Below are 115,343 nucleotides of genomic sequence, written 5' to 3' on the forward strand. Positions count from 1 at the left end.
GGGCGGGGCGGCAGGAGGCGGCGCGGGAGCGGGCGGCGCACCGCCCGGAGGCGCAGGGGCAGGCGGCGCGGGAGCGGGCGGCACCCCACCCGGCGGAGCCGGAGCAGCAGGCGCACCGCCCGGAGGAACCGGAGCAGGAGGCGCACCGCCCGGAGGCGCGGGCGCAGGCGGAGCCGGAGCAGCAGGCCCCCCGCCCGGAGGTGCCCCACCCGGAGGCACCGCCCCCGGAGGGCCCGGCCTCGGGCACGCCATCCCCGGCCGCGTCAGCTCCGCGTGCACATCGACCACGACCACATGCGCATCCACGCAGATCCGCCCCCGGCCGGTGTCGACCGCATCCGCGGTCACCCCGCCCCCCAGCGCCCGCACATGGGCGTGCGACGGCGGATGGTCCGGCACCGAGACCGGCAGATCTTTCGTGAGCAGATTCCTGGCGGCCACCGACAGCACCGGCGCCCCCGCGATCGTGGCGTTCGCGCTCCCGTCGTCCGCGGCGGCGGCACCCGCAGGTGCCAGCACGGCCACTGCCGTCAACGTCACCGCACATCCGGTCCTCAGCCATCCCGTCACCCGGAAAAGCATGCTCAACCGTCCACGTCCGCATTGGAGTTCACCCTCGAATTCGTCCGATGGGCGGAAAATTCCCTGAGCACACCGCATGGGGCCCATCCGTGTTCTCCGACCCGCCGGACCGCGCCGGAGACGGCCAAATCCCGGACGCCGCCGCCGATTCTGTGTACCGTCCGTCCTGATTCCGCGCCGCCCCCTGCAGACCCGCCCCCCCGGACCGAGAGAGCGCACGACGCAGATGCCTTCGACGACCGGCCCGGTGGCCCCGCTCGCCGCCGCCTTCCTCCTCGTCCTGCTCCCCCTCGCCGGATGCGTCCAGGCACACAGCGGAGAGGGAGGGAGGACGGACGGTTCGTCCGCGCCGAACTCCTGGTCGAGCTCCCGGCTGGTGCATGCGAAGGCACTCGTCCACCATCCGGGCACGTCCCGTACGGCACGGTCCACGCCGGCCAGCTCCCGGGTCGGTGCGCTGTTCGCGCACGACACCTCGGGGGACCACTTCTGCACGGCGAGCGTGGTGGCCAGCCCCGGCAAGTCCCTGCTGATCACCGCGGCGCACTGTGTGCACGGCGGGGGCCGGGGCGGCTACAACAGGGACATCGTCTTCGCCCCGGCCTACCGCAACGGCCGTACGCCCGACGGGATCTGGCAGCCGTCGTCCATCGTCGTCGACCCGCGCTGGGCCACTGCCGGGGACCCCGATCACGATGTCGCGTTCATCGTGCTCAAGCCGCTGAACGGCAAGCGCATCGCCGAGGTGCTGGGTGCCAACCGGCTCGGCACCGACAAGGGGTTCGCCAACATGGTGCGGATCACGGGTTATCCGGCGAACGGCGACGAGCCCATCACCTGCAGCAACCGCAGCACGCAACAGAGCGCGCACCAGATGCGCATCGTCTGCACGGGCTACAGCGGCGGGACGAGCGGCAGTCCGTGGCTCACCGGCTTCGACCCGGTCACCCAGAGCGGCTCCGTCATCGGTGTGATCGGCGGCTATCAGCACGGCGGCAGCACCGACGACGTCTCCTACAGTCCCTACTTCGACGCCTCGGTCCGAAAGCTCTACGGGCAGGCCGTCGCCCGCGAGAAGTGACCCGGACGGAAATCCCGGGGAATTCACGGGCGATACGGCCGGACGGCCAATAGGACGATTCAATTATCGGAAGGATTTTTTGGCATTCCAGCACCTTGACGCGTTCCCGCGGCAGGACCACCATCGCGGCAAAGGGACATATTCCGCCGCCATTCGGATGGGGGGTTCCCGATGGCTTTTTCGGCCGCATGCGGCGCGGGAGGTGTGCGCAACGGATTCGCGGGGGTCGTGGAGGACGGCCGGGTGGCCGTGGACTTCTTGTGCTCCTGCGGGAACCGCCATCGGGCGGCGGCCGGGAGACACGGCGAACAGCCGGTCGCGGTCGGGGTGTTCGCGGACGGGGGTCGTGTCGCCGAGACGTGGGTGTGCCCGCGCACCGGGGAACTGGGGCGCGGTGCACTGTCCCAGATCCCGCTCTTCTATTCCGTCTTCAACAATTCAGTCCGATTCTCCACCGATCTCGGGGAATTGGCGGGTGAAACGGCGGAACCCTGGCCGGCGGCGGTCGCGGCGGCACTGCACGGCGCGGTGCTGCCCGCGCCTCTCACCCCTTACGAGAATGTCTTCCAACTGGCCTGCGGAACAACCCTGACGGTCGCCGGCGGGCGCGAGCGGCTGGATCTCGCGGAGCTCGATCTCGCCGAACTCGCCGACCGCGCGCGGCGGCTGGCCGGGCGGAGCGGTCCGGTCGCGACGCTGCGCTGTGCGCTCGCTTACGCCGGGACGGCCGCGCAGGCCGGCACGGCCGTCCTGCTCGGTGACGGCGGCGGGCTGGGAGCGGCGGCGATCGCGGCGGCCTGCGGCGGCCCGGTGCGCAGGGTGCATGTCCATGTGGACGTGCCGGTGCTGGAGCGCAGGCGGACGCGGCTCGCCCCGGGCACCACGGTGATCGACGGGACGCGGTCCTGGCTGCGGGCCTGCAGCCGCACCGGGCCCGGCTACGCGCACGAGGCCGACCCCTGGCCGCCCGGTCCGGAGCTGTTGCCGGGCCGGGTCCGGCTGTTGAGCGGCAGGGCGCTGGTCCGCGCACTGACCGGGCCGCCCACCGGTACGGGACGGCTGCGCACCGGCTGGGTGCGGCTGGCCGGTGCGCAGCCGGTGCCCGTGCTGCGCGGGCACCGCGGCCGGCGCGTCTGGCTGCCCGCGGCGGCCCCGACGGCGGAACCGCCTGCGCCCGCGGGCGCCGGGCGCGACCGCCTGGAGCCGGCGGGCTGGATGTCGCAGGCCGCACGTGCGGCGCGGGCCCCGGTGAGCTCCGCCGACGCCGGCAGCCACCTGGTGCCCGCCGAAGGGGCGGGCACCACGCTCGGCGCCGTCATCGACGCGCTGGAGTCCAGGCCGTTGTCCTCCCGGAGGCCGGACGGGCCCGAGCCGGTGCTGGTGAGCGCGCATCCGGTGGTGGTCGGGGCCATCGCGCACCTCGCCCTCGACGGCCGGCTGCGCCGGGACCTGCGCGGCGGCCACGTCGATCCGGTGCCGCTGCTGCGGGAGTTGGTGCCCGCGGGATGGCGGCCCTCCGACACCACGCCGGCCGAGCGCGACAAGCTGTTCGCGGCGGCGTTCGTCACGCGCCGGCTGGCGACGGCGGAGCAGCGCGCCCGGCTGCTGGCCCGGGTCGAGTCGAGCCCGTGGATCGACGCCGACCGCCTCAAGGCCGTGCTGGCCGACAGCCGCAAGGTCCTGTTCGACGCGCCAGCCCTGCACCGCCTGTACGTCACGGCGGAGCGCTACGGCGAGGCCATGCACACGGCGGTGCCGCAATGATCCTGGTGCTGAACGAGGGAGTGCGCCTGATCGAGATGCCGTTCGGTGACGCCATCGTCGTGGACCGCACACGGCCCGGCGTCCAGCAGGTCAGCGCCCGGCTGGCGGGCCTGCTCCAACAGCGCGGCGCCGTGGACCGGTTGCTGCCGCCCACGCTCACCGAGGAGATCCGCCGCGGCCTGGCGGACGGCTGGATGTCCTTCGAGGAGGGGTCATGAACGTCCTGTCCGGTGCGGCCGCGATCGCGGCCGGGTGCGGTCTGCTGTGGCTCAGCCTGGCGGCCAAGCTCGCCGACCGCGAGTCGGCGAGGATCGTGTGGCCGGTGACCGGCCGCTTCGGCCGGGTCCTCGGGCCCGGGCCGGTGTCGGCCGGCGAGGCCCTGGTCGTGGCCGTGCTGCTGGCCCCGCTGCCGGTGGCGGTGCGACTGCTGCCGCTCGCCGCGTGCTTCTGCGCATACGCGGCGGCGGCGACGGTCCTGCACGGGCGCCGCTGCGCCTGCTTCGGCGGCTGGCTGCCCACCCGGTTCTCCGCGCTGCACGTGGTGGGCTGTGCATGCATCGCCGCTCTCGCGTTCACCGGGGTGCCCGGCGGCCTGTCCGTCCGCGCGGCCACGGTCGTGGCCGCCTCGTCCGTGACGGCGGCGAGCGCCGTGGCCGTGGTGCTGTGGCGGCGTGCCGCAGCCCGCGCGCGCCAACCGGTGCACGACGTGCACCACTTCGTGGTCTTCACCGCGGAGTCGTGCCCGTACTGCGCCGCGCTGGAGGCCCGGCGCAGCAGGTACGCGGCGCTGACGGACAAGCCGCTGGAGTTCCGGCAGGCAGTCACCGACGAGGACGCCGAACAGGCCGGCCGGGCGTTTCCGGCGGTGGTCGGCTACGACGGGGACGGCGTCCCGGTGACCGAGCCCGTCCACGGGCTGTCGCCGATCCGCGACATGCTGCGGCGCTCCGCGGCCGGCCGCGCGATGACGGGGAGCGCACGGTGATCGCGGAACTGCGGACCTCGCTGCGGCTGCGCCGGCACACGCTGCCGGAGCTCATCGAGCAGGCGGAACGGTCCGGGGCGTGCACGGCCACGGGCCGGCCGCCGGTGACCGCGGTGCTGATCATGCGCCGGCTGCTGTCCGGTTTCGGTACGTCCATGGACGAGACCGCAGCCGTCGTCGCCGCCCTGCGGCAGTGCGGATACCCGGCTCAACTGGTGCTGGGCGCCGAGCCCCTTCCGGCGAACGACGGCGAGTACCCGGTCTTCACCTGGGTCGCGGTGGACGGGGTGCCGGTCGACATCGACCGGCCGCCCGACACCTATCTGATCGAGCTCGCCAGGTTCCCCGAATGTCCATGACCGGCTTCGAGCGGACGGTCCACGCCCTGCTGCAGTGCCCGGCCGGGACGGTCACCGGCTCGGCCGGTGAAGGGTACGGCTGGGCGATGCACCGGCACCATCACCCCCTGCCGTGCCCGGCGCCGGCAGTACTCCTGCGGGGCTGTGCACCGGGCAGTTGGAGGCCGTCTCGCCGGACGGGCGGCACTGGACGCCCGCCGAGCTCCACGGCGTGATCGGGCAACCTGCCTGCGCAGCAGAGCGGTTCGCGGGCGCCGCGCTCGTCGGCGGCGAGCCCCGCTGCTGGATCGCCGACGTGCGGACGCGGCGGGTGCGGCTGCGCGACGCCCAGCACCTTCTTCGAGGCCGAGCCGGGACAGCGCATCCGGATGGCCCTGCCCGAGACCACCGCCGAACACCTGCGGCTGCACTACCGGTTCACCGACCCCCTCTCCGGCACACTCCGGCCCGCCGGCCTGGCGCCCCGCGGCTACCGCGACGTCCGGGCCACCGCCCCGGGGGCCGTCGCCGCGCACGCGCCCGGTCTGGTCGCGGCCGTCGGGCCGGACGGCGCCGGGGAGCAGGTGATCGACCTGGACGGCGCCCCGCTGCTGGACTTCCAGTGGCTCGGCGGACTCGTCCTGGTCACCGGGCGCCCGGACGGCTTCGACATCGTCTCCTGGCACGGCGATGTGCAGCGCGTCCTCCGCCGGCACCGCGGGCGGTACCTGCACAGCGACCGCGCGGGACGGCGTCGTCGTCGTGGACGGCGACGCCGTGCAAGTGGCCGGGGTGGACGGCCATCCGGCAACTCCCGTGCGGGTTCTGGCCGTCGGGCCGCGCACCGCCGGCCGGCTGTCTGCGCTTCGCCACCCTGCACGCCGGCAACGAGGCGGTGGTGTGGAGCGCGGCCCCCGGCACGGCGGCAGCCGTCCCGCTGTCCCGCCACGCCCTGCCCGTCGGCAGGCGCCCGGTCACCGTACGCCGGTGGCACGACGTGGCGTTCGCCGGAGTCACGGTTCCCGAGCCCCCGGCCGCGGCCGCCCCCGGGCCCGTCCGGCTGCGGACAGGACGCAGCGGCACCGAGGCGTACCTGCACCTCCCGCGCGGCCCGGCAGCAGGAATGCCGGGCCGGCTGTCCCAGGCGGGCGGCCGGTACGCCCCGCTCGGGCCCGACCCCGCCTGGCTGGCCCTGGACGGGCACGCGGTGCTCGACCTGCGCCTGGACCTCGGCTGGTGGCGGCGCACACCGGATGAGCGGATCCGGCCCCGGATCGTGCGGCAGACCCGCGACGGCGTCCTGCGCAGCGGGGCCGACCGGTACACCGGCCCCGTCCCGCCGGCCGTCGGCGGGGCCGGCTTCGGCGCCGCGCTCGCCCTCGTCGCCCTCGCCGACTGCGACCTGTTCACCAGCGGCATCGCGCAGAGCAGCGCCTACTCCCGGCACTTCACCGCCCTCGGCTTCCAGGACGAGAACCGCAGCCTGTGGGAAGCCCCCGGCCTCTACCGGGACTTCGACGCCGTGGCCGGCGCTCCTGGCATCTGGCGCCCGGTCCTCGTCATCCACGGCGAGGCCGACTGCAACCCGGCCACACCGCTCGCCCAGGCGCTGCTCCTCTTCCAGGCGCTCACCGCCAACGGGACCCGCCACGCCGGTGCCCCCCGTTTGTCCAGAACGGCCTGTGTGCGGGATCCATAGATACGGCGATCAAGGAACGAGCCGCAGAATCAATTTCAGAGAACCACCTCCTCGGGCACTGGCCGGCTGCAGGCCGGAACCGCACGCACCCCAATTCCCCGGCCCAGTGGGCACCTTGGCGCCCGGGAAGGTACCGGGGCGGGGCTCCCGCCTCCCATGGACCGGAAGAACATCACAGTAGCAACATGATCAAATGCCCGAGATGTTGCGATTTATACGGGCTCTAAAGTGAGGCTCGATCGGCTTTCGGAGCGTCTTCCAGACCTCGCGCTGATTGGGCAAAACCAGGGGTGCGGCGTCAACATGGGCCCTTCCCCTGGTCATGGGCCCCTCGGGGCCACGACCAGGGCCGCCCACCCAGCCGTCCCCGGAAGGAACCCATGCGAGTCCCTCGCCCCCGTGACCTGGCCGCACTGCCGTACGCGCACCACCTTCAGCCCTTCACCGGCGAGCTCGAACACGCGGGCGCCTACGAATGGCTGCACTTCGACAGCTCCGTTTTCCAGGACGCGGAAGCAGGAAGCTCACTCTTCAGCCAGTCGGCTTTCTCCTCGGCCACCTTCGACCGCGGCCGCCTGCGGCGCTCACGGTTCGACGAGGTGTGGCTGCACACCGTCCGCATGGTCGGCACCAACGTCGCCGAGACCACCTGGCTGGACAGCGAGTGCACCGCCGGCGTCTTCGCCGGCACCGAGATCCACGGCAGCGAGATGCGCCGCACCGTCTTCCGCCAGTGCAAATTCGACTCGGTCAACTTCCGCGCGACCTCGCTCAAGGACGTCGTCTTCGTCGACTGCCTCCTGCGCGACGTGGATTTCAGCGGAGCGCAACTAGCCGACGTCAGCTTCCCCGGCTCAACCCTGGACCGGACACGGATCGACAGGGCCACGCTCGCCAGGGTCGACCTGCGCGAGGCCACCGCCCTGGGTATCGTCTCCGGGATCGGAGCCCTGAGCGGCGCGACGATCAGCACCGCCCAGCTGTTCGACCTGGCCCCAGTCCTGGCACAGCACATCGGCCTCACCGTGAAAGACCACTGACACCAGCCCCAAGAACCGCCCTGTCGTTGCTGTCCGTGCGATTTCGACTGCGGCAGGCCTGGGCACGGAGGTCAGTCGCGCCAGTAGCCGTTGGCGGCGGCAATGGTCTGGAACTCGATCGCGACGACCCGCGCGGCGTCGATAAGACTGTCCGGGGTGGAGGAGTAGTTGGGGCGACCTCCCTTGAGGATGTCCAGGTCAGGCTGGATGTTGTGGATAGTGTGCCGGGCCAGCGTGAGCGCGAGGGATCGGCCTTCCTCCGGGGTCCTGGTCATCAGAGAACCACCGGGAACAAGGACCATGCCGTCGTCGGGTACTCGGTTCATACCGAACAGTGTTGCTGGACGGCCGGGCTCTTCTCCGTCGCAACACCTCCACCGCTTCCCGGCGACCGGCCCTTGTCACCTGTTTGCGCCTACCCTTCACCGCCTCGAAATCACGAACAGGAGCTGCTGGAGCAGGTCGGCGTCGCCCTCCATCCGCAGCGAGCCGGCCGGGATGCGCATGTACATGAGCAGGGCCATCTCGCTCGCCGTGCCGTGGATGGCGGCGGTGGGCTTGCCCTCGGCGGCCTCCGCCGCGGTGAGACGGGTGAAGCGGGAACCGGCGGCGTCCACCGTCCGGCGCCAGGAGCCGGCCTCGGCTCGCACTCGATTGAGACCGATCGGCAGATGGATCACTTGAGGCGCCGGGTGGCGGGGCGGCCGTCCCAGCGGTAGCGGCTCGTCGAGCGTCGGATGAGCATGCGGAGCGTGACGAGAGTCGCGGCGAGGTGGAGGTAGAACTCGACGACCGCGCCGTTCCTCTCGGTGCAACGCCGGAGCTTGCCGTAGCCATTCATCCACGGGTGCGTCCGTTCCACGGTCCACCGCTTACCGGCCTGGATCGGGGCAGGTACACCCTTGCGGGCGATCTCACCAGTGAAGCCCAACTCCCGGAGCAGAGTGCGGGACTTGTTGTTGTCGTAGCCCCGGTCGAGGTTGACGTTCACATCCTCGGGCAAGGGTCCCATCTGTCCGATGGCCGCTTCGAGGGTCGGGCCGAGGAGAGGCGAGTCATGGCGGTTGGCCCCTGCGGCGACCAGGCCGATCGGGACGCCGCTCCCGTCGGAGGCGAGCGAGCGCTTCAGGCCCTGCTTCCCGCGGTCGACCGGGGAGCGGCCTGCGCACTCGCCGCCGCACGGGGCCTTGGTGATGCAGCCGTCGACGGATATCCCGGACAGCTCCAGGCCGATCATGCGATCGTACACCTGGAGCGCGATGGCGTGGACGACCTCGGAAATGCCTTGCGTGGCCCGCTCTTTGAGCCGTCGGCGGATGGTTCGGTCGGAGCATCCGGGACTGGACAGGCGCTCGTAACCCGAGCCGTGGACCAGCGCGAGCACCAGGTGTTCGAACACGATCCGGTCGGGGATTCTGCGGCGGTGGCAGCCGAGCGGGGGCCCCGCGGCGAATTCCAGCCGTGTGGGCAGGAGTGCGGCGAACTGGTCCCAGGGGTTTGAGCAGACAAGGCGGCAGCGCGGGCACGGCTGTCCTTCGTGATCCCGGCCGGCCTCGCCTTCCAGCGCTTCAGTTGCGCCGCCGTGCAGGAGGCCGCCGCGCGCGAGGCGCGGCGGCCCATGTGCCCGGGCTGCGGACGGAAGTTCAGGCTGAGCCCTGGGCTGCTACGGCAGCCGGGCGAAGACGTGCACCGCTTCGCGCTTCGCGAACTCCTCGCTCAGCGGCCGCCCGTGGGCCGCGGCCGTCTCCTCGGCCGGCACGCTGCGCGTCTGCCAGCCCAGGTCCGCCAGGCGGTCCGCCGGCTTGGTGCGCTCGTCGGTGTGGATCAGTTCGGTGATGTCGACGCCCAGGGTGCGGACGCTGCCCTGCACGGCCTCCTTGCCCCGTGCCGCCGCCCAGGTGTTGCCGAAGGTCTCCACCGCGAAGCGGCTGCCGGGGGCGGAGAGCCGGTGGATCTCCTGGAAGAGTCCTTCCTCGGCCTCCGGGGGAAGGTAGGGCAGGAGTCCTTCCGCGAGCCAGGCGGTGGGCCGTGCACGGTCGAAGCCCGCCGCTTCCAGTGCCGTGGCCCAGTCGTCGCGCAAGTCGACGCCGACCGGCCGGTGTTCGCAGGAGGCGGCCGCTCCCTGCTCGCGCAGGACGCGCAGTTTGAAGTCCAGGACCAGCGGCTGGTCGATCTCGTGGACGACGGTTCCGGTCGGCCACTGCAGCCGGAAGGCCCGGGCGTCGAGCCCCGAGGCGAGCACCACGGCCTGGGTGATGCCCGCCGCGGCGGCGTCCTGGAAGAAGTCGTCGAAGGCCCCGGTCCGTACGGCGATGTACGTGGAGGTGTCCGACCAGTAGTGCTGTACACCGGTGGCCTCGGCCTCGGCCGCCGTCGTGGGCAATGGCACGGGCGGCCGGGCCTCCTCGACGAAGCGGGCCGCGTACGGGTCCTGTATCAGGGGGTCCGGCCGGCTCGTCTCGACGGCCCTGGCGGCCGCCACCGCCAGTGCGGTGATGCCGATGCCCGAGACGATGTCCCACTGCTGGTCCGTGCTCACGAACGCCTCCTGCGATCCACCTCGTTGAACAGGTGGTCATGCTAAGCGTGTGCAGGCGATCAGCACCAGGTCGTAGCTCCAGGCAACTTATGGGCCCCGTCACCTATGCCCGCTCCCCCGCGGCTCCATGCGGAAGGCGAACCCCGCGGTCCCCGGGTCGACGGACGTCACACCGCCGTCGACCGTGAGCACCGCGCCGTTGACGAACGAGGCCGCGGGCGACAGCAGCCAGCCGATCGCCTCCGCGACCTCCTCCGGCCGGCCCGCGCGACGGGCCGGGATCAGCCGGGCCGCCTCCTCGTACGCGGCCTCCAGGCCGTCCGCCCCCTCCCCCAGCTGTTCCTCGTCGGCGAAGCGGGCCATGCGCCGGTCGGCCATCTCGGTGCGGATCCAGCTGGGGCAGACGGTGTTGGCGCGCAGGCCCTGCGGCCCGTAGTCGACCGCGAGCGAACTGCACAGCTGCAACAGGGCCGCCTTGGACGTGGCATAGGCCGCGTTGGCGACCCCGTTGCGCAGAGCCGCGACGGAGGCGACGGCCACGACGGAGCCCTGCACCTGCAACAGGTGTGGCAGGGCAGCACGCATGAGGTGGAACGGGCCGGTGAGGTTGATGCTCATGACGGCTTCCCAGTCCGCCACCGAGAGGTCGCCGACGGCCCCGCTCCGTCCGATGCCCGCGTTGAGCACCAGCCCGTCGAGCCGCCCGTAGGCCGAGACGGCCGCCTCGACCAGGGCACCGGCCGCGTCCGGGTCGGCGGCGTCCGACGGGTGGGCCAGGGCGCCGGTCTCCTCGGCGATGCGCTGCAGGGGTTCGGGTCTGCGGCCGGAGACGACCACCCGGTGCCCGGCGGCGCGCAGCAGCCGCGCCGTCGCGGCACCGATGCCGGTTCCCCCGCCGGTCACGATGACAACTCGTCCGTCCATCATGGTGTTCGATCATACGGAGCCCTTGTCCCGACCGACTACGCTCGGAGAGGTACAGTGCCGCAGCCCGGACAGGGCGTGGTGAACGGGGGTTTCGGACAATGCGCTATCTGGTACGCGACCGCATGCTCGCCTTCCACGAGGAGGCGTGGGTCGAGACCGAGCACCGGGAGAAGATCTTCAAGGTCAACAGGAAGTTCTTCCGGCTGCGCGGCACGTTCGTCTTCGTGGACACCCAGGGCAACCAGGTGGCCAGCATCGTCAAGAAGTTCTTCACCCTCCACCACACGATCCTCATCGAGCGGAACGACGTGGTGGAGGCCCGGATCAGCAAGCGGGCGTTCACGTTCTTCGGGGACCGCTTCAAGGTGACCTTGCGCGACGGGCGCCGGCTGCGGATCGCCGGCAACTTCTGGGACAAGGAGTTCGACATCCAGGACCGGGACCAGGGCATCACCCTGGCCCATATCTCCCGGCGCTGGTTCACCGTCCGCGACGCCTACGCGGTCGACGTGCTGAGCCAGGAGGACCCGACCCTGCTGATCATTCTGGCGGTGTGCGTGGACCACACCCTTCAGGACATGAAGGGCGAAAAGGTCACCAACCTCTGACCCGGCGGACCGTGCACGGAGCTCTCAGCACTCCACCCGCAGTTCCCGCAGCCCCCGTATGACGAACCCCGGCTTCCACTGCGGCTCCGCCACCAGCCGCAGCCCCGGCACCCGCCGCAGCAACGCACCGAACACCGCGGCGAGTTCGAGCCGGGCGAGCGGCGCCCCCAGGCAGTAGTGGATCCCGGCGCCGAAACTGAGGTGGGCGCTGCCGGTGCGGGTCACGTCCAGCCGGTCGGGGTCGGGGAAGACGGCGGGGTCGTGATTGGCGGAGCCGAGCAGGAGGGCCACCTCGCTCCCGCGCTCGACGACGGTGCCGCCGATCTCGATGTCGTCGAGCACCCAGCGCTCGAAGAGCTGCAACGGGGTGTCGTAGCGCATCAGTTCCTCGACCGCCTGCGGGACGAGCGCGGGATCCCGGCGCAGGGCGGCGAGCTGGTCCGGGTGACGGAACAGTGCCCACCAGCCGTTCCCGGTGGTGTTGACGGTGGCCTCGTGGCCGGCGTTGAGGAGCAGGGCGCAGGTGGAGACGACCTCCTGCTCGCTCAGCCGCTCGCCCTCGTCGCAGGCGGCCACCAGCGCACTGATCAGGTCGTCGGCGGGGCGGACCCGGCGGTCGGCGATCAACTCGCGCAGGTAGGCGGAGAACTCGACGGAGGCGCGTACGGCGCGCTGCGCCGTCGCCTCGTCCGGGTTGAGCTCGTACATTCCGCAGATGTCGGCAGACCAGGGCCGCAGCAGCCCGCGGTCGGCGGCGGGGACGCCGAGCATCTCGGCGATGACGGCCACGGGCAGCGGTTCGGCCACGTCCGCGATCAGGTCGCCGCCGCCCTCGGCGAGGAGTCCGTCCACCAGCTCGCGCACCAGCCGTTCGACCACGGGCGCCAGGGCGGTGACCGTGCGCGGGGTGAACGCCTGTGTCACGAGGCGGCGGATCCGGGTGTGGTCGGGGGCTTCGAGGTCGAGCAGACCGTTGTCGTTGAGGACGTGGAAGGGCTCGTGCCCGGCGGGCGGCGGGGTGCGCCCGAACTCCTCGTGCGTGAACCGGTGCAGATAGGTCCGCCCCAGCCGCCGGTCGCCCAGCAGGGCCCGGACGTCGGCGTGATGCGGCACCAGCCACTGCCCGCTCGGGGCGAACCAGTGGACCCGCCCGGCGGCGCGGAGTTCGGCGAAGCCGGGGTAGGGGTCGGCGACGAAGGCAGGAGACCAGGGATCGAAAGCCATGTGCGGATGCTAAGCGCTCCGCGGGAAGCGCAGTACGTCAACTGCGGGCTCGTCGTGGCCTGTCGCGCAGTTCCCCGCGCCCCTTGGGGGCGTCCGGAGACACACCGGCCGTGCGCCCCGCCCCGGAGGGAAAGGCCACACGGCCGGTGCCGTTCATCAGGTGCGGTACGCGAAGTACACCGAATCCGGGTTGGCGGCAATGATGCTCGCCACCGACTTCCGGAAGGTGTTGGTGGAGTGGTACGTCAGGTACGGGATGCCGAGCCGGCTCCGGTAAGTGACGATCATGGAGTGGTCCTTCGACCCGTCACCCTCGAAGTCCATCTGCAGGATGTCGCCGACATCCATCTGGTAGACGTTCGCGAGGCTGGTGGCCCGCTTCGAGGACATCGCGAACGACGACCACTCGTTGACACCCACCCAGGACGTGGAGTCGCCCTTGGAGTTGGACCACCACTTCGTGGAGTCCGAGGCCGCGCCGGGCGCGTCCTTCCATCCGCCGGCCTTGAGGGCCTGGCTGATGAAGTTGGTGCAGTCGCCGCCCTCGTCGTTGTAGTCGCGGTACTGGGGGTTGTAGTTCCGCCAGTACTTCTCCGCATAGGCGGCCATGGCCTTGTAGTCGTAGCCGCCCGGCTTCTGGGACTTGGGCATCGGACGCGCGGGCCATGTGATGGACGCGGGCGTCGCCTTGAGGGGGCCGCCCTTGTCCGGCGTCGGGGCCGGCGTCTTCTGGGGCTGGTTGATGGCCCGGGGGCCGTCGTCCAGCGGCTTCATGTCCGCGAGCTCCCACTTGCCGCCCGACACGCGGTGGAAGTTGAGCTCGTGGTGGGCCGTGAAGCCGGTCGTGCGCGGTTCGTCGCCGCGGACCTGCTTGTAGTGGTAGACCGTGACCTCGGTGACGTAGACCGTGGCACGGCCGCCCTTGACCGTGGTGCTGTCCGTGGTGACCCGGGTCTCGGCGCCGGTGTACGCCTCGCCGAGGGAGTTGAGGCGCTTCTTGCGGGTCCGCAGCGAGGTCAGACCGTCTTCCTCGTTGCGCTCCCAGCGGCTGGAGAGGCGGACCTTCTTCTCGTGCGTCTCTATTCGGCTGCCCTGACGGTTGCCGTCGACGAGCGCTGCCGAGCGCTGGGTGATCACGTCGTCCGCGATGCGGCCGAAGGACGCGGCCGTTGCCTTGTCCACGGTGTTGCGGGCCTCGCCCGCGTTCGCGAAGGTGCTGGGCAGCAGCACTGCCGACACACCCGCGGCCGCTGCCACGCCGACGGCGATCTTCGTCTTTCTCTTCACGTAGTGACTCCTTGCCTCCCGGCCCGAGCGGGCCAGGAGACGGAATCTTCGCACACACTTCCCTCACACAAATACGCGCTTGTTACCGCGTGAAACACCCCGTCAGTTCCGCCCCGGAGACGACCGGTACACACCGGTGGATACCGGACGTTCTCCTGTTACGCGGCCGGGGCAAGGGGGCACAACTGCCGCCCCACGCGCTGCTCCAGCCCCTCCCGCACGGCAGGCCACTCCTCGTCGAGGACGGAGTAGAAGGCCGTGCCCCGGACCATGCCGTCCAGGCCGCGGGTGTGGGCCCGGTGGACGCCGTCGAGAACCGCGCCCAGGCGCTCGATCGCCGCGCGCGAGCGCAGGTTACGGGCGTCGGCGCGCAGCGAGACGCGGCGGACGCCCCAGGTCTCGAAGGCGTGGCGCAGCAGGAGCAGTTTGGTCTCGGTGTTGATCCCCGTGCCCTGGGCGCCGGCGGCGAGCCACGTGCCGCCGATCTCCGCCGCGTCGGGCACCGCGGTGAGCGGGTCGCCCAGCGGCCCGCGCGGGGCCGGCGGCCAGACCACGGGGCCCTGCCAGTAGTCCAGCTCGCAGAGCCGCGTCGAGCCCACGACCGCGCCGTCCGCTGTCCGCACCGTGGCGAAGGGCAGCGCGCGGCCGGCCGCCCGGGCCTCCAGGGCGTCGTGGACGTAACGTTCCATCGCTTCGACGCCGTTGGGCACGGGCGTGAAGAGGTAGCTGCTGCGGTCCTCGCCGGCTGCAGCAGCCAGGGCCTCGATGTGCTGCTCGCCGAGCGGCTCCAGCCGCACGGAGCGGCCGTGGAGGAAAACAGGTATGGGCACTCTGTCGTGGATCTTTCAACGAAAGTGACGTGGGCGGCTCAGTATGGGGTCATGACGGCGGTGAAGGAAAGGCGGGGTTGCGAACGGCGGGCCACGGTCCGGTGAACGTAGGGCAACGGGGCTCAGGAGGCCCGTGACCTCCACCGCAGCACCCGGCCCAGCACACGGTCGGCCGGGAAGTATCCCAGGTGCCGCGGAAGCGGATCCGGTCGCCGGGCACCGCGGCCACCCGCTTGATCAGCCAGACCCGTCCCCGCACGACCGCCGGGCCGTCCGCCGCGCGCACGGGCGGCCGCGGCCAGGTGCTGCCGCAGCGCGGTGTGGACCTCGTGCTCCGCCTCGGCGTCCAGACCGGTCCAGGGTGCGTCGAGGATCATCAGGCGACGTCCAGCCGTGCGATGCCCCATGTGCCGTATTCGCATGCGCCGTTGAGGCACACCGGGCGGCCGAGTCTCCGTACTCCGGACGCGCCCTCCGTACGCCGACGGGGCGTTCCGCCCACCGGCCCCGCCGACCGGAAGCCCGGCCCCCGCGGCTCGCGGAGGCCGGTTCCGTCCGGTGCCGGCAGGACTCAGCCGTTGCCGGAACCGTTGCCCGACACCACCGGGATCCCGTCCAGCAGATGCGACAGCGCGTCGTCGCCGTCCTGGATGGTGGAGTTCTGGGTGCACTGCGACTGCTGCTGCGAGGTGAGGACGGGAACGTCCTGGACCCCGATGTTGAGGATCAGCGCGACCGGGTTGACATCGAGGCGGCCGAGGGCGATGCACGGCTCGTCGAGCGTGCCCTGCAGGACGGTCATCGTGGGGCTTTCCTCGCCCCCGGTCTTCGTGCTGCCGTATTCGCTCTTCGCGTCATGTCCCGAGGTGGCGCTGCCCGTTGCCACAGCGGGTACGGCCATTGCCCCGGCCGCCGAAGCCGTCAGTGCGGCCGTCGCGAGTACCTTCCTGAGCACGTTGCTGCCTTTCGCCTGCGAGGGGAGGTCATCTGGGTAACCGATCCCGGGCGGGGAAGTTCCGAACACTCACTCGTTCGCCGCAGGCGCCTCGGCCTCGCCTGCCGTGGCGTTCCCCGGAGCACTCAGGCCGACAACCGCGCGAGCAGCGCCCGTTCCTCCTCCGGCGAGAACCCGCGCTGCAAGGGCGGCTCGCCGCGTCCCCGGTCCCAGGCCAGCACGTCGGCCGCCGTCACCTCCAGCGGAGTTGCCGGCATACCCGCCGCCCTGGCGCGTGCCGGACTGCGCTGCTGCGACGGCCAGTGCGGGCGCACGAGAGGGAACATGGGCGGCACCCCGTCGGCCGGCACCCGCACGATCTCCACCTCGGTCCCCGCCACCCGCGCGCACGTCTCGATCAGCCCGCCGAGCGTGACGGGCTCGGCCGGGCCCACCGCGTGGAAGGCGCCCGGCCGGTCGGCGGCGAGCAACTGCACCACCAGGCGGGCCACATCACGCGAGTCGACGACCTGCACCGGCTGCTCCGGGTCGGCGGGCAACGCCACACGTCCCCCGCGCGCGGCCCGGCGCACCCAGTACGTGAACGTGTCCGTCGGGTCGTACGGGCCGGCCACCTTTCCCGGCCGCACGATCGTCGCCCGCGCACCGTGGCGGGCCAGGACGGCGTCCTCGCAGGCCACCTTGAGCCGGCCGTAGGTCTCGTCGTCGAGCACCTCGGCGTCCTGCAGGGGAGCGCGCCGCGGGGTGTCCTCGGTCGAGCCGGGGGCGATCCCTTCGCTCTCGTACACCGCGTGGCTGGAGATGAACAGGTACCGGCCGACCCGGTCGCCCAGCGCATCCATCGCCTGGTCGACGTCCCGCGGGCGGAAGCCGCTGACGTCCACGACGGCGTCCCAACTGCCTTCGTGCAGCGCGTCGTAGTCGCCGGTCTCCCGGTCGCCGAGGAACCGGGTCAGACCGGGGAACAGATCGGCCCCGGTCATGCCGCGGTGGAACAGGCTCACCTCGGCCCCGCTGCGCAGGGCGTCCTCCACGATGGCGCGTCCCACGAAGGAGGTGCCGCCAAGTACGAGTATTTTCATGGCGATTGACCTTACCGGCGCACTCCCGGCCGCACGCGCCCGGCTCACTCCCCGGCGGCGTCCTCGAGCTCCCGGATGTCGATCTTCTTCATCCCGAGCATGGCCTTCATGGCCCGGTTCGCCCTGGCCGGGTCGGGGTCGCCGATCAGTTCCATGAGCCTGCGCGGAACGATCTGCCACGACAGGCCGAACTTGTCCTTCAGCCAGCCGCACGGCCCCTCTTCACCGCCGTCGGAGAGCTTTGCCCAGAGCTCGTCGACCTCCTCCTGCGTGGCGCAGTCGACCGACAGCGAGACGGCCTCGTTGAACGTGAACCGGGGGCCGCCGTTCAGGGCGATGAAGCGCTGTCCGGCGAGCTCGAAGAGGATCGTCATGACCGAGCCCGCCGGGCCCGGCCCCGCTTCGCCGTAGCGCCGCACGTCCACGATGCGGGAGTCGGCGAAGCAGGACATGTAGTGCTCCACCGCCTCCTCGGCCTGATCGTCGAACCACAGGAATGTGGTGATCTTCTGCATGGCGTCTCCTCCTGCTCCGTCATGACCCAGTACAGGGGATAACCGGCCCGGCGACCACCGTGCCGGACGGTCTGTGACATGCCGCTGACGGCGTAATGGCCGGTGCGGCCCGCCCGGTCACGGCACGCTGTGGGCCCTGAGCCGCGACTCCGCAGGGGGCATTAGGTGAACCGGCAACACCGGGGCGGCACCGGACCGGCCGGGGAGCATCGCGCGGTGAGACTCAGCGACTCCATCCTCGAAGAGGCCTCCACACCGGGCTGGATGCGCTGGATGCCCGCCGCCTACGTCGCGTTCGTGCTGCTGCTCGAACCGCTCACTCCGGTGGAATGGCCGGTGAGCTTCCTGCTCATCGCGCTGCCCGTGGTGACGGCCTACTCCTACGGGCCCGTCGGCGTCGCGGTCGTCACCGTCTTCGCCGCCCTGCTGGAGGGCATTCTGGCCGGGACGCTGTGCTGCGCGGGCCGCCCTGCGCACTATGCGTTCGAGCGGCACTACGTGGGTGCGTACGTCTCGACCGCCCTGGTCGGCGTCCTCGGCACCGCCCTGGCCGCCCACCGGCGGCATCAGCAGGCCAGGCTGGTCCACTCCCACTCGGTCGCGGAGGCGCTGATGCGCACGCTGCTGCGGCCCGTGCCGCCGCGGGTGGGCCGGGTGCTGGCGGCCGGCCTCTACCGTCCCGCGGAGGCCCTGGTCGGCGGCGACCTCTTCGACATCCGTGCCACCGAGTCCGGGGAACGCGCCGTCATCGGCGACGTGCGCGGCAAGGGCCTGCAGGCCGTGCGGACCGTCGCCGACCTGCTCGGCTGCTTCCGGCAGGCCGCCCACGAACCCGGCGGCCTGCTCACGGTCGCCACCAGCATGCAGCGGTGCATCGCCCGCGAGGCCGCCGAGATCCCGGACGACGAACTGTTCGTCACCGCAGCCCTGATCGAGTACGACCATCTCGCGCGCCGCGTGACGATCGTCAACTGCGGGCACATCGAGCCGGTTCTGATCTCCGGCGGCGAGATCCGCGTCCTGACCGGGCCGCCCTCGCTCCCGCTGGGACTGGCGGCGCTCTCGTCCGAACGTCCCGTCGCCTACACCCACCCCGTCGGCTACGGCGACGTCCTGCTGCTGTGCACCGACGGGCTGATCGAGGCCCGTGATGCGGACGGGGCCTTCTACCCGCTGCTGGACCGGCTCACCGCCCGCTTCGCCGGGCGGCCGGCACCCGGGCCCGTCGAGGTCGTCGACTTCCTCGACACCGATCTGCCGCGGCACACGCGCGTGTTCCAGGACGACGTGGCCATCCTGGTCATCGCCCCGGACGCATTGTCATAGCCATGCGCGATGATCCCTCCATGGCGGGATCGCACACCGGACGGTCCCCTCGAACACCCGGAGGACCCGATGGCCGTGCACTGGAAACTCGTCGTCGACTGCGCCGACCCCCTGCGGCTGACCGCCTTCTGGGCCGAGGCCCTCGGCTACGAGACGGAGGACAACAGCGTGCTCATCGAGCGGCTGCTCGGCATGGGCGCGATCGGCGACGAGCTGCTCACCGTGATCGACGGCCGCAAGGCCTGGATCCACGCCGCCGCGGTGCGCCACCCCGGGGATCCGGTCGACGCCTCGACCGGCATCGGCCTCGGCCGCCGCATCCTGTTCCAGACCGTCCCCGAGCCCAAACAGGGCAAGAACCGCCTCCACATGGACCTGCACGTGGGTCCGGAGAAGCGGGCGGACGAGGTGAAGCGGCTGGAACGGCTCGGGGCGCGAGTGCTGCACGTCGTCGACGAACCGGGCGGCAGTCACGTCACCATGGCGGATCCGGAGGGCAACGAATTCTGCGTGCAGTAGCCGTGCAGCAGTGCAGTAGCCTCACCGGCGTCCGAGCTTGATCATCATCACAGGGGGAACCACCACATGCACCACGCCACCGTGACGCCGGACGGCGACCGGATCCGCTGGGTCGAACTGCCCGGCGACGAACCGTCCCGCGTCTACGTCCACGGGCTCGGCTCCACGTCGCCCGCCTACTTCACCGAGGTCGCCGTCCATCCGCTCCTGGCCGGCCGCCGCTCCCTGCTGGTCGACCTGCTCGGGCACGGCATCAGCGACCGGCCCACGGACTTCGACTACACCCTGGAGTCGCACGCCGACGCCCTCGCCCAGGCGCTGCGCGCCGCCGGGGTGGCCGACGCCGAGCTGATCGCGCACAGCATGGGCGGCTCGGTGGCCGTCGTCCTGGCCGCGCGGCACCCGCAGCTGGTCTCACGGCTGGTGCTCGTCGACGCCAACCTCGACCCGCTGCCCCGCACGCCGGGCGCCGGCGGCAGCAGCGGCATCGCGGCGTACTCCGAGCGGGAGTTCGTGGACCGGGGCTGGCGCGAGGTCCGCGACCGGGTCGGCCCGCACTGGTGGTCCACCATGCGGCTGGCCGGCCGCGAGGCGCTGTACCGCAGTGCGGCCCACCTGGTCAGGGGCACCGTTCCCACGATGCGCGAACTGCTGCTGGACCTGCCGATACCCCGCACCTTCCTGTTCCCCGAGGCCGACGGGCCGTTCCGCGGCGCCGACGCACTGACCGCCGCCGGGGTGAGGGTGGTGCCGGTCCCGGACTGCGGGCACAACATCATGCTCGACAATCCGGAGGCATTCGTCCGCGCCACCGCGGAGGCGCTCGCCGGCACCTGCGGACAGCTGAACACAGGCGGCCTTCCCGCCCGGGACGGGCAGCGCCTCGTGGAGGAGGACGACGTCGTCGGCTGAAGTGCCGCGCTGCAGGCGCGCGAAGAGCGCCGGCAGGTGCGGGGACGTCACGTCCACGTACAGGGGTGCGCCCGACGTACCGAGGTGGTGCAGCCCGTTCCGCCAGGCGCGGCCCGGCACGGTGCGGGCGAAGAAGCGGTGCGGCAGGCCGAGTTCGCGCAGGGCGTCCGCGAGCCGGTGCACGCGGGCGGGCTCACCCTCCCCGATGCGCGGAGCCGGAAGCGCACGGGCGGGGAAGAACCAGGCGGCCCGGCCGAGGGTGATCCGTCCCAGGGTGGCGCGCGGCAGGTGGTGGACGCCCCGCGGGCGGGCCTCGGCCCCGGTGAGCGCGTGGGCCCACAAGGGCCGCCCGAGAGAGCCGTGGACGCCGAAGCCGCGGACCAGGAAGCGCAGCACCGACGGCAGCAGGGCCACGGGGAGGGAGCCCAGGTGGAGCGGGGTCACCTCGGCGTCCAGCCTGCCGGAGCGCAGTACCGGTAGGTCCCGTTGCCGGTCGAGTGCCACGGTCAGCTCGGTGAGCGGGATCCGGCGGGCGGCGGGGGCCCGGCGCGTGCAGTCCGTGGGGTGGTCGATGACGTAACCGGCCGCGTGCGTAAGGGAATCCGGCGACGCGCACACCTCGGCGTGCACCCGGTCGCCTGTTCCGTGGCCGATGGTGAGACCGTCGAGGACGAGTCGCGGCTCGCCGGGGGCGGCCGGCAGGGGCTGGGCCGAGCAGCGGACGGATTCCGGTGCGCGTACGTGCGCCGGCCAGTTCGCCGTCAGGGTGGCTGCATCGGCAGTCGGCTCGGCGCGCAGGAACTCCCAGGCCCGGCAGCGGAGTTCGTGCAATTGCCGGACGGGAGCGAGTGCGCTGTCCGGGAGGGAGAGGTGCGGGGCCAGCGGGCCCTGGAGGTGTGCCCGGAGTTCATGGGCTCCGGGGCGCCCGGGGCCGGTGGCCGTCTCCGTCGGTGACCAGGCGGCCTGTTGGACGCACCGGTAGAGGGCGAGGAAGTCGGTGCCGCGGGGGAAGCGGTCGTCCAGGATGGCGGCCAGGGCCAGCTTGAACGGCAGGTCGGGATCGAGCAGTCCGGCGAACCGGCGTACGGAGTCGAGGTCGTCGTCGAGGTCGTCCAGCAGCAACCGGGGGCCTCATTCGGGTTCGGGGACAGGGCGGTTCCTCCCCCGGCGCTCGACTGTAGGCGGGGGGAAGCGCGGAGCCTGTCGGCGAAGGGTGACGAGCGACGTCTTCCAAAGGTGACACGCTGTGAGGCCGGGCGAGGGCGTACGAGCCGGCGGGGAACAGCGGACGGCCCTGGCAAGGGCTGCCAGGGCCGACGGGCTGCAGCCGGGCACGGCACCCCGCGTCACTTGCCCGCGCGGGCCTTGCGCCGGTTGCTCAGGACGACCGCACCCGCACCGGCGGCCAGCAGCACCGCGGCTCCGATGCCTGCCGCGACGGTCGTCGCACTGGCTCCGGTGGTCGCGAGGTCGCCGCCGGGGGCCTTGTCCGAACCGCCGCCCGCGGCGGGTGAAGCGCTGGGGCCCGAAGTGGCGGGTGCGGCCGGGGCGGAGGGCTTGCCGCCGGTGCCGCCCGTGGTGCCCTGGGCGACGGTGCGGCAGTCCAGGATGCCCTGGAAGCGTCGCTCCTCGCCGCCCGGCAGCGTCACTTTGATGTCGTACGTCTGCTTGTCGGCGACCGGGACCGGAACGGTCACGGAGCCGCCCGCCTTGACGGTGTGCTGCTTGCCCGCGACCGAGAAGGTGTACTCCGTGCCGCCCTTGTTGGTGGCCGTGATGTCCACGGCGCCCTTTTCGCAGTTCTGCCGCGCTTCGACGGAGGGGACGGCGGCCTTGGCGTCGGCCGACCAGCTCGCGGACGCCGCGGCGGTGACGGTGCTGCTGGTGGAACCCGCGAGGATCATGGTCTGGCTGGACTTGTTCCGACCGACACCGGTGAATACCCGTCCCACGGGGACCGTGGCGGTGGCTTCGGCGCGGAGCCCGGCGGTCCCGGCGGCGGTCCCCTTGGGCACGTCGACGTACAGGCGCGTGCCGTTGGCGGCGGTGGTGACCGGCTTGCCGTCGCCGTCGACCAGCTTGACGCCCTTCTCCTGGGAGTTCAGCGCCACGCGGACGCCGGCGGCGGAAGTGGTGACGGTGAGCGGCCCCAGTTTCTCGCCGCTCTTGCCCGAGACGGCCGGCTTGTCGAACGCGAGGGAGGCGCGGGGCTCCTGCAGGGGCTCGGCCGCCTTCTCCAGGTATGCGGCGAGCTTGTCGGCCGCCGGGTCCTTGGCGCGGGTCTCGATGTGGTCCGAGAACCGCCAGATCGCGGCCTGGGTGCCGGCGGCGGCCTGCTCCTTGGTGAGCGGCCCGGTGCCCGCCGCCTTGCCGAGGGCCGCGAGGTCCTTCACCTGCGGGTAGGAGTTCTGCAGGATCCAGTTGATCTTTCCGGCGTCCCGGTTGTTGTGAAGCGAGCTCTGCTTCCAGGGCGTTTCCTGGTAACGGGCCTGGGGCTGGGTGGGGTTGAAGACGTCGATGCAGTACGTCTGCAGCGTGCCCGTTCCCGCGACATCCAGATTGAACAGGCCGGCTTGCACCAGCTCGGGCCGCCCGTTGCGCTTGAGCTCCACCGCGCCCGATGCCGCGAGGCCCTTGAGGGTCGCGGTGGCTCCGGCGCCTTCGCCGGACGGGCCGTCGTTGCCGTCCGCCGCACCCGGCGCCGCGGCGGCGAGCACTCCCGCCGCGGCGAGCACCGTCGCGAGGAGGCTCCGGCGCATGGTGGAACCCGCACCAGCCTTCCGGCTGTGTGCACGGAACATGGGTTGTCCTTCCGGGCGAGGCGGGTGGGGGCACGCCTCGCGTTGGTCTCGATCCGACATCAGGTTCCCCGAACCGGGTCGAAAGTAGCCCGGCCCGGCGGGAGTTAAAGGATCCGTAAAGTTGACTGTATGTCAGTCGATGGTTGATGCCCCCGCGTCGGGAGGCGGGGGTCGGCACCCGGCCCGACCGGCCGCCGGACGGTCAACTTCCGATGCGGAGGTGTCATCTTTCGGCCCTCCGGCAGGGGCCTTCGGCGCTGCGATCGTCGTAGCCACCGGCAGCGAGAATCCGAGGGTCCACGTGAAGTCAGCCATGCGCCCCTGCGCTCCCGAGCGTTCCCGGCCCCCGGCCGACGGCCGCAGTGCGGCCCCCGCACGTCGGCGGCGCCGGCTGTACCTGGGAGACCGGCGGCAGGGCAGTGGTCCTCCCGAGCCGTACTACGTGGACGCGGTCATGCTCGCCCCCGGCATCGCCTGCACCGAGGAACCGCTGGAGTCGGTGACGGGCGGCACCGCGCGGCCGTACTGGCAGCGCCGGCACGACGGCGTACCCGACACATGGCTGACGACCAAGGCCCTGCAGAAGACCGTGCTGCCGGTCGCCGAGGCGCTGCGCCGGGCCCGGGGGCGGGAGAAGGACCGCAGGCCCGCAGGCGGGCTCTCCTTCACCGGGTACGCGGCGCAACTGGTGGACCAGTTGGGGCAGGTGCCCAGCGGCAGGGCGCTGACGGCCGCGGTGCCGAAGCTGCTGCCCGTGCCGGCCCCCGGCACCGGAAGGCACGACGGCGGTTTCCGCGAGCTCGACCCCGCGGGCGGGACGCCCCGGCCCGCCGGGGACATCCGGGTGCTGATCGCCAACGCGGGCCGGGACCTGCGCTCGACGGCCGTCGTGCCGCGGGACGCGGAGGCGGCGCAGGACGGCCGCGGCAGCTGTGCGGTCATCGGTCTTCCGTATGCCACCGTGCTCCAACTCGGCGGTGTCACGGACGCGTTCCTGTGGAGCCCGGTGGTGATGCTGGCGAGCCTGCTGTGCCACGCCACACACACGCTGGCGGGGGCGTACGACACGTCCCCCGTCACGGTGCCGCGGACGCTGACGCCGGGGGCCTTCGGTACGTACGCGACCACGCGCAGCGCCGCCGTCGCGCTGGGCGACGAGACGGCACTGCGGCACGCGGTGCTGGGCGCCTCGGGCGTCTCCTTCCTGCACGCGGACACCTTCCTCCAGCTGCCGGCCTTCGAGGCCGCCTCGCGCACCGCCCGCACCTTCCGCGACGCACTGCCCGCGGAGGCGGCCGGCCTGGCGAAGGCGTACGACGAGACGGCCGTGACCCGCAGCACGGTGTGGCGCCTCAACGAGTCGGCCGTCGCCCGGGAGTTCGGCTACAAGCCGCGCAAGAGCCACGAGCAGTCGGGGCAGCGGGACTACTCGCAGCGCACCCTGCTGGTCGAGCCGAAGGAACTGGTGGCGGACAAGAACCTGGTCGACAGCCCGTATTCGGCATGGGCGAAGGGCAAGGTCGGCGCACCGCACGCGTTCTCCGGACTGAAGGACTCCTGGGAGCGGTGGTGGGAGAGCGCGATGTACCTCGACTACCTCTTCTCCCCCGTCAAGGCCACGGTGAACGCCGTCACGGGCGGGGCCGTTCCGAGCATCGTGGTGAACCCGGTGAAGAACCTGTACCGGCTGGCCAACGCCGGCCGCATGGTGGCCCATTACGCCGGTGCGGAGAAGCCGGCTGCGATGGACAAGGCGCCGTTGCGCGCGGCCGAGGAGGCGGTCAACCGCGTGCCCGTCCGGTACGACGCGCACGCGCAGACCGTCGACACCGCCTCGGTCGACCGGCTGCTGCAGGCCGTGCGGGACGTCAAGGACGCACAGGCCGCCGTCGCGGGCGGGCTGCCGCCCGCGTACATGCGCGAGCGGCGTCTGCGCACGCCGGGCGAGGCGGCAGGCTGGGCGGCGCAGAAGATCGTGTTGCCGGCGGTGCTGGAGATGACGCCGTACGTGAGCACGGCCGCGACGGGCCTGCGCATCGCCACGCCGCATGTGGTCGCGGCGGTGCCGCGCGAGCGGCGGGATGCTGCGCGCAGGCTTGTCAGAGAGGCGTACTTACGCAGCTGATCTTCCGTCACTTCTCTTGCAAGCCACGCCACATGACACCGAAAGGGCCTCCGTGACCCTCGACGTCCCTGTCCCCCACCGTTCCTCCACCCATCTGTTCGCGGCGCTGAGCGGCGTCGAGATCGCCGAGGACCGGCACGCCGCCTACGTTCTGGGCCACCGGATCCCCGGCGGCTCGCCCGAGGAGCTCGGGCGCCGGCTCGCCGTCGCGCTCCACGCGCTGTTGCACATCGGGCACCCCGCGCCGACGCTGCCTCCGGAGCCGCCGTGTCCCGACGTCGCGTACAAGGCGGTACTCGCCGGCGTCGTGCCGGACAGCTGCCGGCTCGTGCCGGACGGCTCGCCCGGGTGGCTGACGGCGTGCGGCTCGCGGTCGCAGGAGCCGGGCGGCGAGACGCTGCGCGTGTACGTCCACCTCGTCGGTCCGGCACTCGCGCCGGCGGTCTGGGGTGCCGTCCTGCGATCGCTGGAGGTGGAGGCGGGCGTGCCGTTCGTCGCCCGGGTTCTCGCGGATCCCGGCCGCCATCCGCGGCGGGATGCGTTGGCAGTCCGGCTCTCCGCCGCGGACCGGCACGCTGCCGGCGCCGTTGCAGCAGCTGTGCAGGGGCTGCCCGGGGTCGGCGCCTCGGTGTCCCGGTTCGCGGAGCCGCTCGGGGCGGGGGTGGCGGCGGGATGGGAACCCGCGGGCCCCCGGCCGGACTTCGGCCGGCATCGGGCGGCGGTGGTGGCGCAGGCGCTGGCGACGGCGCCCGTGGGTGCCGATCTACCGCATGTCCTCGCAACGGCGTGCCTCCGCGCGGGCATCGACCCGACGGCGCTTGCCCGAAACCTGTCCTCACCGTCTCTCGAAAGGACCTGCGTCCGTGACGCATGAGTTGCTGCCGAAGCCGAAGAAGTCGTCCGCGGCGCGGTCGCAGACAGGGCAGACGTCCGCTGCGGTGCCCGCGGCCCCCACGGCGCCGTCGCTGGCGGATCTGCAACTGCGTCAACTGGCCCGGGCCGCGGTGCAGAAGGAGCGGCACGAGGAGGAGCGGGAGCGTCGGCGTGCGGCCCGGTCGGCGCCGCGGCGCTGGGCGGACGCGCTGCTGGAACGGATCCGCCGGGGCCTGGGGAGGGCGGATCCCGCGCGGGATGCGGGCCCGCTGTCGGGCGGCGAGGCCGGGCGGATGCTCGCGCTGGACGCGGCGCAAGCGGCCGGCCCGGCGGCCGCGGTACGGCTGGGGCTGCTCAAGGCCGTGGCCGCCCAGGGCGGTGTGGAGGGCTACCGGGCGGCGGCGGAGGCGCGCGTGGCCGGGTGGCGTGCCGAGGCGCGTGAACGCGGCCGCGACAAGGGGCTGTTGGAGTGCCTGCCGCCGGGACTGCAGCCGCGGCGGGCCCGTCTCGCGCGGCGCCGGCGCAAGGCCGACGTGGCGCATCTGGGCGGGCTGGCGGACCAGTTGGCGGCGACGCTGCCGCAGCTGGACACGTTGACGGACGACGAGAAGGACTTCGTGACGGGTTCGGCCGTCGCGGCCGCCGCACGGCAGGCGGTGGGGGCGGGGACGGCTCTCGACCTGGCGGGTCACTCCGTCGAGTCCGTCCGTGCGGCCGAACGGCTGCTGGCCAAGGCGGCGGGCGCCGCGTCCGGGAAGGCGGAGGCGGCACAGGCCGCTGCCGTGCACGGGGCGGTCGAGCGCTGGTTGCACGAGCGCGAGGCCCGCGCCTTCGCAGCTTCCCTGACCGGCCTGCCCGCGCAGGAACTCGACGCGCACGTGGAGCGGTTGGCGGGGTTGCGGGATCCGCTGTCGCGCCGGCTGTGGGAGACGGCGGTGGGCAGCCGGGCCCAGCACGCCGCCGCGCGCTCCGGGGACGTCGAGGAGTTCCTGCTCCGTCACCAGGACCGGCTGGCGCGCAAGCGGGCCGCGATGCCCTTGCGGGTGTTCCACCGGGACAGGGAGAGCGAGAAGCTGAAGCAGCTGGAGGCCGAGGCCCTGTTCCTCACGGGCCGGGACAATCTGCGCACGGTCTTCGCGCTGCAGTACCTGCTGCCGTTCACCGGGCCGCATGCCCTGGAGACCCAGCAGAAGCTCGCCGCCGAGCTGCCGGACTTCCTGCGGGGCCGGATCGCCGACATGCAGGGCTTTCATCCGGCGGAGCCGCTGGAGGAGTTGCTGTCGCGGGTGGAGGACGAGAAGCGCATCCGCACGGTGCGGGACATGATCCCGCGGCTGGGCCGCGACGGGGCGAACGCCCTGTTCCGGGAGCAGCAGGCGACGCACCTGGCGCAGGCGGAGGAGTTCGCGCGGGCTGTGCACAAGGCGGAGAAGGCCCGTGCTCGCGGGGGCGTGTTCACCTCGTGCTTCGCCTCGTGCTTCGGCGGAGGGATTGCGGAGGACGAGTTCGAGGCGTTCCGCAAGCAGGGGCGCGACCTGGCCAAGCAGGCGTCGGGACTGGCGGCGGACTATGCGGCGTACGAGCGGGTGCTCAACACCCCTGCGTATGCGGGACGGTTCGCCCCCGCCGAGCATGTCCACGTGTGGAAGGACCGGCTCGGGGTCGACAGCTGATCCGGCCCGGCTGCGTGGGTTCCGGTCGTGGGCGACCGGAGGGGGACGCGTGACGTTCTCGACCACGGTTTCCCGTTCGCGTTGACGCGCCACCTGACCAGTTTGAGCATGAGCAGGTCAATTTCGCGGAACCAGCGAAAGGACCTCACATCACCATGGACAAGAGAGCAACAACCGCCCGGCTGCGCCGGCTGGTTGCCGTGGTCGGCACCGCACTGCTGATCCCGCTCGGGGTCAGCAGCACCGCCTCCGCCGCACCGGCCGACTCCGGCGACGGCCACAGGGCCATCACGCTCGGCGCGCCGGAAACGCTGCGCACCGTGACGAAGACCGACGCCACCGCCGCCGGCGACCTGGACTGCCGGCCGGGCGAGTCCGTCCTCACCCGCACCCAGTCCTGCTCGTACTGGAGGATCCCGGTCGAGTACACCGTCAACAAGGTGCCGGAAGGCACCGCCAACCTGTGGGCGAAGTCCACCGCGACGCTGGACCCGCGCAACCGCTACACCTGGCATCAGACGGTCACGCTGCGCCTGACCGACCCCACCACGTGGGCCGGTTTCGCCACGAACGGCTCGGTGGGCTTCGACTGCGGCCACTGCCAGGTGCCCGCATCCGGCGAGCGCTACCTGTTCCCGGGCCTCACCGTCACCTACCAGTTCACCGTGACCTCGCCGGGCCGGGCCCTGGTGAGCGACAGCATCCGCCCGTACGCCACGCTGTCGGCACCCCGGCACGACAAGGGCTCGGCGGTCATCGGCTCGACGTTCCGACCGCGGTGCGACAGCACTCCGCGGATCACTCCGCAGACCACCGGCGGCTGCGTGTACCCGGACGTGCCGGCGCTGTACAAGATCGACGTGACCAACGCGCGCGTGGCCGCGGTCGGCTGGCACGTGCTGTGGGCGCAGCGGAATCTCAAGCACCCGTGGGGCGTGGTGAACAGCCGTTACCCGCTGCACCGCACCTTCGACCAGACGCTGCAGGGGAGGAACCGTGACGTGGCCTGCGGCACCGGCGTGCCCCGTCCGCCGAACCGGCCCGACCTGACCTGCGACGAGTACCCCTTCGCCCAGACCTACGAGGGCGCCAGCCGGAACCCGGACTACAGCTGCCACTTCCTGAACGAGCGGGCCAACTCGCGTGAGGGCTCGGTGCGCAAGGCCGATCTGAACGGGCAGCGCGTACTGGAGAACGATGCATTCTATGTGCAGGTCGTCAACGTGCCGAAAGCGAAGCGGGACCTCGGCGAGCCGAGCCCGTACGGCCCGGTCGGCTGCGGCCACGACTGACCGCTCCGCGAGAGGTGGGGTGTTCACGTGTTCACATGTTCACGAGAGGGTGATGTCATGCCCGTCCTGATCCGTCAGACCTCCGGAACCGTGCACGTGGACGCCTCCACGGTCGACCTGGCCGGGGCCGAACTGGTGGTGGAGTTCGAGCCGGAGTGGACCGGCAACGGCCTGGTCGAGGCCGACCCGGCGGGTGACGGCGCCCGCATCCTGTGCGGGCAGGAGATCGGCAGCATCGCCGTCACCGCCCAGCTGTGGGACGGCGCGCCGCCCCCGGTCGACGATCTCGGGGCCTGGCAGGACGCCGCCGAGGTCTCTGTCGCATGGCGTTCGCCGTTCGTCGACTTCGGCACGACCGGCGACGGCGACGACGCCGCGCACCGCCTCGCCCTGCCCGGCCCGGGCACCTACCGGCTGCGGGTGCACGGCCGGCACCGGGACGACGGCGACCCCCGCGAGGACGAGGACCCGCAGGAGGAGTACCTGATCCAGGTCTGGGCCGCGCCGGATGACGTCGCGGACGTCATCAAGGCCACGAGCGAGACGGCACGCGGCTGGAGAGCGTAGGGCGCCGCGGCCCGGGCGACGTCGGTGTCGCCCGGCCCGCACACCCGATGATTCGGCAGTGATCCGGTCGCAGTCGCTCCCGGCCCTGTCCGGCGGACCTCCGTACCGCCGGACAGGGAGTCGCGGTCAGCAGTTCTTGATGAACCAGACGGGCTTCCAGTTGCCGTGCGGGTCGCCGAAGGGAGCCGGGGGCGTGGTGTAGACCCACTGCATGTGCTTGCCGTACATCACCGCCTGGGTGCCCGGCGTCTGGTTGTTGTACCACGAGCCGCCGCTGCCCCAGCCGTCGCCGGGCAGTTCCCAGGTCCGGCACTTCCACATGGTGAATTCGTAACCGGTGTAATTGCGGCCCTTGTAGGCACAGAAGTTCTGCTGACCGCAGTTGCCCGGGGCGTACATGCCGGACTTCCCTGCGCTCAGGTCCCGTACCCGGCTTTCCCCGGGGACGGTGACCACCACGGCCGAGGCATCGGACAGTGCCACCTTGTCGAGTGCGACCTGCTTGCCGCCCGACTGCGCGATGACGGTGTCGACTTCTCTCTGCACTCCGGCGATCTGGGTGGAGCTGAGGCCTGCGTTGCGCCCCTGGGCCGCGAAGGGGCTCAGCGGGGCGGCGGAGCCGTTGCCTGCTCCTGCGACCACCCCGCCCGCTCCGAGCAGGGCGGCGGCCAGGGTGAGGCCGGTCTTGCGGAGTGTGCTCATGATCAGTTCCCTCCCGTAGGACGTCGAGGAGCGATCGGGGAAGAGACTATGAAGCCATCGAAGCCCGCGCATCCCGCAGAGGGTTGAAGAGGGCCTGACACCGTGAGGGGACACGGGTAAACCCTCGCGGTAGTGCCCGCCTCCGCGACGCTCCTTTTGTCGCCGAAAGTTGATCCCGACCTGGCCGTCGGTTGACAAATTCGCTGCCAACTCCCCTGGATTCGCGAATGGTTTGACACGGCATCCGCGCCTTGACGATGATCAAAACCAGAATCCACGGCCGGAACCGGCAATGAGCCAGTCGTGCGGCAAGAGAAGTGTCTCCAGCCCCGACGGATGATCGGTGCTGTCCCTGTTGCCGTGCAGGCGGACAGCGCGCGATCTGCGAAATGGATTCCCCATCGGGACAACTCATGTGAAGGAGAGCTGGATGGCAAACTATCTGTCTCCCGGAGTGTTCGTCGAAGAGACCGCAGGCGGCTCCCGGCCGGTCGAGGGGGTGGCCACGGCGGTCGCCGCGTTCGTCGGCTTCGCGGAGGAGGGGCCGCTGAACGAGCCCGTCCGGATCACCAACTGGAGCCAGTACACGAAGACGTTCGGCGACTTCGTCGAGGGCTCCTACCTGGCCCACTCGGTCTACGGCTACTTCGCCAACGGCGGCGGTACCTGTTATGTCGTACGGGTCGGCGGGCAGGCCGCGGACGCGGACGCCGTCGGGGGCGCGCAGGCCGTGAGCGCTGCCGCGCCGGCGCAGGTGCTCGGCGGCTTCAAGGTGGCGGCGCTGCCGGCCGCCGCGGGCCGGGAGATCGCGGTCGACGTGCAGCGCAAGCCGGGCGACCCCAAGGCGAGGCGATCCGCCGCCGCCGGCAGCGCCGACAAGACGGCCGACAAGGCGGCCGACAAGGCCAAGGCGGGCAAGGACGGTGCGCCGGAGGCCGGTGGTGCGGAGGATCTGTTCTCCTTCACCGTGAAGGTGGACGGTGTCACCACCGAGGCCTTCGACGTCTCTGCGGAGAAGTCCTCGGCCTCGTACGTGGTGACGCAGGTCAAGCAGCACTCGAAGTTCGTGTTCGTGGAGGAGAGCACGGCCGGTGCCGCGCTCGCCCTGCCGGAGTCCTCCACCCTGGCGCTGCCTGCCGCTCCCTCCGAAGGCGTGACCACCGCTGAGGCAGTGACCAAGGACGTGGTCGGCCGCTACGTGGGCAAGGTCAGTGACCGCTCCGGCCTGTCGGGTCTGGAGGCCATCGACGACATCACCATGGTCGTCGCCCCCGACCTGATGGCCGCCCACCAGAAGGGCAGCGTCAGCCGCGAGCAGGTCAAGGCCATCCAGCTGGCCATGATCAACCACTGCGAGAACATGGCCAACCGCATGGCCATCCTCGACCCGCTGCCGGACATGAGCCCCTCCGAGGTCTATGACTGGCGGCAGAACGAGGCGGGCTTCGACTCCAAGTACGCGGCCCTGTACTACCCGTGGATCCAGGTCGCCGACCCCGTCAGCGGCAAGGGCTTCCTGATGCCGCCGTCCGGCCACGTCGCGGGTCTGTGGGCCCGCAACGACGAGGCGCGCGGCGTGCACAAGGCCCCGGCCAACGAAGTGGTGCGCGGCGCTCTCGATCTGGGTGTGCAGGTCACCAAGGGCGAGCAGGAGCAGCTGAACCCGGCGGGCATCAACTGCATCCGCAGCTTTCCCGGGCGCGGTATCCGCATCTGGGGTGCCCGTACCCTCTCCAGCGACCCCGCGTGGCGCTACCTGAATGTCCGACGTCTCTTCAACTACCTGGAGGAGTCGGTCTATCTGGGCTCGCAGTGGGTGGTCTTCGAGCCCAACGACGAGCGGCTGTGGTCGACGGTCCGGCGCAATGTCAGCGCCTTTCTGCACAACGAATGGCGAGCCGGAGCGCTGTTCGGCGCCAGCCCGGACGAGGCGTTCTACGTCAAGTGCGACGCGGAGACCAATCCGCCGGAGGTCATCGACGCCGGCCAGGTCGTCTGCGAAATCGGTGTCGCTCCGGTGAAGCCGGCCGAATTCGTCGTCTTCCGGATCGCCCAGGAATCCCTGGGCGGTGGCGGTGGTGGCGGCGAGTAGCCCCAGCCTCTCTCACTCAACGCACAGTCACCAATATCTAAGGAGCAGCAACGATGGCTCAGCCGGACAACAAGGTCGGTGGACCGCTCACTTCGAACAATTTCATTTTCGAGCTCCAGGGCGTCCAGCTCGAGCAGCTGAAGAGCGTCAGCGGCCTGGAGGTCAGCCTGGAGGTCGTCGAGAACCCCCAGGTGGGCTCCGACGGCAAGTGGTCCATGAACAAGGTCGCGGGCAACCCGAAGGCACCGAGCATCCGGGTCACCCGGACCATGGAGGAGAAGGGCAAGAACAAGCTCGTCTCCGACTGGATCCAGAAGGCCTATTCCCGGGGTGGGGGCTCCGCGATCACCGCGGAGAAGTCTCAGGCGTCCATCACCTACCGGAACGCCGAGGGCAACAAGGAGATCAAGTTCAACCTGATCGGGGCCTGGGTCAGCTCGTGGAGCGCCGGTGAGGTCAGCGCCGAGTCCAGCGGCGTGACCGTGGAGACGTTCACCATCGAGTGCGACCGGGTCGAGATCGCATGAGGCGCGGGCGCGTGGTCGAAGGGTCGCCGCTCGCGCCGGGGGCGTCCGCAGCGTCCGCACAGAACGACGCGCCCGCTTTCTCGCCGGGGACCGCGGGCCCGGACAGCGGGCCCGCGGCTCTCCGCACCGAATTCCCTTTCACGCTGCCGCGCGGATACGTGGACGAGGACGGGAAGGTGCACCGGCACGGCGTCATGCGGCTGGCCACCGCCCGGGACGAACTGCTGCCGCTGATGGACATGCGGGTGCGGGACAACCCGGCATATCTGTCGGTCGTGCTGCTCGGCCGGCTCATCACGCGGCTCGGCACGCTGAAGAACGTCGACGCGAACACCGTGGAGCAGTTCTTCGCGGCGGACCTGGCGTACTTGCAGAAGTTCTACGAAAAGATCAACACGGACGGCACCTCGCTCGCATCGACAGCGTGCCCCGAGTGCCATCACGAGTTCGACGTGGACCTGGGGAGCCGCCTGGGGGAATGAAGACGTACGCGCCCGAGGACCTGCGCTCCGAACTCGCGTACATCGCCTACCACTTCCACTGGCCGCACGACCAGCTGCTCGACATGGACCACATCGAGCGGCGTTCGTGGATCAGCCAGATCACCCTCATCAATCGACGCCTCGCGGAAGGGACTTGACGGGCATGCTCGACCGGATCATCCGCACCGCCGGCCGCCGCGCGGTGGCCTGGTCCGGCGCGGAGGTCGCGAACGACGCCGGGGGGCGCACGGTTCCCGGGGCGGGCGTGGTGGCCGGCGTGCCCGCACTTTCCCGGGGCGGGGCTGCCCGGCCGGATACCGGCGCGGATGTGGTCTTCTGCGCTGACACCGATGACGATGCCGCTGCCTCTGCCGCTGCCTCTGCCGTTGCCGATGTTTCCGCAGAGGCTGCCCTGGAGACGGCGGCCGATGTGACGGTACGGGTTCCGGTGGTGCTGCCGGGGACGGTCCGCCCTGTCGCGGCGGGCGACTTGACACCGGTCACCGCTGTCCGGCGGATGACGGAGCGGCTGACGGCATTGCGCGACCACCGGCTCAGCGGCGAACTCACCACTCTGATCGACACGGAGGCACCCCTGGTGTTCCGGGCGCGGGCAGGGCTGTGGGACACGACGGGGCTGCCTTCCCGCCGTCCGGTGGCCGAGCTGTACTGGCGGACTGCCGGGGAGACAGTGCACGAAGAGGCCACGGAGGGTGCGGAGGCTGCTCCGCGGGGCCCTGTGCCGGACGCCGCTGTGAGCCCTGGCAGCCCGCGGCCCCGTCGCGGGGCCGAGCACTCCCCTCGACCCCGCCGTTCCCCGGAGCGCAACTCCCATGCCCTGGCGACGCCCCGGGGAACGGCGGTTCCGGACGACGAGCGCGGTACGGTCCCGCATACGACGGATCCGGCAGTCGGCGTGGAGCCCGCCCCTCGGGCCGATGCCCGGGACGCTGCGTCCTGGGTCGTGCCTCAGGGCGGGAGCAAGGCCGTCCGCGAGGACGAGCACGTGACGCACACGAAGGCGACGGCCGGGCACGGAAAGTCGGAAGCGGATACCGTGCCGCAGGCCGGCACAGCGGGCGCTGCGGACTCGGCCACGCCCCGGTCCCGCACCACGGTCGCGGTTCACGCTGAAGAGCGTGCCACTCCCGGCTCCCCAGCGCAGGGGTCACACACGCACTCCGGCTCGCCCTCCCCCGGCAGCGGGCGGGTTGCAGAGGGACCGGCACCATCGGCCGCGCCCGCCCGCCTCTTCAGCACCACGCCGGATGCTTCGGGCGCGGACCTTCCGTGGGCCAAGCCGGAGGCAACGGTTCCGGGCTGCGCCGGCACGGCGGTTGAGAACGAAGACGGAACATTGGAGAACCCGGCGGCTCCGGTCGATGAGCGCAGCATGCCCGGCGGCACAGTGAACCAGGTATCCCTCGCCAGCTCGCCTGCTGCGGCGGCGCACGCGGACAACAACACGTCGTCGGTTGCAGCAAGAACCGCTATGCAAGGCCGTACGTCCGAGGCGCCCGACCAGGTCACACCCTCGCCCAGCACCGGGGCTGCGCCCCAGGACCGACAGCAGCCTGCGCTCAGTGACAACGCGGCAGACGACGCTGCAGCCGCCTCCACCCCTGATGGTGTCACGCACGAGAAGACAGTCGCGACAACGCCCCCGAATGTCGCGAGCGTTGGAGAAGGCGAGGACACAGCACGCGCGGAGGCACCTGCGCCGCGCGGCAACGCGGGCTCGAGCGGAGCAGCTTCGTTCGCCGGGGACAGTGCGACGGACCCTGCGAACGAGCAGCACGTACAGCATGCTCAGCCTGAGACAACCGGCGGCGCGCCGGGATCTACAGCGGCACTCACCCTGCCGCCCGGCGCATTGGGTGCCTTCGGCCGGGCCGCAGACGCCCTCCGGGCGCAATCCGTCACCTCTGCCCGCGAACGTGAGGCACTCAACGGGGGGACGGCCGACACCACGACACCACCTGCCGCGGTCGACGCATCGGACACCCCTTGCCGCACCACAACTCCCGCCGGTGCCGACGCGACAAACCACGTCCCGGGTCGCGGGAGCAGGGCCGATACCCCAACGTCACCGGCCGTGTCCGTGCCCCCGGCCAACGCGTCGACCGCACCGGGCCCGATCACCTACCCCACCAAGCCCACCACAACACACTCCGCCCACAAGCACGACACACGCCACGAAGACCACCACAACATCGAGGACAAGGCCGACCACCCGGCGTCCCCGGCCGCGCCCGGTAACGCGTTGGCTGCTCCCGGCCGCAGCATGTCCCGCACCGGGCCCGGCGCAACAAGTCCAGGTTCCGTCCACGAACGCGAAGGATGTGACAGCGACACAGTCGCGACGCCCTCAGCCGTACCGACCCCGCCGACCCCGCCGACCAGCGGCCCGAACACCCCGCGCCGCGCTGCCCCGCACGAGAGCCTGCTTCGGCATGAGCGGCAGCCGGAGCAGGAGCCGGTGGACGAGCATGCGGCACAGCAGACGGACCCGGCGATGGAAGCGCTCTCCGATACCGGTGACAGGCAGCCCAGGGAACGCGGCGCGGCCGATGCCAACGAGGCACCGGCCAGGGCCTCTTCGGCCTCCGCCCGCAGGCCGGAGACGGCGCTGGAGTCGTCCGCTCCGGTGCGTCTCTCGCATGCCGCCCTGCCGACAGTCGATATGCGCTGGCCCCGCCCCGACGCGCACGCTGTGCCCTCGGACCACGAGGCGCCGGAAGCCGGTTCCCAGCGGGCCGTTGACGTGCCTGCGTCCCCGGCACGGTCCGGTGCTGGGGGCCTGGGTGCGACCGTTTCCCACACCCGGATCCGGCACGCCCCCGAGCCCGGGACAGCCCCCGGCAGCCACCGCGAGCCGCAGCGGCGACCGACGACCGCCGCGTCGGCTCGCCCGACCACGGGCACCGAGGAGCGCGGCCGAATCGCGACGGCTCCGAGGTCCGGGCAGCTTCCCCCGGCTACCCCCGGAGGCGATACCGACCACACCGAGGAGCACCACACGCCTCCCCCTGGCCCGGCAACCCCCGCCGGGCACAAAGGCGTTCCCCTCCCCGGTCCGGTGACCGAAGAGCCGGCACTCGCCGACGCCCAGAGCACGAGCACGTCGCAGGCACCGGATCCGGTCCGCACCGGATACTGCCCGGAGAACACCCGCCTCCCGGCAACTCCGGTACGGGACAGCGGCTTTCCTGCAGCAGGCGGACATCTCCTGCTCCCCCATGCACCTCGGGGCAGTGGCTCCGACGATGCAGATGCGGCCACCACGGGCGCACGCGTCAGCGAGGCGTCGTCGTCCGGTGCAGCGGCCGACGACGCCGCGCACGAGGCCACACGCGCCTTTGACCCGCAGGACCGTGACACGGTCGCGCCGCTCCCGGCGTACACCGATGAACTTCCTGAACGCCCGGTACGCGCCGCGGCTTCCCGCGACCGGGGGCGCAGCCATGCCACGGTTGCCGACCAGGCCACGCGTGTCCGTATCACCCCGACGGCACACCGTGCCCCGGAGCAGTTTCCGCTCGTCGGCCACCCGGGCGCACCTGTGGACCGGGGCCGTGGGCCCGCTCTATCCGACGCCGGGCAGGAGTCCCCGCCTTCCCCGCGCGGTACGGCCGCCGCCCGCCCTGCGGGTCCGGCCACCGACGCGATTCCCCGGTCCTCCGAAGGGGGCAGGCATCACCCGCGCAAGGCCGTCGATCCGCGTGCCCTCACGCCCCTGCACATGCCTATCGGCGAACCGTCCCCGGCACGAACCGACCGGTCTCGTGGCAACCCGCGGAACACGGCAGCGCGCCGCGAACAGCCGCTCAGCGCCCAGCCGTTGGGCGAACTGGCCACACCATTGCCCGCACAAGCAGCGCACCCCGCCCCGGGACGCCTCCCGTTCACCGATCGCCCCGGGCGCCGCGGGGCCGGTCCGTCGCACTCCCCCGCTGGGGGTCCGCAGGACGGCCTCACGCACCCGTCGGCCGACAACGCGCCCGGCACCTCCGACAGCGTCTCGGTGCCCCTCGGCCAGGCCCCCCAGGCGCGCCCGCGCCCGGTCCGTCCCACCGACGCACCGTCCCTCACACACGGTGGGACCACGACGGCGGAAGAGCCAGACGCCCTCCGTGGGCCCGGCCTGCCCGCCGCCCGACCGCCTCGCGAACAGCGGCACGCCGAGGGCGGGCAGAGCCGCACTGTGCCCGTTCCCCACGAGCGGAGCGCTGCCGACGCCGGGCAACGCCCCACCGCACCCGGACTTCACGAGCCGAACGCCGTCGACGCCGACCGGCTCCCCACCACACCCGCCTCCGGCGAGCCGGGCCGTGCAGGCACCGACGCCTACGCCTACGTCGGCACCGGCAACACCGGCACCGGAACCACAGCACCCCCTGCCACCCGCACCAACCACGGCGCAGCCGCACCGCCATCCATGCACAGGCCCACCCCGGACACAGCGCCCACCGACGACCGACGCCGTCCCCCCGCCAACCGGCCGGACAGCAGCGCCCCCGCCGCCCAGGCGGAGACGCGAGCCCCCTCGCGCCCTGGGCAAAGCGCCGGTGCCCCGTCCCCGTCCGCGCAACCACGCACGTCCCACGACACCCCCCGGCACGACACCCACCCGGCCGAGCCGCACCCCACCCCTCGCACCCACCCCGACGACAACACCGCCCCCACCTTCCGCACAGGCCCGCGCCGCATTGCCCGTCTCTCCGTCCCCGAGCACGAGGCTCCGACCCGCCTCCGCCAGGCCCTGGCATCGCTCTTCCTCCTCCGGGGCTCGACCGCCGAGGACCCGCCGAAGGCCGGCCCAACCTCCACCCCCCGCCCCACCAACCCGCCCCAAGTCGGCCCAGGCCGCCCCGTGTTCCGTCGTATCGCCGCACACGCCCCCGAGCCCGGCAGCCGGAACACAGGCACCCCGGCGACCGCCTTCGCCGGCAGTACCGAGAGCACCGTGCCCGTGCCCGACTGGGGCATCCCGCAAGCCGTCCTGCGCCAGGACCGGCACCAGGAATCGCAGAACACCACCACGAGAGACGGAGGTACAGGCCGTGCCCACCGAGCCTGATGCGAGCCCCATCAACCAGTTCTCGTTGTCGATCGACGGCGAGGATCTCGGTCTCTTCACCCGATGCAGCGGACTCGCGCTGTCCGTCGAGGTGGACGAAGTCGTCGAAGGCGGCGTCAACGAGTCCGCGATCCACCTCAACACTCGGATCAAGTACGCACCGCTGGTCGTGACCCGCGCCGTGCGAAGGAACTCGAAGGACTTGTGCCAGTGGGTCCAGAAGTCCGTGAGTGAACCGTCCCTCTCCACGGGGCAGATCGCCTGCCTCGACCAGAAGGGAAGCGAACTGGCCAAGTGGGAGCTGCGGGACGTGATGCCGGTGGCCTGGCGGGGACCGAGTCTGGACGCCGCGGGCGGCTCGATCGCGATGGAGGAGATCGAGTTCGTCTACGGCGGTTTCATCCGCAAGGCCTAGCCCACGCACCGAGCAACTGAACTGAAAGGAGGGCACGTGCCGGAGAAGAAGATGGTCAAGGCCACTCTGGAGATCTATGCGCCGCCGACCGGCGGCCAGGCAGGGCCCGGAGGGCTCCAGGAGACGATCGAGTTCCAGTTCAATCCGGCGGAGCTCTCCCTGGTCAAGGAGGTGTCCTTGGCCCGGCACAACGCGCGGCTCGCCCAGCACACGTCCGTGCCGGAGTTCACCGGCAGCCGTCCCCGGGTGCTGGCGATGTCCGTGGTCCTGGACAAGAGGGACTCCCAGGACAAGTCCGTGGACGGCCGGGTCCGTGCCCTGCTGAGCTGCTGCACGCCCACCGAGAGCAGCCGGGCGGACGACCAGCCCTCCCCTCCGTGGGTCAGGTTCCGCTGGGGCGGCTTCGAGACGGTGTCGTTCCTCGCGTTCATCAGCCGGATGAAGGCGACGTATACGCGGTTCTCGACGGAGGGCGAGCCGTTGCGGGCGGTATGCGAGATCTCGCTGGAGGAGATCGGCACGACGACGCAGGGGCAGAACCCGACCTCCGGCTCGCCCTCCTCCCGGCAGTCCTACGTCCTCGTCCGCGGTGACTCGCTGCAGTCCGTCGCCTTCGGCAGCACCGGCCGGGCCGACGGCTGGCGGGCCATCGCCCAGGCCAACGACATCGCGGATCCTTCACGACTGGAGGCCGGCCGGACCCTGCTGCTGCCGGGCGTCGCCGACCGCTGAACCCTCCCAGCTGCCCCCTTTCACCACCGCACGACAGAGGACAAGGACATGACGGCACGTCATACAGCCGGACTGGGCATCTGGGTCGACGGCCGGCACCTGCCGCCCGCCTGTGACATCGCCCTCGCCTGGGCCTTTGTGACGGAGAACGCCCGCACCCCGGCCGCCGCCGAGCTCGGCTTCCGGGACCCGCGCGGAGCGTCCCTCCTGACGCAGACCGGTATCGAACTCGGCAGCGCCGTCAAGGTGTCCGCCTTCGGCCCCGACGGCACACACGATCTCTTCGAAGGCGAGGTCACCGACTGCGAGGCGCGCGCCTCGGCCGACGGCGACGCGGCGGGCGGCGGAGTGCTCACCGTGATCCGCGCGTTGGACCACGCACACCGTCTCCGCCGCGGCACGCGCGTCCTCGCCTACCGGCAGATGTCCGCCGGGCAGATCGCCCAGAAGATCGCGGACCTGGCAGGAGTGCGCACCGGGAAGATCGACGACCCCGGTGTGGTGTACGAGTTCCTCACCCAACCGGCCATGTCCGACTGGGACTTCCTCTCCCATCTCGCCCGCGAGAGCGGCTGCGACCTGTTTCTCCGGGACGGCAGGCTGCACTTCGAGAAACCGGCCCGCGCCTCTGGCGCGCCGGCGAAGGGCACGCCGTCCCGGCAGAGCCCGTTCGCCCTGGAATTCGGCGAGAACCTGTTGAAAGTCTCCTCCGTCGCCTCCCTGCGGGATCAGGTGACCTCGGTCGTGGTCCGCGGCTGGGACCCCGAGCGCAAGCAGCCGGTCGTCGCGCAGCCGGCACCGCGAACGGCTCCGTCCCGCGACGTGACCTGGCATGCCGAGCGCAGCGTCGTGCGCGGCGAGCCGCTGCTCCTGGCCGGGCTGCCGCGCGGCGTCCAGAGCGAGGCAGAGCACGTCGCGCAGGCCATGGCGCAGGAGGTGGCCGCGGGGCTGACCGGGCTGCGGGCAGTCGTGCGCGGGGAGCCGCGGCTGCGGCTGCGGTCCGCGGTGACGCTCAAGGGCCTGGGCAAGCGCTTCGACGGACGGTACGCGGTGACGTCCGTACGCCACGAATTCCACCCGGACTCCGGCTACTTGACCGAGCTGACGGTCGACGAGGGAACCGACCGTATCGCCGCCGGACGTCCCGGGGACGGCGAGGCGGGTCTGCGCCGCTTCCACGGCGTCATGCCCGCCACGGTCGTCAACATCGAGGACGAGCAGAAACAGGGCCGCGTCAAGCTCCGACTTCCCTGGCTGTCACCGGATTACGAGAGCAACTGGGCGCGCACCGTGCAGCTGGGCGGCAGCCGGGGGCACGGCGTGGTGCTGCCGGAGGTGGGCGACGAGGTGCTCGTCTGCTTCGAGCAGGGCTGCCTGGACCGGCCGTACGTGCTGGGCGGGCTGTACAACGGCGTGGACAAGCCGGTGGACGAACCGGACCCGCACCGCCTCGAACTCGTCGACGGCCGGGGAAAGGCCAACTGGCGGTCGTTCGCCTCGAAGATGGGCCACCGCCTGGAGCTGCTGGACGCGGACCGGGAACACCAGGTGGGCGCCACGCTCATCACCGGCGACAACAAGCTGTCGGTCCGGCTCGACCAGCACAAGACCGAGATCACCCTGCGCAGCGACGGCACCGTCTGCATCACCGCCGAGAAGGGGGTCACGGTGAACACTGCCAGCGGCCCGCTGAAGTTGGTGGGTGACGACGTCACCGTGGTCGGCCGCAAGAGCATCGGTCTCTCGGCTCCTCAGGTCGATGTCAAGGCCAAGGGGACGCTCGACATCTCCGGTGCGACGGCGAAGCTCGCCGGCACGGGCCCCACCGAGATCACCGGTCTTCCCGTCAAGATCAACTGACGGCCGGGACTTCCCGCCGCCCGCAAAGCCGTCTGCAAAGGAGAACAACCCATGCCCGCCGCAGCACGCGTCGGCGACGCGATCGCCTACCTCCCCAACCCGGGCCCGGTCCCCGCGCCCGTGGGCCAGGGCACGCTCGGGCTGCCCGGAGTGCCCACGGTTCTGATCGGGGGCCAACCGGCCGCCACCGTCGGTTCGTTGTGCGCCTACGTCGTGCCGCCGCCCGGGTCGCCCGTCCCGCCGCCCCCCGTACCCGTCGTCCCCCTGCCGCTGCCCAAGCCCGTGCTCATCGGCGGGATGCCCGCGGTCGTCAAGGGCAGCGTGGCCGGCCCCGGTACGGTCACCGGCGGCTGCCCCACCGTCATGATCGGGGGCTGAGCGTCGTGTCCGATGTCTTCATCGGCCGTGGCTGGGCGTTCCCCCTGGGCGTGAGTCCGTCGGGCGGGGTGGCGATGGCCGAAGGGTCCGCCGATGTCGAGCAGGCGGTCCGGCTCATCCTGAGCACCGAGCCCGGAGAGCGGCCCATGCGGCCCGAGTTCGGGTGTGCGATCCGTGACCGGGTCTTCGGTTCCTTCGACGCCTCCGCCAGCGGGGCCATCGCGCACGAGGTGCGGCGTGCCCTGGAGCGCTGGGAGCCGCGCATCGTCGTGGACGACGTCGCCGTGGCGCAGGCCGCGGGGCAGCAGGAAGTGCTGGAGATCCAGATCGCCTACCACCTCGCCGGGACCAACAGCCGCCGCAATCTGGTCCATCCGTTCTATGTGATCCCCGCCCATGAGGGCGAGGGGCCGCACCGCTCCGAGCCTGCGGGCTCCGTTCCGCAAGGGGACGACCATGTCGCTGCCTAGCCCCGACCTCGACGACCGCCGCTTCCAGGACCTGGTCGACGATGCCAAGCGCTTCATCCAGCGCCGCTGCCCGGAGTGGACCGACCACAACGTCTCCGACCCGGGTGTGGCACTCATCGAGGCGTTCGCGCAGATGGTCGACCAGCTCTCCTACCGCCTCAACCGGGTACCGGAGAAGATCCATCTGGAGTTCCTCGACCTGCTCGGTGTGCAGATGACGGCACCCCAGGCAGCGCGCACCGAGCTGACGTTCCGGCTCGCCACGCCCCAGAAGGCGGACGTCACCGTGCCCGTCGGCACCGAGGTGGCGACCCCGCGCACCGGCAGCGCGCCCGCGCGCGTCTTCACCGTCAGCCGGCAACTCGACATCGTCCCCACCGCCCTTGGCCACATCGGCACCGCACACGCCGGGCAGACCCCGGAACTGTCCACCGAGCGTTTCGAGTCCGGGGAGCCGGTGACATGCTTCGCCCAGCCGCCGGCACCGGGCGACGCCCTGCTGGTGGGGCTCACGCAGGCGGCGCCGCGCTGCGCCGTCGCGCTGCATGTGGACTGCCGCATGGACGGCGTGGGTGTCGATCCGCGCCGCCCGCCGCGCGTGTGGGAGGCGTGGTGCGGCGAGGGCTGGCTGCCATGCGAGGTCGAGAGCGACAGCACGGGCGGCCTCAACCGTCCCGGCGAGATCCTGCTGCACCTGCCCGACGGACATGTGGACTCGCTGATCGGACGGCGGCGCGCCGGCTGGCTGCGCTGCCGGATCACCGAGGGGGCCCCGGGGCAGCCCGTCTACTCCTCCTCCCCCAAGGTCGACGCCCTGGAGGCGTACACCGTGGGCGGGACCACGGGCGCGGTCGAGGGCGAGACGATCCCGCACGACGAACTCGGCACCTCCGACGGCACGCCGGGGCAGTCCTTCACCCTCCACCGCACCCCCGTAGTCGCCGGATCGCTGCGCGCAGTGGCCGTGGAGACCAAGGCCGGGCGGCAGGTGTGGAAGGCAGTCGAGTCGTTCGCGGACTCCTCCCCGACGGACCGGCACGTCACCGTCGACGAAGCCTCCGGCACCATCCGCTTCGGCCCCGCAGTGCGCCAACCCGACGGCGAGATACGGCAATACGGTGCCGTGCCCGACATCGGCGCCCGCATCACCGCCGGCGCCTACCGCCGCGGCGGCGGCCGGGCAGGCAACGTCGCCGCCTCCACCCTCACCGTCCTGCGCACTCCCGTCGCCCTCGTCTCCCGCGTCGAGAACCGCACACCCGCCACCGGCGGCGTCGACGCCGAATCCGTCGACAGCGTGCGTCAACGCGCCGGCCACTGGCTGCGCACCCAGGACCGCGCCGTCACCGCCCACGACTACGAGACCATCGCCCGGGCCGCCTGCCGCGAAGCAGGCCGCATCGAATGCGTTGCCGAACCCGCCGGGACCGAACATGCCGGACTCGTACGCGTGTTGATCGTCCCCCAGGTCCGGGATGTGCGGGACGAGAACAGCTGGCGGGACCTGGTGCCGTCCGAGGAGATGCTGTCCGCGGCCGCCCGGGCGGTCGAGGCGGCCCGGCCGCTGGGGGTCACGGTCTCCGTCAGCGGCCCCGCCTACCAGGGCGTCACCGTTGTCGCCGAGATCGAGGCGGCCAAGGGCGCGGACCGGGCCGAGGTCAAGGAACGGGTACTGCGCGCACTGTACGAGTGCCTGAGCCCGCTGCCCTCCGACTCCGGCTCGGGCACCGGCAGCCGTTCCGGCTGGCCGCTCGGGCGGGCGCTGCGGCTGAGCGACCTGTACGCGGTGGCCGCGCGCTGCGAGGACGTCGAGTCCGTGCCCAGGCTGGAGATGTACCCCGCCGACCTCGGCACCGGTGAGCGGCAGGCCGCCGCGGACCGGATCGACGTCGGCCCGGCGACGCTGTTCCTCTCCTTCCGCCACCAGGTGGCCGTGAAGAACGCGCGCTGAGCGCTCCGTTGGAAGTCCGCTGCTTCACCTGCTTCATCTGCTTCATCTGCAGGTACGTCGTGGCTGGTCGCGCAGTTCCCCGCACCTCTTCGGGGCGTCGGCGAACCGCACCGGACCGCGTATGACCCGCTGGCCACCGGAAGAAGAGACCGACTCATGGACAGACTGCCGTCACCGGCACCCGCACCGGCGGTACCCGCAGTGCCGCCCCTGGTGCCCGGGAGCCGGTCGCTGCGCGCGATCCTGCCGGAGAGCTACCGCCAGGGCGACTTCGCCGACCGGTTCATCGCCGGCTTCGACGACACCCTCGCCCCGCTGATCACCTCGCTGGACTGCCTCGACGCCTACTTCGATGCACGTACCGCCCCGGACCACTTCGTCTCGTGGATGCTCGGCTGGAGCAACACCGCGCTGCCTTCCTGCGTCGGCCCGACAGGGCGGCGCAACGCGCTCCTGCTCGGCCACCGGCTGCACGGGCTGCGCGGCACCCGGTCCGGGCTCGACCTCCTCGTGCGCCATGTGCTGGGCGGGCGCCTCGAACTGGCCGAGTCCGGGGGCACGCACGTGACCACCGGCCCGGAGGACCCCTCCGTGCCGCTGCCGGCGGCCAGTTGGGCCCGGGTACGGGTACTTCTGCCGCACGGGACGTCGGCCGGCCGGCCCTGGGTGGCGGAGGACGTCGAGGAACTGGTCCGGCAATGGCTGCCCGCGCACGTCGCGGCGGATGTCACGGTCGAGGACGACGAGGACCCCCTGCTCGTGCGGGGGGCGTCGGGGGGTGAGGCCTGATGGGCACCGACTCGTCCGCACACCGGGGCTGGTACGTGCCCGGCGAGCAGGATGTCTGCGGCAGTTGCGGGGTGGTCGCCTACCCGGGCGAGACGTTCTGCATCTCCTGCGGGGCGTACCGGGGGTGGGACCGTCCCGGCTCCGGACAGCCCGCGCAGCCGCCCGCCGCCGCCTTTCCGGCGGAGCGGGAAACCGTGTACCCGCAGTCCGTATACCGGCAGTCCGTACCGGCTGAGACCGCGCAGCCGGATTCGGGTCAACGCGGCTTCGTGCAGCCTGAGTTCGGGGCCGCCCGGCCCACCGGCCAGGGCGCGTCGGCGCCCGTATCGCCCCGGCCCGCGGACCCGCAGCCCGCTGCCGGGAACCTCTCCTGGGCCGACCCCCTCTTCGCGCCGCTGCCCGGCACGCCGGAGCCGCACAGCGCGCGGACCCAGGTCATCAGCGGCGAGGTCGTGCTGTGGACCACGCCGGCCGAGGACGGGCCGGACGCGCCCACCCCTCCGGGCGGGGTGCCACAGCTGCTGCAGTGCCCGGAGTGCGGCGGGCCCAACACGGAAGCGCGCACGTACTGCCACCCCTGCGGTGCCCTGCTGCGCCCCGAACCCGAGCCCGAAGAGCCGCAACCGACCCGCTGGGAGCGGCTGCGCGAACGGTACTTCGACCGGCCGGAGGTGTGGCACTGGGACCGCCGCTGGGGGGTGGCACTGGCCGCGCTGCCGCTGTGTCTGGTCGCCGGGGTGTCCGCAGGCGGCGCGGTAGCCGCCGCGCACGACGCCGTACCGAGGATCAAGGACCGTTTCCTGGCGCAGGACGCGGTCGCCCCGGACGCGGTGTCCGCCTCCAGCTCCACGAAGGGCTTCGAGGCGGAGCTGGCCTCCGACGGCGTGGACAACCGGGCGTGGGCACCGAAGGGCAGCGGCAAGGATGCCGTCGGCCAGTACTGGACGGCCGAGTTCACCAGCCCGTTCCGGCTGACCTCGCTCCTGATCATCAACGGGGCCGCCAAGGCGCCCAAACAGTTCGCCGAGACCGGAAGGCCCACGAGGATCAAGGTGACCGCCACCACGGCCGGACACGGCACCGTGGAGAAGCAGATCGAGCTGGGCGGACAGCCCGGTCCGCAGCGCTTCGACCTCGGCATCGACGACGTCGTCCAGGTCCAGGTGACCATCGAGGCCGTCAACCCCGGGCTCAAGCCGGACATGCCGGTGGCCATGGCCGAGATCCAGTTCTTCACCCGGCAGGCGTCATGAGCGTACGGGCCGAACTCACCGTCCCCGAGGACGTCATCACCCCCGGCGGCACCGTCACCGCCCACCTGCGGGTGTGGAACGAGAGCCGCATCGTCGACGCCTACGTCCTGCGGCTCCTCGGGCCGCCCGCCGAGTGGCCGGACACCGACGCCGGGCTGGGCCGGCTGGCCGTCTACCCGGGCAACCACGAGAAGATCACCATTCCGCTCACGCTGCCGCGCGACAGCGAACTCTCCCCCGGACGGCTGACGTTCGCGGTGCACGTCGCCTCGGTGGAGGACCCGGCGGCCGTCGCCGTTCCCGAAGCGGTCGTCAACGTCGGCGAGTTCCACGACCTGGCCCTCACGCCGGTGCGCTCGCGGGTGCGCGGGGCGCTGTGGAGCAGCAACCTGGTCGTCCTGGAGAACACCGGCAACGCCACGACGGCCGTCCGGCTGCGCGTGGCCTGCGAAGCCGAGGACGCGCCCCTGCGGCCGAGGCTGCGCCGCGCCCGGCTCACCCTCGAACCGGGCGAACAGGCCCGGATCAGCATCATGACGCGCGTCCTGAACCCCAAGTTCACGGGCACAGCCGCCAACTGGTCCATCGGCGTCAGCGCCGGCTGGGTGGACGGCGCCGACGGTCAGGAGCGCACCGTCGACTACGTCCACCGGCAGCATCCGCTCGTGCCCAAGCCCGTCCTGAAGGCGCTCATCGCGGTGACGGCACTCCTGGTGGCGTTCGCGGCGCTGTGGTTCTCCCCCGTGGGCGGCAAGAAGCCGGAGGCGAAGACCGAGACCGCCAAGGGGCCCACACAACTGGACGAAGTGAAGAAAGCGGAACAGCAGGCGGCGGACAAGCAGAAGAAGGACGAGGAGAAACAGAAGGAGGACGAGAAAAAGGCGAAGAAGGACAAGGAGGAGGCGGGCGCGCCGAAGAAGGAGCAGTTCCAGAGGTCGCTGACCGTCGACACGAAGAACAAGAAGACGAGCGACGTCGACGCCTACACGGTACGGAAGGGCTACCGCCTGGTGGTCAAGTCCGTGCAGCTGAGCGCCTCCGGCCCGGACACCGGCACGCTCTACCTCAAGGCCGGAAACCAACAACTGCTGAGCACCGGCGTGAAGAACGTCAAGGACTTCACGCCGTCCGCACCGCTGTCCTTGAAGGAGGGCAGGAAACTCGCCCTGCAGGTGGACTGCCCCGTGGGCACCCCGGTGCCGAGCGCCTCCGCGTCCGGCGCGCCGTTCGCTCCCCCGGCGACGTCCTGCACCGCCACGGCGAACGTCGTCGGGGAACTGATCCCGCTGACGGGCCCGAACGCCGAGCCGGAACCCTCTCAGGCCTCCTCCTGACCACCACGACCTCTTTTCCTCTCTCCTTTTCCTCTCTTCCTTCCTGGAGTCCGACCCTTGAGCATCGTTCAGCACGTAGACGACACCCTTGAGAAGGAGCTGCGACGCGGCCCCCTGCACGGCGTGAACGCACAGGTCGCCTTCGAGACACCGAACTCCGACTGGTCCGCGCGCCGTTCGGGGCTGTGCGTGAACCTCTTCCTGCACAGCATCGAGGAGGACACCGCGCAACGGCAGACCGGTGACTCCAGCATCATCGACGAACACGGCGTCGTGGTGGGCTATCACCGCCCCGCCCGCCATTTCAGGCTCGGCTACGCCCTCACGGTGTGGGGGCAGAGCCCCCGCGACGAACACCGGCTGCTCGGCACCTTGTTGGAGTGGTGCGTGGCCACGGAGCGGCTCACCCCGTATCCGGGCCTGTCCGCGGGCCCGTTGAGTCTGAAGCTGCGCGAGACGCCCGAGGGCGCGGAACCGCTGGCCACCAAGCTCTGGTCCAGCCTCGGCACTCCGGCCCGCCCGGTCCTCGACCTCATGGTGACCGTGCCCGTGACCCGCCCGGGGGCGACGGTGGAGACCGAGCCGGTCAAGGGCCTCACACTGCGGGCGGCACGGCTGGAGTCGCCGGCCATGCCCGCGCAGCCGCGCGGTGCGCGACGGCCCCGGCGGAACGTCGAGGAGATCGTCTGAGGCGGCACGGCGTCACGTCTCCGTCCTCCCAGCGCCCCAACAAGCAATTGGAGATATCGACTTGCTCACTCTTCACAAGCGTCCATCGCGCGATCACCGTCCGTCGCCGGACGTCAGCAGGAGGGTACCCTCTCAGATGACCCCGGCCCCCATGCCCGTACCGCACGCCGAGCGCGGGCTGGCCGCATGGGCAGCCCACGCGGGGCCCGGCCCGGGGCAGGGCCAGGCCGCGCAACTCCCGTCCGGTCCGCGGGAGGCCGAGAAGAAGCGCATCACGGGGATCGCACTCGCGGCCGTCGCCCCGGCCACCGGCCTCCGGCTGGGCGGCAGCAGGGCACTCGTCCTGCACGGGCTGACCGAACGGCTCACCGACGACATCGACTTGTTCGCGCCCCCGGGCCGGAACGGCTACCAACAGGCCGTCGTCGACGCGCTCCGCGCCGCCGGCTACGACGTCGCCGCGGACGTGACCGACAGCGGAGCCACGTTGGTGGTCACCACGGCGTCGGGGGAACAGGTGGACCTGGAGATGGCCTCCTCCCTGCCCCTGAAGGACGCTCCGGCCATGGTGGACGGCATCCCGGTGATGTCCGTGGCGGACTGTGTACGGCTGAAGTTCGGCGCGGTGTGCTCCAGCAAGCCCCGTGACAAGGACCTCATCGACATCCACGGCATCTTCGAGCGGCTCGGTCCGGACTACATCCGGCAGTTGGACGTCAACCCGCTTCTGCTCGCGGGCTTCTTCCGCTCCCTGAAGCGCGCCGGCGATGTCGGCGACGAGACCTTCGCCGGCTTCGGCGTGCCGCCGGAGCGGGCCGCCCGGATCCGGCAGGACCTGGTGCAGCAGTCCGGGCGGGCCGACGAGGTGGAGGCGGAGATCCTCGCGCAGTTCAACCGGGCGCAGCCGAAGAAGGCGAGGACGGCGAGGAAGCATCCGTGGTGGACGTGTCTGATGCCGTGCTGCGGACCGCAGGACGACTGAGAACCGCTGAGGGCTGCCCCACCCGGGTACGGGGGTTGTCCCCATGGTGGCCGCGCGGTGCCCGCTGCTTGGATCTTGTCCACGGCGGGCACCGTTCCCGCTGCAGCGGAACAAAAGGGGGACCGGAGCAATGCACATGCTCGCGAAAGCACGCCGGATCGGTGTGGTGATGGCTGCTGTCGCAGTCGTCTCGGCCGGTGTCGTGGGGGCAGGGCCTGCGGGTGGCTACGGACATGGGGTGCTGCAGGCGGACGTCCGCAGCGTGCAGGCGGCGGGCGGGGACGTCACCGTGCTGGCGGAGGTGAGTACCGGCCAGGGAACCGTCCGTGCGCGGACGGGGGCGCAGGTGCCGTGGGATGCGCAGTTCCGCACGGCCAGCACCAGCAAGACGTTCACGGCGGCGCTGGTCCTGCGGCTGGTGGCCGACGGCAAGCTGTCGCTGGACGACACCGTGGAGAAGTGGCTGCCCGGCGTGGTGTCCCGCAACGGCAACGACGGTACGAAGATCACCGTGCGGGATCTGCTCCAGCAGACCAGCGGCCTGTTCGACTACGTGCAGGACCCCGACGTCTTCCGCGCCATCACCGAGGACTTCGAAAGGCACCGTTACGACGCGACGCCCGCCGCGCAGTGGGTGGCGGTGGCCATGCAGCACCGGCCGCTGTTCGTCCCGGACCACGCGCACCCGCGCTGGGCCTACTCCAACACCAACTACCTGCTCGCCGGGATGATCGCCGAGAAGGCCGGAGGCGCGGGCTGGCGGGAGCAGGTGGAGAGCCGCATCATCGCGCCGCTCGGCCTGCGGCACACCTACATACCCGGAGCCGACCCGTTCCTGCCCGGCCCGCACGCGCAGGTGTATCTGCGCACGCCGGACGGCGGGCGGCTGGATGTGACGGAGCACAGCCTGCAGCACACCGCGGACTCCGGTGTCGTGAGTACGACGGCCGACTTGGACGCGTTCTTCCGCGCGCTGGTCACGGGCCGGCTGCTGCCGAAGGCCCAACTCGCCGAGATGCAAAGGACGGTGGCCCGTACGGGTGCCACGGAGGACCTGGCCGAGTGGCCGGAAGGCGGGTACGGGCTGGGCCTGCGCTGGAATCCGCTGTCGTGCGGCGGCGGGTACTGGCACCACGAAGGGGACGGTCTCGGCTCGTACACGCGCACCGGCGTCACACCGGACGGACGGCGGGCGGTGGCCGTCTCGGTGACGAGCTCGGGAAGCCGCCCGGACCTGGTCTCTCTCAACAAAGCGACCCGGAAGCTCGTGGACCACGCACTGTGCGGGACGGGCCGCTGAGTCACCGGCCGGCCCGGCGCAACACAGGGGGGAGCCGAACGGACCCCTGCCGGGGCGACACACCTGACTGTCGGTTCAGCCATTTCAGGGTCGCGTGCGGCCCGATCCTCCGGATCCCGACTGACACAGGCTCGTCGGTGCGACAGGATGTCCGTTTGCCGTACTGACGAATGAAAGGCAGCCCGCATGCCGCACCGTGCACCGCAACCGACTGCCGAGTCGACCGACCTGCTCACCGCGGAACTGGTGGTGGACATGGCCTCCCCCGAGGCACCGGCCATCTCGCCGGACGGTCGCCTGGTCGCCTACGGCGTGGTCGCGAACAGCGGAAGGGACGGACGTCCGCACAGCTCTCTATGGGTCGCCGCCGCCGATGGCAGCGCAGCCCTGCGCAGGCTGACCGACGGCACGGCCTGCGACGCCGCCCCGAAATGGGCGCCGGACTCGGCTTTTCTGTTCTTCACCTCCGACCGCGAGGGGCGGGGCACCGCTCAGCTCCAGCGGATCCCTCTGGACGGCAGCGAGGACGGTGCCAAGGCGGAGTCCCTGCCCCTGACCAGGTGGCGCGGGCGCATCTGCGACCACTACCCGCTCGGCGACGGCCGCACCGTCGCGCTGCTCGCCGAGGACGAGCCCACCGCGGAGGACGAGCGCCGGGCGGCCGAGGGTGACGACGCGAAGGTCTGGGGCCGGCACCTCCCGGTCACCCGGCTGCGCCTGCTCGACCTGGCGACCGGCATGGTCCGCACCGTGGACGGCCTCGGGGACCGCCATGTCGTGGAGGTGGCCCAGCGTCCGGACGGCGGCCCGCTGGCCGTGCTGAGCCGGGCCACCCCCGAACCCGACCCCGGTGTCACGACGGCAGGACTGCATCTGGTCGCCCCGGAGACGGGAGCCGTCCAGGACCTGGGCCCGGTCGGAGTCGAGGCCCGGTCCCCGGTCTGGTGGCATTGCGACGGGACCTGGCATCTGGCCCATCTGGCGTTGCCCCGTGGGCACTTGGTAGGCGCATTGGCCGTACTCGACATGGTCCCGCCGGCGACCGGCCCGACCGTCGAACAGCGCAATCTCACGGCCGGCATGTCCGTCTGCCCCACCGAGCTGGTGCAGGTCTCCGACGGGCCGCCCCTGGCGCTGTTCGCCGACGGGCTGGATACCGCGCTGTACCGGCTCGATCCGCAGTCGCTGCGGTTCCACCGATTGTCCTGCGCGACCGGCACGCTCGCCGGGCTCACTGCGAGTCGCTCCGGAGAGACCCTGGCTGTGCTGGCGAGCACTGCGTACGAGCCCAGGAACGTCCACGCGGGACCCACGGGCGGACCGCTGGTCCGGCTCAGCGACACCAGTCCCGAACTGCATACCATCCGCTGGGGTGTCCAGGAACGGCTCAGCTACCGGGCGTCCGACGGACTGCAGTTGGACGGCCTGCTGATCCTGCCGGTCGGCCGGACTCGGGACGACGGTCCCTTCCCGCTTGTCACCCTGGTCCACGGAGGCCCCTACTTCCGCTTCGCCGACGAGTTCGCACTCACTGTGGTCGATTGCGGCCAGTGGCTGGCGACGGCCGGATACGCGGTCTTCCTGCCCAACCCCCGGGGCGGGTCGGGCCATGGCCATGAGTTCGCCGCCGCGGTGGCGGGCGCGGTGGGCGGCGACGAGTGGACCGACATCCTCGCCGGGATCGACCTGTTGGTCGCCGAGGGAGTCGCCGACCCCGAGCGCCTGGGCATCTCCGGCTGGAGCCACGGCGGTTTCATGGCGGCCTGGGCCATCGCCCGGACCGAGCGGTTCAAGGCCGCCGTCATGGGCGCCGGCATCAGCGACTGGGGCATGCAGGCCGGTACCGGCGACGACGGAATCCTGGACGCGGCGCTCGGCGGCAGCACCGGCTGGAACGGGCCGGGACCGCACATCCACGACCGGAACAGCCCGATCTCCTATGTGTCCCGGATCCGCACCCCGGTGCTGATCCTGCACGGCGAGCAGGACACCAACGTCCCGCTCGGCCAGGCGCTCCACTTCCATCGCGCACTGCGCCACTTCGGCGTCGAGCACGAGTTCGTCGTCTACCCCCGAGAGGGCCACGGGCTTCACGAGCGCGCCCATCAGCTCGACGCCCTCCGGCGCATCCGCGCCTGGTACGACCGCCGGCTGTAGGCCCGTACCAGGGCGGGCACCGAGTCGTGAACAACGAACCCCCGTCCGCTGTCGGCCTTGTGACGTGTGTGGGGGCCGGAGCCGGGGCCGGGACCGACTTGATCATCAAGGGTGGTGGGGGAAAGGATCGACACGTCGTGCCGGCCCGATCGGTCGGCGACCCACGAGACGGACAAGGCGGGGCGGGATGAGCGAGCACGGCCGACGGCGGCGTCACCGTACGGTGGACCGGGTCGTGTGGATCCTGGAGGCCGCCGCGCGAGCGCCGGAGGGGGTGACCGTGGCCGAGTTGGCGCGGACGGTCGAGGCGCCGGCGAGTTCGGTGCAGGATCTGGTCAACGGCCTTGTGGCGACCGGTTTTCTGCTGGAACAGCACCGGCGCTTCCGGCTCGGGCCCGCCCCGCACGTCCTCAACCTCATCGCCGGCCGGGTCGTGCCGCGGATCGGCCAGGCCGAACTCGAAGAGATGAGCCGCGTCGCGGGTACCCCGGTGCTGCTCACGGTGCGGGTCGGGCTCGACGCCGTGTACCTCGCGCGCGGCGGCGAGGAGCATATTCCCCGCCTCGTGCCGCTCGCCGACCAGCACATGGCCCGGCCGCTCCTGCGCACCGCCGCGGGCCGTCTGCTGCTGGCCTTCACCGACGAGGCGGAGCGCCGTGGGCTGCTCGACGAGCTCGCCCGCCACGACCCCGATGCGGTCGCCGAGTTCCGCTCTGCTCTTCCGGCGATCCGCGCGTCGCGGATCAGCCGCAGCGAAGGGCTGGCCGATCCCGAGGTCAGTGCACTCGCGATCCCTGTCACCGACGGCCCCGTCGTCACGGGAGCGCTCGCCCTGATCCACCAGCGCCGCGGCCGCTCGGAGCGGCTGCGCCTGGACCGGGCGGCGGCCCGGCTCCTCGCGCACATCCAGGAGAGCCGGATGAGCCGATGAGCCGGATGTGACGTCCGCATCGATTCACGGATATCCGTGAATCCGGGCGCCTGTTCAGTGTCGGGAGCGAGCATCCCGGCATGACTTCGAACGCACTGACCACGCTCCCGCCGACGCCCACGCCCACGCTGTCGCCGAAGCCGAAGCCGCCCACCGGCGAGATCGTCTCCCAACTGTTGCACGCCCTCGGCGACCCCGATCCGGCCCGCGGGGCCGAGGACATCACCGTCGTCGGGGCCGATCCCCTGGTGCCCTCGGTGCACCGCCTCGCCGATGCCATGTCCGCCGCGATCGGGGTCTTCGGGCGGCAGACGGCCGCGGTCGGCGAACAGCGCGGTCACGGCCACCAGAAGGTGGAGGTGCAGGCCGGCGCCGCGATCGACCAGCTCATGGCGACGTATCACACGACGCTCTCGGGGCGCCCGCTCACTGCCCTCCTCGACGATCCGACGCTGCTCGGCAACAACGACTTCTACCGGGCGCGCGACGGCCGTTGGATCTTCATCATCACCACCTATCCGCATCTGCGCGACGCGGTCTGCTCCGTACTGAGGTGCGGGCTCGACAAGGTCGGAATCGCACAGGCCGTGGCCGGCTGGGACGCCTTCACCCTGGAGGAGGCCGTCTGCGCGCGGGGCGGCGTCGCCTGTGCGGTGCGCAGCCGGGACGAGTGGCTCGCGCACCCCGCGGGGCGGTACGTCGCGCAGCGCCCGGTCGTCGAGATCGAACGCGTCGGTGACGCACCGGCCCGCCCGCTGGCGCCGATCGGCGAGGCCGACGAGGCGCTCGCGGGCGTACGGGTCCTCGACCTCACCCATGTCATCGCAGGCCCCGTCGCAACGCGTCTCCTCGCACAGTTCGGCGCCGACGTGCTGCACCTGACGCGTCCCGACCGCCCCGACCCGATCCCGATGATCGCGATGACCGGTGGCGGCAAGCGCAATGCCTACTGCGACCTGCGCGACGCCCACGACCGGGCGGCCTTCCACGACGCGCTCCAGGACGCGGACGTCTTCGCGCACGCCTACCGGGGCCTTGCCCGGCACGGGGCGTCGACCGAGGAACTCATCCGGCGCCGCCCCGGACTCATCACCCTCGAATACCACGCCTGGGGCGCCGAAGGCCCCTGGGGCGAACGCGGCGGATTCGACCAACTCGCCTGCTCGGCCACCGGATTCGCCGTCGAGGAGTGGACCGACCGTCCCTCGCTGCCGCCGACGTACCTGCTCAACGACTACCTCGCCGCCTACCTCGGTTCCGCCGCCGTCGCGACGGTCCTGCGCCGGCGTGCGACCGAGGGCGGCTCCTGGCGGATTCGCGTGACCTTGGCCGGGGTGTGTCACTGGGTGCAGGAACTCGGTCTCCTTGCACGGGAGGACGTGCGCGACCTGCCCCGGCCCGGGCGCGCGCCGCTCGCCCCGCTGTCGACCACCGGGACCGACTTCGGCCCGCTCACCGAACCGGCGACGCCGTTCGCGTACAGCGGGCGCACGGTCCCCCAGCCCGGCCGGCGTTCCCCGCTCGGGTCCGCCGAGCTCCAGTGGCGCTAGGCCACGTCATGCGTCAGCCACGCCAACGCCCCAGGAGGAACCCGAAGATGTCCGAGAAGCCGAGCGGCCCGTCCGGCCGCGGACTCCTCGCCGGAGTCCGCGTCATCGAACTGGCCAGCGTGATCATGGCTCCGTACGCCGCCCAGCAACTGGGCGACCTCGGCGCGGACGTCATCAAGGTCGAGCCGCCCACGGGCGACATGACGCGCCACTACCCGCCCCGGCGCCACCCCGGCATGGGCGGCGCGGCACTCAACCTGAACCGCAACAAGCGCAGCGTCATCATCGATCTCAAGTCCCCGCACGGCCGCGACGCCCTGCTCGCCCTGCTGCGCACCGCCGACGTCTTCATCACCAACCTGCGCCCGCAGGCTCTGGAGAAGCTCCGCCTCGGCTACGACGACGTCGAGCCCGTCAACCCCGGCTTGATCTACGCCAACGCCCAGGGTTTCCGCAGTGACAGCCGCTACGGCACGCACGCCGCCTACGACGACATCATCCAGGCGGCCAGTGGTCTGGTATGGCTCAACCACAAGGTGTCCGGCCGGCCGTACTTCGTCCCCACCGTCCTCGCCGACAAGATCTGCGGCATGCAGATCGCCCAGTCGGTGCTGGCCGCGCTGCACTACCGGGAGCACGGCGGCACCGGACAGCACATCGAGGTCCCGATGGCCGACACCATGCTCGCCTTCAACCTGGTCGAGCATCTGGGCGCGGCCGCTCTGGAGGCCGACGGGGCGTTCGGCTCGGCCCGTTCGCTCAGCCCGGAGCGCCGGGCCCTGCGCACCGCCGACGGCTGGATGTGCATCCTGCCGCACAGCGACCGCAACTGGCGGGACTTCACCGCCTTCGTCGGCCGTCCCGAACTGGCCGACGACCCGCGCTTCGCCACCGGCCCCGACCGGGCCCGTAACGCGGATGCGTTCTATCCGCTGCTCGCTGAACTGACACTGCGTCACACCAGTGCCGAATGGCAGGAGTTCTGCGAGCGCGTGGGCATCGCCGCCGCCCCGGTGCTCGATCTGGAGTCCGCCGCCACCACCGCCTACGCCCAGGAGGGCGGCCTGCTGTACGAGGCCGACCACCCCACCGAGGGCCGCTACAGGGTGATCGGCCGCCCGGTCCGCTACTCGGCCGACCCGGATCCGGAGCTGCGCCACTGCCCGGGCATCGGCCAGCACACCGACGAGGTGCTCGGCGAAGCCGGCTTCGACCCTTCCTTGCTGCACTCCACACACTGACACGCCGACACGCTGACGGAGCGAATCACCCATGTCTCCCATATCCCCTACGCCCCCTTCGGCTTCGACGCTTTCGCCGATCGCATTCCCCGACGTCGCCCTGCCCGAATCGACCCGCCGGCTCCGCACCGAGGTCCGCGCCTTTCTCGACGAGGAGCGCGCCCGCGGCACCGTGCTCGGCCGCCCCGACTCCTGGCTCGCCGGCTGGGATCCCGGTTTCAGCCGGCGCCTTGCCGAGCGCGGCTGGGTCGGCATGGCCCTGCCCACCGAATACGGCGGAGCGGGCCGCGGCTTCCTGGAGCGCTACGTGGTGATCGAGGAACTGCTCGCCGCCGGTGCCCCGGTCAGCGCCCACTGGGTCTCCGACCGGCAGGCCGGCCCGTCCATCCTCCAGCACGGCACCGAGGAGCAGCGCCGCTTCTTCCTGCCGAGGATCGCCGCCGGGCGGTGCTTCTTCTCCATCGGCATGAGCGAGAAGAGCAGCGGCTCCGACCTCGCCTCGGTCGCCACCCGCGCCGAACGTACCGCTGACGGCTGGCGGTTGACCGGCACCAAGATGTGGACCGGCGGCGCCCACTGCAACGACTACGCCATCGTCCTGGCCCGCACCGACGAGACCGAGGACAAGCACGCCGGCCTCAGCCAGTTCATCGTCGACCTGCGCGCGCCGGGCGTACGGGTCGAGCCGATCAGACTGATGAGCGGCGAGCACCGCTTCAACGCCTTGCACCTCGAAGGCGTCGACGTTCCCGACGGCATGCTGCTCGGACAGCAGGGAGACGGCTGGAAGCAGGTCACCGGGGAACTCGCCTTCGAACGCAGCGGCCCGGAACGCTACTTGTCCACATTCCCCCTGCTGGTCTCCCTCCTCCGCGAACTCGGACAGCACCCCACCACGGCCGGACAGCTCACCCGGATCGGCATCCTGGCGGCCCGCCTGTACAGCATCCGCCGACTGTCCCTCGGCGTGGCCGCGGCCCTGGACGCCGGAGCCTCGCCCGACACCCAGGCCGCCCTGGTCAAGGACCTCGGCACCCGCCTGGAGGGCACGCTGATCGACACCGTCCGCAGCGTCCTGCCGACGCCTGCCGACCCGCACGCCACCCCCGGGAGCCACCCCGAACTGCTGGCCTTCGCCCTGCTGCACAGCCCCGGCTACACGCTGCGCGGCGGCACCAACGAAATCCTTCGCGGCATCATCACTCGTGGTCTGGAGCAGCACCGATGAACACCCACACGATCGACACCAGCGCCCCCGTCATCTCCGCCGACCACTACGACACCACCGCCTTCTACACCGATCCAGACGCCATCGCCACCGTCGCCAACACCACCGCTCCCGACGCCGTGGCCCTCCCGTCCCCGGACGCGTCCACCGCCGAAATCCTGGCCGCCGCCCAGGAAGCAGGACGCCGCGCGGTCCCCGCCCCGTTCGCCGAGACCGCCCTGGTGGCCCGCCCGTTGCTGCGCCGCGTCGGCCTCCCCGTCCCGGACGGCCCGCTCAGCTACGCGATCGCTCCTGACCTGACGGTCCGTTATGCCCACCCGGCAACTTCGAGCGTCGGCTCGGCCGGCTGCTCGGGCGACGACGACACGCTGCTGGTCACCGGCACCCTGCGCCGCGTCCCCTGGGCCCGCGCCGCCACCGCGGTGATCGTCCTCGCCACCGCCCCCTCGGGCCCCGTCCTGTTCACCGTCACCCCCGGCCAGGCCACCCTCACCCCCGGCGGCAACCTCGCCGAGGAACCCCGCGACGACCTGCACCTCGCCGCCCTTGAGATCCCGGCAACGCAGGTCCGCCGGATCGCCCCCGAACTGCTCGACGAGGCCCGGCTCCGCGCGGCCCTGGCCCGCTCCGCCCTGATCGCCGGAGCCGCCGAACGCTGCGTCGATCTGACGGTCGCCCACACCACCGCCCGCACCCAGTTCGGCCGTCCGCTCAGCCACTTCCAGGCCGTCAAGCAGGAAGAGGCACGGCTGATCGAGGAAGCCGCCCTGGTCCGCACCGCCGTCCAGGCCGCCGCCGCCCCGCTGGACACGGACGGCCCGGCCGCACACGTCGCCGTCGCCGCTGCCAAGACCCAGGCATCCGCCTCGGCCGCCGAGATCGCCCGCATCGCCCACCAACTGCACGGCGCCATCGGCATCACCCGGCTCAACCCGCTCCATCTCGCCACCACCCGCCTGTGGTCCTGGCGCGACGAGGACGGCGACGAAACGTACTGGGCCCTCCGCCTGGCCCAGCCCCTCACCGCCACCACGCTCTGGCCCGTCCTCACCTCCACGCCCTGACGCCACGCCCCCACGCCGTCGTCCACAACAGCGACGTGGACCCCGTCCTGCGGTGAGTGCCTCGGCTGGTCGCCCTGCGACCAGCCGAGGCATTGTGCCCTTCCCCGCCCGCTGAGCGCCGTCGACGTCCCACGGGTGGGCGGCCCCCAACATGGCCTGCTCGGGACGAACACCGACTTGTCCGACCGCGTAGCGGTAGGCGCGCGGGGGCGGCTTCCATCGGTCTCACAGGGCGCCGGTCAGGCCGGCCCGTCGAAACCGCGGATCACGCACACCAAGCAACTCCGCGACAGCCTCCAACTCGACGCACCATCCAACGATGGCCAGGGGAAAGCCATGGCGGGACTTATTCAGATCATCTTTTGCTAACCTTCCCTTTAGCGAGACTTGACCGGGCCATTGTTGACGATTCGACATTCCTGTCGGGTTCGGTCGACGTTCACCGGCGCCGAGGCTGCATGTCGGCATCCCCTGAGTGGGAGTTGCCCTGGCCTCCTCGATGATGCTTGTGCACGTCTGACGGTCTCGCGTCCCCAGTGAACGGTTCGGTCATGCCGCCGACGCCGCCTCCTCTTTCGCCTGGTGCGGGAGGGTGCGGCGTCGGCGGTCCGGCCTGGCGAATGCGAGAAGAAGAGATGAGACCGGTCTTCAGGAGACCGACCCGAGTGGCCCTTGCCGGTGTGCTGGCCACGACTGTCGTGGTGGGGGTCGCCGCCCCCGCGGCGCTGGCCGTACCATCGCCCACGCCTCGGCCCGGCCTCGAAGAGGCTGCACAGGCGCATGTAAGCGCGGTCCGCACCGGTACCGCGGCCCCCGCTGACGCGAACAGCATGAAGGCGTTCCCGGCGTGGGCCACCGTCGAGGAGTACGGGCAATTCCTCGACATGCTGCGCACCGAATACGGCAAGTCCTCCAAGGACAGCCACTTCTCCGTCGACTTCCAGCTCGAGGGGGACACCAAGGTCTCCCTGTGGTTCAGGCGCGCGGACCTCTACTTCGAAGGCTGGACAACCGGCAGCACGTACTACTACTTCAAGGACGCGCAGGTGCCGCCCGCCGTCAAGTCGGCCGAGTTGCGTCTCAAAGATCTCGGCTTCGGCGCCGGCTATGACGCCCTGGGTGTCAAGGAAGGGCGCACGCTCGGGCAGACGTCGTTCCAGACGGCGCTCGTCGCCATGGGCAACGCGGAGAAGAAGCTGAAGGAGCCGAAGGGGTTCCCGAAGGAGCAGCTCGGGGATCTCATTCTGCTCGGCCCGGAAATGGCCCGGTTCGACCTGTACGCAAGTGCCGTCAAGAAGAAGTGGGACAACGGGGGTTTGGAGGTCCCGTCGCATCTCATCGAAACCATCAAGAGCTGGGACGATCTCACCAAACTCGCGGCCGGCAAGGACGAGACCGTCATCATCAACAACAAGAAGGTGACTAAGGAGCTGGCCGAGAAGATCCTCGGGAAGGACGGAGCCCGCTGGCGGCCCTCCGGCGGGGAGAGCACCGGCGGCCGCGTCTCGTGCGCAAAGAACTCCGGAAAGCGGTCCAAGCGTTCCGTCGATCCGTGTGCAGAGGCGGTGGCTGCGGGTCAGCTGCTGGAAGAGCGTGTCGAGGAGCGTGCGAAGGAGCTCTGCGACGGCTCAAGCGGGGCCTCGTGCCTGGGAACGGTGGACTGGGAGAAGGTCCGCAAGAACCTCAGGGCGGACGCCGAGGATCTGGTGGAGAAGAAACTCCGCACTGTCGGCGACGTCAAGGACATCACGCTCGGCAAGGACCTCTCTGCAGCCCTGGGCGACGCCTCCGGCTTCTACCTGCCGTACGACAAGACCCGCGAGGCCGTGTCCGGGACCTCCGGTTCGGACAGCGGCCACTCGGGCATCGACGCGGCGAAGCTGGGGGACGCGGCGGGCAAGGCCATGTGGATCAAGGGCGTTGCCGACGCCTTCACGTCCGACAGCAGCGACCTGGAGAAGGCCGCGGCGCTCACCGCGATGATGCCTGCGGTGGGCAACCTCATGCAGCTGTCGTCCGACGCGGTCGAGCAGGACTGGACCCACCTCGGCTTCGACGCGACGTTCGTGCTGCTGGAGGGCATCGAGTTCCTGGGCCTGGAGGCGGCCGGCCCGGCCGGATGGGCCGTGGCGGCAGTCGAGTTCATCGTGGACCAGTTCATCGGCTTCGCGAAGAAGGACGCGGAAAAGGCCGCGATGCTGGACACGATGCAACAGCGCTGGCACGACGGCGTCATGCGTGTCGTCTCGGACACCGGCGACAAGGGCTGGATGGCAAGCGGCGGTGCCCGCACCGTCGTGCAGTCCGCAGTGGCCATGATGCAGACGATCGAGGTCCAGCGCGCCACGGCCAAGGGCCTGGCCCGCGTCATCGACACCGCCGACGCCTCCGGAAGGATCCCGGACGGTACGGACCTGAGCAAGCAGACCTGGGCGGGCGACAAGCAGTTCGCCGCCGCCGACGCCAAGGCCGACGCCCTGTCCACAAGGTCCGTCACCGAGATCCGCAAGGCGGTGGCCCGCAGCCTCACGGAGAAGCTCAACAAACTCTGGGAGGACAAGGGCACGCAGGCGAAGTTCGTGACCCCGTTCGGGGAGAGGTGGGCCGAGCTGAGCTACGACGGTCACATCGACGGCCGTGCCCGCAAGGAAGTGGCCTGCGACTTCACCAGCCCCCAGGTGCACGGGGAATGGTACGACGAACACGCCTGTGCAATCTGGAACTTCACCCCGAAGCCCATCGACGCCGCAGAGGTCGAGAAGGCCCTCAAGGGCATGGGCTGGGTGGACGCCGGGTTCCTGCCCTTCGACACCCCCATCCTGCTGCAGACCACCGGCAGGTATCTCACCGCCGATGTGAACGGCAAGAAGCTGGCGCACACCGACAAGGTCACCGGAGACGGGACGCAGACCTTCACGTATCACCGCAACGGGCAACTGAGCACCGGCGACGGCCAGTGGTGCATGGAGTCCCAGAGCAAGAACATCGGCGAGCCCTACGGCGCTTGGGGCGAGGTCGCTCTGGCCGCATGCCAGAACAAGCCCACCCAACGGTGGCAGCTCGAGCCGGACAACCGGATCACCAACGTCGGCAACGGAACGTTCCTCGCCGTCGAGGCGGAACTGGACCCGGACGAGGACTGTGACGGCTGGGACCACATCTGCACCACCTACCGTCCCAAGGACCGCGTGGTCACCAACGACGTGGACCCGGGGCGCAACGGGCGCCACCGCGACTACGAGACCTGGCAGGCGGTCACGCCACCCCCGGCGCAGCGACGCTGACCGTTGCAACCTCGGCTGGGCTCTTACGGGTTCCGTCAACCCGTAAGAGCCCAGCCGGGGTCCTCGCAGCATCCGTCCTGACGGCGAAACAACTCGTTTGCGTGAGATCCAGGTAATCGTTGGCTGTTGGCGAGAGCTGCAACCTGATCACCCGAACGCAGTAGTGCAACGTGGCTGCCGATGTCCTGGCGGTCCATGTGGAGGACAGCGCAAGCTCATGCGAAGCCCGTCAGTGTCTGTGAACCCTGACGGGATCTTGCAGAACCGGAAAGCCGAGGCCGCTTCTACCCGAGATCGACCCCTGCGCCAGATTTACCAACAGCGTCCCTACACGGGGTGCGGCCGCCTAACGTCGGCCGGCCGACCACTACTTCGCGCGTGCGGCTGTCTCGACCCGGATACCGCCAAGGGGTTCGTGGGTCAGCACTGATCCGCCCCTCCCGTCAGCCGAGGACAACTTCAGAAAACCGGGCTGGTGTGAAGGTTGTCCACCAGATCGGCATCGGTCAACGGCGGGTCCCGCCGCAAGGGGTAGGCGAGTCGACCGTTGGGTATCTGGCGACTCCCCCTCCCCAGCCTCCCTGCGACCGTCGCGACCGGTGACGATCACGCGCACTTCTTCCATCAGATATCGGCAGCCCGTGGCCCCTATCAGCATGCGAGCGATCTCCAGACCCGCGTCGAGCGCACTGAGCCTGGCAGGATCACGCTCGTCATCGAGCACTACGACATGGAACCAGTTTCTTGGTGTTGCTAATCAGCCATCGGATTCCGCCCCGGGACTCCACTTCCAACCCTCAAGGCCGGACTGCAACCACCATCACGCCGATCTCGTGGTCCTGCAGGAAGTCCACGCCCGCCTCCCAAACCCTTCGAGTATTACTGCTTGATGCCGTTGAAATAGCCGAAGAGACCCCACCGGTGACGGATCCGGCGAGGCCTCATGGCTACTTGTTCGGGAACCTGAAGAATCGCATCACCGCTCGGCGCTGGTCTTCGACCGTACCCACTTCAGGGAGCTGGGCAGACGCGAAAATATCCACTAGGTCAGCATCGGTCAACGGTGGATCCCGCCGCACGGCGTAGGCGAGCCGGCCGTTGGACATTGGGCGCCCCGTCCCTGACGGGAAGACCATGGGGCGTGCCCCCTGGCAGCGGAGGAGGAGCCCTTCTCCTTCAAGGCGCAGCGCACGGCCTTGAGGCACTCGAAAAGATCCACATCCGGATGAACGGTAGTCGTCCCATCGGCCCAGACGAGCTTGATGCCCGGTGTGCCAGAGTCCTCAACCTCAAGAACCACGGTCTCCCGGCGACCATCACGACCGGCAGCAATCAGGCGCATTTCTTCCATCACAGCTCCAGTGGACGACAGTTCGGGTTTGGCAGCCGCACACCGTTGATCCAGCCCGAGTCGATACGCTCCGCTCTCACGCCAGTGCCCCGCCTCACTGCAGGCGCTGCACTGGGATTCAAACCGACCGCCCTTATCGATAGCGGCGGAAACTCACTCGACCCACTCGATCTCCCACTGCGAGGACTCTACAAACGATTCGAGCGCCGCTATATCCACCCAGCAGTCACCCCCGTCGGCCGACTCGGACAGGTCACCAACGAGGAAGATGTAATACCCACCTGTAACATCGGAATCGTCATGGGGTTTCACAAAACAACCTTCATAAAACCCCGAAAGGGTACACCCGCACCTCTCCAGTTCAATTCTTGTCATTTGTTACCGCCGAGAGTGAGACGTGATTGTTGGCCAAAGGCTTTCCGACTTCATCAAAGACCTCAAAATGCACGTGCGGCCCATCGGGCCAGTGACCTCCCACGAGTGAATCGGGGTCGACGCGGAACCCGCGACGCTTGTCAGCGCTACGTCGTCTCCCTCAGCCTGCGGGCGATCTCCAGATCCAGGTCGAATGCGCTGAGTCTGACAGGATCACGCTGGTCGTCGAGCACGACGACATGGAACTCCCTGCCGACGATGTCGGATCGGTCACCCGAGGGCCACTCCGGGTCCTTGGTGTTGTCGATCAGCCCTCTGGCTCCGTCCCGGGACTCGACCTCCAACCCCCAAGGCTGAACCGCGACCACCGTCACGTCGGCCTCATGGTCCTGTAGAAATCCCACGCCTGCCCCCAACCCCATCGAGCAATACTGCTTGCAACCGCTGGGAATAGCCGAAGAGGCCCCACCGATGGCGGATCCGGCGGGGCCTCGTGGCTACTTGTTCGAGAACCCGAAGAACCGCATCACCGCTCGGCGCTGATCTTCGACCGTACCCACCTCGGAGAACTGGGCCGACGCGAAGATGTCGACCAGATCTGCATTGGTCAACGGCGGGTCCCGCCGCAAGGTGTAGGCGAGCCGACCGTTGGACATCTGGCGACCCATCCCCGATGGGAAGACCATGGGGCGCGCGCCCTGGCAGCAGAGGAGAAGCCCTTCTTCCTCAAGGGTGCGGCGTACTGCCTTGAGGCACTCGAAGAGATCCACATCCGGATGGACGGTAGTCGTCCCATCGGTCCGGACCAGCTTGACGTCAGGTGTTCCTGAGTCCTCGACCTCGAGAACCACGGCCTCCCGGCGACCGTCATGACCGGCGGCAATCAGGTGCACTTCTTCCATCACAGTCCCAAGGGGCGGTAGTTGGGGTTGGGCAGCCAGGTCCCGTTCCGTAGCCGCACACCGATGATCCGGCTCGGTTCGATGCGCCCTGGAATCGCGATCTCCTCCTCGTCGGCATACACATTCTCCGGCCATGCCTCGTTCACATCTATCCCGAAAATCCCGTCGATCTGGTAAACGTTGCCACCGCGGCCTTTGGCAACGGACTCGTACTTGGTCGTCGCCACGTACCCCGAGTCCTTCGACCACCCGGAAGCATGTTCCATCAGGTCCATGTTGGACCCGCGCGGCTCGAACCCAATCTTGAAGATCTCATCCGGTCCCCGGGTGTCGCTCCGGTACACGACCTTGGGGCGGCACTTCTTGTACTCAGCGGCCGCGGCGCTCGCGAACCCATGGTACGCATGGGCGGCCGGCTGACCGCCCGCGGCGAGGCCATGCTTAGGCTTCTTGGGACGCTTCGGCGGGTCGGAATCCACCAAGCAGGCGGGAATCTTCTTCCGGATCTTCTCAAGGGCCTCCTCGAACTTCTTGATCTTCTTGCGCGCCCCAGCGACCTTGTCGAGGAACTTGTTGATGCCCCAGACGGCCTTCGAGATCTTCGGGAGCTTTCCGACGATCTTGAGTGCCTTCGCCGGTCCGGCGTTCTGGACAACTGCCCAGATACAGATGGGGATGTCCCCGGTGTCGATGCACTCCTTGATGTCCTCGGCGAAGAGTTCGATGAGGATCTCGGCGCCGTTTTCCTTGAGGTAGTCGAAGAGGCTCTTCTCGGCGAGCTCTTTGAGATCCTTGTACTCCTCAGGAGTGAGCCCGGATTCCTTGAGAGCGTCGTCCAGGTCTGCCCCCTCGCCGGGTTCTCCCTTCGGTTCTTCCTTCGGCTTGGCGGCTTCCGTGCGGTCCTTGCCTGCCTGTTCGCTCTCGTACTTCTCGGCCTTCTTGGCCGCCTCGTCGGCCTCCTTGGCATACTCGTCGGCCTTCTTGGCAGCGGCTTCCGCCGACTTGGCGTGTTCCTCGGCGGAGTCGGCGAGTTTGCCGGCGTCCTCGGCGTCCTGGGCCGCCTGCTTGGCCGCGCCCTGGGCGGTCGTGGCCTCCTTCTCTGCCAAAGCGGCGAGGCTGTTGGCGGCCGCGGCCTGGTTGTCGGCCTCGGTGGAGGCGGCGCGGGCGCGTACGGCTTCGGATTCGGCTTGGTTGGCTGCGTCGCGTGCCGCCGACGCATCTACGTAGGCCTCATTGGCGGCGTTGCGGGCGTCGTTGGCGTCGGCCTGGGCCTGGGCGTCCGCCTCGTTGGCGCGGGCTGCGGCCGCGCGGGCCTGAGCGGCCTCCTCTGCTGCCTGGGCAGCGGACTTCAGGGCGGCCGCCGTCGAGCGTGCCGCGTCCGCGGAGGAACGGGCCGCGTCGGCAGCGGCCTTGAAGGCGGGAGCCACCTGGGCGTTGGCCCGTGCCGCGGCGGCCTCTGCGGCGTCGGCGGCCTTGACCGCTTCGGCGGCCTTGGCCTCCGCCGATGTGACCTGGTCCGCACCCAGCTCCTTCGCGGCCTTGGCCACAGCGGCGGCGAAGTCGGCGTCGATGTCGGATCCGCTGAAGGGAGCGGTCAGTTCGATGGCTGTGTTGGCAGGGTCGGCGATACCCGCCGCGGCGGTCCTGGCCGCCGCGGATGCCTGTACCGCGACCGTGCCCTGGATCTGCGCCATGGCGGACTCGCGGGACGCCCCGTCGGCCTCGTCCCTGGTGCGGTTGGCCGCCTGCAAGGCGCCCTTTGCCTCGGTCGCGGCCAATCCGGCCAGGCGCGCGGCTTCGTGCGCGGCCATACCTGCACGGGCCTCCTGAGCAGTCGCCTCCGCGGCTTTGCTGTTGGCCTGCTGGGCCGCGGCGTGGGTGGCGGCGGCCTCGGCCTCGGCTTTCTTCGCTGCTTGGTTGGCGGCGGCGGCCTCGGCCTCGGCCTGGTTCGCTGCGGCGTTGGCGCGCGCGGCGTGTGCGGAGGCCTCTGCAGCCGCGGCGCGCGCTCGGGAGGCTGCCCCCTCGGCCTCGATGGCCGCGGAACGGGACCTCATGGCAGCGCCGCTCGTCTCGTCGGCAGCTGTACGGGCCCGTCCCGCGGCTTCACCCGCCGCGCCGGCTTCCGCCCGTGCCTCGTCCGCTGCCCGGCGGGCATCCTCGGCCGCTTCGGTGCCCTTGGCCGAAGCGGCTATCGCCTCCAGGGCCCGGGCCCTGGCTTCCTGCGCCTTGTGCTCCCGCTCGGCGTCAGACGCCTTGTTCCGCGCCTCGCGTGCCTTGGACTCCTCCGCGCGGGCCTGCTCATCCGCCGTGGCCGCCTTGCCTTCCTGCGCGGCTGCCCGCTCCCGCGCCGCTGCCGCGTCGGCCGAGGCTGCCTGCGCCTCCGCACGCTTGGCCGCCGCCATACGGGCCTCGGCCTCCGCACGGGCGCGCGCCTGCGCGGCGTTGTCGCGCTCGCGTTCCGCCCGCGCCCGCGCCTCGGCGGCCAGGGCACGCTCGCGCTCGGCAATCGCCCGCTGCTCAGCGGCAATCCTGGCCTGGCGCTGGGCCTCCACTCGGGCGTCGCGTGTCTTCTTCGCGTGGTCCCACGCTGCCTGCTCGGCCTTCTGAGCGTCGATCCGCGCCTGCTTCGCCTTGACGGCCGCATCAGCGGCGATCCTGGCCTGCCGACCGGCGGCATCCGCCAGCTCAGCCGCGGCCCTGGCGTGCTGCTCGGCGTTGGCGCGCCACTGCTTGGCCTGCTCCTCGTGCAACTCGGCCTGATTCTTGGCTTCGAGGCCCGCCGCATCGGCCACTGTGGCATCCACCGCGTGCTGGGCGGTCTCAGTGGCCTTGACCGCGGCCCGGGCCGCGGAGCCCATGCCCTCGGCGATCTCGGCCCACTGCGCACCGTGGGTCAGTCCCGTGTCCACCAGGACTTCGGCCTGCACCTTGGCCCGGCCTGCGGCGACCTCGGCCTGCTTGGCCGCCTCTTCGGCGTTCTTGACCTGGCGGGCGACTTCGGCCTTGACCTGGTCGTACTCCGACAGCCGCTTGCCGGCCCGGTCCGCGGCGAGCATCCGGTCGGCCTGGCGTGATGCCGCAGCCGCCGAACTCATCGCGTTTGATGCGTTCTTGAGAGCCCTGACCGCGTCTCCATGGGCCGCGATCAGCTTGGTGCGGGCCTCGGCTGCACGAGCGGCGTTCTCCGCCAGCTTCCGCAGCTTCTCCGCGGCCTCCTGGGCCTCCTTCTGGGCCTTGTCCTGAGCTGCCCGCGCATCGGCGTCCTTCTGCGCAGCAGCCAGGTAGCCCTTCTCCAGGAACTCCGCGATCACCTTGTCGTCGTTCGACGCCAGCGCGGCCTGGGCAGCCTTCTTGACCTCCGGTCCCCCGGAGGCGGCGAGCATCTCGACGCGCTTGCGGTTCTCCGCCGACCTCTTCTTGTCGTTCTCCTCAGTGGACTTGTCACGTCCCCGGGCGATATCGGCACCGAAGGCCAGGAAGTCGGCGCGGTCCCTGGCATCCCCCTTCAGGACACGCTCGACCTCACTCTGGAAGCACGTTCCACCGGTGCCCCGCATCGCCTCGATCCTCCGACGGTTGTCGGCGTCGACGGCTTCCTTCTTCTCCTTGGCGCGCTGGCGGGCCTCGGCCTCGCCGTGATCCAGGAACTCCCGGAGAGCGTTCGGGTCGGTGCTCTCCAGCGCCTTCTTGGCGGCCTCCTTGACCTCGTCTTCCTCGTCTAACTCCGCGAAGACCTCGACCAATTGTCGGTCGCGCTCGTCGCTGATCCTGTCCAGCTCGGAACGCGGCGGAGCCGCCGGCGCCTCGGCCGTCTTCAGCAGAGCGGAGAGGGGCCTGGCGGCCGCAGCCGTCCTGGCCGGCGGCTGTGCGACAGCGGCCTGCTCCGTCAGGCCGCCCAGCAGTGCCACGGTCACCGTCATGGTCACGGCCTTTGCCGCCGCCGTGGGCGCACCGGTGCGTCTTCTTCCGGCCTTGGGCCGAAATCTACCTATCAAGGGGAACTCCCTGGTGAAAGAAAAAGAAATCCCCCGCCCTTCACATGCGGGCAGGGGATGTCAGATGAAGCGAGAAACCTCGGAATCGTAAGGGAATTCAGCCCTTCACGCGGTTCTCGCTGTCCTGAGCCCGGTCGAACATGTCCTTCCAGAACGTGGCTGTATCGGCCGCGTCCGCCTGTTCCTTGGCCCAGGAATCCTGATTGGTCTCGACCGACCCTGCGATGTGCTTCCAGAGTCCGTCCGCGTCCTCCTTGGCGGCCTTGGCGATCTTCGCCCAGTTCTCCGCCTGCGCCGCGGCCGCTTCCTGCTCGGCCAGCCATGCCCTGCGGGCGGCGTCGGCGTGGCCGGCCACCGACTTCCATGCCTCTTCGGCCTCGGCCCGGGCCTTTGCCGCGTCGGTCGAACCCTTCAGCGCCTCTTCGGCGGCCACGGCCTTCCCGATCAGCAACGCCAGGGTGCGGTGACGCACTGCCTCCGCTTCGGCGGCCTGCAGCCGGTGTGCTTCCAGGTCCAAGGACGCGCCCGCGGCCCAGCCATAGCCGAAAAACTCCTCAACGTCCGCGTCGGTGGCCGCGGGCCGCAGAGCCCACTGCGCCGCAACCCGCACCTGCTCGCCCGGGTCGTGCTCAGCGATCTTCCGTACGAAGCCACGGTCTTTCGCGACGACTTCCTGCCGGTACTGCGCGCCCGCCTCCCTGGCCGCCCGGTCGCGCTTTTGCGCCTCGGCGTAGCCGGACTTGACGAACGCCGCCCGGTCCGCGTCCGAACCCATCAAGGCGCGTTCCGCCGCGGCGTGCACCGCTGGAGAGAACTCCGCGGGGTGCGTACCCGCCACCCGCTCGCAGAACGCGCGGTTGAGGTTCTTCGCCTCCTTCATACGTCGCATGGCAGCATCGAAACCGCCACCGGGAGCCAGCCACTCCGCGATCGCCTCGTCGCCGCGGGAACTGCGCAGGGCCAGCCACGCCGATGAGCGGATCTCGGACGGGAGGTTCGACATCGCCATCTTCAGGACACGGTCCCGCGCTGCTTGGGCCGCCGCGGTTCTGATGGGCGGGGGCTGGTCGATCGCGGCGACCACGGCCGGTGTGTCGGCCCGGGCCGGTGCAGCCGCGACGGCGGTCCACGCGCCAGCCAGCATTCCGGCCGTCAGGAACGGGGCAAGCCACCGCTGTCCGCGCGACGCTGGTTTCCCTGCGGTCATTTGACCGTCCTGATCTGCCAGAGCTGACCCCTGGTCTGGTCGCAGGCGTACGACCGTACTCGCAGGCCGTTCAACCGTGCGCCGTCCCCGCCGTTGTCAACGTGCAGGCAGCGGTTGTAGGTGTGCGTGACCCGGAACTCGTAGAGCTTCTTGACGGGATCGACGAGGGGGAGCTGCCAACGCATCTGCATGCCCCCACTGCACGTCCAGATCTGCACATCCGCGCCCTCCTGGGTGCCGCTGTTCTCGACTTCGAGGCACTTGTCGCTGCGTACGGACCGGAGCTCGAAGGATGAGTTGTCGACGGGGATCACACGCCATTGCTGCGAGTCGGAACCGTCGCAGGCCCACTGGATGGCCTTGGCCTCGTTCAGGACGTTGGTGGTCGAGTCTCCGACGAGGTCCAGACACATGTCAGTGTCCGGCAACCGGAGGTTGACAACCGTCCCGGCGGGCGTGGGGTCGGCAGCGCCCGGCACAGCGTGTGCAGTGGTTGTACCGGCAGCCGCTGCAGCGGCACCGGCGCAGACAGCCAGTGCGGAGCGAAAGATTTTAGCCATCGTGAAATCCGTTTCTGGTAGGCGGTGGGGGTCAGGAGGCAGTCGGCTCCAGCCGCCAGCGCGTGTTATTGGCTCCGTTGCAGATATGGATCACCGGCCTCACGCCGTCGTCCTGGCTGGAGTTCGGGATGATCATGCAGAGATGCTCCGAGGGCCGCAGCGGCCGCAGCTCGTACAGGTCCTTGGCGACCTCGACGAGCATCACTCGCCAGTACTGTCTGGTGGCGTCGGAGCACCACAGCTGTTTGACGTCCCCGTTGTCGTCTACGCCAAGGCAACGCCCACTGTGCTTGGCCTGTATGGAGATCCATCCCTGGCCGCTGGAGCGCAGCTGGAAGACCTGGTTGTCCATGCCTTCGGCACAGGACTGCTGCACGACGTACGCTCCGTCGCCGATGCGGCCGTCCTCAATGGTGAGGCACTTGCCGCTGTGCTCTGCCCTCAGACGCACCGATGCGTAGGCGTCGGTGGGCTGGTCCGCGTGCGCGGTGGTCGCGCTGCTGGCCAGCGCGGCGATACTGAGGCCGACAGCCAGGCCGGCCCGGATGATCCGGGACATGGTGGGATCCGTTCTTCTCAATGGGGGTTCGCAGGAGGGCGCGTCAGGGCGCGAGCGGCTCGGAGACATGCCAGGAGCAGGACAGGCCATCGCTGCTGCTCCGTCCGGGCAATGCATAGACCTGGCCCTTGACGGACTGCAGCCAGATGTCAGGCCTGCTCGCCAGCTCGAAGGAGCCCTTCCGCGGGCACCAGGAAGCGTCCGCCCGGAACTCCTGGCTGCCGTCATCCCCGGCTACCAGCACATCCTCACTGTTGTGCCGATTCCTCAAGTAGTAGCCGGGCTTGCTCACCGACTCGAAGGAGAAACAGCCCGGGTTGCTGGCCAGCGCCGGCACGATGACCCAGGTCGCGTCCTCACGCACCGCCTGCTTGCTCGAGTGTCTGGCAGGAGCGATGTAGGCCCCGTCACCATCCGCACTGGACCGGCGCAGGTAGAACATGGAGTCGGAGGCGTAGTACGACATAATGGACTGCCGCCGCGCCCGGTACAGGTTGTCCTCCTTGAGAAACCTGGCGATGTCGTCGTCGCTACCGGCCAGCGCGTCCTTCGCTGCCTGGACCAGGTTGGGGTTCACCTCGCCGTTCTCGGCCGCGGCCTGGATGCGCATAGCAAGCTTGCGGTTCTCCTCGGCAAGCCTCTTGCGGCGAATCTCATCGTCGCGTTTGTACGCAGCGTCGGCTCCGGTGTGGATGAACTTCTTCCACTCGCCGGGGTCAGAGCTGAGCACCGACTGCTGGGCGGCTGTGAAGAGTTCGGTGCCCTTGAGGTCGGCGGGTGCCGTGCGCAGCAGATCGCGGATGAAGTTGTCGTCAGCAAGGCCGAGCATTGCCTCGGTCGGGGTGGTGCGGAACAGCGCCGCAACGTTCTTGCGGGCAGCGAGCTCCTTCTTACGTTCAGCCTCCTGCCGGTTCTTCTCCTCAATCTCCTTGAGCTCATTCTCAACGTCACGCTTATGGGCCTCACGGAGGCCGTTGACGATGAACTCCCGCCAGTCAGCCGCTTCTCCAGCCAGCGCCTTGGCTGATGCGGCCTTTACCTCGGGTCCGGCAGCCGCATGCTTCATGACGGCGCGGATGAAATTGTCGTCGCTGAGCTCCAACAGATCCGGGCTGCTCGGAATACCGACGACGACCAGGGCCTGAGACTTGGCGAGCCTGGCTGCGCGGGCGGCCTCGTCCCGTTCGTCCTCCCGCTTCTGGTCGAGCCTGCGCGCCTCACCGATTCCCGTGGTGAGGAACCGCACCCGGTCCTCGTCCTTGGTACTGAACATGGCCTCTTCCGCAGCCGTACGCACCGCCGTCAGCTTCTCGCCCGCGTCCCTGGCTTTTTGCCACAGCAGGTGGATGAAGTCGTAGTCGCCGAGCTGGAGCTCCGCCGGAGTCGGCTCGTAGCCGACCTTGGCCGCCGCATCGAGGCGCTGCTCATAGGTCGTGCCGATACCGACGGCCTGGGCGGACGCCTTCGAGGGCGCGGCTACAGCGGTACCCGGGACGAGGGCTCCAGTGACGGCAGCGACTGCGGTGGTGGTCACGAGACCGCGCGTGACGAATTTCCGGACGCGCGCGGAGGCGTGATGTCTTTTGTGCATGGTGGCTTCGGTAACCCCTCTGGCGCCGCGCGAGGCGACGTGATGTGTGCAGGAAGGCGAAAGATCGCAGGGCTCGTGAGAGGTCACGACGACATGAAAGGATGCGAACTCGCCCTAGTCGATATCGGGCAGCACGTCCTCGACGGCCGAGAGCAGCACGGGGTGGCGCCGAACACTCTTGCATCCACGCGCACGTGCAGTTCGCCGGTTCCCCCTCCTCACCCCTCAAGCCGTCGGACCGTTCTCTCGTGATCGTAACGAGCCTTCCTGCACACGACAACGATCTTATTTCCGTCACCGGAATTTGCCATTCCGTGGCTGGTTCTATAACCACGGCCCTACGAGGGTTTGTCGTTCGTGCGCAAATCACGCCGAAGGTGAGCAGCCAATTCAGGGCAACGCAAGCGAAGTTGAGGGTTCCACGGCATCGCACGCCATCTGCCGACCACGCAAGCCAACCGCTTGGTCCACCCATCGGCCCGGTCAAAGCAAACCACCGCGCCTGACCGGATCTCGACGCCCAGCCATGCAGCTCACCCACTCAAGCAGCATCAGCGGAATGCGCGGCCGAACGAGACCGATCCCAGACAAGAGGTGGGGAACCTCCCCTCCGCAGGACGACGAAAACGTGGAGCTGCCGGACACCGCTCCGTTGCTGCAGCAGGTCACCGAGTGACGCACGGCCTGTCGGTCAGTTCGGGGCGGCAGGATCAGGTACAGCCGTGGTCAGCTCGGGACCGTTGTTGCTGACGCGGTTGACGGCGGTGGGCACCGCCCGGGCGTCCAGGCGCCCGGCCGCGGGGCAGTCAGCAACGCCCGGACCTCGGCGGGGTCCTGGTTGCCCGGGTCGAGCCAGATCCCCCAGTCGTTCGGGGCGATGGCCAACGGCATGCGGGGGTGGATCCGTCCGGCGGCGTCGGCGGGTTCCCCGTCAAGGACCGCAGCGGCGCGTTCATGCTCTCCGCCGCCCGGCACTGCGACGGGGAGGAGGGCTACTGGCAGACCTGGGAAGGTGCCGAGAACGTCGGTACCAGCGACCGGCAGCAGAGTGACTTGGGCACCGACACCGTGGGCATCGCGCTCCACGGCGCCGAGTCGCGCGGATTCCTGTACGACGGGGAGGCGTACAGGACCGACGGCTTCGCCAAGCGGGTCGTCGGCTACGGTCACAACAACGTCGGCGACTACGTGTGCACCGACGGTGCGAACGGCGGCGTCCACTGCAACATCAAGATCACGGACACCGACATCGGCGTTGCCGGCTCCAACGGCAGTTGGAGCCCGATCACCGACCGTGCGGCCGTCAGCCAGTACTCGCCCGACCAGGTCGCCGGGGTCAACGGCGACAGTGGTGGGCCGGTCTTCGCAGGAGTCAACAACTATTCGGACGACGAGGCACGCGGCACGATCACGGCGTTCGAGAAGACGACCACGTGCCCGTCGTCGCTGAACGCGGACACTGTGCTCGACGGGCACGTGCGCACGCCGTGGTGTTTCACGGCCGCGTACTACGTTCCCGTCTACCAGACGCTTCAGACCCTGAAGTGGACCCTCGTCACCGGATAGACGCCGGAGTGTGAACCGTGGACCCTGGGCAGCGCAAGCGCGCCATACGCGCACTGTGGATCGTGGGCGCCGTCGCCGTCATCGCCGTCGTGGTGACTGCATGGTGGCGATGGGACTACCGAAACCACCATGCCCGCCACACGAGCTTGATCGACAAAGTGTGGCTCAGTGATGACGACCGCACCGTTTCCGTCGAGACAAGCTGGTATCCCCACTGCGACGGCGCCCGACCGCAGCTTGTCGCCCAGGAGTCCTCCGGCACCGTCATACTGAGGCTGGAGAGGGGCATGGAGTTGAAGGTGCCGTGCGACAACGAAGCCGGCAGCATCAATCAGGTCAGCGTCACCCTCCACTCCACGCTCGGCAGCCGGCGGCTCGTCGATGCCTCCACCGGATGGGATCTGAAGCCTTCACCACGATGAGCCTCATGGCGGACCGACTTGTCCACGGATGTGGCGCCTAACGGAGCGTGTTGTGCCGGGGCTTGTGCTCGGGCTACCGGACGTGCCGATCCACGTCTGTCCAGACTGCGGCACCACGGCAGTTGGCAAGGACCTTGAGGAGCGTCACGCCGACAGTGGTGGTGAGGTTCCGGCTGGGCAAGGACGGAACGGGGTACCAGGTGACGGCCGTAGCATCCGCGACCGGCCACATCCACACCAACCACGGCCTCTACGGGCGGCCCGGCCGCACCCTGCGCCCCAGCCACCCCGTCGAGCCGAATGCCGCACACCGTGCGATTGCTTCGCTGCGCGAGCTGCACGCCAAGAAGGTCCAGCAGGGCTATACCCGTACGCTCATCGCCCCGTCGGTGGTGCGCGTGGACGTTGACAAGGTCGTACCTGCGGAGCGGTTGGGCACGGAGGTTCCCGTGCCGGAGCTGGTGGAGGCGTTCGTGAGCACTGCTCCTGCCAAACCGCCGACCACGGGACTGGATGATGCGATCCGGGACTTCTACAAGGAGATCGGTTCCCCAGTACGCCCTCAGCATTTTGAACGGCTGGCTCGCGACGGCACGCTGTCGACTCCGTTGTCTCCACGGGCTGCTGCGCTCCTGCGGGTGCTGTCCCACGGTGATGTGGTGACGTCGCCCGCCCGGGAGGCTGTGGGCTACACGGTGAGCGCGGAGGCGGTGCGGCTTCATGTCGGGCGGGCCGGCGAGGCACTGGATCACGCGGCGGTCGTAGAGCTCCAGGCAGTATTGTCGGCATGGCTCCGGCCGGTGAGGATCGCAGCCGCCTCCGGGCCGTTCCCCCCTTGGGCACCGATGCGATCGACCCCGCGCCGTTCGATGCGCACCCACGTGTCGCGGTCGGTTCGGGCCCCGACGGACCGGCATTTGCGCACGACCGTTCGCCGGTCGAGTCTCACCTTCAATGACTGCTCGACTCTGTGCAGGACCTCGTCCACCGGCTCGCGGCGGAGATCGACAGTTTTGGCACGGAGAGCGTCACGGCCGCACCGTAGCAACTGCGTGCCCGTCCCCACGGCGGATTCAGTGATCAGCAGCCGGTGGGGATGCGGACAGCCTTCGAGGAACTCCCCCACGGCCTGGACACCCTGCTCGCCACCGAGCTGTGGGGCGGAGTCTCGCTGTCGGGCGGGCAGTGGCAGCGCATCGCCTGCGCCCGCGTCCTGTACCGGAGGCCGGCCGTGGTCGTCATGGACGAGCCGACCTCGGACATGGACCCGCGCGGCGAGCACCGGATGTTCCAGCTGCTGCGCGAGATCGCCCCGGGCCGGATCACGGTGGTGGTCACGCACCGCCTGGCCAACACCAGGGTCGCGGACCGGATCATCGTCATGGACAAGGGGAACATCGTCGAGCACGGCACATTCGAGCAGCTCGCCAAGGGCGGCGGGCTCTTCCAGGAACTCCACGAACTCGGCCCGGACCAAGGGGGGAGCCGGTGACGGACACGAAGACGGACACGAAGCGGGCGCCGCTGTCGGAGAGCGAGAAGCTGCTGTTCTCCGGCGCGCTGCGGCACGACAAGGCATGGGCGAAGTACTCCGACCCGTTGTTGCGCATGAGCTTCTGGGCCATGGCCCGTCAATTCCCCGGCATGCTCGCGATGATCGGCCGGATCGCGTGGCGTGAGGACCCCCGCGCCCTGGCGGTGCTGGTGGCCGCGCAGCTGGCCTCCGGCGCCATGTCGGCTTTCCTGCTCGTGGCGACGAACCAGGTGCTGGTGCACCTCTTCGCCGACGGGCCCACCCCGGCCAAGCTGCGCGAGGCCCTGCCCGCGTTGCTGCTCGGCGGCGCTTCCTCGGCCGGGACAGTGCTCCTGGGCTGTCTGATCGTCCAGATCGAAGGGCGTCTCTACCCGAAGATCGAGCTGTCGTGCCGGACGGCCTACTACGGCATGATGACGCGGGTTGAGATGTCCGCGATGGAGGACAAGGACATCCACCGCCAACTCGCCCTCGGCCAGTACGGAACCGACTCCGTACGGCGCATGCTGTCGAACTCCGTATCGATCATCAGCGGCCTGATGAGCCTCGGCGCCGCCGGTATCGTCCTCGCCGCACTGCATCCCCTGCTCGTCGCCGCGCTCCTGCTCATCGCGGCACCACGCTGGTGGGGCGCGGTCATCGTGATGCGCCGCGCCTACGCCTCCCAGCACGCCTGGATCGACCACCGCCGGGCAACCGACGTCCTGCTCTGGCCGATCACCCGGGCCGGTGCCACCCCCGAACTACGGGTCCACGGCGCGGGGCGGCTGCTGATCCACGCCCAGGAGGACATGGGCCGCACCGCAGCGGCGGAGAAGGCCCGCCTGGCGCGCGCCGAGGCCAGGACGGAGATCGTCACGGCCGCCATGTCCGGCACCGCCCGCATCATCGCCTACGGGCTGCTGTGGTGGCTGCTGGTCGCCGGCGGAATGCCACTGGCCGCGGCCGGAACAGCTGTACTGGCGATCCGCAATGCCACCGGCTACCTCAACCAGATCGTCTCCCAGCTCAACCGCATGTGCGAGGAATCGCTGTACCTGACCGACATGAACAACTCCATCAAGCTCGGCACCCGGCACGCCATTCCCGACGACGGCGTCAGCGTCCAGGGCGAGGGCGTCGAAGTCGTCCTCCAGGACGTCACCTTCCGCTATCCCGGCGCCGAACGCGACGCCCTCCGAGAGGTCTCGCTCACCATCCCCAAGGGCAAGGTGGTGGCCCTGGTCGGTGAGAACGGGTCGGGCAAGACCACGCTCGCCGGCCTCATCGCCGGCCTCTACCTGCCCGCCGCGGGCACGGTCTCCTACAACGGCACCGACGTCCGCGAGGCCAACCGCGAAAGCGTCTTCGACCGGGTCGCCCTGCTCCCGCAGGACGTCGACTGCTGGCCGATGACCGTCCGGGCCAACATCCACATCGGCGACGCGGACCGGCCGCTGGACCAGGGGAAGATCGAAGCCGCAGCCGAGCGGGCCGACATCCGCACGGTGGTCGAGGAACTGCCCCACGGGTGGGACTCCATCGCGGTCAAGGACTTCGAACGCGGCGTACGGCTCTCGGGAGGCCAGTGGCAGCGCATCGGCGTCTCGCGTGCCGTCTACCGGGAACGCGACCTGCTGATCGTCGACGAACCGACGGCCGCGCTCGACCCCAAGGCCGAGATCGAGATGTTCGAGTCGCTGCGCTCCTTCACCGATGACGGCATCACCACCGTGCTGCTCATCACGCACCGGCTCGCCGCCACCGCCACCGCGGACGTCATCTACGTCCTCAACCAGGGACGCCTTCTCGAATCCGGCGCGCACGCCGAGCTGATGGCCCTCACCGGCGGCCACTACCGCGAGCTGTACGAACTGCAGGCCGCCCAGTACGGCAACGGGACCGTTCCCGCTGCCAGGAAGGGTGAGCCCGCAGGCGCCTGACGCCTGACGCCGAAAGGCAGAGGAGATACCGCGCGTTGGGGGCGGGCGAGCACCACGCCCTTCGTCCGCCCGCAACGCGCGGCCGACGATCAGCGTGCGGCTCCCTGATCGCGATCCGTGATCGCTGCCTGCGCGGATCACGCCTTGATGCCCGCTCCACCGGCGAGTTGGCTTGGGTGTGCCGGGCGGAGAAGCCGCCCGGGAACGAGGAAGGGTGTGGGAGTCATGACCGGCAACGAGCCCAAGGATGTCGTGCGGCGCTACTTCGAGGCGCTGGCGGCCGGTGACCAGGCGGCGATCCGGGACTCCTGGGCCGAGGACGGCAGCTGCTGGTACGGCGGCGACCTCCCGATCTCCGGCACCTGGCAGGGACGGGACCAGGTGATCAACGGATTCCTCGCGACCGCCTTCGCCCACCTCGACCCGGAGAAGGAGGTCGGCCTGAAGGTCACCAACCTCTTCGGCGAGGGCGAGCAGGTCTTCGCCGAGTGGGACTCCTGGGCCACGGGCAGGACGGGACGGCCGTACGACCAGAAGAACAGCGGCGTCTTCACCGTCCGCGACGGCAAGATCGTCAGCATGCGCGAGTACGCCGACACCCAGAACTGGGCCCTTGCGCTGCTGGATCAGTGAACCTGTCCCCTGTGCCACCCTTCACACGCACACGTCTACCCCCGTCCCCTCACCGCCGCATTCACCCTCGCCCCCAGTTCCAGCACCGCCCTGCGCAGCGAAGCCTTGTCGGTGATGCCGAGTGTCCGGCCGTAAATACCCGTGGCGATCCCGGACTTGTCCTCGGCGGAGGCCGGTGCGTAGTCCTCGCGGCTGCCGCGGATCGCCAGCAGGGTGCCGTCTGCGGAGCTGATCTCCTCCAGCTGGGTCAGCAGCGCGAGGTGCTCGTCGTCCAGGGCGGCGCCCGTGGCGGCCAGGGCGCGGTGGGCGGCGGCGACCATGCGCTGGAGGTACTTGGCGCTGCGGTAGAACGCCTCACCGGCGTCGCCGTAGTGCTTCAGGTCCTTGAGCAGGTCGCCGAGTTGCTCGTTGAAGGACTGGAGGTAGTGCGCGCCGGTGACCGTCACGTCGCTCTTGGCCTGCTTGCCGACGACGTCGAGAACGGCCCCCTGGGAGTGGTAGGCCTCCATCGCGTGCCACAGCGCGTAGCTGGTGCGCCGTCGGATGTCCAGGGCGAGCGCGTCGGAAGGGGCGGCGTCGTGACGTTCCTGGGCGGTGCGCAGTTGGGCCGCGTGCTCGGCGTAGATGAGGTTGCGGGCGCGTACGACGGCGTCGGGGCGGGAGTGTTCCAGCTCCTCGATATAGGCCTCGTCGGTGCTCCCGGGTCGCGCGTGGGCGGTCTCTGTCCGCAGCCGGCCGGCGAGTTCTGCGGTGGCGCGGTGGTGGACGGCCTCGGCCGTGCGGTGGCGGCGCAGGATCTCCTCGCGGGCGCTCTGCGGTACCAGGTTCCCCAACTGCTCGACGTACGCGTGCCATTCGGCACCGTCCATGTACTTGCGGAGCTTGCTGAGGGCCGCGATGTCCTGGTCGGCTTCCGCGACGGCCCGGGCGAGGGGGTCGCGCGGCTCGACGATGCCGGAGTCGGGGCGTTCCGGGTCGAGCCGGCGGGCGCCGTCCGGTTCCCAGGTGCCGCCGTCCCGCTGCTTCCATGAGCGGGCTCTGCGCGGGTCGCCGTTCAGCGGCGCCAGCAGTTCCGTGTCCGTCCAGCGCAGCCCGGGGGTGCCGGGGGCGTAGGGGAAGGCGAAGTTGCCGCGCTCGGGCATGAAGTCCTTGACGTAGAGGTTCACGTCGAAGACGGTGGCCGACTCCTTGCCCCACTCGCGGCGGAAGCCCTCGTTGAACTCCGCGACCGCCTGCGCGGCCCCGGGGCCGCTGACGGTGATGTCGTAGTCGGAGGTGGGGTTGGCGCTGCCGACGGAGCGGATGCGCAACTGGGGGTGCCGGGAGCGGAGTTCGAGGAGCTTGGCGTCGATGTAGACCTTGCGGTAGTGGAACAGGCTCCACATGCGGTCCGGTGCCTGGCCGGCGCCGGCGTAGCGTTCCTTCGCGGCCGACCAGTCGTTGTCCGCCGCTTCGAGCAGCCGGCGCGCCTGCTCGAAGGGGGTGCCGGCCGCTGCGGCCGGGTCGAGTGCGGGCGCCATCGCGCCGGGCGGGCGGCGCCCGGCGGTGGGCCGGAGTGCTGTTTCGGGGCGGGGCTTGTACATCAGCGAATCACCTGTGGGTTCCCGAGGGGCGGCCGGAACGGCGGGGCACCGTGGAGAGGCGTGCCCCGAAGGGGCGCAACATGTCGCCGGACACTAGACCTCCACCCGCGTGAAGAGGCGCCCCAGCTTGCCGTACTCGGTCTCGATGCCGTGCAGCAGATCCTCGCCCGTCAGTGCGCGTCCCGCGGCGGCGGCCGCGAAGGCGGCGCTCTCGACGCAGGCCCGGATGCTGCCGCCGGCCAGGTCGTACGCCTCGGCGAGGGTCTCGACGGGGAGCCCGTCGGCTGCCGCGCCCAGAAGGGAGTGCCACAGGCGTGCGCGCACGTCGGGGCCGGGGCTGTCGAAGTGCACCACTTCGTCGAACCGGCGGGTGAAGGCGGTGTCGATGTTGGCGCGCAGATTCGTCGTCAGGACGGCCAAGCCGTCGAAGGCTTCGAGGCGTTGGAGCAGGTAGCCGCTCTGCATGTTGGCGTGGCGGTCGTTGGAGCCCTTGACCTCGCCGCGTTTGGCGAACATGGAGTCGGCCTCGTCGAAGAGGACGACGGCGTCGAGGTTGTCGGCGGCGGAGAAGATGCGTTCCAGGTTCTTCTCGGTCTCGCCGATGTACTTCGAGACGACGGAGGGGAGGCTGACGACGTACAGGTCGAGGCCGAGTTCGCAGGCGACCGCCTCGGCAGCCATCGTCTTGCCGGTGCCGGACTCGCCCGCGAACAGGGCGGTGGTGCCCTGCCCCCGGCCGCCGCCCCGGCGCAGCCCCCAGCCGTGGAAGACGGCCTCGCGGTGGCGGACGCGGGCCACCAGCATGTCGAGGCGGGCGCGTACGGTGTCGGGCAGGACGAGGTCCTGGCGTTCGACGGCGGGGGTGATGTGCCGGGCCAGCGCCCCGAGTTCGGCGGCGGAGCGCAGCCGGGCGGCGGTGCGGATCTCGTCCGCCGCGGGGGTTGCCGCGTTGAGGGCGGCGGTGCGGTGGACGCGTTCGACGGCGGCGGAGGCGGCGGCACCGAGCCGGTCGCGGGGGCCGCGCGCGTCGGCGGGGCGCAGGTCGGTCTCGGCGGGCAGGGGCGCGTCCCACTCGTACGCGGCCCAGGGCGTGCTGCCGTACAGCAGCAGCGGAACGGGGGCGTCGTCCAGGGAGGTGACGAACCGCTGGAGCAGGTCGGCGCGTTCGGGTGCGGCGGTGCCGGGCGGGGCGAGCGGGACGAGGACGGCGGCGCCGAGCAGCCGGGCCTCCAGGGCCGTCCGGTCGGCGAGCCGCGCCGGGCTCTCCTCACCGGCGGCGAGGGCGTCGGGGTCGATGAGCAGGGGGACCCGCCCCAGCGGGGCGAGCGCCGCGACGGCGGCGGGCAGGGCTTCACCGTGGATGCCCTGCCGGAGGTACCGGGTGCGGTACGGGTCTGCGGCGAGGGCCTCCTGCAGGGCTCGGGCGGGGCCGTCGCAGTGGGGCCGTCGGGGATCGTCGGGGCGGGCCGGCAGGACCCGTAGCCACCGGCCTGCGGCTGTGGGTCCGGTGCCACGGCCCGTGCCACCGCCGGTGCTACGGCCGGTATCGCGGCCGGCGAGGAAGTCCAGCAGCCGGTCGGGGACGTTCAACACCCGCTCGGGAAAGGCCGCGTCGGGAGCACCGTAGGTCACCAGCCCGCCTTCGAGCAGGGCGGAACCCTCGCGCAGCAGTCCGTCGCCGATGGCGTCCGGTACGGCGATGCCGTGCACGGAGAGGGCGACGGAGACGGTGGGCCGGGAGGTGGGGAGCCCGCTCAGGAAGCGGAAGGCGGAGCCGCAGATCGGGTTGATCTCCGGGAGGAGACAGGTGACCAGCAGGTCCGCTTCCCGCTCCGACAGCGCGAACTCCTTGCGCAAGCAGGCCAGTCGATCGCCTTCGGCGGCCAGCTCCGCCAGGCGTGCCGGTCCGGGCCACGGGTGCGGGCCGCCGGCGTCCTGCACCCCTTCATGCCCGTCGTACCCCTCACCGCCTTCATGTCGCAGGTAGAGGCGGCGCAGCCGCTCCTCCGCCACCGTGAGTCGTTCCTCGAACAGGCTCTGGGTCATGGGAAAGCGGTGTCCTCCGACGGTCTGGGCACGTGACGCCTGGGGCGAGGTTAGGCGCGGGAAGCGTCGTCGGTCTGTCGGCCGGAGTCGATCACGTGATGCCGAAAGTTGACACAGATCCGGGACGGTGAAGGGCCATTGTGCTCTGGTGCGCTGCCGGGCTGCCGCAGAGGCTGGGGCTGCATAAAGACCACCCCGCACGATCGCGATCGAGGTCATATGCAACAGAATCCCGTGGACGAGGCCGGCTCCCCGTCCCCCGCACCGCGCCGGCGCATTCTTCTGGTGTCCGATGTCAGCGGACTCGGCCTGGGCGGCGTACCAGTTTTCAACATGGAGCTCGCCCGAGGGCTGGCGGTGCATCACGACGTCACGCTGCTCACCGTCGACCCGGACCCGGCCTACAGCCAGCAACGGATGGACGAGCAGCACGGAAACGCCTTCGTCATCAACGTCAAGCCGTCGAAGGCCGGCATGGAACCGCGCGAGGCGCTGGAGGAACTCGTCCGGCGCAACCCGGCGGCATACGGTCTGCCGTCGTCGCACGGCAACCCGTTCGACATCATCATCGGGCACTCCCGGTTCTCGGGCCCGGCAGCGGCGGCGCTGCGCGACCGGTGGTATCCGCGAGCCCGCCTCGTGCACTTCCTGCACACCAGCCCCGTACGCCTGGACTGGATCAAGGGCCGGTGGGAGAAGGGCGCCCGCAACGCCGCGATCGAACGGAGCGTCATGCGGCGCGCGGATGTCGTCACCGGTGTCGGCGAGTTGCTCACCGCCGAGGCCGGACGACTCTCGGAGCAGGTGGTCCGGGTCCCGGCCCTGCACGAGTTCATCCCCGGTACGGAGATCGGTGAGCGCGTCGCGGGCCCGCATGGCGGGGACACCCTCAGGCTGCTGCTGCCCGGGCGGGCCACGGACGAGATCAAGGGCGTCGAGGGCGCCATCGAGGCCGTCGGTCTGCTGCGGAAGTCGCGGGACCAGTACGGCATGACGCGTGACGTGCATCTGACGGTGCGGGGCGGTCCGCATCCCGTCAAGCAGCCCGAGCAGTACAGGGAATGGCAGGGGATCGTCGACAAGTACGGTGCACGCGGAGCGGTCACCCTGTTGCCCTTCTCCACGGACCCGGCCGAACTCCGGGCCGACCGCGAAGGGGTGAACGCCATCGTCATGCCCTCCCTGCACGAGGGGTTCGGCCTGGTGGCCACGGAGGGAGCCGGACGGGGCGTGCCCGTCCTGGTGAACGAGGAGAGCGGCGCGGCCGGCTTCCTGCGCAAGGCGCCCGACGGCATCGGCGAGCCGTGCATCGTACGGGGCGCCCGTCGCGCCGAGGCGTGGGCCCAGGCGATAGCGGCGCTGGATGCCGACCTGGACCGGCGCTGGGAGAACGCCGGGCGGCTGTACGAATTCCTCAGGCAGTACTCCTGGGAGCATGGCGGTCAGGCCCTGGTGGACGCGGCCATGCAGACGACGCCGGTGACGCTGCTTCCGGAGTTCCGGCCGTCCTACGGTGACATCACGGCCCAGGCGCCCGGCGGCAGGCTGCAGAGCACCGGCAGGAGCCGGCAGCCGTGGGCGGTGAGTCCGCGCTACGACGGCTCCACCGGATGGTCGCCCGACGCGCGGCCCGCCCGGGCTCCTTGGCACCAGCGCCGACGCCTGGTCCGTTCGCAGAGCGTGGGCTGATACCGGCCGGCCCGCAGGGAGGCGCCCCCGCTGCGGTGCGGGGACGCCTCCTCCCTTCAGCGCCCCCAGTCCGCGTCAGCCCGTCAGTCCACCAGCCCGTCAGTCCGCCAATCCATCAGTCCATGAGCATCCGGCGGAGCCCCACCCGTACTTCCGGGGTGAGGACTTCACCGACGCGGTCCACGAGCCGGGCCGCCTCGTAGGCCACGAGCCCGATGTCGCAGCCCGCGCCGGTCAGCACGGTGAGCGCGGAGCCGTCCGAGATCGTCATCGTGCACAGGAAGCCGCCGTCCATGTCCACCACGGTCTGGTTGACCCAGCCCGTCCCGCACACCTCGGCCGCGCCGCGGGTGAGCGAGACCAGCCCGCACGCGACGGCGGCCAGCCGTTCCGCGGCCTCCCCGCCGAGGCCGGTGCCGGCGGCGGCGAGCACCAGGCCGTCCGCCGACACGGCGACGGCGTGCCGGACACCGGGTGTCGCATGGACGAAGTTCCGGATCAGCCAGGTCACATCGTCGGCCGCGGTCTGCGGGTCCACTGCGTGGAGCGTTCCGTCCGTCGTCATGCGCCCATGTCCTCCTCGTGTGTCGGCAGTCCGTCGTGTCGACGTGGTGGTACGCGTTGGGTGCGCGGCACGCCGGCGGCGCCGCCCTCGTCCCTGGCCCTGCGCACCCCGCTGTGGAACCCGGCCATGCGGCCGCGCAGTTCGCCGGGCGAGAAGCCGGTGCGCGAGGGCATCTCGGTGCGCGCGTCCTTCTTCTGCGCGGTGTTCGTGCCGCCGAGCGTGGCGCGCGGCACGCGGCGCGGCAGGCCGGCACCGGTCGGCTGCTCGGCGCCGGGCGCCGCTACGGGGCCGCGCGGGAGCGGCAGTTGGCCGTCCGCCGCCGCGTTCCGGGGTGCCGGTGCTCCTTCGGGTGGCATGGGACCGGGCGCGGCCGGACCTGGCCGGACGGGGCCGGCAGGCGTGGGGGTGTCGGGCACCACTGGGATCTCCTGCGTGTCGGTGGGTTGCCGCTCGGGACGGTGGACACCGGCGCCGCGGTGCGGCGGGCCGGCCACGAGCAGGGCCGGCGGCAGCTCCACCGCGACGGTGCAGCCGACGCCCTTGCACGACAACACGACGTCGATGCCGTGCCGTTCGGCGAGCCGGCTGACCACGTACAGACCCATCTGCCGCGTGGTGGCCACGTCCACCAGGGGCGGGTCGCTCAGGCGGGCGTTGAGCTCCGCCGCCTTGGCGGCGGGCATGCCGACGCCCCGGTCGCGGATCTTGACGACGGTGCCGCCCGCCGGGCTCGCGCCGGTGGTCACCTGGACGGGGTCCGCGGGCCCGGAGTACTGGGTGGCGTTCTCCAGCAGCTCGGCGAGCAGATGGCTGACGTCGTGCACGGCGGGGCCGGTGATGTGCACGTCCGGCAGATCCCCGATGCGTACGCGCGTGAACTGCTCGACCTCGGCCGCCGCGGCCCGGACGACGTCCAGCAGCGGCGCGGGGACGGCGTGCACCCGGCCGGGGCGCTCGTCGGCCAGGACCAGCAGGTTCTCGCAGTGGCGGCGGATGCGGGTGGCCAGGTGGTCGACCCGGAAGAGGCCCTCCAGCTTCGCCGGGTGGGCCTCGTTCCGCTCGAGTTCGGAGATCATTTCGAGTTGGCGGTAGACCAGGAGCTGGCTGCGGCGGCCCATCGAGGCCAGCATCGCGCTGACGCTCTTGCGCAGCATGGCCTGGTCGGCGGCCTGACGCACGGCCTCGTGGATGACGGCGTCGAAGGCCCGGGAGACGTCCCCGACCTCGTCTCGGGTGCCGAGGTCGACGGGTTCCGTGCTCAAATCCACCTGTCCCGGCGCCTGTTGGGAGATCGAGGCGACCAGGGCCGGGAGTTGATGTTCGGCGGCCTGCAGGGCGGCGCGGCGCAGCCGTCGCAGCCGGCTGACGAGCGAGTGTGCGGCGACGGCCGCCACCAGCAGGGACAGGCCCAGGGCCACGGCGACGAACGCGCTGTCCAGGGCGGCGTCCTTCCTGGCCTGTGCCTTCGCCGCCGCGATGGAGTCGAGCATTCTTCCGGTGACCTCGGACTCCACCGTGCGCAGGCCCTCCAGGGCCTGGCTGGCGGTCCGGTGCCACTCCTGTGCCTGCAGCGCCGGCGCGGCACCCCTGCTGTCGCCCTTGGTATCGCGCTGGGCGGCGGCCGCGGCGGTACGGGCCATGGTGCCGGTCTCCGCGAGGTGTTGGGCGATGCGCTGGTAGGCCGCCGCGTCCTGGGGGACGGCGGCGGAGCGGAACTGGCGCAGGGCGATGTCCTGGAAGCCCTGGGAGACCAGCAGGGCCGCGGCCACGTCGGGGGTGACGCGCCCGTGGGCGATGGCGGCGTTCAGCAGGGCGCGTTCGCTGGACAGGGACAGTTTGCCGACGGACAGCGCGTACAGCGCCCACCCTTCGGTGGAGGCCGTGTCGCCGCCGTGGTTAGCCTCCGTGCCCAGGCTCAGCAGCGGGAGGACGAGGTCGGAGTAGGCGGTCTGGCTCGCGACGGTGTCCATGGCGTCGGTGAAGGCCTTGTCGCGGACGTCCGTCAACGCGTGCAGTGCGGACTCGGCGTCGGCCACGCGCTGGGTGACGCGCACGTCGCCGTGGGTGTCCTGCGCCCGGGAGCGGAAGGCGATCAGGGCGCGGTCGGTTGCGGCGCGGTGTTCGCGCACGGCGTCGCCGGGCTTGCCCGGGGTGAGTGCGGCGATGTCGCGTTCGTTCTCCAGGGCGTGGGCGAGTGTGGTGGCCGAGACGACGAGGCGGACGGTGGCCTCGGTGCGGGTCAACTGCTCGGCCTTGTCGAGGGAGTGGGTGACCCGGGGCACGGCGAGGCTGATACAGAGGGCTGCGGGGAGTACGAGGACGAGCGTCATCCGAGTCCTCAGGCGCCAGTGGCGCGGGCGGGAAAGGAGCCGCAGGGGGCCGTCACCGCGGTGTGGCCGACTCCGGGCGGTGCGGGTGCCGTCCTCGCCCGGGTCCGGTCGCGAGGGGTTGCTCAGGGGAATGTTCATGATGATCGGCGACCACGCTAGGGAGCGGCGCCGTCGGCGTCCCGCGGCAAAGGTCGCGTCTCATGTCACCAAAAGGAGACATTTCCAAACCGATCGTCCGGCTTCATCTCACCACATTCGCACAAGGTCAAGCCGAACAGCACCTGTCCGCTGGTGACGTGGGGCGCGTCCCTACGGATGGATGCTCAGCCGGGTCAGTGCCGTGGTGTGTTGGATGCCCCCACCGATTACGCAGTCGGTCGGAAGGCTGCCCGGCACTGTCTGGATGGTCTTCTCGGCAGCCGCCCCTTTGCCGCGGCCGCCGACGACTGTTCCCTTGAGCAGGGCGGTGTTGACACCCGCCGCGCGGACAGAGGGCCCGGCCTGGTAGGCGATGACCGTAGTGGCACCGTCCGCGTAGTGCAGGATCTCCTGGGACCGGTTCCAGGAGAGGAGCAGACAGCTTCCTCCGGTCTCCCCCTCGGTGTGGTACGCGGCCGTGATGCCGTGACCTGAGGCGTCCGTGCAGTGGTAGGTCCCATCCACGGTGACCTTGGCGGACCCGGCGGAGGACAGGCCGAGCCCCGGCCCGTAGGTGATGTTCTCCTGGCCCGTGCAGTCCATGGCGGTATGGTCGTGCGCCTGCGCCGCGGGTGCCCCGGCGACGGTGGCCGCGAGCAGGACGAGGGAGGACAAGGTGACGACTGCGCCGCGCTTGCCGATCACGATGAGTCCTTTCGTAGCCCGAACACGGTGTGGACAGCGCCACTTGGCTACCCACTGACATCTTGGATTGCACCGCCTCCCTGGACGGTCAGGAGCATCGTGGCGTCCCCACACCCCGGTGTGCGCCCTGCGCCTCACCGCACGCCCTGCCCGGGGCATTGCGGCGACGTCACCGTGGACCATCACGGGACCATCGAGTACCGCAACCTCCCCTGCCGTTGGCCGAATACCGTAAGCCTCGTGACTTCAGCGAGTAGAACCGGACGTGGGCGGCGATAGCCCGTCAAGTCGGCCAACAGGCCCTGACCCGCGCCCTTCAGGCGGCGGAGATCTCACCCGACGTGGTCGGGGCCATCGCCACGACCACCACCGGGGCCTCGGTCGCGTCCTTCGACGCCGGCCCCGTCCAGCAGGTGGGCCTGGATCGGCATGTGGTCCGGATGCCACTGTTCGGCCTCGGCTGTGCGGGGGGCGCCGCCGGACTGGCGCGGGTGCATGACTATCTGCGCGGCCATCCGGACCAGGTGGCCGTCCTGGTCTCCGTCGAGCTGTGCTCGCTGGATTTCCACCGAACACCTGATGGGCACGCACCTGGGGACCGACGGGTCCGCAGTGTTCCTGGCCCCGGACGTCCCGGACGCCGCCGAGAAGCACCTGCCCGGCGAGGTGCACGGCTTTCTGGCCCGACACCGGCCGACCACGGCGGACATCACCTCCTGGATCTGCCACCCCGGCGGCCCGAAGGTCCTCGAGGCCCTGGACCGTTCCCTCTGCCCGCCGCCCGGTGCGCTCGCCCGCAGCCGGACCTCGCCGGCCCGGTGCGGGCTGTGGTCGAGCGGCTGATCGCGGCTGCTCAGCGGCAGCGTGACGACCGGGACACATCCTGGTCGTGATGGACGTGGGCCATGACGTGATGCGCCTCGCCCGGGTGCTGCGCGACCTGCCCGTCGAGCTGGTCGGGCGCCTTCGTTCGATCGCGCGTGGGGCCGGGGCCATCCCCCGCTCACCCACCGCCCGGCCTGGATCAATCCGAACGGAGAACTCCCCCTGGCCGAGGGCACATCGATCCGCCTCAGGGCCGACCACCTTCCCGGCGACCGGAGAGCGTCTCCCGACGGTGTGTCAGGCGAACCGGGTGATCGCGGCGAGCCCGTCGCGTAGCGCGGAACCGCTCGCGGGGCGGTCGCGCCAACGGGCGCCGATGTGGCCGTCGGGCCGGACCAGCAGTGCTCCGCGCGAACCGAGGCCGTAACCACCCTCGGGGAAGGGCTCGATACGCAGCGGCCAGGGTGCGGTGGTGGCCTGTTGCGCCCAGCGGACAGGATCCGGAGTGAACAGAGTGAACCATTCCCCGACGGCGTCGAGCGTGGAGCGGTCGTCCGTCAGCCACAGGTGCGGCATGCGGCGGCCCGGCTCCGCGGTGGGGACGTAGTCGGTTCCGGTGTCGGGCGGGGCGGCGTCGCCGGTGAGGACGGCGGCGGAGCGGTAGGTGACGCCGAGTACGAGGCCGAGCTGGGCGAAGTACCGCTCGGACCAGGGAAGTTCGACCCTGCCCGACGCCGCTTCGCCGGTTCGGAGCTGCTCACGGCGTCGGTTCTGCACCTCCAGCATGAGCCGGGTGTTGGCGACGGTCTGACGGAGCGTCTGGTCGGCGACGGGGTGCCGTTCCGGCTCGTACGTCTCCAACAGGCCCGTCCCGGCCCGCCCGTGGAGCACACCCGCCAGCTTCCAGCACAGGTTGTGCACGTCGGAGAGGCCGGCGTTCATACCCAGGCCGCCGACAATGGGGACCGCGTGCGCGGCGTCGCCGGCCAACAGGATCCGGCCGTGGCGGAAGCGTTCGGCGACGAACGCATTCATCACCCAGTGCTGCACCCGCAGCACGTCGACCCGTACGTCACCCCGTACGCCGGCTCCGCCGCCCAGGGCACGCGAGACGAGGCCGGGCCAGTCGGCGTGGGCGGCATCATCGGGGGTGGGGACGAACCAGGCCCAGCCGCCTTCGGGGTAGAGCGGGGCGAACAGTCCGCGCACGGTGAAGTAGAGGCCGGCGGGCTGCCGGTCGCACCAACGGCCGAGGTCGGCGTCGAACACGACGGTGGTGAAGTCTCCCATCGCCCCGGGACCGCTGGTGCCGATGCCGAGCCGCTGCCGGACGGTGGAGTTCGCACCGTCGGCGGCGAGGACGTAGCGGGCACGCACCCGAGCCTCTTCACCGCGCCGATGATCGGCGAGTACGGCCGTGACGCCGTCGGCTTCCTCGGTCAGGCCGACGAGCTCGACGCCGAACCGTACGGGCGCATCCGCCGCCGCCAGCAGGACGGGCTCCAGCCGGTCCTGCGAGGTGACCACGCCCCGCACGGGGCTCTCCGGAACCGGTGCGTTGATCCCGGCCATCGCCGCCGTGGCGAATTCGGGGCCGCACAGGGTGTCGCGGAAGCGGATGCGGCCGTACTCCGGCGCGAACGCTCCGGCGGTGATCCTTTCGGCGAGTCCCAGGCTGCGGAAGATCTCCATCGAACGCACGTTGACCAGCCGGGCCCGGGGAAAGGGCGACAGCTCCCGGTGCTTCTCGACCAGCAGCGTCCGCACGCCCCAGCGCTCCAGCAGCGCCCGGGCGGTGAGCCCGACCGGCCCGCCGCCGACGATCAGCACCGGTACCTCGGCTTCGCCGATGTCGCTGTACGGCACTCGACGTCTCCTTGTGCCGGGGCGGGAATCCTCGATTCCCCGTCGCGGAGTCCCGATCGTACGCGGACAGGGGCACCGAACCCGGCAGGCGGCCGGCGGCCCGTCGGCAACGGGCGTGTCTACCGCCCGCTGTCCGTCAGCCCGGCCTCGTACGCCAGGATCGCCGCCTGCGTACGGTTGTCCAGGCCGAGTTTGGCGAGCATCCGGGAGACGTAGGTCTTCACGCTCGCCTGCGACAGGTACAGCCTTCCCGCGATCTGAGCGTTCGTCAGCCCCATGCCGACGAGCTCCAGCACGCGCCGTTCGCTGCCGCTGAGTTGGGCCAGCCGCTGTTCCGTTCCCTCGCCGCCCGCCCGCTCGGTGGTCGAAGCGCGGCGCACCAGGCTGTCGAGGACCTCGGGGGAGACGACCCGGCCGCCGGCGAGGACGGTGCGCAGTGCGGAGGCGAGCCGCCGGGGGCACAGGTCCTTGAGCAGGAATCCGGCGGCTCCGGCCTCCAGGGCGTCGAGGACGCGGTCGTCGACGTCGAAGTTGGTGAGCATCAGCACCTTGGGCGGCCGTGTGAAGCGCATCAGCTGTTCCGTCGCGGCGACCCCGTCCACGCGCGGCATGCGGACGTCCATGAGGACGACGTCGGGGCGGTGGGTGCGGGCCTTGACGAGGGCGTCGGCGCCGTCCTCCGCCTCCGCCACCACGTCGAACTCCGGCGCGGAATCGAGCAGCAGGCGCATGCCGGAGCGGATCAGCGCCTGGTCGTCGGCCACCAACACGGACGCGGTCACGGTCACACGCGCTCCTTCACTGTTCTCGTGTTCTCGGCGTTGATCTTTCCGACCCTGTCATGTGCAGCAAGAGCACCATAAGGGACCTAAGTCCCGAGTCCGTCCCTGCCGAAAGTCCCGCGGCACGCGGGGCGGAACACCTCCGATCACCCTTCAATTACTTACCGGTAATCCCGTAACTGACGTGGTTTCATACGGGCGTCCACCTGGAGAAACGCTTTGCTTTTCGATCGATTTCGTGGGTTAGAGTGGGAAATCCGATGCCGGCCGGAGCCACATGGACGTGCGTGCACCGTCCGGCTTCCGAGACGCCGAAAGCAGCTCCATGGTCCCCCGCGTCACTCCCCACCACCGCTCGCAGACCGCTCCCCTCCTGGAGGTCCGGCCGGCCCCGCCCAGGGAACGGCCGCCCACCGCCCGCGCGTTGACACCTGATGAGCCGTCATGTCCGTGACCGCCCTCCGGTGCACAAGGGCAGGCTCATGACCGCAGAACATTCCCTCCGCACCGGCAGCCGCACCGACAGCTGCACCGGCAGCAGACCGTGGCCGCTCCGTCCCCCGGTCCCGGACCCCCCGCGCACGCGACGACGTCTCGCATCCCTGACCGCGGCCGTACGCTCCGCGTGGCGGCGCCCGCCGCTCCCGGCCGTCCTCGACGGTCCGCGCCGGCACCTGCTCTGCGACGCCGGGATCGCGCTCCTCGTCGCCGCCGCGTCGTGCCTGCAGCTGCACTCCCTGAGCGCGACCGGCCTGGTGCACGGCTACTGTCTCTCCTCGGCGATCGCCGTCGCCGCCGCGGCCACGCTCGTCCTGCGCCGCCGCGCGCCCGAACTCTGCCTGCTCGCCGGGCTGGCCGCCAGCTTCGCCTCGGACGAGCGGACCCCGCTGTTCGCCGCCTCGTACGCCGTCGCGCACTACGGTCGACGGTCACGGTTCGTGCTCGTGACCGTCGTGGCCGTCATCTACCTCGTCACCCGGCACTCCATCGGCATGGCCGATGCCACCGCCGCGCAGCTGTACTACGGGGTCGTCGTCGAGATCGCCTTCCCGGCCGTGTTCGGCGGGCTCGTCCGGCACCAGCGCTCGGTGCGCGAGCTGCTGAAGGAACGGCTTGAGCGGTCCGGGAGCGCGGTCGAGAGTGCGACCCGGTTCGCGCTGCTGGAGGAACGCACCCGGCTCGCCTTCGACATCCACGACCACATCGGCCACCAGGCCACCTTCCTGGCACTGCGGGCCGGCGCGCTCGAACGGGTGCCGGGCCTGCCCGGCGAGGCCCGGCAGGGGGCGGTCGCCGTGCGGGAGGCGGCACATCGGGTGATGGCCGACCTGCGGCAGATGCTGGAGGTGCTGCGCGACGGCGACGGACGGCGGGCGGCACTGACCGGCCCCACCAGCTGTGCGGAGTTCCTGGGCGGGCTGGTGCGCAACATGTCCGCCGTGGGCATGGCCGCGGAGTACCGGCTGCACGGCACCGCGCGGCCGCTGCCCGCGGAGACCGAGCGGCTGCTGTACCGGATCTGCCGGGAGAGCTTCACCAACGCGGCCAAGTACGCGCCCGGTGCGGCGGTTGCGGCCGAACTCTCCTTCCTGGACGAGCAGGTCGTGCTGGAGGTGCGCAACGGGCCGCCGTCCGGGACCGTTTCGCTGCGCAGCTCGGGCCGGATGGGCCTGACGGGACTGCGGCTGCGGACTGCGGAGGCGGGCGGCGCGCTGAGCGCGGAACCGCTGCGCGACGGGGGCTTCCGGGTACGGGCCGAGCTGCCCGTACCCGCGGAGCCGCCCGCGCCGTGAACGCGCCCTGCGCGACCCTCACTTATGAGAACCGAGACCGAAGGGGACTCATGTCCATCCGCGTCATGATCGTGGACGATCAGGCCATCATCCGCATGGGCCTGACCATGCTGGTGGATTCCTCGGACGACTTCGAGGTGGTCGCCGAGGCGGGCGACGGGGCCGAGGCGCTGAGCCAGGTGGCGGCCCACCGGCCGGACGTGGTCCTGATGGACCTGAACATGCCTCGCGTCGACGGCGTCGAGGCCACCCGCCGCCTGATGCGGCTGCCCGAGCCGCCGATGGTGCTGGTCCTGAGCGTGTTCGACGCGGACGCGCGGGTGCTCGAAGCGCTGGAGGCGGGGGCGTGCGGCTTCCTGCTGAAGGACCTGCGGCCGGAGGAGCTGTTCGCGGCGCTGCACACGGTCGCCTCGGGGTGCCGGGTGGTGGCACCGGAGGTGCTGACGAGCCTGGTGCGCCGGGCCGCCGATCACACGCCGATCCGGGTGAACGGGGCCGGGGAGAAGCTGTCCCTGCTCAGCCAGGGCGAACGCCGGGTGCTGGCCCTGGTGGCAGCGGGAATGACGAACGCCGAAATAGCCCGGACCCTGCATCTGTCGGGAGCCAGCGTGAAGACGTACGTCTCCCGGACCCTGGCCAAGCTCGGGCTGGACAACCGCACCCAAGCGGCCATCATCGCCTACGAGATGGGCCTCGCCCCGCGGGCGCAGTCCCCGACTGGTTGAATTCTTCGCCTTTCCTTTCACCCTTTGCCCGACGCACCCGACCGTTCGGTATGACAACGTGGCCGTTCTTGTCCGAATGGACCCGAGTGGATACCGAGTCGAAGCGGAATGCGTATGTGGGCAACGGCAACGGGGCGGCACCCGACAAGGAGTTCGTGCCGGTACGGCGAACTGTCCGACATCGGCACGGTCGCCCTGGCCGGGCTGCTGTCCGTCCTGGTCCTGGACGACAAGACCCTCGGCACAGGCCTCGTCGACGACTACGGGCTCTCGCTCGCCGTCGGGCTCGGCGCCTCGCTGACCTTCCTGGCCCGGCGCCGCCGGCCCGCCCTGTGCGCGGTGGCCGCCGTCGGCGCCACGCTCGTCACCGACGACCGCACTCTGATGGTCTTCGCGGCCTACGCACTCGCCCAGTACGGCGGCCGCTCCCGCTACGGCCTGTGCGCGGGCATGGCGCTCACCTACCAGGTGGGCCGCATCTGGACCCAGACCCTGGCTCCGGCCGCCGCCGTCACCGACGTCCGGAGCCTGACGGCGATCGCCGTCCCCGCGGTCATCGGTGAACTCATGCGCCGCCGCAACGCGGCGATCGCGCAGCTGCGGCGGCGCATCGCCCAGGTGGAACTGTCCGTGGAACAGGCCGCCCGGCACACCCTGCTCGAAGAGCGCAGCCGGATCGTCGCCGGCCTGCACGAGGACATGGGCCACGAAGTGACCGCACTCGTCCTGCAGGCCGGCCACCTGCTGCGCACGCCCGGACTCCCCGAGACGGCCCGCCCGACCGCCCTGGCCGTGGAGGCCGGGGCGCGCCGGGTGATGGCCGACCTCAGGGAGTCCGCGAAAGTGCTGCAGGGCCGACGGGAGGCGCTGGACCACAGCACGGCCTCCCTGATCTCCTACACGGAGTTGATGGCCGGGCTGGCGCGGAACATGGAGACCATCGGCGTGGAGCTCGCGTTCGAGACGACCGGGACGCCCCGTGAACTCCCCGTGCGCATCGAGCGGATGGTGTACCGGGCGGCACTCGAAGCACTCGCCAACGCGGCCAAGCACGCACCGGGCGCGCCCGTCACGGCCCGGTTGGCGTTCACCGCGGACGCGGTGGAGCTGGAGGTGACGAACGGGCGCGCCGAAGGCCCCCGCATCCACGAGGACTTCGTCCCCGCCGGACTGGCCGCCCTGCACGAGGCCGTGACCGGAGCCGGCGGAACCCTCACAGCAGGATGGGCCCGCACGGACCATTTCGTCCTGCGGGCCCGCTTCGGTGTCACGCCGACCGCGGCCGCGCTGACGAGATGACGTCAGAGCCGGGAGGCCCAAGCCTGCAGCGCACGGCGGGTGTTCGGCCCGTACTCCCCCGCCACGTCACCGTGCACCCCGTCCCACTCCTGGAACTTCCGGACGGATTCGGCGGTGTCCGCGTCGTACGAGCCGTACTGCCGCCCGCGATAGAGGCCGAGGCGCCACAGCGTGTGCTGCAGATCGCTGACGGCCGCGCCGGAGTCACCGCGGCGCAGGGTGGCGGTGGTGGTGGGCGCGGTGGTGGTCGGGGTGCGGGAGGGCTCAGCGGACGTACTCGCTGTGCCGCGGCCGGACGGTTTCGTGGCCGACGCCCTGGACGGCCGCGGCGACTCGGCGGTCGCCCCGTCGGAATGTCCGGGGACAGCAGCGACGGACGAACTCCCCGCAGGAGTCGTGGCGTTGCTTCGCCGCCCGAGCCCGTCCGCTGCGCCGCCTGCATCGGGCAGGCTCACGGCCGCGCCCGAACCGCCGCCCACGCTGTTGAGCGCGGTGACACCCAGAGCCGCCAGCAGCGTGGCCCCGCCCGCGGCGTAGGGGATCCAGCGGCGCCGCCCTCGACGGTGCGATGCCAAGGAAAACCTGATCGGCACGGGTACTCCTCTCAGCACGGATCTACGAGCGCCCCGGAAGGGGCGCGGGGAACTGCGCGCCCAGCCACAACCGGCCCCGCAGCCGAAGAGCAGCCCCCTCAGCGGAGCAGGTCCGCATCGCGGTACGCCCGCTTCTGGGCCGCCAACTGCTGCGCATCCGGCGCCAATCGGGGATCCCACTGATAAGACGGCGTCTTGCGCAACACCTCAACCTTCTGACCAGTCGCCTCGGCGAGAACGCCCAAGGTTTCCTCCGACGTCGCACCCGCACCCTGCAGATCGGCGGCGCCCTTGCGCAGCGCCGTGAGGAACTTCTCGGCGGCCGGCTTGTCGGCGAAGGCCGTGCCGAAGACGACGCCGGTGGCGGACGTGCCACGCGGCGGCACAGCCAGCGGCCGGGCCACACCGGCCTCCTCCATGGCCGTGGTGAACGGCGCGGGGGCGAGGGCCGCGTCGACGCCGCCGTCGGCGAGGGCGCTGCGCATGTCGGGGATGGCGACGTTGACGACGGTGACGTCCTTGAGCGTCAGGCCCGCCCCGCGCAGGGTCGCGGCCAGCTGGTATCCGCCGGCGGCCCCCGCCCCGCCGGCCACCGCCACCTTCCGGCCCTTGAGGTCCGCGGCGTCCTTGACCTCTCCGGAGTCCAGTACGCGCTGTGCGACTTCGAGGGCGGTGGGCGAGGGCCGGGCTCCGGTGGAGGCGCCCATCGAGGCGGCGACCTTCACCTTCAGGCCCTGGTCCATGGCGTTGAACAGGCCGGCGGAGAACCCGGCGACGACGGCGTCCACCTTCCCGGTGCCGGCCAGCGGGACCGCGTCCTGTCCGGCCTGCACCTTGCGCAGGTCGACATCGAGTCCCTGCTCCTTGAAGTAGCCCTTCGCCTGGGCGAGATAGAGCGGGGCGAAGAGCGTGGACGGCACATGGGCCACCGTCACACGGGTGGGTCCAGAGGCTTCTCCGCCGCCGCTCTGGCAGGCGGCGAGGAGAGCGAGCGCGGGCAACAGGGCGAGAACGGACGGTCTACGGCGGCGGCGCACAGGACGGTTCCTTTCGGGAGCCGGGTGACGAGGGGAAGGTGACGAGTGGAAAAGGTCGAGCGGGCGCGGTCAGGACCGCGGCGTACGCGCCCGCAGCAGGGTCCGCCACGGGGCGAACAGCGGCGGCCGGGCGGCCTGCCACGGCAGCAGCCACCGCTCGGCCACGGCCAGGGCCGCGGACAGCACCGCTCCCAGCACGGCGACGGTGACCAGCCCCACATACATACGGTCGGGCCGGAAGAGGGTCCAGGAGTTCCAGATCAGAAAGCCCAGACCGTTGTCGGAGGCCACGAACTCCACCGCGACGACGACCACGACGGCCAGCCCGACCGCGGTCCGCAGCCCGGTGAGGATCGCCGGGGCGGCCCCTGGCAGCAGGACGAACCGCAGGAGGCGGGGGCCGGACGCCCCGTAGGACCGTGCGGTCTCCAGGACGCGCGTGTCGATCCGCCGTACGCCGGCAAGGGTGTTGATCTGCGTCACGAAGAAAACGGTGATCGCCACGGCGAGCACCTTGGGCGTCTCGCCCAGTCCGAAGACGAGCAGCAGCAGCGGCAGTGTGGCGATCTTCGGCAGGCAGTAGAGCGCGGCGAACAGCGGCCCGAGCGCGGCGCGCAGCGTGACGGACACGCCCATCGCGAAGCCGGTCAGCGCCCCGGCGAGCGCGCCGAGCACGTAACCGGGCAGCAACCGCCCGAGCGTGGCCGCGAGATGGCCGCCGAGTTCGCCGTCGGCCGTCATGGCGGCCAGCTGCGCGGCGATGCGCGAGGGCGGCGGGAAGAGCAGCGCGTCGACGACGCCGGTACGTGCGGCGGCCTCCCAGCCGGAGAGCAGCAGCAGGGGCACGGCGAGGCCGAGGACGGCGGCACGGGCGGCGTCCCGGCGCGCCCCGCGAACGGCCCTGTGGACGGCCTCTTCTCCGCCGGTCTGCGGGCGGATGCTCATTCCGTGCCTCCGTCGGTGCGGGCGTCCGCGCCGTCCGTGCGCTGTGCCGGGATGCCGGGGCGGGAGCCGCGGAGCGCCTGCCGGACGCGGACGCGCAGGCGGGCGAAGGCCGGTGTGTCCTGGATCCCCGCGGTGCGCGGGCGCGGGAAAGGCACCGTGATGGTGTCCGTGACCGTGCCCGGACGGTCGGACATCACCAGGACCCGGTCGCCGAGCAGGAGCGCCTCGTCGATGGAGTGCGTCACCATGACCACGGTCTTGTGCTCCTGCTGCCACAGCTCCAGCAGGTGTTCCTGCATCTGCACCCGGGTCTGCGGGTCCAGGGCGCCCAGCGGCTCGTCCATCAGCAGCACCGGGCTGCCGGAGGCGAACGCCCGGGCCAGCGCGAGGCGTTGGCGCATGCCGCCGGAGAGCCGGCCGGGGTAGGCGTCGGCGAACTCTGACAGGCCGACGCGGCCCAGCCACCGGTCGGCGACGCGGTCGGACAGCCGCCGTCCGACGCCCGCCATGCGCAGGCCGAACGCCGCATTCGCCCGGACGGTGAGCCAGGGCAGGACGCCGAAGTCCTGGAAGACGAAGGCCACCGGAGGGACGACCGACAGCCCCGGCCGCAGCCGGACGCTGCCGCCCGAGGGCGCGTCGAGACCGCCGAGTACGCGCAGCAGCGTGGACTTGCCGCAGCCGGAAGGGCCGACGACGCAGACGAACTCCCCGTCCTCCACGGCCAAGGAGACCTGGTCGAGGGCTTGGAGCACTTCTCCCTCGGGCGAGACGAAGTAGCAGTCGATGTCCTCTGCGGCCAGCACGGGTCCGGGTTGTTCGGTCGCGGGGGTGTTCACATGGGAAAACTACGGACGCCGAACGGAGCCGGACCAGTCGCCATTGGAGAACACTTTCCGGCCGAATGGCCGAATTACCGAACGGCCGAGCCTGATCACGCGCTCGCGGCCGAGGCCTCCCTGGCCGCTCGCACGAACTCGGTGATCATCGCCGGGTCCTTCACGCCGCGGCGTACCTCGACCCCGCTGGAGACGTCCACGCCCCAGGGCGCGAGCGTGCGCACGGCCCGGCCGACGTTGCCCGCGTCCAGTCCGCCGGCGAGCACCCACCGCCCGGCGGGCGGCACGAAGCGGGGGTCGCTCCAGTCCCACGGCTTCCCGGCCCCGGGTGCCGGGGCGTCGAGCAGCAACAGGTCCTCCCCCAGCGCACCGCACGACTCCGGCTGCTCCGGTGCGGGCGCGGTGGCCCGTACCAGCGTGTATCCCTCCGGGCGCAGGGCCTCGTAGTACTCGGCGCCCTCGTCCCCGTGCAGCTGCACGGCCCGGATCCCGGAAGCGGCCGCCAGCTCCCGCACCTCTTCCAGCGGCTGGCCGCGGAAGACTCCGACGGTGAGGACCCGGTCCCCGGCGCGTGCCGCCAACTCCCTTGCCGTCGCGGCGTCGACGCGGCGCGGGCTGTGGGCGAAGACGAATCCGACGGCGTCGGCACCGGCGGCCACGGCCGCGTCCACGTCCTCGGCGGTCCGCAGCCCGCAGATCTTGATGAACAGCTCACTCACATCCTCGGCACAGTGCGGCACCGCCCGCGGCAGGCCGTCCTCTGCAGCGTAATGCCGGAGGAAATGGCTCGAAGAGGAGGTGTTCAGTGCAGCGACCAAATGATCAACTGGGTGGACATGTCACACAGAAGGGGACACTCCATCATGCGCGACACTCTCCGGAAGGCGGCCGCAGCGGCCGTCGCGACCGCTGCGCTCGCGGCAGGCACCGTCGTCACCGGCGCATCGACTGCCACCGCAGCCACCGGCGAAACGACCGCCACCTGCCAGACGTCCGGCCTGCGGGCCGAACTCACCGCCACCGACCCCGACCAGATCGGCATGTCCCACCGGGGCAAGCTGCTCCGGCTGACGAACACCTCGGACCGCACCTGCGCGCTGCGCGGCTACCCGGGGCTGGAGCTGGAGGACGCCGGGCACCGGCCGCTGGGGGCCGACACCCGGTGGGGCAGCACCTACTTCGTCCAGGATCCGGGCAAGCAGACCCTCTTCCTCCAGCCCGGCCGGTCGGCCGAGGCCGATCTGGTGTGGGCCGTCGCCGACGGCACGCGCGACCTGCGCGCCTCCTACCTGGAGATAACGCCGCCGGCCTCCGCCGACCACCTCACCATCCCGTTCGAGGAGCGGGTGACCAACGGCGTCCTGAGCGTGACGGCCCTCGCCTACCGGATCAGCGTCCCTTAGCCCCGGCCTTGTCCCCGGCCCTCTTCTTCGCCTGCGGGGCCGGCTGAGCCTTCCCCTTGGCGGGCTTGGCCGGCTTCGCAGGCTTGGCCGGCTTTGCCGGCTTCGCGGCCTTGGCAAGCTTGGACGCCTTCGGCTGCGGTGCCGGCTTCTTCTTCGGCTTCGCCTTGGACTGGGCCCCGGGGTTCGGCGGCTTGATCCAGCCCTTCTTCACCAGCTCGTCGCAGTGCCACTTGGCGTACTCGGGGCTCTCCTTGTGCTGCTTGGCAGCATCGAGGCAGTCCGCGTAGGGCCACGGCGGCTGTTCACCGGGCACCAGCACCGCGGCAGGGGCAGCGGGTGCTGCCTGGGCGGCGGCCGCCGACGCGCCCATTCCACCGGCCGCAAGGGCGACCGCCAGGACAATACTCATCCGACGCACGGGAATTCTCCTCTTCATTCACGCCGCACCACGGCGTTCCGGCTGAACAAGACCCCTTGCGCCCAACGAGGCCGGTGGCCCGAAGAAGCTCCTTGCCATGCGCTTGGCCGCGCGAAGCCACCCGACCGGAGCAGCGCACGATTCCCTCACGCATCGGGAAACGGCCGGTTCCCGGGTTCCGCAGAACCCCGAAACCGGCCGTGCCACGTTCCCCGGAGGTCAGTTGTCCACGACCTCCAGCGTCACCTCCGTCAGCCCCTTGTCCGTGTCCGCGATGCGGCTGAACGCGCCTCTGGTGAGGTCGATACAGCGGCTCGGGTCCGTCGGGCCGCGGTCGTTGATGCGAACGGTGACCGACTGCCCGTTGTCGGTGTTGGTCACGCGTACCTGCGTACCGAAAGGCAGGTCGGGGCTGGCGGCGGCCATCGCCTCGGCGTCGAACACCTCGCCGTTGGCGGTGGTCGAGCCGGGCGCTATCTCGCCGGGTGCGCCGTACCACGAGGCGGTGCACGTCTGCACCCCGCCGTCGGCGTGGGCGGGGACGGCAACGGCCGTGGCCAGGCCCGCGGTCAGGGCCGCAGTGGCCAGGGCAGCGCTGATCTTCTTGACGGTCTTCACGAATTCTCCTGGGTCAGCCGGGTCACACGGGTCATACGGGTCGTCCGGATCAGCCGATGACGGCCGACAGGTCGTCGGTGTAGCCGTTGTCGGCCAGGTCGGACAGGATGGCGCCCATGGCCTCGACGCTCTGGCTGCGGTCGTTCTCCTGGGAGCCGTCGTGCATGAGGATCACTCCGCCGCCCTGGAACTCCCGCTTGTAGTTCTGGAAGATCGCGTCCACGCCCGGCGTCTCCCAGTCACGGGTGTCGACGGACCAGCCGAGCGGCTGCATGCCCTGGCTCGCGGCGTACTGCTGGATGTCCTGCGTCCAACCGCCTTCCGGCGCACGGTAGTAGTCGATCCGGGCGCCGGGCGCGGCGGCGTGTATCGCGTCCGAGGCCGCCTGGAGGTCGGCGCGCGCCTGGTCGGGGCTCTGCCGGGTGGGGTTCACGTGGTGCATCGAGTGGTTGCAGAGGCGGTGGCCCTCGTCGACGATCCTCTTGACGAGGTCGGGGTACTGCCGGGCGTGGTCGCCGATGATGCAGAAGGTGGCGGTGACCTGACGGTCCTTCAACAGGTCGAGGACCTGGTTCGTCCAGGTGGGGCTGGGGCCGTCGTCGATGGTGAGGGCGAACGTCCGCGAGCCGGCGCCGGTGGCGGTGTGGTTCACCACCTCGGTCGTCGCGGCCGCGGCCGTGCCGGGTGACGAGGCGAACAGGGCGGCTGCCGCAAGCGCGGCCCCGGCACCCTTCAGGGTTGCACCGAGCAACTTCATGGTGGGCGTGTCCTCCATGTGGTGGGCGAGCAAGTACCGTGCCGACGCCGGTGGGGGCGGTGCGGCACGGAAGGGATCCTGCGGGCCCGGCATAGACAAACTGTCACCACTTACGGAACATGCGCCTCATCGGCACGCCCGCCGTGCACGTTGACCCATTGTTGAACCCCTTGCCGGACGGTGATGTCCGCAGCCCACGACCGGGCCCGCGATCACCTCCGGAAGCTGGAAGAGAGCGTCAACCGTGCACAGAACCCACCACCGCGGCCGCACCGCCGCGTCCGCCGCCGCCGTCATCGCCACCGCCGCTCCCCTGCTGGCGGGACTCACCGCGACGGCCGCCCACGCCGAGGACCACCGGCTCCCCACCTCCGGTCACCAGTACCGCATCTCGAACCACGCAGGCGGAGCCCTCCAGTGGGACTCCACGGCCAACGGCGCCGGAGTGCACGCGAGGGACTGGGACGAGCACCGCAGCGAGCAGATCTGGCAGCTCAACGACAACAACGGCAACTGGTCGATCACGGTTCCCGGCACGAACAACGTGGTGGACCGCGACCTGCGCGCGAACAGCGTCGCGCTGTGGAACAACGTGGGCCGGCCCAACCAGCAGTGGTGGCTGCAGGCCGTCGCAGGCTCCCGGGCATGGCTGCTCCACAACTCCGAGGGCGGCGACCGCTGCCTCGCCCGCATCGGCGACCGCAACGGCGACCAGGGCATCGAGGCCCGCCCCTGCGACGCGAACGACGCACGGCAGCTGTGGAACCTCGACGAGGCCACCGCCCCGCCCGCTAGCCAGGTGGACATCCGCGGCAAGGTCATCGACGCGGGCGGCTACGACCCGGCCCGCCTGATGGCCTGGTACGAGGCGAACAAGGGCCTGCTGCTGGACCAGTACCCGAAGATCCAGCAGGTCCTGACCGGCGGCGCCTACGCGGTCAAGCCGTACATCAACGTCGTCTTCGACGCCTCGTACTTCACACCCGGCTCGGGTGCTGCGGCGGTGTGGGACCCGAACCCCCGTCCCGAGTGGGACAACAAGAAGACCATCGTCATCCGCCCCAGCCAGGTCATCAACAACCCCGGCGACATAGGCCTGTTGGTCCACGAACTGGCGCACCAGGTGCAGGACGCGAACGTGCGCGAGGCGTGGCTGCTGGAGGGCATCGCCGACTACTACCGCAAGTACGTCTACAACGTCCACGAAAAGCCGGGCACCCCGTACGGGGCGGACTACAACGGCGGCTACAACCCGACCGCGTACATGCTGAACTACATCGTCAACCGGCAGCAGACGGGCGAGGGCATCATCATGCGGCTCAACAACCGCATCCACCAGAACGGTTCCACGTCCCCGGACGACATCCTCAGGGAGATCACGGGCAAGTCCGGCCGGCAGTGGTGGACGGACATGTGGAACGAGATCCACGCCGGGACGTGGAACAACCACGCGCTGCGCGACTGAGAACTGTCCAAACGGTTTATGGTGCGCGGATGGAGCGCGGATCATGGATCCGCGCTCCGGGCCGGCGGCGATGGATGTCGAGGCCCAGCTCCCGACGTGGGTTGTCGATGCGGATGTCGACGCGGTCGCCGGCCGGGATATGAACGAGATCGACGCCGAACTGCCTGCCCGGCTCGGCCAAGCGGCGCAGGGCTCCGCTCGACTCGGGGTGCGAATGCCGGCGCGTTGTCTGCGGGCAACGAGGCCGACCGGCCTGGGAGGGGCGGCCTCAGATTCGGTTGAAGCCTGTGGAAAGCCTGTGGACCCACGGTTTCGGCGGGAGGGCTTCACCGAGTGGCTGGCCCGGTGGCGCCCGGGGTGGCCTGTCGAGGCTGGTCGTCCGGTCAGCGCGGGCTGACCGCACGCCCTCGGCAGCGCCCTCAGTCCGGGTGCATATCCTGAGGGGATGGATCATTGCGACGGCGTGGCCCACCTCGAATGGTGGGCCAATCTCTCCACCTGTCTGATGCGTATCCCTGTCCGGGTAGCCGCTGCCGCTGATGACACGGCTTGGGACGCCATCATTTCGCCGGTAGTTGAGGGCGAAGCCCAAGAGGAAGTGCAGCTACTCCTCGATGCCGATCCCGTTTTCACGCTCCGTACTGCAGACGGTGTTGTCGCCACGGTCGCAGCGGAGCATTCCGGCGACATCAACCGTCTTCGGCTGCGCATTGCCGCTGAAGAGTGACGGCGGCTGATGGAGGCCTGGGCCGTGCCGTGACCGGCCGCCGGCTGAGCCGTAATTCGTTTGACCGGTCCACCGGTCAACGCTGCACTGTGGCGAGGCACCACGCGCGGTGGCGCCGTCCTACCAAGGAGGCAGCGGCAGCAATGGAGATCCGTCCCGCCACCGACAAGGATCTCGACGTCTTCGTCGACACACTTCATGCCGCGTTCGGGCGCTTCCCGGAAACCCCCGCCGAAGGTGGCGGCGGGCTCTGGTGGTCGGCGCTCGAAATCGACCGCAGCCTGCTCGCGCTGGCGGCGGACGGGCGGCCCGTCGGCACCGCCGGCGCGTACTCCTTCGAACTCACCCTGCCCGGCGAGGTCATCGTCCCGGCCGCAGGGGTGACCCATGTCGGTGTCCTGCCCTCGCACCGACGTCAGGGCGTGCTCAGCGCGTTGATGCGGCAGCAGCTCGCCGAGCTGCGGGCCCGCGGGGAGTTCCTCTCCGTGCTGCTGGCCTCCGAGGCCCCGATCTACGGCAGATTCGGTTACGGACCGGCGACCTACACGCAACGGCTGACCGTGCCGCGCCACCAGGCCGCCTTCGCCCTCCCCCGGGCGCACGGCACGGCCGGCGGGCCGACGGCCGAACGAGACACGGGCTCGGTCGAGTTGCTGCGGCGTGCCGAGTGCGGCGAGATCCTGGAAGACGTCTACGACCGGTACCGCCGTGCCCAGCCCGGCGCACTGTCCCGGCCGCACCGCTGGTGGACCTTGGGCGCGGGGCAGCCCCCGGTCTCGCCGGCACCGCGCCACGTCGCCGTCCACCGTGACGCCGACGGCATCCCGGACGGGTACGCCAGCTACTCCGTCGACACCGGCACCCTGACGGTCGACGAGACCATCGCCACCGACGACGCCGCCTTCACGGCCCTGGCCCGGTTCGTACTCGGACACGACCTGGTCACCGAGGTCGTGTTCAAGCACCTCCCGCCCGATCACCCGCTGCGCTGGCAGCTCGCGGACTTCCGCGCCGGCCAGGTGAGCGACGACACCGACTGGCTCTGGGTGCGGCTGCTGGACGTCCCTGCTGCGCTGACCGCACGCGGCTGGTTCACGGACGGCGAGCTCGTCCTCGACGTCGACGACCCGTTCCTCGGCGAGCACAGCCGCTACCTGCTGACCGTCCGAGAAGGCAAGGCCGACTGCGTCCCGACGGACCGGGAGCCGGACCTGTCCATGGACGTGAGCGACCTGGCCTCGGTCTACCTCGGCGGCACCGCCCCGAGCACACTCGTGCGCGCCGCGCACATCCGGGCCCACCACCCGGGCGCGGCAGCCCTCGCCGACAGCCTCTTCCGCACCGACCGCACCCCGCACTGCCTGCACTGGTTCTGAAACCGCGCGCTCGCCGGCCGGGCACACACTAAACGACCTGGAAGTTGGCCATCATGGCCATGTCCTCGTGCTCAAGGTTGTGGCAGTGCAGCATGTACCGCCCCTTGTACCCGGCGAACCGCGCGAGGACCTCGACCACTTCATAGGGGCGGACGTCCACGGTGTCCTTCCAGCCTGCGTCCCCGGCATCAGGTGCTCTGCCGCCCCGGGCAACGACCTGGAACTGGGCCAGATGCACGTGGACGGGATGGTGGAAGTCGCTGCTGAAGCGCCACCGTTCCACACTGCCCAGCCGCGGGGACGCCAGCACGGTATCGGCGCTGAACGGCCGGCCGTTGATGGTCCACATCTGCCGGTCCTCGCCGGTGTGGGTCCGGCGGAAGTCGAAGGCCCGCACCGGCATCGTCCTGTTCGGCACGAGCCTCTCGAAGGAGGCGGCGAGGCAGGCAGGTATGCGGCTGTCGTCCCTTCCCTTGCGGACGACGTGGAACCGCATGACATCGCGCATCCCGCCCCCGGCTGCCGCGTTGCCCAGCGTGATCCGGCTGCCGACGGGAAAGTCGGCGAAGTCGACGACGACATCGCACCGTTCACCCGGTGCCATGTCGACCGAGCCGAGCGACCGGGGTGCGGCCAGCAGTCCGCCGTCGCTGCCGATCCGGACGAACCGCCCGCGCCGGCCTCCGTCGGCCACCAGTCGGAGCCGGTAGCGGCGGGCGTTGGAGGCGTTGAGGAGTCGGAAGCGGTAGCGGGCGGCGGTCACCTCCAGGACGGGCCACGGCGCACCGTTGACGAGCTGGACGTCGCCGAGCACACCGTCGGGGAAGGCGTCGTGGCCGTGGGCGGGGTAGCGGAAGGAGCCGTCTTCCTCGAAGGAGCGGTCGCACAGCATCAGCGGGATGTCGCGCTCGCCGCCCGGCAGCGGGAGCCGGTCCTCTTCCTCGTCACCGACGAGGAAGAACCCGGCGAGGCCGCGCCAGACCTGCGGGGCGCTGACGTCCATGCGGTGGTCGTGGTACCAGAGCGTCGCGGCCCGCTGCGGCAGCGGGTACTCGTAGCTGCGGTAGCCGACGGCCGTCCGGCCGCCGTGGCCCTCGTGCATCTGGCCGGGTGAGCAACGGGCGGGCAGGAGCAGGTCGGTCGGGTAGCCGTCGGACTCCGGCGGGGTGACCCCGCCGTGCAGGTGCGTCACCGTCGGGACGGTCAGGCTGTTGCGCACCTGGAGCACCGTCCTGCGCCCCGAGCGGGCGGCGAAGGTCGGGCCCGGGAAGATCCCGTCGTACCCCCACACCGTGGTCCTTCGTCCGGGCAGGATCTCCATCTGCCCCTCGCGCTGCTCGACTTCGTAGACGTCCGCGACGTCCGCGCCCCGTTCCCTGCGCGCCGGCCGGGCCACCGGCGGCACCGGCAGGGGGACACCGAACGGCTCGGGCAGCGGCCCCGCACTGGCCAGCACCCGCCCGGTCGAGGCGCCTGCGAGACGGGACCAGCCGGCCGCGCCCACCGTCACCGCCGCACCGGAACCGGCCGTCATCCCCAGGAACCCGCGCCGGGTCAGGCGCCTCACTCGGCCACCTCCACCGGCCGGCCCGCCTGCCGCGTGGCACCGGTGCGGTAGGTGAACGCCCAGTAGGCCAAGGCTGTTGCGCAGCCGAAGACGGCCATCCCCAGCGGCATGTGGCCGGCCAGCACCCGCGCCTCGCCCAACGCCCGCTGCACACCGACCAGTCCGACGAGCACCGCACCGGCGGCAGCGACCCAACCAGGACCGCACAGCCGGCGCCACACCACCACCGCGACCACGGCCTGGACGACGGTGAGTGCGCTCAGCACACCGGCGTTGGCCGCATGCCAGGCCAGCAGGTCGAGATCCCCCGTGACGAACAGACCGGCCAGGGCCGCCTGGACGAGCGTGTCCAGAAGCACGAGCACGGCAGTGGCGCGCAGCAGCGGCAGCAACCAGCTGGGCCCGTGCCCCGCCTGCGCGCTCACCGGGAGCCCGTCCCGTTGCCCCGGGCCCGCTCGTACGCCTGGAAGCCGTCCTCGACGCCCAGGAAGATCTCGCCGAAGGCGAGATAGCCCTCGCTGATGACGGGCGTGTCGCGCAGGGCCTCGACGAGGAAGTAATAGGCGCCCAGGTCCTCGGTCTCCAAGACGACGAAGTCCGAGAACCGCCCGTTGAACGCCTCGGCGTCGAAGAAGCGGGCCGTCACGCGGTCCGCGTAGGCGGCGAAGGCCGGCTCCAGATGCGCCGACCGCATCGCGTTGCGCTCTTCCCTCGCCAGCGCCAGCCACCGCGGGGTGACCGTGTAGGTGAGGACGATGCCGTACTTCATTGGAACTCCCCCGGAACAGTTGCTTGCTAACACTGTTAACTTTCGAGAAGAAGGTAAAGTTACAGCCGTTAACTTTGTCAAGCCGGAAGGCGGTGGTCCGCTGTGCCGAACACTCCGCGATCCTCGACGGGCGGGCGCCGCCACCGCGTCCGCGAAGAGGCGCTGGCCGAGATCCTGCGCACCGGCCGACGGCTGCTGGTCGAGGAGGGCCCGGCCGCCGTCACGCTGCGCGCCATCGCCCGCGAGATGGGCATGACCGCGCCGGGCCTCTACCGCTACTACGGCAGCCACCGCGACCTGATCCAGGCACTGGCCTCGTCCCTCTACGACGAGTTGGCCACCGCCCTGGCCACGGCCCGCGACCGCCACCCGGCAGACGAACCGGGGCGGCAACTGCGCGACGCATGCCGCGAACTGCGCCGCTGGGCGCTCGCCCACCCCAACGAGTTCGCGCTGCTGTTCGCCAAGCCGGTCACCGACGCCGACACCACACCCGGAACCGCCGCCCACGACTCCGGCTGGCGTTTCGGCGGCGTCGTACTCGACCTCATGGTCCAGCTCTGGCGCCGCAGCACGATCCACCCGCCTGCCGGCCTCGACCCCGCGTGGACAACGCAGTTGGAGGAGGTCCGCGAGCACCTCTCCGGCGAACCCGTGCCGCTGGAGGTCATCTACGTCTTCGTCGCCTGCTGGACCCGCCTGTACGGAACGGTGGCCGTCGAAGCCTTCGGCCACCTCGACTTCGCCCTCACCGACCCGGAACCGCTCTTCGAGCACACCCTCGACGACATCCTGACGGCACTGGGCGACACTGCGGGGTGACCGACTGGAACTGTCCACTCTGCCGAGGAGGTCCGGGACACCGGCCCGGTGCTGGACGGACCACGGCCGGCCTGCATTGGTGGCGGGCGGCATCGGCGGCTTGCTGGGCGAGGGCGCGGGCGGCGGGAGGGTGGCCGAGTTCGTGGGCGTGGGTGGACATGGCGTGCAAGGCGATGGCGTAGGTGGCCGTGTCGTGGGCGTCGGCGGCCAGGTGGGCGGCGGTGCGGTGGTAGTGCTGGGCGAGCGCGTCGCGACTGTCGTCGGCGCACATGTCGCCGAGCAGGATGGCCAGTTGGGCGCCGGCGGTCAGGAGCCGGCGGTGGACGTTCTCGGTGGCGGGGGCACCAGCTGGTCCCAGCCCGGCATGGTGAGGACGGCCGGGCGACAGGCGCCCGCAGCGTGTAACCCCCGTGGTAGGGGGCGAGTTCACTGTGGGCGAGGTGGGTGAGGTTGCGCAGCGGGTCGGTGTCCCAGGAGGCGTCCAGTGCGGTCGCGGGGGCCCGGCTCAGTCCGGCCTCCTGTGCGGTGACGGGCCGGCCCAGGCGCCGTTCGAGGACTTCGAGAAGGTACTGGGGAACGGGCGGGCGGGGGCGGGCGCCGTGGATCCAGCGCGCCACCGACGCAGCAGCAAGTTCCCTGGGCGAGCGCCACGTGGTCGTCCTGGGACATCCGGACTACTACCCCCGGTTCGGGTTCACCCGTGCCTCCGACCACGGCATCGGCCTGACCATCGAGAAACCGAAAGGGCACTGCGGGCGGTCCGGTGGTCGGTGGCGGGGGTTGGGTGATGACGGTGACTCCGCGCCGGCCGGGGAGCCGGGGACGCCGTCTTGCCCGTTACGAGGGCTTCAACCGTGCAGACGAGTTCCTGCCGCTGCTACCCACGGGCCCTCCTCCGTGGACTCAGCTCTGCAGTCGGGGGAACCGGCAGGCACCGAAAGCCCGGACACCATGACAAAGCGATCAGGACATACGAGTCACCCCGCCCGCAGCCGCGCGTCGACGGCCCGGCCGGCGCGCTCGACGGCGTGGGCCAGGCGTCGTACGTCGCGGGAGGGGTCCACCATCGCGCACAGCGCGCCAACGGCCCTGCCGCGACCGATGGTCACCGGCACGGCCGCGCAGCACACGCCCGGTATCAGGGCCTCCCGGTCCAGGGCCATCCCGCTGTCGCGGATCACCGAGGCCTCCTGCCGCCAGGAGCCCGGCAAGGGGCCCAGAGGCGCGGGAGACGGTGTCACGGCCACCAGCGCCTTTCCGGCGGCAGTGGTCCACGGCCAAGTGGCCCCGGGCTGCACCAGGGCTACGTCGTCCACCATGCCGGGCACCCCGGAGACGGCCAGGGTCCGGCCCTCCCGCAGCACGCACAGGACGACCGTGGCGCCTGTGGCGGCGGCCAGCTGCTGCATCGGGCCCGTGGCGGCGGCCCGCAGTCCCGGATGCGGCTGCCATTCCCGGCCCAGCCGGAACATCCGTGAGCCCATACGGTAGTTGACACCGTGGCGCTCGACGGCACCCAGCTCGACCAGTTGCTCCAGCAGCCGGTACGCCGTCGTCTTCGGCAGCCCGCCGGCCGCCGCCAGCGCAGTGAGTCCGGCCTCCTGGGCCTCCTGCACCGCTTCCAGCAGGGCGAACGCCCCGTCCAACACACTCCGCCCCGGAGCGGATCGCCCATCGGAGGCTCTGGCTGCGGACCCGGGCATGGACGCACCCCTTTTCCGGCATCGGAATGCAGCTCTTCGGAATGCAGCCAACAGCACAGCAATAAACGGCTCCTGAATGCCAACTGGATGCAGTGTACTGACAGTTGGCCGGTCCGCTCAGCGGAACACGCGTCGCCGGCCCGTCACCGGCAACGCTACGGTGAACGTCATTGCGTCAACGTCCCTCATGGAAGGGGGTCCGGTCAACGTGCCCGAACTGGTCGTCCGCTGCGGCGTATGCACTGCTGTTCGGCGTCCGGCCGGCGGCCGTCCCGGCAGGCGGCGCATGACACGGCCGGGCCCACGAAGCTGCCGGTGCAGTGATGTCGGCAGCCGTCCGCCACGACGGGCACGTCCACCGGCAGATCCCGCGGGACCGGCCGTCCGGCCTCACGGGTCTCGTCCACCACGGCTTCTCCCACGCATCACATGTGGGGCTGCCCGAGATCTTCACCAGGTCGGACCCGGCCGGTGATCAGCACTGCGACGGACCTCGCCGAGCTGACCACCGGTCCGTGGTGCCTCTGCCGACGGGGGGCGGCAGAGGCACCCTCACCTTGCGGGGTTGGTCCGGACTCACGCGGGCGGCGCCCTGCCCGAGAGCGTCCTGCCATCATGCCTGCTCGGACCCCTGTGGGACCGGTTCGTGGCTCTGCTGCCCGAACACGTCGACGCGCACCCGCTTGGCTGCCACAATCCGCGCATCCCGGACCGGACCGTCTTCGAGCATGTGATCGCTGCACTGGTCCACGGCTCTGGCTACGAGGGGATGGCTGCATCACCAGGGCACCTGGCGGCGGGGAGAGCGCCGGCCGCTCCCCGGTGGACCGAGGCAAACAGGGCCTGAAGCGTTCGGTGGCCACCGAAGCCACCGGCGTCCCGCGCGGCATCGTCCCGGCCGGGGCCAACCGGCACGATTCCCCGCTGCTCGTGCCCACCCTGAAGGTCGCCGAGGAACAGGTCGGCGAGCTGCACGACCGGGTCAACGTGAACCTGGACCGCGGCTATGGCAGCAAGAAGTCCCGTTCTACGCTTGGGGAGTTGGGCTTCACTGGTGAGATCGCCCGCAAGGGCGTCCCCGCCCCGATCCAGGTCGGCAAGAGGTGGGGGGGGTGGAGCGGAGCCACGCATGGATGAACGGCTTCGGCAAGTTGCGGCGCCGTACCGGGAAGCGCAGCCACGTCGTGGACTTCCACCTCTACCTGTCCGCAGCGCTCGTCACGCTGCGTATGCTCATCCGCCGCGCGACCCCGGTGCTACCGCTGGGACGGCCGCCCCACCACCCGATGCCTCAAGCGATCCATCTGCCGTTCGGCCTCAGCCCCAGTCCTGCAGCTGCTGGAGCAGGTCGGCGTCGCCCTCCATCCGCAGCGAGCCGGCCGGGATGCGCATGTACATGAGCAGGGCCATCTCGCTCGCCGTGCCGTGGATGGCGGCGGTGGGCTTGCTCTCGGCGGCCTCCGCCGCGGTGAGGCGGGTGAAGCGGGAACCGGCGGCGTCCACCGTCTGGCGCCAGGAGCCGGCCTCGGCTGCGTGGTAGTCCATGGTGGCGGGCTCGCCCGGCCACGGGACCGTGCCGGTGCAGACGGTGGCGAGGAACTCCTCGATGGCGTCGACCGCCTCGGTCGTCGGCAGCTCCTGCGGGGTGCCGGAGGCCAGCTGGGCGTCGTAGGTGTGGATCATCGACTCCGGGACGCGGCGCCGGGCCACGGCGGCCACCGTGCGCGGCGAGGCCAGCGGCTCCCACCAGGCCCAGCAGCCCCGGTCCGGGCCGGCCTCGCGCAGAGCAGTGAGCAGCTGCTCCGTCGAGTCGGCCAGCCAGGTCATGAGGGCCTCGCGCTCCCTGGGCGCCACCAGCCCGTCCTTGCTCGGCCGTTCGTCGCCCGGCGCGGTGTTCAGCACGATGCAGGCCCAGAAGCGGTCCCCCTCACTGAGGTGGTTCGCCAGGTCGTACAGCGTCCAGCCCGGGCAGGACGGGACATCGGCCTCGAGGCTGGGGGCCGCGGCGACGGCGGCGCGGAACGCGGCGGAACGCTCGTCAATCATCCGCAGCAGGGTGGGGAAGTCGAAATGATCAGGCACGCAGACCTTGTATCACCCGGACCGGAACTCTCGCACTCGATTAAGACCGCCCAGCACGTCTACTGCCGGGCGCTCTCCAGAACAGCCGGCGCCGCGCTGCTAAAGCCCGCGCAGTGCCCGATACCTGCGGGCCAGGTGATCCTGGAGGCGGGCGTGACGGAACTGGTAGACCGCTCCGGCCTGGCGGAGCACGCCCCGCTGGTAGGCATCTTCGAGGAAGGCGACGACGGGCCAGGGCAGTCGGCCGGTCAGCGGCAGCCAGATCCGGGAGAAGACCACCCACTGGCCGAAGGCCGTGCAGGTGAATCCATAACTGAGGACGCCGCCGAGACCGGTGGTGACACCGACCTGGACCGAGGACGCAAGGTTCCAGCCGATCGGTCCCAGGAGCGCAGTCATGGGGCGCATCATCGCCGAGGCCCCGGAGCCGACCAGGAGCCCCAACCCGGGGGCCCAGAGGAGGAACTGGGCGATGCCCGTCCGGCGGTTTGTGCGCAGCAGGCCCATCGGATTGACGGCTGACCGGATGTCGAGCGGGGATTCGAGGAGGGCCTGAAGGCCGAAGGCAGGGCCGGTTCCCAGGGCGAAGACGACTCCGAAGAGGATGCCGTCCTTGAGGCTGATGTTCAGCGATTCCGGGAAACCGGTGTGCAAGAGGACGCAATTGAGCAATCCCCAGACGAAGCCGTAGCCGAAGCCGTAGGAGACCCCGCAAGCCAGCCCGATCAGCAGCCGGAACCACACGCTCCGCCCGGCCTTGCGGGCTCCGCCGAACACCTTCACGCGCATGCCGGAGGGCGGCACGGCCGTGTCCTTGGCCGCGAACATGAACCAGTACGTGGTCCCCATGGCGAGCCCTGTGAAGAGCCCTGCGGCCGCAGCATTCACGAACTGGATCACGACGTTGGGCCAGGAGCCGACGACGGTGCCGACCGTCCAGAAGAGCAGCCCCATGGTCAGAGAGACCGCCGTCGCGGTCACCAGTGCGGTCACCAGCGCGCGCGTCCGGCGCCGCAACCCCGAACCGAGGCGCCACCACTCCAGGTTGGGGGTGCCGAGCCGGCTCAGGTGATCGGCGAGGTAGCCGAGCCAGTACCGGGCGCGTTCCGGGTCGACGTCCGGACGCGGGCCGCTGCGCGGCAGATGCTCCGGCCGAGGCCGGTAGGCGGCGGTGACGAAGTTGTCGAGGAGGTGCTCCTCCAGCTGCTCGGGGCCGCCGAACCGCCGGGGGTCCAGGAGCGAGGCCGGGTCGTGGCCGGGAGTGTCGCTGTAGACGGCGCGGGCGAGCGTGACCATCAGTGGCGTGGTCAGCACGGTGGCGAGGTCGGCGCAGGCACGGTCGTCCGGCTGTTCGCGCAGTGCGGTCAGGACAGGGTCCCAGGCGGTTCCCGCGAGGTCCCCGCCGCAGGACTTGCGCGTGGTGCGCGGCAGGTAGTCGGCCAGGTCGTCCAGGGTGAGGTCGGTGAGCTCCACCGCGGCGGCGGAGGTGAGCACATCGGTCTCCGCCACGGCGGCGGCATACTCCGCGGGCCGGCTCGTGAGCAGCAGGGGCAGGGTGGTGGAGTTGAGCGCCTCCAGCGCGGGGCGGCGCAGCCCGCCGGCGATCTCGTCGAAACCGTCCAGCACGGGGAGCACCCATCCGGACTCCACCAGCGCGACGGCCAGAGTGGACCCGCCGGGACCGGGAGCGGTGAGACCCGGGTGATCGCGCGTCAGTTGCGCGGCGAGCCAGTCCCGGAGGGCGATGGCGGTGGGGTCCCACGCGCCGACGCCGAAGATCACCGGGACGGGCTCGGTACGGGCCCTGGACTTCAGACGGTCGAGGACGAACCGCACGGTGAGGATGGTCTTCCCCGAGCCGGCCCGGCCCAGCACCGCCAGCCGTCCGGACGGGATCCGCCGGTACACGTCCACGATCTCGTCCAGTTGCCCGCTCACATCGAGCGGGGCGTGCGTGCCTCCTGCAGGCAGGCGGCGGACGTTGACCCAGTGATCGATCAACTTCTCGGGAACCGGCCGCCATCGCACCGGCAGCGGATACGGATCGTGGACCTGCCGCTGCTCCTCCTCGCGCTGCCAGCGGGCAGCCACCGACTGCGCAAGCAGCTCGGCGACCTCGGCCAGGGGCTCGTACAACGCCGGAGCCGGCTGCCCGGTAGTGGGTTCGACGTGGTCGGTCGAACCGTCGGGCCGGTTCCGGTGCCCGGTCCGGCGGACGGCAGCCGCCAGCAGCTCCTCGCGTTCCGCCGGCCCCAGTCCGAGCGCATCGGCAAGCAGCCGCACCGTGGTCACCCTGGGGTCGGCACGCTCCCCCGTCTCCAGCCCCCGGACGGTACGCACGCCCACTCCCGCGCGCTCTGCCAGGATCTCCTGAGTCATTCCCGCGCTGTGCCGCAGTTGCCGTAACAGCGCGCTGAACTCACTGGCCACAACTCCCGCCCCTCCCCCTTGGACATGCGTTCGCCGAGGCGAGGGACTCTAGCGCGGCCACCGGGCCGGACAGGGGGCCGGCCCGGAAACGGTGGAGACAGGTGAACGCGGTGCGGGAACGGACGTCGGTCTTCCAGGTCTGCAGGACTACCCCGTTCCGGCCGCCGAGCCCGTTCACCGCCCCCACACTGTGACTCTCCAGAGGTCGAAGAAGGGGGAAACATGTCGAGTTGGCGTCGTACCGCGATCGCCACGGCAGCGTTGGCGGTGCTGGCGGGCCTTCCACTGTCGATCGGAACCGCTTCCGCGCAAGCCGGGAAGGCGCATTCCGGAACCGCCGGGACAACTTCGTGTGACGGAGGCGATCAGCGGGGAGCCGCCCGGGCCGGGTGGCGGGACCTGCACGCGCACGTGGTCGGCACGTTGGAGGACGGCTACGCCGCATCCAGCCTGAACAGACACGGAGACGTGCCCTTCCGGACCGAGAAGGGCGAGGCCATGGTCTGGAACGCGAACACGGGAGAGCGCCGCGCCCTCGAAGGAGCGCAGGGCGCCGTCCCCTTCGACATCACGGACGACGGCCGGGTCGTAGGCGCTCAGGGCAACACACTGGTGCTCTGGGACACCGACGGAAAGGTGTCCCGGCCCGATGCCCTCGCAGGCGAAATGTCCATCCATCCGGCACAGATGGCCGAGGACGGGACAGTGGTGCTCCAGGGTCAGCACTGGATCATTCCGGTAGGCGCCGGCCTCAACCACCCGAGGCTCGTCACCACCTCCTACCGGTGGCAGC

At 70.9% G+C, this 115,343-nt stretch carries 102 protein-coding genes and 5 pseudogenes (1 of these 107 running past the window's edge); 59 read left to right on the forward strand and 48 right to left on the reverse strand.

Annotation, left to right across the window (positions count from 1 at the left end; translation table 11 throughout):
- A partial coding sequence (locus tag HG542_RS34515; protein WP_218039032.1) for a hypothetical protein occupies positions 1 to 209 on the reverse strand: 209 nt, incomplete at its 3' end.
- A 599-nt stretch (positions 210 to 808) separates the two neighbouring features.
- Between HG542_RS34515 and HG542_RS14430 the strand changes: the two genes are divergently transcribed.
- The 7 genes from HG542_RS14430 to HG542_RS14460 all read left to right on the forward strand — a co-directional run bounded on the left by HG542_RS14430 (position 809) and on the right by HG542_RS14460 (position 7,489).
- Positions 809 to 1,663, forward strand: coding sequence for a trypsin-like serine peptidase (locus tag HG542_RS14430; RefSeq protein WP_171081376.1), 855 nt, complete (start codon positions 809 to 811; stop codon positions 1,661 to 1,663).
- Positions 1,664 to 1,867: 204 nt separating this feature from the next.
- A complete protein-coding gene (locus tag HG542_RS14435; RefSeq protein WP_171081378.1) occupies positions 1,868 to 3,427 on the forward strand; it encodes a hypothetical protein in 1,560 nt (519 codons plus the stop codon).
- Positions 3,424 to 3,645 carry a hypothetical protein gene (locus HG542_RS14440; protein WP_171081379.1) on the forward strand — a complete coding sequence of 74 codons (222 nt, stop codon included), beginning with the start codon at positions 3,424 to 3,426 and terminating at the stop codon, positions 3,643 to 3,645. The genes HG542_RS14435 and HG542_RS14440 overlap by 4 nt, the downstream gene beginning before the upstream one ends.
- On the forward strand, positions 3,642 to 4,412 hold the full coding sequence (locus tag HG542_RS14445) for a thioredoxin domain-containing protein (protein ID WP_171081381.1): 771 nt from the start codon (positions 3,642 to 3,644) through the stop codon (positions 4,410 to 4,412). Before HG542_RS14440 ends, HG542_RS14445 begins: the two co-directional genes overlap by 4 nt.
- Positions 4,409 to 4,771, forward strand: coding sequence for a hypothetical protein (locus HG542_RS14450; protein ID WP_171081383.1), 363 nt, complete (start codon positions 4,409 to 4,411; stop codon positions 4,769 to 4,771). The genes HG542_RS14445 and HG542_RS14450 overlap by 4 nt, the downstream gene beginning before the upstream one ends.
- Before the next feature lie 877 nt (positions 4,772 to 5,648).
- Positions 5,649 to 6,449, forward strand: a complete 801-nt coding sequence (locus HG542_RS14455; RefSeq protein ID WP_171081385.1) for an alpha/beta hydrolase family protein — start codon at positions 5,649 to 5,651, stop codon at positions 6,447 to 6,449.
- A 380-nt stretch (positions 6,450 to 6,829) separates the two neighbouring features.
- Positions 6,830 to 7,489: a pentapeptide repeat-containing protein gene (locus HG542_RS14460; protein ID WP_171081387.1), complete on the forward strand. Its 660-nt coding sequence runs from the start codon at positions 6,830 to 6,832 to the stop codon at positions 7,487 to 7,489.
- Positions 7,490 to 7,560: 71 nt separating this feature from the next.
- Here the strand turns inward: HG542_RS14460 and HG542_RS14465 are convergent, their stop codons facing one another.
- From HG542_RS14465 to HG542_RS14485, 5 genes and pseudogenes are all read right to left on the reverse strand, one after another.
- Positions 7,561 to 7,815 carry a hexameric tyrosine-coordinated heme protein gene (locus HG542_RS14465; RefSeq protein WP_229922730.1) on the reverse strand — a complete coding sequence of 85 codons (255 nt, stop codon included), beginning with the start codon at positions 7,813 to 7,815 and terminating at the stop codon, positions 7,561 to 7,563.
- 96 nt (positions 7,816 to 7,911) lie between these two features.
- Complete coding sequence (locus HG542_RS14470; RefSeq protein ID WP_229922731.1) at positions 7,912 to 8,169, reverse strand: hypothetical protein; 258 nt, start codon at positions 8,167 to 8,169, stop codon at positions 7,912 to 7,914.
- Positions 8,166 to 9,015: pseudogene (locus tag HG542_RS14475) on the reverse strand (IS5 family transposase). Before HG542_RS14475 ends, HG542_RS14470 begins: the two are co-directional and overlap by 4 nt.
- 137 nt (positions 9,016 to 9,152) lie before the next feature.
- Positions 9,153 to 10,028 carry an SAM-dependent methyltransferase gene (locus tag HG542_RS14480; protein ID WP_171081390.1) on the reverse strand — a complete coding sequence of 292 codons (876 nt, stop codon included), beginning with the start codon at positions 10,026 to 10,028 and terminating at the stop codon, positions 9,153 to 9,155.
- Between the two features lie 99 nt (positions 10,029 to 10,127).
- Positions 10,128 to 10,955: an SDR family NAD(P)-dependent oxidoreductase gene (locus tag HG542_RS14485; protein WP_171081392.1), complete on the reverse strand. Its 828-nt coding sequence runs from the start codon at positions 10,953 to 10,955 to the stop codon at positions 10,128 to 10,130.
- Positions 10,956 to 11,053: 98 nt separating this feature from the next.
- Between HG542_RS14485 and HG542_RS14490 the strand changes: the two genes are divergently transcribed.
- Positions 11,054 to 11,563: an LURP-one-related/scramblase family protein gene (locus HG542_RS14490; RefSeq protein ID WP_171081394.1), complete on the forward strand. Its 510-nt coding sequence runs from the start codon at positions 11,054 to 11,056 to the stop codon at positions 11,561 to 11,563.
- A 24-nt stretch (positions 11,564 to 11,587) separates the two neighbouring features.
- On the opposite strand, the gene HG542_RS14495 is transcribed toward HG542_RS14490, so the two are convergent.
- From HG542_RS14495 to HG542_RS14525, 7 genes are all read right to left on the reverse strand, one after another.
- The gene (locus HG542_RS14495) at positions 11,588 to 12,787 is read right to left on the reverse strand and encodes a cytochrome P450 (protein ID WP_171081396.1); all 1,200 of its coding nucleotides are present in this window, start codon (positions 12,785 to 12,787) and stop codon (positions 11,588 to 11,590) included.
- A 156-nt stretch (positions 12,788 to 12,943) separates the two neighbouring features.
- Positions 12,944 to 14,074, reverse strand: coding sequence for an amidase domain-containing protein (locus HG542_RS14500; RefSeq protein WP_227722412.1), 1,131 nt, complete (start codon positions 14,072 to 14,074; stop codon positions 12,944 to 12,946).
- A 158-nt stretch (positions 14,075 to 14,232) separates the two neighbouring features.
- On the reverse strand, positions 14,233 to 14,904 hold the full coding sequence (locus tag HG542_RS14505; RefSeq protein WP_171081399.1) for a GNAT family N-acetyltransferase: 672 nt from the start codon (positions 14,902 to 14,904) through the stop codon (positions 14,233 to 14,235).
- A gap of 122 nt (positions 14,905 to 15,026) precedes the next feature.
- Positions 15,027 to 15,281: a hypothetical protein gene (locus HG542_RS14510; RefSeq protein WP_171081372.1), complete on the reverse strand. Its 255-nt coding sequence runs from the start codon at positions 15,279 to 15,281 to the stop codon at positions 15,027 to 15,029.
- A 194-nt stretch (positions 15,282 to 15,475) separates the two neighbouring features.
- Entirely contained in the window at positions 15,476 to 15,859 is a 384-nt protein-coding gene (locus HG542_RS14515; RefSeq protein ID WP_171081400.1) for a rodlin, read from the reverse strand.
- Positions 15,860 to 15,984: 125 nt separating this feature from the next.
- The gene (locus HG542_RS14520; RefSeq protein WP_171081402.1) at positions 15,985 to 16,941 is read right to left on the reverse strand and encodes an NAD-dependent epimerase/dehydratase family protein; all 957 of its coding nucleotides are present in this window, start codon (positions 16,939 to 16,941) and stop codon (positions 15,985 to 15,987) included.
- 44 nt (positions 16,942 to 16,985) lie between these two features.
- A complete protein-coding gene (locus HG542_RS14525) occupies positions 16,986 to 17,456 on the reverse strand; it encodes a VOC family protein (RefSeq protein WP_171081404.1) in 471 nt (156 codons plus the stop codon).
- A gap of 216 nt (positions 17,457 to 17,672) precedes the next feature.
- Here HG542_RS14525 and HG542_RS14530 point away from each other — a divergent pair, with 216 nt between their 5' ends.
- From HG542_RS14530 to HG542_RS35665, 4 genes are all read left to right on the forward strand, one after another.
- Positions 17,673 to 18,782: a PP2C family protein-serine/threonine phosphatase gene (locus HG542_RS14530; protein ID WP_229922732.1), complete on the forward strand. Its 1,110-nt coding sequence runs from the start codon at positions 17,673 to 17,675 to the stop codon at positions 18,780 to 18,782.
- A gap of 69 nt (positions 18,783 to 18,851) precedes the next feature.
- Positions 18,852 to 19,301: a VOC family protein gene (locus tag HG542_RS14535; protein ID WP_171081406.1), complete on the forward strand. Its 450-nt coding sequence runs from the start codon at positions 18,852 to 18,854 to the stop codon at positions 19,299 to 19,301.
- A gap of 66 nt (positions 19,302 to 19,367) precedes the next feature.
- Positions 19,368 to 20,213 carry an alpha/beta fold hydrolase gene (locus tag HG542_RS14540; RefSeq protein ID WP_171081409.1) on the forward strand — a complete coding sequence of 282 codons (846 nt, stop codon included), beginning with the start codon at positions 19,368 to 19,370 and terminating at the stop codon, positions 20,211 to 20,213.
- A gap of 84 nt (positions 20,214 to 20,297) precedes the next feature.
- Positions 20,298 to 20,693, forward strand: a complete 396-nt coding sequence (locus HG542_RS35665; protein ID WP_171081374.1) for a hypothetical protein — start codon at positions 20,298 to 20,300, stop codon at positions 20,691 to 20,693.
- 866 nt (positions 20,694 to 21,559) lie between these two features.
- Here the strand turns inward: HG542_RS35665 and HG542_RS14550 are convergent.
- The gene (locus tag HG542_RS14550; RefSeq protein WP_171081411.1) at positions 21,560 to 23,014 is read right to left on the reverse strand and encodes a Cys-Gln thioester bond-forming surface protein; all 1,455 of its coding nucleotides are present in this window, start codon (positions 23,012 to 23,014) and stop codon (positions 21,560 to 21,562) included.
- Positions 23,015 to 23,327: 313 nt separating this feature from the next.
- Between HG542_RS14550 and HG542_RS14555 the strand changes: the two genes are divergently transcribed.
- The 5 genes from HG542_RS14555 to HG542_RS14575 all read left to right on the forward strand — a co-directional run bounded on the left by HG542_RS14555 (position 23,328) and on the right by HG542_RS14575 (position 29,544).
- The gene (locus HG542_RS14555) at positions 23,328 to 25,139 is read left to right on the forward strand and encodes a hypothetical protein (protein ID WP_171081413.1); all 1,812 of its coding nucleotides are present in this window, start codon (positions 23,328 to 23,330) and stop codon (positions 25,137 to 25,139) included.
- 52 nt (positions 25,140 to 25,191) lie between these two features.
- Positions 25,192 to 26,013 (forward strand): T3SS effector HopA1 family protein, encoded by an 822-nt coding sequence (locus tag HG542_RS14560; RefSeq protein WP_171081415.1) that lies wholly within the window; start codon positions 25,192 to 25,194, stop codon positions 26,011 to 26,013.
- On the forward strand, positions 26,003 to 27,685 hold the full coding sequence (locus tag HG542_RS14565) for a hypothetical protein (RefSeq protein ID WP_171081417.1): 1,683 nt from the start codon (positions 26,003 to 26,005) through the stop codon (positions 27,683 to 27,685). Before HG542_RS14560 ends, HG542_RS14565 begins: the two co-directional genes overlap by 11 nt.
- A 155-nt stretch (positions 27,686 to 27,840) precedes the next feature.
- The gene (locus HG542_RS14570; protein WP_171081419.1) at positions 27,841 to 28,977 is read left to right on the forward strand and encodes a NucA/NucB deoxyribonuclease domain-containing protein; all 1,137 of its coding nucleotides are present in this window, start codon (positions 27,841 to 27,843) and stop codon (positions 28,975 to 28,977) included.
- Positions 28,978 to 29,034: 57 nt separating this feature from the next.
- Positions 29,035 to 29,544, forward strand: coding sequence for a hypothetical protein (locus tag HG542_RS14575; protein ID WP_171081421.1), 510 nt, complete (start codon positions 29,035 to 29,037; stop codon positions 29,542 to 29,544).
- A 126-nt stretch (positions 29,545 to 29,670) separates the two neighbouring features.
- On the opposite strand, the gene HG542_RS14580 is transcribed toward HG542_RS14575, so the two are convergent.
- Positions 29,671 to 30,246 carry a hypothetical protein gene (locus HG542_RS14580; protein ID WP_171081423.1) on the reverse strand — a complete coding sequence of 192 codons (576 nt, stop codon included), beginning with the start codon at positions 30,244 to 30,246 and terminating at the stop codon, positions 29,671 to 29,673.
- A 430-nt stretch (positions 30,247 to 30,676) separates the two neighbouring features.
- On the opposite strand from HG542_RS14580, the gene HG542_RS14585 reads away from it, so the two are divergent.
- The 24 genes from HG542_RS14585 (at position 30,677) to HG542_RS14700 (ending at position 62,036) form a co-directional block, all read left to right on the forward strand.
- Positions 30,677 to 32,338: a phage tail sheath family protein gene (locus HG542_RS14585; RefSeq protein WP_171081426.1), complete on the forward strand. Its 1,662-nt coding sequence runs from the start codon at positions 30,677 to 30,679 to the stop codon at positions 32,336 to 32,338.
- Between the two features lie 53 nt (positions 32,339 to 32,391).
- Positions 32,392 to 32,865 carry a phage tail protein gene (locus tag HG542_RS14590; protein ID WP_171081428.1) on the forward strand — a complete coding sequence of 158 codons (474 nt, stop codon included), beginning with the start codon at positions 32,392 to 32,394 and terminating at the stop codon, positions 32,863 to 32,865.
- The gene (locus tag HG542_RS14595; RefSeq protein ID WP_171081430.1) at positions 32,862 to 33,347 is read left to right on the forward strand and encodes a hypothetical protein; all 486 of its coding nucleotides are present in this window, start codon (positions 32,862 to 32,864) and stop codon (positions 33,345 to 33,347) included. Before HG542_RS14590 ends, HG542_RS14595 begins: the two co-directional genes overlap by 4 nt.
- Positions 33,344 to 33,505: a DUF6760 family protein gene (locus tag HG542_RS14600; RefSeq protein WP_171081432.1), complete on the forward strand. Its 162-nt coding sequence runs from the start codon at positions 33,344 to 33,346 to the stop codon at positions 33,503 to 33,505. Before HG542_RS14595 ends, HG542_RS14600 begins: the two co-directional genes overlap by 4 nt.
- Positions 33,506 to 37,551: 4,046 nt before the next feature.
- A complete protein-coding gene (locus HG542_RS35945; RefSeq protein ID WP_171081434.1) occupies positions 37,552 to 38,427 on the forward strand; it encodes a hypothetical protein in 876 nt (291 codons plus the stop codon).
- Positions 38,411 to 38,842 carry a phage tail protein gene (locus HG542_RS35950; RefSeq protein WP_171081436.1) on the forward strand — a complete coding sequence of 144 codons (432 nt, stop codon included), beginning with the start codon at positions 38,411 to 38,413 and terminating at the stop codon, positions 38,840 to 38,842. Before HG542_RS35945 ends, HG542_RS35950 begins: the two co-directional genes overlap by 17 nt.
- 36 nt (positions 38,843 to 38,878) lie before the next feature.
- The gene (locus HG542_RS14615) at positions 38,879 to 39,574 is read left to right on the forward strand and encodes a CIS tube protein (protein WP_171081438.1); all 696 of its coding nucleotides are present in this window, start codon (positions 38,879 to 38,881) and stop codon (positions 39,572 to 39,574) included.
- Between the two features lie 48 nt (positions 39,575 to 39,622).
- On the forward strand, positions 39,623 to 41,434 hold the full coding sequence (locus HG542_RS14620) for a VgrG-related protein (RefSeq protein ID WP_171081440.1): 1,812 nt from the start codon (positions 39,623 to 39,625) through the stop codon (positions 41,432 to 41,434).
- Positions 41,435 to 41,485: 51 nt separating this feature from the next.
- The gene (locus HG542_RS14625) at positions 41,486 to 41,812 is read left to right on the forward strand and encodes a PAAR domain-containing protein (protein ID WP_229922733.1); all 327 of its coding nucleotides are present in this window, start codon (positions 41,486 to 41,488) and stop codon (positions 41,810 to 41,812) included.
- A 5-nt stretch (positions 41,813 to 41,817) separates the two neighbouring features.
- Positions 41,818 to 42,282, forward strand: a complete 465-nt coding sequence (locus tag HG542_RS14630; RefSeq protein ID WP_171081443.1) for a GPW/gp25 family protein — start codon at positions 41,818 to 41,820, stop codon at positions 42,280 to 42,282.
- On the forward strand, positions 42,269 to 44,233 hold the full coding sequence (locus HG542_RS14635; protein ID WP_171081445.1) for a putative baseplate assembly protein: 1,965 nt from the start codon (positions 42,269 to 42,271) through the stop codon (positions 44,231 to 44,233). Before HG542_RS14630 ends, HG542_RS14635 begins: the two co-directional genes overlap by 14 nt.
- 156 nt (positions 44,234 to 44,389) lie before the next feature.
- Complete coding sequence (locus tag HG542_RS14640) at positions 44,390 to 45,022, forward strand: hypothetical protein (protein ID WP_171081447.1); 633 nt, start codon at positions 44,390 to 44,392, stop codon at positions 45,020 to 45,022.
- Positions 45,022 to 46,275, forward strand: a complete 1,254-nt coding sequence (locus HG542_RS14645) for an NADase-type glycan-binding domain-containing protein (protein WP_171081450.1) — start codon at positions 45,022 to 45,024, stop codon at positions 46,273 to 46,275. Before HG542_RS14640 ends, HG542_RS14645 begins: the two co-directional genes overlap by 1 nt.
- Positions 46,272 to 47,609, forward strand: coding sequence for a COG1470 family protein (locus tag HG542_RS14650; RefSeq protein ID WP_171081453.1), 1,338 nt, complete (start codon positions 46,272 to 46,274; stop codon positions 47,607 to 47,609). The genes HG542_RS14645 and HG542_RS14650 overlap by 4 nt, the downstream gene beginning before the upstream one ends.
- A gap of 57 nt (positions 47,610 to 47,666) precedes the next feature.
- Entirely contained in the window at positions 47,667 to 48,299 is a 633-nt protein-coding gene (locus HG542_RS14655; protein ID WP_171081454.1) for a Pvc16 family protein, read from the forward strand.
- Positions 48,300 to 48,435: 136 nt separating this feature from the next.
- The gene (locus HG542_RS14660; protein WP_171081456.1) at positions 48,436 to 49,281 is read left to right on the forward strand and encodes a nucleotidyl transferase AbiEii/AbiGii toxin family protein; all 846 of its coding nucleotides are present in this window, start codon (positions 48,436 to 48,438) and stop codon (positions 49,279 to 49,281) included.
- Between the two features lie 136 nt (positions 49,282 to 49,417).
- Positions 49,418 to 50,581 (forward strand): serine hydrolase domain-containing protein, encoded by a 1,164-nt coding sequence (locus HG542_RS14665; protein WP_229922734.1) that lies wholly within the window; start codon positions 49,418 to 49,420, stop codon positions 50,579 to 50,581.
- A gap of 186 nt (positions 50,582 to 50,767) precedes the next feature.
- A complete protein-coding gene (locus tag HG542_RS14670; RefSeq protein WP_171081461.1) occupies positions 50,768 to 52,738 on the forward strand; it encodes a S9 family peptidase in 1,971 nt (656 codons plus the stop codon).
- A 187-nt stretch (positions 52,739 to 52,925) separates the two neighbouring features.
- Complete coding sequence (locus tag HG542_RS14675; RefSeq protein WP_171081464.1) at positions 52,926 to 53,669, forward strand: helix-turn-helix domain-containing protein; 744 nt, start codon at positions 52,926 to 52,928, stop codon at positions 53,667 to 53,669.
- A gap of 80 nt (positions 53,670 to 53,749) precedes the next feature.
- Complete coding sequence (locus HG542_RS14680) at positions 53,750 to 55,219, forward strand: CoA transferase (RefSeq protein WP_229922735.1); 1,470 nt, start codon at positions 53,750 to 53,752, stop codon at positions 55,217 to 55,219.
- A gap of 47 nt (positions 55,220 to 55,266) precedes the next feature.
- A complete protein-coding gene (locus HG542_RS14685; protein ID WP_171081466.1) occupies positions 55,267 to 56,460 on the forward strand; it encodes a CaiB/BaiF CoA transferase family protein in 1,194 nt (397 codons plus the stop codon).
- A gap of 31 nt (positions 56,461 to 56,491) precedes the next feature.
- A complete protein-coding gene (locus HG542_RS14690; protein ID WP_171081467.1) occupies positions 56,492 to 57,688 on the forward strand; it encodes an acyl-CoA dehydrogenase family protein in 1,197 nt (398 codons plus the stop codon).
- A complete protein-coding gene (locus HG542_RS14695; protein WP_171081468.1) occupies positions 57,685 to 58,752 on the forward strand; it encodes an acyl-CoA dehydrogenase family protein in 1,068 nt (355 codons plus the stop codon). The genes HG542_RS14690 and HG542_RS14695 overlap by 4 nt, the downstream gene beginning before the upstream one ends.
- A 665-nt stretch (positions 58,753 to 59,417) precedes the next feature.
- A complete protein-coding gene (locus HG542_RS14700) occupies positions 59,418 to 62,036 on the forward strand; it encodes a ribosome-inactivating family protein (protein WP_171081470.1) in 2,619 nt (872 codons plus the stop codon).
- Between the two features lie 1,872 nt (positions 62,037 to 63,908).
- Here HG542_RS14700 and HG542_RS14705 read toward each other — a convergent pair.
- The 8 genes from HG542_RS14705 to HG542_RS35020 form a co-directional block, all read right to left on the reverse strand.
- Positions 63,909 to 64,106 (reverse strand): hypothetical protein, encoded by a 198-nt coding sequence (locus HG542_RS14705; RefSeq protein ID WP_229922736.1) that lies wholly within the window; start codon positions 64,104 to 64,106, stop codon positions 63,909 to 63,911.
- Between the two features lie 153 nt (positions 64,107 to 64,259).
- Positions 64,260 to 64,667: a hypothetical protein gene (locus HG542_RS14710; protein WP_171081474.1), complete on the reverse strand. Its 408-nt coding sequence runs from the start codon at positions 64,665 to 64,667 to the stop codon at positions 64,260 to 64,262.
- Positions 64,664 to 68,584 carry a scabin-related ADP-ribosyltransferase gene (locus tag HG542_RS14715; protein WP_171081476.1) on the reverse strand — a complete coding sequence of 1,307 codons (3,921 nt, stop codon included), beginning with the start codon at positions 68,582 to 68,584 and terminating at the stop codon, positions 64,664 to 64,666. The genes HG542_RS14710 and HG542_RS14715 overlap by 4 nt, the downstream gene beginning before the upstream one ends.
- Before the next feature lie 172 nt (positions 68,585 to 68,756).
- Positions 68,757 to 69,866, reverse strand: coding sequence for a hypothetical protein (locus tag HG542_RS14720; RefSeq protein WP_171081478.1), 1,110 nt, complete (start codon positions 69,864 to 69,866; stop codon positions 68,757 to 68,759).
- Complete coding sequence (locus HG542_RS14725; RefSeq protein WP_255315931.1) at positions 69,863 to 70,426, reverse strand: RICIN domain-containing protein; 564 nt, start codon at positions 70,424 to 70,426, stop codon at positions 69,863 to 69,865. Before HG542_RS14725 ends, HG542_RS14720 begins: the two co-directional genes overlap by 4 nt.
- Before the next feature lie 31 nt (positions 70,427 to 70,457).
- On the reverse strand, positions 70,458 to 70,985 hold the full coding sequence (locus tag HG542_RS14730) for an RICIN domain-containing protein (protein ID WP_171081481.1): 528 nt from the start codon (positions 70,983 to 70,985) through the stop codon (positions 70,458 to 70,460).
- Positions 70,986 to 71,028: 43 nt separating this feature from the next.
- Positions 71,029 to 72,519 (reverse strand): AbfB domain-containing protein, encoded by a 1,491-nt coding sequence (locus HG542_RS14735; protein ID WP_308699101.1) that lies wholly within the window; start codon positions 72,517 to 72,519, stop codon positions 71,029 to 71,031.
- 783 nt (positions 72,520 to 73,302) lie between these two features.
- Entirely contained in the window at positions 73,303 to 73,551 is a 249-nt protein-coding gene (locus tag HG542_RS35020; RefSeq protein ID WP_373313172.1) for an SOS response-associated peptidase family protein, read from the reverse strand.
- On the opposite strand from HG542_RS35020, the gene HG542_RS14740 reads away from it, so the two are divergent.
- Positions 73,474 to 74,142, forward strand: a complete 669-nt coding sequence (locus HG542_RS14740) for a chymotrypsin family serine protease (RefSeq protein ID WP_171081483.1) — start codon at positions 73,474 to 73,476, stop codon at positions 74,140 to 74,142. The genes HG542_RS35020 and HG542_RS14740 overlap by 78 nt on opposite strands.
- Before the next feature lie 17 nt (positions 74,143 to 74,159).
- Positions 74,160 to 74,564: a hypothetical protein gene (locus HG542_RS14745; RefSeq protein WP_171081485.1), complete on the forward strand. Its 405-nt coding sequence runs from the start codon at positions 74,160 to 74,162 to the stop codon at positions 74,562 to 74,564.
- Positions 74,565 to 75,360: 796 nt separating this feature from the next.
- Here the strand turns inward: HG542_RS14745 and HG542_RS35025 are convergent.
- Positions 75,361 to 75,612: pseudogene (locus HG542_RS35025) on the reverse strand (hypothetical protein); the annotation flags it as partial.
- 48 nt (positions 75,613 to 75,660) lie between these two features.
- Between HG542_RS35025 and HG542_RS14750 the strand changes: the two are divergent.
- The 3 genes from HG542_RS14750 to HG542_RS14760 all read left to right on the forward strand — a co-directional run bounded on the left by HG542_RS14750 (position 75,661) and on the right by HG542_RS14760 (position 78,653).
- A complete protein-coding gene (locus HG542_RS14750) occupies positions 75,661 to 76,056 on the forward strand; it encodes an ATP-binding cassette domain-containing protein (protein WP_171081612.1) in 396 nt (131 codons plus the stop codon).
- Entirely contained in the window at positions 76,053 to 78,020 is a 1,968-nt protein-coding gene (locus HG542_RS14755; RefSeq protein WP_171081487.1) for an ABC transporter ATP-binding protein, read from the forward strand. The genes HG542_RS14750 and HG542_RS14755 overlap by 4 nt, the downstream gene beginning before the upstream one ends.
- Before the next feature lie 225 nt (positions 78,021 to 78,245).
- The gene (locus HG542_RS14760) at positions 78,246 to 78,653 is read left to right on the forward strand and encodes a nuclear transport factor 2 family protein (RefSeq protein WP_171081489.1); all 408 of its coding nucleotides are present in this window, start codon (positions 78,246 to 78,248) and stop codon (positions 78,651 to 78,653) included.
- A 35-nt stretch (positions 78,654 to 78,688) separates the two neighbouring features.
- Here the strand turns inward: HG542_RS14760 and HG542_RS14765 are convergent, their stop codons facing one another.
- Both HG542_RS14765 and HG542_RS14770 read right to left on the reverse strand, forming a co-directional pair.
- The gene (locus tag HG542_RS14765; RefSeq protein WP_171081491.1) at positions 78,689 to 80,236 is read right to left on the reverse strand and encodes a hypothetical protein; all 1,548 of its coding nucleotides are present in this window, start codon (positions 80,234 to 80,236) and stop codon (positions 78,689 to 78,691) included.
- A 93-nt stretch (positions 80,237 to 80,329) separates the two neighbouring features.
- Complete coding sequence (locus tag HG542_RS14770; RefSeq protein ID WP_171081493.1) at positions 80,330 to 82,282, reverse strand: ATP-binding protein; 1,953 nt, start codon at positions 82,280 to 82,282, stop codon at positions 80,330 to 80,332.
- A 219-nt stretch (positions 82,283 to 82,501) separates the two neighbouring features.
- Here HG542_RS14770 and HG542_RS14775 point away from each other — a divergent pair, with 219 nt between their 5' ends.
- Positions 82,502 to 83,971, forward strand: coding sequence for a glycosyltransferase family 4 protein (locus tag HG542_RS14775; RefSeq protein ID WP_171081495.1), 1,470 nt, complete (start codon positions 82,502 to 82,504; stop codon positions 83,969 to 83,971).
- Between the two features lie 115 nt (positions 83,972 to 84,086).
- Here the strand turns inward: HG542_RS14775 and HG542_RS14780 are convergent, their stop codons facing one another.
- The 4 genes from HG542_RS14780 to HG542_RS35040 all read right to left on the reverse strand — a co-directional run bounded on the left by HG542_RS14780 (position 84,087) and on the right by HG542_RS35040 (position 88,278).
- On the reverse strand, positions 84,087 to 84,536 hold the full coding sequence (locus HG542_RS14780; protein ID WP_171081497.1) for a roadblock/LC7 domain-containing protein: 450 nt from the start codon (positions 84,534 to 84,536) through the stop codon (positions 84,087 to 84,089).
- Complete coding sequence (locus HG542_RS35670) at positions 84,533 to 86,866, reverse strand: sensor histidine kinase (protein WP_171081499.1); 2,334 nt, start codon at positions 86,864 to 86,866, stop codon at positions 84,533 to 84,535. Before HG542_RS35670 ends, HG542_RS14780 begins: the two co-directional genes overlap by 4 nt.
- 309 nt (positions 86,867 to 87,175) lie before the next feature.
- Positions 87,176 to 87,709: a hypothetical protein gene (locus tag HG542_RS14790; protein ID WP_171081501.1), complete on the reverse strand. Its 534-nt coding sequence runs from the start codon at positions 87,707 to 87,709 to the stop codon at positions 87,176 to 87,178.
- A gap of 332 nt (positions 87,710 to 88,041) precedes the next feature.
- Positions 88,042 to 88,278 (reverse strand): hypothetical protein, encoded by a 237-nt coding sequence (locus HG542_RS35040; RefSeq protein WP_229922738.1) that lies wholly within the window; start codon positions 88,276 to 88,278, stop codon positions 88,042 to 88,044.
- 10 nt (positions 88,279 to 88,288) lie between these two features.
- Here HG542_RS35040 and HG542_RS35045 point away from each other — a divergent pair, with 10 nt between their 5' ends.
- A complete protein-coding gene (locus HG542_RS35045; protein ID WP_229922739.1) occupies positions 88,289 to 88,552 on the forward strand; it encodes a hypothetical protein in 264 nt (87 codons plus the stop codon).
- Between the two features lie 279 nt (positions 88,553 to 88,831).
- Here HG542_RS35045 and HG542_RS14800 read toward each other — a convergent pair whose 3' ends face one another.
- Entirely contained in the window at positions 88,832 to 90,400 is a 1,569-nt protein-coding gene (locus tag HG542_RS14800) for an FAD-dependent monooxygenase (protein ID WP_229922740.1), read from the reverse strand.
- A 119-nt stretch (positions 90,401 to 90,519) separates the two neighbouring features.
- On the reverse strand, positions 90,520 to 91,188 hold the full coding sequence (locus HG542_RS14805; RefSeq protein ID WP_229922741.1) for a response regulator transcription factor: 669 nt from the start codon (positions 91,186 to 91,188) through the stop codon (positions 90,520 to 90,522).
- A gap of 476 nt (positions 91,189 to 91,664) precedes the next feature.
- Between HG542_RS14805 and HG542_RS14810 the strand changes: the two genes are divergently transcribed.
- The 3 genes from HG542_RS14810 to HG542_RS14820 all read left to right on the forward strand — a co-directional run bounded on the left by HG542_RS14810 (position 91,665) and on the right by HG542_RS14820 (position 94,999).
- The gene (locus tag HG542_RS14810) at positions 91,665 to 92,975 is read left to right on the forward strand and encodes a sensor histidine kinase (RefSeq protein WP_171081503.1); all 1,311 of its coding nucleotides are present in this window, start codon (positions 91,665 to 91,667) and stop codon (positions 92,973 to 92,975) included.
- A gap of 50 nt (positions 92,976 to 93,025) precedes the next feature.
- Positions 93,026 to 93,700 (forward strand): response regulator, encoded by a 675-nt coding sequence (locus HG542_RS14815; protein WP_171081505.1) that lies wholly within the window; start codon positions 93,026 to 93,028, stop codon positions 93,698 to 93,700.
- A 114-nt stretch (positions 93,701 to 93,814) separates the two neighbouring features.
- Positions 93,815 to 94,999 (forward strand): sensor histidine kinase, encoded by a 1,185-nt coding sequence (locus HG542_RS14820; protein ID WP_171081507.1) that lies wholly within the window; start codon positions 93,815 to 93,817, stop codon positions 94,997 to 94,999.
- 2 nt (positions 95,000 to 95,001) lie between these two features.
- Here HG542_RS14820 and HG542_RS14825 read toward each other — a convergent pair whose 3' ends face one another.
- From HG542_RS14825 to HG542_RS14845, 5 genes are all read right to left on the reverse strand, one after another.
- Entirely contained in the window at positions 95,002 to 95,592 is a 591-nt protein-coding gene (locus HG542_RS14825; RefSeq protein ID WP_171081510.1) for a peptidoglycan-binding domain-containing protein, read from the reverse strand.
- Positions 95,593 to 95,690: 98 nt separating this feature from the next.
- Positions 95,691 to 96,629, reverse strand: a complete 939-nt coding sequence (locus tag HG542_RS14830; protein WP_218039033.1) for an ABC transporter substrate-binding protein — start codon at positions 96,627 to 96,629, stop codon at positions 95,691 to 95,693.
- Between the two features lie 69 nt (positions 96,630 to 96,698).
- Positions 96,699 to 97,574 carry an ABC transporter permease gene (locus tag HG542_RS14835; RefSeq protein ID WP_171081512.1) on the reverse strand — a complete coding sequence of 292 codons (876 nt, stop codon included), beginning with the start codon at positions 97,572 to 97,574 and terminating at the stop codon, positions 96,699 to 96,701.
- The gene (locus HG542_RS14840; protein WP_218039034.1) at positions 97,571 to 98,413 is read right to left on the reverse strand and encodes an ABC transporter ATP-binding protein; all 843 of its coding nucleotides are present in this window, start codon (positions 98,411 to 98,413) and stop codon (positions 97,571 to 97,573) included. The genes HG542_RS14835 and HG542_RS14840 overlap by 4 nt, the downstream gene beginning before the upstream one ends.
- Positions 98,414 to 98,508: 95 nt before the next feature.
- Entirely contained in the window at positions 98,509 to 99,132 is a 624-nt protein-coding gene (locus HG542_RS14845) for a phosphoribosylanthranilate isomerase (RefSeq protein ID WP_373313173.1), read from the reverse strand.
- Positions 99,133 to 99,276: 144 nt separating this feature from the next.
- Here HG542_RS14845 and HG542_RS14850 point away from each other — a divergent pair, with 144 nt between their 5' ends.
- Positions 99,277 to 99,816, forward strand: coding sequence for a DUF4232 domain-containing protein (locus tag HG542_RS14850; RefSeq protein WP_229922742.1), 540 nt, complete (start codon positions 99,277 to 99,279; stop codon positions 99,814 to 99,816).
- Here HG542_RS14850 and HG542_RS14855 read toward each other — a convergent pair.
- From HG542_RS14855 to HG542_RS14865, 3 genes are all read right to left on the reverse strand, one after another.
- Positions 99,803 to 100,225 (reverse strand): hypothetical protein, encoded by a 423-nt coding sequence (locus HG542_RS14855; protein ID WP_171081517.1) that lies wholly within the window; start codon positions 100,223 to 100,225, stop codon positions 99,803 to 99,805. The genes HG542_RS14850 and HG542_RS14855 overlap by 14 nt on opposite strands.
- A 228-nt stretch (positions 100,226 to 100,453) precedes the next feature.
- Positions 100,454 to 100,852 (reverse strand): septal ring lytic transglycosylase RlpA family protein, encoded by a 399-nt coding sequence (locus tag HG542_RS14860; RefSeq protein WP_227722506.1) that lies wholly within the window; start codon positions 100,850 to 100,852, stop codon positions 100,454 to 100,456.
- Between the two features lie 49 nt (positions 100,853 to 100,901).
- Positions 100,902 to 101,609 (reverse strand): polysaccharide deacetylase family protein, encoded by a 708-nt coding sequence (locus HG542_RS14865; protein ID WP_171081519.1) that lies wholly within the window; start codon positions 101,607 to 101,609, stop codon positions 100,902 to 100,904.
- A 244-nt stretch (positions 101,610 to 101,853) separates the two neighbouring features.
- Here HG542_RS14865 and HG542_RS35955 point away from each other — a divergent pair, with 244 nt between their 5' ends.
- Positions 101,854 to 103,074 (forward strand): basic secretory protein-like protein, encoded by a 1,221-nt coding sequence (locus HG542_RS35955; RefSeq protein ID WP_171081521.1) that lies wholly within the window; start codon positions 101,854 to 101,856, stop codon positions 103,072 to 103,074.
- Positions 103,075 to 103,090: 16 nt separating this feature from the next.
- On the opposite strand, the gene HG542_RS14875 is transcribed toward HG542_RS35955, so the two are convergent.
- Positions 103,091 to 103,255, reverse strand: a complete 165-nt coding sequence (locus HG542_RS14875) for a hypothetical protein (protein ID WP_171081523.1) — start codon at positions 103,253 to 103,255, stop codon at positions 103,091 to 103,093.
- 264 nt (positions 103,256 to 103,519) lie between these two features.
- Here HG542_RS14875 and HG542_RS14880 point away from each other — a divergent pair, with 264 nt between their 5' ends.
- Together HG542_RS14880 and HG542_RS14885 are read left to right on the forward strand one after the other, a co-directional pair.
- Positions 103,520 to 103,801 (forward strand): hypothetical protein, encoded by a 282-nt coding sequence (locus HG542_RS14880; protein ID WP_171081525.1) that lies wholly within the window; start codon positions 103,520 to 103,522, stop codon positions 103,799 to 103,801.
- 143 nt (positions 103,802 to 103,944) lie between these two features.
- Positions 103,945 to 105,177 carry a GNAT family N-acetyltransferase gene (locus tag HG542_RS14885; RefSeq protein ID WP_171081527.1) on the forward strand — a complete coding sequence of 411 codons (1,233 nt, stop codon included), beginning with the start codon at positions 103,945 to 103,947 and terminating at the stop codon, positions 105,175 to 105,177.
- A gap of 28 nt (positions 105,178 to 105,205) precedes the next feature.
- Here HG542_RS14885 and HG542_RS14890 read toward each other — a convergent pair whose 3' ends face one another.
- Genes HG542_RS14890 through HG542_RS14900 form a run of 3 tightly spaced genes read right to left on the reverse strand, consistent with a single transcriptional unit; the run spans position 105,206 to position 107,513 of the window.
- Positions 105,206 to 106,744 (reverse strand): multicopper oxidase family protein, encoded by a 1,539-nt coding sequence (locus HG542_RS14890; RefSeq protein ID WP_229922743.1) that lies wholly within the window; start codon positions 106,742 to 106,744, stop codon positions 105,206 to 105,208.
- Positions 106,741 to 107,169, reverse strand: a complete 429-nt coding sequence (locus HG542_RS14895; protein WP_171081529.1) for a hypothetical protein — start codon at positions 107,167 to 107,169, stop codon at positions 106,741 to 106,743. The genes HG542_RS14890 and HG542_RS14895 overlap by 4 nt, the downstream gene beginning before the upstream one ends.
- Positions 107,166 to 107,513 (reverse strand): darcynin family protein, encoded by a 348-nt coding sequence (locus tag HG542_RS14900; RefSeq protein ID WP_171081531.1) that lies wholly within the window; start codon positions 107,511 to 107,513, stop codon positions 107,166 to 107,168. The genes HG542_RS14895 and HG542_RS14900 overlap by 4 nt, the downstream gene beginning before the upstream one ends.
- A 102-nt stretch (positions 107,514 to 107,615) precedes the next feature.
- On the opposite strand from HG542_RS14900, the pseudogene HG542_RS14905 reads away from it, so the two are divergent.
- Positions 107,616 to 108,290, forward strand: a pseudogene (locus tag HG542_RS14905) (TetR/AcrR family transcriptional regulator); the annotation flags it as partial.
- Here HG542_RS14905 and HG542_RS36365 read toward each other — a convergent pair.
- Positions 108,185 to 108,952, reverse strand: a complete 768-nt coding sequence (locus HG542_RS36365) for a hypothetical protein (protein WP_498063284.1) — start codon at positions 108,950 to 108,952, stop codon at positions 108,185 to 108,187. The pseudogene HG542_RS14905 and the gene HG542_RS36365 overlap by 106 nt on opposite strands.
- Between HG542_RS36365 and HG542_RS36275 the strand changes: the two are divergent.
- Positions 108,843 to 109,076 (forward strand): annotated as a pseudogene (locus HG542_RS36275) (hypothetical protein); the annotation flags it as partial. The gene HG542_RS36365 and the pseudogene HG542_RS36275 sit on opposite strands and share 110 nt — an antisense overlap.
- A gap of 236 nt (positions 109,077 to 109,312) precedes the next feature.
- On the opposite strand, the gene HG542_RS14910 reads toward HG542_RS36275, so the two are convergent.
- Positions 109,313 to 109,984 carry an IclR family transcriptional regulator gene (locus HG542_RS14910; protein ID WP_227722519.1) on the reverse strand — a complete coding sequence of 224 codons (672 nt, stop codon included), beginning with the start codon at positions 109,982 to 109,984 and terminating at the stop codon, positions 109,313 to 109,315.
- A 646-nt stretch (positions 109,985 to 110,630) separates the two neighbouring features.
- Between HG542_RS14910 and HG542_RS14915 the strand changes: the two are divergent.
- Positions 110,631 to 111,334 (forward strand): annotated as a pseudogene (locus HG542_RS14915) (transposase); the annotation flags it as partial.
- Positions 111,335 to 111,355: 21 nt separating this feature from the next.
- Here HG542_RS14915 and HG542_RS14920 read toward each other — a convergent pair.
- Both HG542_RS14920 and HG542_RS14925 read right to left on the reverse strand, forming a co-directional pair.
- On the reverse strand, positions 111,356 to 112,120 hold the full coding sequence (locus tag HG542_RS14920) for a maleylpyruvate isomerase family mycothiol-dependent enzyme (RefSeq protein WP_171081537.1): 765 nt from the start codon (positions 112,118 to 112,120) through the stop codon (positions 111,356 to 111,358).
- Positions 112,121 to 112,219: 99 nt separating this feature from the next.
- Positions 112,220 to 114,550: an XRE family transcriptional regulator gene (locus tag HG542_RS14925; RefSeq protein WP_171081539.1), complete on the reverse strand. Its 2,331-nt coding sequence runs from the start codon at positions 114,548 to 114,550 to the stop codon at positions 112,220 to 112,222.
- Between the two features lie 261 nt (positions 114,551 to 114,811).
- Between HG542_RS14925 and HG542_RS14930 the strand changes: the two genes are divergently transcribed.
- Positions 114,812 to 115,343, forward strand: partial view of a hypothetical protein gene (locus HG542_RS14930; RefSeq protein WP_171081541.1) — the 5' end (the start) only. It continues 545 nt past the right edge of the window; the window shows 532 of its 1,077 coding nt (coding positions 1–532); it begins with the start codon at positions 114,812 to 114,814; its stop codon lies beyond the right edge, outside the window.

It is taken from the genome of Streptomyces morookaense (assembly GCF_013030945.1).
GTDB classification, from domain to species: Bacteria; Actinomycetota; Actinomycetes; order Streptomycetales; family Streptomycetaceae; genus Streptomyces; species Streptomyces morookaensis.

Coding starts and splice junctions, on each gene's coding strand:
- HG542_RS14675 (WP_171081464.1), top strand. CDS start 52,926: ATGAGCGAGCACGGCCGACGGCGGCGTCACCGTACGGTGGACCGGGTC.
- HG542_RS14765 (WP_171081491.1), bottom strand. CDS start 80,236: ATGTACAAGCCCCGCCCCGAAACAGCACTCCGGCCCACCGCCGGGCGC.
- HG542_RS14885 (WP_171081527.1), top strand. CDS start 103,945: ATGGAGATCCGTCCCGCCACCGACAAGGATCTCGACGTCTTCGTCGAC.
- HG542_RS14695 (WP_171081468.1), top strand. CDS start 57,685: ATGAACACCCACACGATCGACACCAGCGCCCCCGTCATCTCCGCCGAC.
- HG542_RS14535 (WP_171081406.1), top strand. CDS start 18,852: ATGGCCGTGCACTGGAAACTCGTCGTCGACTGCGCCGACCCCCTGCGG.
- HG542_RS14590 (WP_171081428.1), top strand. CDS start 32,392: ATGGCTCAGCCGGACAACAAGGTCGGTGGACCGCTCACTTCGAACAAT.
- HG542_RS14820 (WP_171081507.1), top strand. CDS start 93,815: ATGTGGGCAACGGCAACGGGGCGGCACCCGACAAGGAGTTCGTGCCGG.
- HG542_RS14495 (WP_171081396.1), bottom strand. CDS start 12,787: ATGGCTTTCGATCCCTGGTCTCCTGCCTTCGTCGCCGACCCCTACCCC.
- HG542_RS14685 (WP_171081466.1), top strand. CDS start 55,267: ATGTCCGAGAAGCCGAGCGGCCCGTCCGGCCGCGGACTCCTCGCCGGA.
- HG542_RS14490 (WP_171081394.1), top strand. CDS start 11,054: ATGCGCTATCTGGTACGCGACCGCATGCTCGCCTTCCACGAGGAGGCG.
- HG542_RS14460 (WP_171081387.1), top strand. CDS start 6,830: ATGCGAGTCCCTCGCCCCCGTGACCTGGCCGCACTGCCGTACGCGCAC.
- HG542_RS35670 (WP_171081499.1), bottom strand. CDS start 86,866: ATGACGCTCGTCCTCGTACTCCCCGCAGCCCTCTGTATCAGCCTCGCC.
- HG542_RS14760 (WP_171081489.1), top strand. CDS start 78,246: ATGACCGGCAACGAGCCCAAGGATGTCGTGCGGCGCTACTTCGAGGCG.
- HG542_RS14640 (WP_171081447.1), top strand. CDS start 44,390: ATGGACAGACTGCCGTCACCGGCACCCGCACCGGCGGTACCCGCAGTG.
- HG542_RS14855 (WP_171081517.1), bottom strand. CDS start 100,225: ATGAGTATTGTCCTGGCGGTCGCCCTTGCGGCCGGTGGAATGGGCGCG.
- HG542_RS14575 (WP_171081421.1), top strand. CDS start 29,035: ATGCCCGTCCTGATCCGTCAGACCTCCGGAACCGTGCACGTGGACGCC.
- HG542_RS14770 (WP_171081493.1), bottom strand. CDS start 82,282: ATGACCCAGAGCCTGTTCGAGGAACGACTCACGGTGGCGGAGGAGCGG.
- HG542_RS14780 (WP_171081497.1), bottom strand. CDS start 84,536: ATGACGACGGACGGAACGCTCCACGCAGTGGACCCGCAGACCGCGGCC.
- HG542_RS14625 (WP_229922733.1), top strand. CDS start 41,486: ATGCCCGCCGCAGCACGCGTCGGCGACGCGATCGCCTACCTCCCCAAC.
- HG542_RS14900 (WP_171081531.1), bottom strand. CDS start 107,513: ATGAAGTACGGCATCGTCCTCACCTACACGGTCACCCCGCGGTGGCTG.
- HG542_RS14665 (WP_229922734.1), top strand. CDS start 49,418: ATGCTCGCGAAAGCACGCCGGATCGGTGTGGTGATGGCTGCTGTCGCA.
- HG542_RS35045 (WP_229922739.1), top strand. CDS start 88,289: ATGGGCACGCACCTGGGGACCGACGGGTCCGCAGTGTTCCTGGCCCCG.
- HG542_RS14680 (WP_229922735.1), top strand. CDS start 53,750: ATGACTTCGAACGCACTGACCACGCTCCCGCCGACGCCCACGCCCACG.
- HG542_RS14510 (WP_171081372.1), bottom strand. CDS start 15,281: ATGATCCTCGACGCACCCTGGACCGGTCTGGACGCCGAGGCGGAGCAC.
- HG542_RS14660 (WP_171081456.1), top strand. CDS start 48,436: ATGACCCCGGCCCCCATGCCCGTACCGCACGCCGAGCGCGGGCTGGCC.
- HG542_RS14850 (WP_229922742.1), top strand. CDS start 99,277: ATGCGCGACACTCTCCGGAAGGCGGCCGCAGCGGCCGTCGCGACCGCT.
- HG542_RS14865 (WP_171081519.1), bottom strand. CDS start 101,609: ATGAAGTTGCTCGGTGCAACCCTGAAGGGTGCCGGGGCCGCGCTTGCG.
- HG542_RS14645 (WP_171081450.1), top strand. CDS start 45,022: ATGGGCACCGACTCGTCCGCACACCGGGGCTGGTACGTGCCCGGCGAG.
- HG542_RS14600 (WP_171081432.1), top strand. CDS start 33,344: ATGAAGACGTACGCGCCCGAGGACCTGCGCTCCGAACTCGCGTACATC.
- HG542_RS14650 (WP_171081453.1), top strand. CDS start 46,272: ATGAGCGTACGGGCCGAACTCACCGTCCCCGAGGACGTCATCACCCCC.
- HG542_RS14465 (WP_229922730.1), bottom strand. CDS start 7,815: ATGAACCGAGTACCCGACGACGGCATGGTCCTTGTTCCCGGTGGTTCT.
- HG542_RS14520 (WP_171081402.1), bottom strand. CDS start 16,941: ATGAAAATACTCGTACTTGGCGGCACCTCCTTCGTGGGACGCGCCATC.
- HG542_RS14525 (WP_171081404.1), bottom strand. CDS start 17,456: ATGCAGAAGATCACCACATTCCTGTGGTTCGACGATCAGGCCGAGGAG.
- HG542_RS14540 (WP_171081409.1), top strand. CDS start 19,368: ATGCACCACGCCACCGTGACGCCGGACGGCGACCGGATCCGCTGGGTC.
- HG542_RS14570 (WP_171081419.1), top strand. CDS start 27,841: ATGGACAAGAGAGCAACAACCGCCCGGCTGCGCCGGCTGGTTGCCGTG.
- HG542_RS14485 (WP_171081392.1), bottom strand. CDS start 10,955: ATGATGGACGGACGAGTTGTCATCGTGACCGGCGGGGGAACCGGCATC.
- HG542_RS14835 (WP_171081512.1), bottom strand. CDS start 97,574: ATGAGCATCCGCCCGCAGACCGGCGGAGAAGAGGCCGTCCACAGGGCC.
- HG542_RS14750 (WP_171081612.1), top strand. CDS start 75,661: ATGCGGACAGCCTTCGAGGAACTCCCCCACGGCCTGGACACCCTGCTC.
- HG542_RS14635 (WP_171081445.1), top strand. CDS start 42,269: ATGTCGCTGCCTAGCCCCGACCTCGACGACCGCCGCTTCCAGGACCTG.
- HG542_RS14585 (WP_171081426.1), top strand. CDS start 30,677: ATGGCAAACTATCTGTCTCCCGGAGTGTTCGTCGAAGAGACCGCAGGC.
- HG542_RS14730 (WP_171081481.1), bottom strand. CDS start 70,985: ATGTCCCGGATCATCCGGGCCGGCCTGGCTGTCGGCCTCAGTATCGCC.
- HG542_RS14445 (WP_171081381.1), top strand. CDS start 3,642: ATGAACGTCCTGTCCGGTGCGGCCGCGATCGCGGCCGGGTGCGGTCTG.
- HG542_RS14550 (WP_171081411.1), bottom strand. CDS start 23,014: ATGTTCCGTGCACACAGCCGGAAGGCTGGTGCGGGTTCCACCATGCGC.
- HG542_RS14880 (WP_171081525.1), top strand. CDS start 103,520: ATGGATCATTGCGACGGCGTGGCCCACCTCGAATGGTGGGCCAATCTC.
- HG542_RS14715 (WP_171081476.1), bottom strand. CDS start 68,584: ATGACGGTGACCGTGGCACTGCTGGGCGGCCTGACGGAGCAGGCCGCT.
- HG542_RS14440 (WP_171081379.1), top strand. CDS start 3,424: ATGATCCTGGTGCTGAACGAGGGAGTGCGCCTGATCGAGATGCCGTTC.
- HG542_RS14725 (WP_255315931.1), bottom strand. CDS start 70,426: ATGGCTAAAATCTTTCGCTCCGCACTGGCTGTCTGCGCCGGTGCCGCT.
- HG542_RS14430 (WP_171081376.1), top strand. CDS start 809: ATGCCTTCGACGACCGGCCCGGTGGCCCCGCTCGCCGCCGCCTTCCTC.
- HG542_RS14815 (WP_171081505.1), top strand. CDS start 93,026: ATGTCCATCCGCGTCATGATCGTGGACGATCAGGCCATCATCCGCATG.
- HG542_RS14670 (WP_171081461.1), top strand. CDS start 50,768: ATGCCGCACCGTGCACCGCAACCGACTGCCGAGTCGACCGACCTGCTC.
- HG542_RS14775 (WP_171081495.1), top strand. CDS start 82,502: ATGCAACAGAATCCCGTGGACGAGGCCGGCTCCCCGTCCCCCGCACCG.
- HG542_RS14555 (WP_171081413.1), top strand. CDS start 23,328: ATGCGCCCCTGCGCTCCCGAGCGTTCCCGGCCCCCGGCCGACGGCCGC.
- HG542_RS14580 (WP_171081423.1), bottom strand. CDS start 30,246: ATGAGCACACTCCGCAAGACCGGCCTCACCCTGGCCGCCGCCCTGCTC.
- HG542_RS14690 (WP_171081467.1), top strand. CDS start 56,492: ATGTCTCCCATATCCCCTACGCCCCCTTCGGCTTCGACGCTTTCGCCG.
- HG542_RS14595 (WP_171081430.1), top strand. CDS start 32,862: ATGAGGCGCGGGCGCGTGGTCGAAGGGTCGCCGCTCGCGCCGGGGGCG.
- HG542_RS14620 (WP_171081440.1), top strand. CDS start 39,623: ATGACGGCACGTCATACAGCCGGACTGGGCATCTGGGTCGACGGCCGG.
- HG542_RS14720 (WP_171081478.1), bottom strand. CDS start 69,866: ATGACCGCAGGGAAACCAGCGTCGCGCGGACAGCGGTGGCTTGCCCCG.
- HG542_RS14810 (WP_171081503.1), top strand. CDS start 91,665: ATGACCGCAGAACATTCCCTCCGCACCGGCAGCCGCACCGACAGCTGC.